The following is a 102,792-nucleotide window of genomic DNA, read 5'->3' as shown; positions in this document are numbered from 1 at the left end:
TGGACGATGCCAATTCGAGACTGGCGTAATGCAATGAGTCGTTTTATCATTGAATTTGAGGAACGCCTCAATAAACATATTTAAAATGTAAAAACGGGCAGTTACACAGAATCCGTTACAGGCTCCGGTAGTCAAGTACTTCGTCTCTTTACTCCCACTAACTTTACCCTTGCTAACTTTACCCTCGCTAGCTACCCCTCCCTAACAGCTCAGCTTTTACTTATCACTTTAATTAATCCGCCCAGCATTTTAGATAATTCGGTTGTTTCATTGATCCACTGAAATGCCGTATTCGAATCGATTTCTCCTATTTCCATAGATATATAAAGTTGAGACCTCAATTCACCACAACTGCCTTTGGCGTAATACAAAAAACGAACACAATCTTTCGAAGACATTCTTTCATAGCCTTCCGCTATATTCGATGATATTGACAAGCTAGAACGGGTTATTTGATCTTTTAAACCTCGCTCATGACTTGATTTAAAGTGTTTAAATACAGCTACTGATAGTGCCGCTGATCGTTTCCATACGTCTAGTCGCTCAAAATTCATAATATCAATTATTCAGTGTTTTATATATTTATAGTACAAAAAATCAAAAAACAACATTAAAGGTACAACTTTACCCTAGCTAACTTTACCCTCGCTAACTTTTCCCCACAAAAAAAGCCGCTTAGTTTAACTAGGCGGCTTTGGAGGTTAGTCTCACTGTATTTGGGCGTGTCTCCAAACGAGTGAATACGTTACCAAGGAACTTTTTGTTTATTACGCTTAGATTGACTCTAAGGCAATTTTAACCATTTCATTGAAGGTGCTTTGACGCTCTTCACTTGGGGTTGCTTCACCAGTGATCACGTGGTCACTCACGGTAAATAATGCCATGGCTTTTGCGCCATATTCAGCAGCAACGCCGTATAAACCGGCTGTTTCCATATCTACCGCTAACATACCTAGTTTATCAAGTTCTTGATAAAAGCTGTTATCGGCTTGATAAAATGTGTCGGTGGTAAATACGTTACCCACTTTCGCTTTAATACCTAGCTCTTTTGCTGCATTAACGCCGTTTAATAGTAAATCAAAATCAGCAATTGCTGAGAAATCATAACCACGTACACGCGCACGGTTTACATTTGAATCTGTGCTTGCGCCTTGTGCAAAAATAACGTCACGAATTTTAATGTCGCTACCAATACCACCACAGGTGCCGATACGAATAAGGTTTTTAACGCCATAGCTGACGATTAGTTCGCGTGCATAAATCGACATTGATGGAATGCCCATACCAGAACCCATGATGCTTACTGGTTTACCTTTATAAGTGCCAGTAAAACCATACATGTTACGAACGCCGGTTACTTTTACAGCATCATCAAGAAAATTTTCAGCAATGTATTGCGCACGTAATGGATCACCCGGCATTAATACCGTTTGTGCAAAATCGCCATTATTTGCGTCAATATGTGGAGTACTCATTATTCGTTTCCTTTTACTTTTAGCGCGTTAAGCTTATCAATAAAGCCATCGCCATATTCAAGTGCAGGTAAGTTAAACCACTGGGCAAGTGTTTGACCTATGTCTGCAAAACTAGCACGTTCACCAAGCGGGGTATTTTCAAGCCCTACCTGATAAGCAAGTACAGGCACATATTCGCGGGTGTGCTCACTGCCCGGGAATGTTGGATCACAACCGTGATCCGCCGTAATAATTAGTACGTCGTCGGCTTTAAGCTGCTTAAGTATCGTTGGTAAGTAATCGTCCAACTGTTTAAGCGCTTTTGCATACCCAACAGGGTCGCGGCGATGACCAAATTTTTCATCAAAATCAACTAAATTAGTAAATATCAAACTGTGATCTGGCGCTGATGCCATTACCTCAGTGGTTTTTGCTAACAAGTTTTGTAAGCCTGGGGCTTTGTGTTTTTGGGTGATCCCTTGATGCGCATAGATGTCAGATATCTTCCCTATGCTAATCACTTCACCACCGTCATCGGCTAGTTTGTCTAGCAATGTTGGCGCTGGCGGTAACACTGAATAATCTCGACGATTGCCCGTTCTGGCAAAGTCTTGATTATTGGAACCCAAAAATGGCCGCGCAATCACTCGTCCTATGTTCATTTCATCAAGCAGCGCCCGTGTGATTTCGCAGACCTGATAAAGTTTTTCTAGACCGAAAGTTTGTTCATGCGCGGCTATTTGAAACACGCTATCAGCTGAGGTGTAACAGATTGGTTTACCTGTTTTTATGTGCTCTTCACCCAGCTGTTCTAAAATCGTAGTACCAGAGGCATGGCAATTACCTAAAATCCCCGGGATACCGGTCCGAGCAATCAGCTCGTCAATTAACTGTTGTGGAAAACTCGGTTGTGTTTTAGGGAAATATCCCCAATCGAATAACACCGGTACACCTGCCATTTCCCAATGACCTGATGGCGTATCTTTACCGCTAGAAAGCTCTTTAGCGTAACCCCAAGCAGCAATCGGTGTTTGGCGGTCACTAACAAGGCACGGTTCGTTGCCTGCAGCTTCACACGCATCAACTAAACCTAATAACGATAAGTTAGGTAGTGATAGTCGTTCGCCGGTTTCTTCAAAGTATGCTTTAAGCAAATGTGCAAAAGTGTTTGCGCCCACGTCGCCAAACTTGTCAGCGTCTGGTGCTGCACCTATGCCTAGGCTATCTGCCATTAATATAATTGCTCTTGCCATACTCACCTCGATTATCCAATGTAGCTACTTTATATTTTTGTGCTTTTTAACGTACAGGACATAAGTCCTGTTTCATAAAACCTAAACATTATAAATTTCACCCCTTAAAGCGAAGCAAGAGAGATTATTCGTGTCTTTTTTGCTATTGTGATCTACCAACAATGTATCCTTCTGTGTGGATGAGAACTTTAGTGACACGAACAATAATAGCCATTGCTGGCGCTTCTGCGTCTGGCAAATCTCTTTTTAGCCAAACTATTTATAATGAATTGGTGAATGAGCTTGAACCAGGCGCTATCGCCGTGATTGAAGAAGATGCGTACTATAAAGACCAATCGCATTTGCCGTTTGATCATCGTACGCAAACGAATTACGACCACCCTGATGCGTTTGAACATGAGTTAATGTGTAAGCATTTAACACAGTTACGTGATGGCGAAGCGGTAGAAGTACCTACCTATGATTATGCGCAGCATACTCGCAGTGACAAAACACGCACTGTGATGCCAGCAGAAATTCTCATAGTTGAAGGGATTTTATTGCTTAGTGATAAAGCGCTACGTAAAGAATTTGATATCAAAGTGTTTATTGATACACCGCTTGATATTTGCCTGATGCGCCGTATGCAACGTGATATGGAGCAACGAGGCAGAACATTACAGTCCGTTGTTGAACAATATCAAGCTACAGTGAGACCGATGTTTTATCAGTTTATTGAGCCTTCAAAGCACAATGCTGATTTAGTGGTTACACGTGGTGGTATGAATCGTGTTGCGATTGATATAATTAAAAGTAAAATAAAATATTTACTGCAAAAATAACAACGGGAATAAGCAAAGATGACAACATTTATGAGCTTAGTCGGCATGTGTATGCTGCTAGGCATTGCATTTGCGGCTTCGACAAATCGCAAAGCAATTAGTTTAAGAACTGTCGGTATCGCTTTTGCCCTGCAATTTATAATTGGTGGTTTTGTCCTGTTTTCAGACGCAGGCAAAAATGCATTAGTTGGCATGTCAAAAGCCGTATCATCGGTAATTGGTTTTGCAAATGACGGAATAGCATTTTTATTCGGTCCGCTTGCTAGCCAAGATGCCTTAGGGTTTATTTTTGCCGTACAAGTCTTACCCGTTATTGTGTTTTTCTCTGCATTGGTTGCAGTGCTTTATCACATTGGCATTATGGATTGGATAATAAGAATATTAGGCGGTGGTTTACAAAAGCTATTAAAAACCTCACGCACTGAGTCGCTCTCAGCGACTGCGAACATTTTTGTTGGCCAAACAGAAGCGCCGCTGATTGTAAAACCATTTATAGCAACCATGACTAAGTCAGAGTTGTTTGCTGTTATGGTGGGTGGTTTAGCCACCGTAGCAGGCTCAGTTATGGCCGGTTATGTGATTATTGGTGTAGAGCTTAAGTATTTAATTGCCGCCAGCTTTATGGCAGCGCCAGGTGGTTTTTTAATGGCCAAGATGATTGTGCCAGAGACCGAAACACCTAAAGATACTTTAGCCGACTTAGATGATATTGAAGATAAACCAGTTAATGTGATTGATGCTGCGGCATCAGGGGCAGCAAACGGTATGCATTTAGCACTAAATGTAGGTGCAATGCTATTAGCATTTGTTGCTTTAATAGCTTTATTAAATGGTTTGTTTGGCGGCATTGGAGGTTTATTGGCTAGCATCGGCGGTTGGTCAATTAACTTCAGTCATTTATTATATAAAACTGCTGGTGACTGGGAGGTAATAGATGGAATCGCAAGTTTATTTAACTCCATTGGTGATTCGCTAAATAGCACGGGTGCTTGGATAAGCTCTTTAACGTTACAAATGATTTTAGGTTATATCTTTGCTCCGGTTGCCTGGTTACTTGGCGTACCGTGGAGTGAAGCAGTTATAGCCGGTAGCTTTATTGGTCAAAAAATAGTAGTCAATGAGTTTGTTGCTTATTTAGACTTTATGAATTATCGCGATACGTTAAGTGCGCACACACAAGCGATTGTCACATTCGCGTTATGTGGGTTTGCTAACTTATCATCGATAGCCATTTTACTAGGTGGATTAGGCGGTATGGCGCCTAGTCGGCGAAAGGATATCGCACGCTTAGGGCTCAGAGCAGTGTTAGCAGGATCTATGGCTAACCTTATGAGCGCCGCAATTGCAGGTTTTTTCCTCTCGCTAGCTTAGAAACTTTGAGATGAACCTTAGTTGCAAAACAATAGGATAAGCCTTTAAGGGGTTAAAGACTTATCTTACTTGAACGATACTTCACAAAGGGCCTTTATGGCCCTTTTATCGTTTTTAATTCACTGTTTACTTTCATAATACTTTTCCTAGTTATTGCTATACTCAAAGTTCTATCGTCAAAAAGAGAAAATAAATGCGGCTATTTATTAATCTGCTACTTCTTTGTATCAGTGTCCATAGTACTGCAAATCAAAACTTAATGGTTGTGACCGAGTTGTCACCGCCGAATCAAGTTTTGCTGAATAATCAGGTAACTGGTTATAGTACTGAGTTAGTAAATATGATTATTTTAGAGGCTAAGCTCAATGCCCCAATCAACATGTACCCTTGGGCACGTGCTTATAAAATGGCGGTTAATAATAGCAACACCTTAATTTACAGTATGGCACGCACTACGGAGCGCGAAACACTGTTTCATTGGATTGGGCCAGTAGCACAGTTTGAAATGGGCTTTGTAAAACTCTCTGAGCGCAGTGATATTAACTTTGATAATACAGAGCAAGCCAAGCAATATAAAATTGCCGTACAGCGCCATGACCTTGCATCGCAAGTATTAGTAAAACGTGGTTTCGAAGTATTGCTGACCACTGATATTCAAAAGTCATATCAGTTACTACTAGCAAGAAAAGTTGATCTGGTAGTAGACGATGCTAATTATCTAGCTTCAATGAGTGAGCAGCTAGCGATCAATGCTAACGCACTGACGTTCGTACATGCCATAGAAGGACTGGCAGTAGCTGGTTACTTAGCTGCAAATATTAATACTGATGAAGATATTATAAAGGCACTGCAGCAGGCTTTTTTAAAGGTTAAAAATACTGAAAAATACCGTCAATTAATAACGGCTAATTAATTAGCTATTTTACATAACGATGCCGATAAGCATCAAAGTTATCCACCGCTTTGAGTTTTTCTAACTGCTCATTGAAGCGCTCAACTATCTCGATAGGCATCTCTTTATTAAAAACTAAATAATTACCCTGTAATGTATTTACTGGCAGCTCAACAAGTTGGACGACTTCTTTACCACCGTGACCAAATTGCTGTAGTTGGTAATCTAAGGCAAACTCTGAGCCGAGAATTAAATCGATTTTATTTTTAAAAAATAAGTTCATATACTCATAGTGATGAGCTACTTTTAATAAGTTTTTATCTTGTTGGAAACCAATACTCTCCACTAACCCCTCATAAATATTGCCTCTAACGACACCTAAGGTGTATGCACTAACTTGAGTAATATCAGTTGGATTAATGTGTTTGTTATCACGAAGGCGATAAAAAAATGTACGTGAAGAAACCAACGGGCCAACCCAGTAAAATAAATCTTCTCGCTCAGCACTGCGAGCGGTTGATACTAGCCCTGAGAGCTGATTTTTTTGCACTAAATCGTATGCCCTTGCCCAAGGCAACAGCTCAAATTTGCACTCCACTTGTGAAAGCTCACACAACGTACGCACAATATCTAAATTAATCCCTTGCAGCTGCCCTTTATTCGAAAAATTATAAGGGGGAAACTGTTCAGTAAAAATAGTAATTGTTGGCTTTGCAATGCAAGTAAATGTGAATCCAAGGCTAATTACTAGGATGAGTAATCGGTAGATAATCTATCTCGTTACAGAATAATAATAATAGATAAAGAATAGGAGGGGGAGCAAGTTACGTCAATTTTCAGACACAAAAAAGCAAGCCTAAGCTTGCTTTTTTTATTCTACCTAAAAGGTAAAATTATACAGCAGTGATGTTCTCTGCTTGTGGACCTTTTTGACCTTGTGAAAGAGTGAACTCTACACGTTGGCCTTCAGCTAAAGTTTTGAAACCTTCGCTTTTGATTGCTGAGAAATGTGCGAAAACGTCTGGGCCATTTTCTTGCTCGATGAAACCAAAACCTTTAGACTCGTTGAACCACTTAACTGTACCTGATACGATGTTAGACATTGTAATATCCTGATATAAAAATAAAATAATTGCTCTAATGAGCGGTGTAGCAAAAAATGAGATGGTACTTTAAAAACTTCAGGACGGTACTACAAGTATTACTTATACAACATCGAAATGGAGATTTATAGCTTTCATGCTTTCTTTCTAGCTGCAGCAAACTATACAGGGTTAATAAGTTATGTCAACCCCTTTATTAATTAATATATAAATACTCAGTCATGAGCCAACCTGTAGTAAATTCAAAACTAAAAAACAGCACGCAGCGGTAACATGCGTTTTTATAATGGCTTGTAAATACGACCAATAAAAAGCCCTTGCAGCTAACTGCAAGGGCTTTTCTTAATCGTTACTAATATTATGATTAACGCTTACGGCGACGACCAAATATTGCTAATGGAGTAAGTAATAACATCAAGAAGCCTAGACTACCGCTACTTGATTTCGATTTGGGCTTTTCAACCACAGGTTCTGCTTCGTTGCTTACGGCAACCGTTACTTGCTCGGTAACCGATACGGTGCCATCACTGACCGCAACTTCGAACACGACTTCTTCGTCGCTTGTGATTGCGCCTGGAGTAAAGCTAAGTACCGCAGTATCTGCATTAGATAGTGTTGCGGTTGTGCCACTTACTTGTGTCCATGCATAAGTGAGTTCATCTGCATTTCTATCCGTGGCTACAGCATTTAAAGTACTGGTTACTGATTCCTTAATACCTAACTCACCGGTAACTGTTACTATAGGAGCTGCGTTATCACATGCGACTGCATCGCCAGCAATTACTGCTGAGAAGATTGGCGTTGTTACATTGTTAAATGTAAGGTTATCAATCCACCATCCTAAATCACCAACAGCGCCATCTGATGAAAGGCGAAAGCGTAGTTTTGCTCTATTACCATTGAGTTCACTACCAAAATTAATTGTTTCGTAGTTACCGTATACGTTATCCTGATTGATGTTGTTACCTGTAAACGTATCACGCTCTTGGATAGCTTGGGAGTCATTCTCAATTAACGGACCATCGTAACCACGATTAAATGTACCACCCATTTCAGTCACATCAACCCAGCTACCACCATTGACGCTAATTTCAACAACACCACCATCCCACTCGTTTTCAATACGATAAAAATGCCAGAATGACACCTCAAAGTCACCTGCAAAGCCAATATCAAATCCTTTAGTTTCTATCGCTACATCTGATTGGAAATCGTTGTTCTGCAAGAACATCGTTTGCTCACCAAGCTCAAAACCAAAGCTGTTGAAAAAGGCAACATTATCATCAGCTGCCATACTTTGTGTACCTTTAGCTAAATCACCACCGATCATTACATTTTCTTTTAGATCATATAATGATGCTCTCGCTACTTCCATGTTATCCATAGTTTGCGCGCCGACTGGCTGTTTTTCTTTAAAAGCCATGTTGACCGAATAAGTAACTTTTTCAGTGGCAGCTTCAACAATTTCATCGTCAGCAGATAACTCTGGGAATGATACTTCAATTTCTAAGTTTTCAGCTGTACCTGATTCATTTAAGGTAAACTTAAGGGGTGAACTCGTTGCAGTCGAAAATGGCATTGTGTCAGCAAATGTAACTAAACCATCATTTTCAAATGTCACATCATGATCACTGACCACAGTCAGTTGAGCTTGCGTACCAGTAAGCATTTTACTACCAGTATTTGTAATACTCACAGTTAATGTGGCCGTTTCACCTTTATCGACAATACCGTCATTTGAACAAAAGCCTAGCTCTGCACCATTGTAGTTTGCATCAATAGCCACATCTTTGAGGTTAAAGCTAGCCAGTTCCATCTTGTCAGATTCTACAACGCCCGTTAAATCTTCACTGAAACGATCTGGCGCTACAGCACCTAAACCCATGCCGCGTTTAGCAAATGCACCTAAAATAAGCTCATAATCTTTGGTATCAACAGCGTATGCCGCCGCTAATATCGCATCACGTGCTTCAGTATATAAAGGCGCAATTGGTGTTAATTTATAGCCTGCAACAAGGTAGTTAGCCATGCGATTTTGTGCTTCTTCAAAACCATGTTCATTGATTAATGCTACATAACTTTCCCAAAGCATAGTCGCCCAAATTTCACCCGCAGCATGTGGAGAGGCTACACTTGTTGGTGAAATGCCTACATCTGCACCTGCATTTTCAGTAATGTGACGGAATGAAAGCGGATTAACTTCTTTATTTGTAGAGTATGGTACACGACGAATACCATAGTAGAAGTCTTCAACAAACGTACCACTGCCGTATGCTTTTTGGAACTTGTCGTTACCTGTGATGTTGATGTCATCAGCTTTAGCAATAAACATCAGGGAGTGGAAATCACCCCAGCCTTCACCCATTGCACGGCCTTGGAAGTTAATTAGACCCGCAGAGTTACCAACTAAACGGTTACTAATATAGTGGCCCCATTCATGAGCAATAATACCGTTATCAAGTGTGCCATCTTTTAACTTGGCATTATTGAACATATTAACAGTAACTGTATTACCAGCACTTATAGAGTCATACATGAGATGACCATCAGCAAAGTTAAGACCCATATTAGGAATTAACACCGCATCATCTTCACCGCCCATAGCCGCAGGCTCATCAGTGTCTGGAACGTTGTTTACAACAATTGCGCCGATTGCTCCAACTTCTTGAGCATGTAAAACTTTTGCTGTGAAGTTGCACGAACCACGATCAATTAAGGCAATTTTTCCAGCTAACTCTGCGCCATTAGTTGCAGGCTCACAGCCATCGAAAACGCTACCTGAATCAGTGTCATTACCATCAACCAAACGTACAACTTCAGCTGTAACATCAGCAAATTGGAATTGCCCAAAGCCCGAGACTTTAGAAGACTCAAGAACTCCAATAGTTGCGTCAGAGGTTACAACCACACCAAAGTCTGTGCCTACTTTTGCATCTTTACTATTATACAAATACATTTGCATACGTGGACTTGCACCATCAGCTGGTGTTGCCATATTAGCATTATCTAAACCGCTATTATCTTGCGCTTGAGCCTCAATTGGATCCCCTTCAATGCCACCGCGCTCATAGTTAGAGAGCTGAGCTACATTCGAAGTTTCATCAAAACCATGATCATAGAAGAAGTCGTGCAAAAAGTTATTCATGTAGAATAAGTTTACAATTGCCGCTTTGCGATTGTCGTAACTGTTTGCGACTTGATCAACTTGATAGGGGTAATCAAATGTAAAATCTGAGGTTGTTTCAGCAGTGAAGTCACCTTCAGTGAAACCTTGTGGTGCTATAACGTCGGCATATGCAAATACGTTATTACCAGATGTAGTTGTAGCATCATCAGTAAGCCATGGATCCATGGTGCTTAACTTACTGTAATAAGAAAGGCTCACTATCGGTGCATCAAGGATTTCGGTTTCATCTGTTTGATCAGGACCGTCAGCAGGAATAACATCACCATGTGGGCCTTCCCATGGGTAACCATCTGCATCAGCCCAGACACGGTAGTTAAAATCAGCAGCATGCGCTTTCAGGTCTTTTTTGAAATATACTTTGCTGTTTTTTGCACCAATAACATAGCTGAAGTAGTCACTTTCTAAACTGTTCTTATCTGCGACTTCAACTTCAACATAATAAGCTGATTCAAGTTGACCATTAACCTCAAAGAATACTTTTTTAGCGCGCGGCTGGCCAACTACAACTTTATCACCACTTTGATTAGTTACAGTGTATTTAACGTAATCGCCTTGTTCAGTTGATTTTGTAAGGGATACATTAATATCTGCTAGCTTTTTAATCGCTTGTTTAATGCTCTGCTCAGCACCAACAAAATCAGCTAATGGTGCTAATGAACGTTTAGTATTTGCACTTGTGTTAGCAAAATAGCCTGATCCTGCCACCAAGTTATGTTCCTTATCCATGATAAGGTTATATTCACGATTAAAAACTTCTACGCCATGAACTTGTTGTTTATATTTAGCCGTTACAGAACCACTTTTTTGTTTAGATAAATCTGCAAGAACTGCGTTTGACGTCCCTTTTTTACTAGTACTGAAACCGGTTAAAGCATTTAAATAAAAATCTGCAGCGTATGCATTTCTTTGTTCAGGTAAAACAACTGACATATTAGGTTTTGCTTGACCAACGGCTTGCCAAAGAAACGTTGCCTTGCCAAGCTGAGCATCAAAAATTGAATCATGCCCCGATACTGTTCTACGTTCAGCTAATGCACGTTGCTGGGTTATTTGTGGATTAAATTGAACTTGAGAGCTGACGCTTGGCGCATTAAAAAATCGAGTTTGCTCAGTAGCTTGTACTTGAGTCGATGCCAAAATAGCCGTAACCATCGAAGCAACGGCCGTTACTTTAAATTGATACATTAATAATCCCCTGTTGTTATAATTTTAATTTGGTTAACATTCATAACCAAGAACAATGTACACTAATGATGTTAACCAAAGAAAGCCAAATGTAAACAAAGGTAAATGGGGAAATTTCAAATATGTCAAATAACTTTAAATTACAGCTAGTTATAATTACAATCGCACTAATAAGTGGATGTAAAAAAAATGAAACACTAACTGATAGTACCGAAAACAGCACCAATACTAGCAATGAAAAAGCTCAAGAAGTAGCTTTAAATACTTCACAAAAACTAAAGAATGTAGAAACAACACTTTTAGTTAGCAATTCAATTAATAATAACGGGGAAAAGATTAGCTATAAAACGGATAAATTACTTAAAGGAACAACTGTCCATAATCACGCGACATCGGAGCAAGGAATTGTCACTGGAGCCGTGTTTATCACCTTGAAAAGCGACGATATTCCGCTAGCACTCAAAAGTACGTACAACACAAAAAAAATTACCAAGCACACCTATCAATTCCTAGTCGATAAAAATACCGACTTGAAATCAACAATAAGTGATTTAAAGCAATATACCGTTATTGATACTATTGAAATCGCAATTAATTATTCACCCATTGAGGAGCAGTTTTAATTACTCGACCACAAAGTCAAAATAGGTATTCGGGTAGGCTTGCGGCTGATAGGTAAAGTGCCACCACTCCATTGCGTAAGGTGAAAATCCAGCGGCAAGCATAAGATTTTTCAGTTTATACCTATTCGCTTGTTGGTCTTGCGTTATACGCGGGTCGTCAGTATTTGAAATGGTATCGAACATATCAAACAATGAGCCCATATTTAATGCTTTGCCTTGACTATCTGTCAAAGTTAAATCAATGGTTGAACCACGGCTGTGGCCTGATTTAGCTGCGATATAATCACCGAGTAACTGGTCTTTTCCTAAATTAGGGTAATACGCTGCTTTAGTTTTTGTGTCAGTTGCGTCGTTAACCCAACGCACAAAGTGGTCAACGGCACGTTGTGGCCGATAACAATCATAGATTTTAAAATTATAACCAGCTTGCTCCGCCTGAGAATGCGCTTTTACCAGCGCTGCGGCTGCCGTTTTATGTAATAAGCATTTAGGTGCGTTATAACCTTCGATTGGTTTACCGACAAAGTTTTGCCCACTAAAATAGCGGATATCAAAGAATGCAGTTGGTATTAACGTTGCCACATCAACAAACTCACTACGATAGCTTTGAGCTGGGTCGGGATATTTAGCGTTAGCGTCATGGGCAATTGCTGTACTGCTTAAAGCATGTATTCCAAGCAGTGATATTAGTTTAAAACTGATATTTAACAACATTGTAGTAGCCTATAACATTAAAAACAGGCTAGTAATATTGCATAGTTAAAAGCCATTGCCAATAAATTATTGCTGTTCGACAAACTCAGATTGGATAAACTGAGAATCGATAATACATCGATTACGACCCGTTTTTTTCGCTTTGTATAAAGCCTGATCCGCTTGTTTGAGTATCTCTTCAACACTCAATTGCATCAGTGGCCAGCCAGAAATACCTATTGATATGTTGATACTTCCTACTGGTTCGATGATTGTTTCTGATACACGCATACGTAATCGTTCCGCAAGTAGATAAGCTGACTTGGCGTTAATATTTGGTAATATAACAATAAACTCCTCTCCTCCCGTACGTGCAACAAAATCATTTTCACGGGTTACATCAACAATAATTGTAGCCAACGATTGCAAAACAATATCACCAATATCATGGCCAAACTCATCATTAACACGCTTAAAAAAATCAATATCGATAGCAAGCACAGTAAAAGACGTTTGCTGTAAAGTTAATTGATCTAACATGAACTCCAGGCTACGTCGGTTATGTAAGCCCGTAAGTGGATCTGTTTGTGCTTCATGCTGTAATAGACCAATCTGGTTTTGTAATAAGCCGACTCCTTTTAGCATAGCTAAACGCAGTTCAGAGCTTTCATAATACCAAGACCGCACTTGCTTTAACTGTTGCGAAGTTGACGGGTTATCAAGTGTTTTAGCCGTTTCTGCAAGTTGCCTTAAAGGCTGTGAAATTAATCGAGCTAGCACCCAAATAAATATAAAAGTTGCCAACCCTACTGGCAGGGTTCGATATAGAACATTCATCATCAAACCATCTAGTGGCGCAAATGTAGCGCCTAATGGTCGTTGTGTGACAATGCCCCAAGAGGCACTTTTTAATGGTGCATAACCTGCCAGCATGGCAATGTTTTGACTATTTTTTAACTGCCTAGTGCCACTTTCACCTCTTAGCACCGCTTCGATCACTGGATTGCCAAAAACTTGTTCACCAATCCGAGCAACATCAGGGTGATAAAGTAAGCGCCTACTCTTATCAACAACGTAGATATATGAGCCGTCTTTATGAAAATGTACTTGCAGTAAGTCATGTAAAATCCCTTTTTGTTTTAGATATAATGTCCCACCTATATAACCAAGGTATTCATCTTGAGAGTTAAATATCGGATGCGAAATAAATATTATGAGATTCCCTGCCGCAGAAATATAAGGCTCACTGATCATTGGCTTTTTCTTCGCTAACGCTTGTTTTGCGCCATCACTTTCTAATAGCTGTCCTTTGAGCTTTAGACTCAATGGCGAGAGCCCCAAAACTACGCCATCTTTGTCAACGACAACGGTTGAATTAAAGCTATCAGTTTGCAACCGAAGACGCTGCGTTTCTTGTGCGAGAGTGTTTGCATCATTAAACTGGATAGCAAGGATTTTTGCTGAATAAGCGAGTTGCTGCTGAGCAGCCAGTAGAAACCGGTCAGTGGCAGAGACAAGTTTAGCGGCATACGCATTATGGTTTTTTAAGGTTTGTGATTGTAGTTGCTGTTTTTGTACTTGGTAGCTGGAATAAAAGCCATTTAGAAAGGTGATCACAGTCACTGAAATAGCTAAAAACAAGATTAACTTTTTTAAATCAAGGTTGATATTCTTAAGGCTTCGCAAAATAGTTTTTCTCTATGCTGGCCTTGTATTTCCTTGGCGGTTATGTAAACAACCCATACTAGCAAGTTACTCTCACAACCGACAACTCAATCCGCTCTAAACTTGATTTAGCGCAAATTAACAGTGTATTTATTAACATTTACTTGTTCTAATCGCTGGCGCTAAGCGATTGCTGTTTCCCCATAGAAAAATCAATTTATCTGTTTGCGCTTTTAACAAAATAAGCGAAGAAAATTTACCTTGCGCAAAACGAATAAATTATTACAATTAAAAAACAAATAACAAATAAAAGAACATTATGGTTAAACATCACTGCCAGAATATATTGTCACAATTACCCAGTCATCGTTTGCTCGCCTTAGATGTACTGCGAGGGCTCACTATCACTGCGATGATTCTAGTCAATAACCCAGGGAATTGGTTATATATGTACTGGCCGCTTAAACATGCTGATTGGCATGGCCTAACACCCACTGATTTAATTTTCCCATTTTTTATTTTTATTGTTGGGATGTCGATCACCCTATCGGTTAATGCCATGCAGGCAAAAGGAATTACTAAACAAAGTATACTCAGATCTGGTGTAGTGCGTACGGTAAAGCTAATTGCATTAGGTTGGTTTTTAGCCCTGTTTTACTATAATTTTCGCGATCCTAATTTCAGCTGGCTAGATGAACGTTTAGCAGGTATTAGGATCATGGGCGTTTTACAACGCATCGGTCTAGTTTATCTGATTGCCTTAGCTTGTTACCTTTATATAAAACCAAAGTATATTGCGCTTACTTTTGTGAGCTTACTCATCGGGTACGGCGCGTTAATGATATATACGCCCTATTCATTGCCTAACGGTGAAATCGTTAAAGGGCTGTGGCTGCATGGTAATAACCTCAGCGCTTGGCTTGATAATTTACTGCTCGGTGCAAATCATGTTTACTATGCCACAGCAAAACCTTTAGCATTTGATCCAGAAGGAATACTTTCAACCTTACCTGCAATTGCAACGGCATTATCAGGAATATTATGCGGATACTATATAAGCACTGAAAAAAACCTTGGCAAACAAGTCAGAATATTTACCCTAGTGGCTATTACAAGCATTGTTTGCGGGTGCTTACTTTCACTTTTAATACCAATAAACAAAGCACTATGGACACCAAGCTATGTAATAATCAGCTCAGGACTAGCGATGTTATGCTATGCACTGTGTAGCTATATTCTCGATATTCGTAAAGTTCGCTTGTGGAGTGCGCCGTTTTTAGTGTTTGGCGCTAACGCTATTTTGTTCTTTATGTTTGCTGGCATCGTAGCGCGTATTTTAATTATGATCCCAGTGGCTGATACAAGTTTAAAAGGTGCTATATTTAATCAAGTATTACAACCGCTATTTGGTAATTATTTAGGCTCTTTTAGCTATTCGTTGCTATTTTTACTCGCCTCTTATCTAGTGATGTATGCGTGCTATAAACGCGGGATTTTTTGGAAAGTATAATGTCTAAGCCTCATCAAGAGGCTGCTTGACTCACTTTATCTAATAAATACAGCACAGATTGGTAGTTAATACCACTGTGCTGAGTTAAGCCAATTTCACAACTGCGGCTATTAGAAATACCGCTACTGCAATTTTGAGGCACTTGGTTACGCAGCGTTTTTAATGCATTAGCATTTAGCTCTGGCAAGTTAAAGCCCTTATCGCCGGCAAAGCCACAACATTCAATATCAGCTGGAATAATCACTTCGTTACTGCATGCTTTAGCTACGGCAACAAGTTGTTGTTCACTGCCACGGCGTTTGCTACTACAGGTAACATGTAACATAACCGGCTCGGGTTGGGCTGTGATGGTCAACTTAGGCAATAAATATTGATAAGCAAACTCAGCGCTTTCGAGTACTGTTAAACCGCGCTGTTGCGCTGCTTCATTGCTTGTTAATGCACATGGACTGGCGTCAAAAATAATCGGGTAACGACCATTTTCAGACACCTGCTGCGCGATATCGAGTAACTGCTCAGCTTTACTTTTTGCCTGTTCAGGTAAACCTTTACTCGCAAAGGGCATGCCACAACATAGCTCATTAATTTGCATCGGCAGTAACAGTTCAATTCCCGCTTTAGTCGCGAGGCTATGCATAACTTGCATAATTGAGCGGCGATCATCCGCTTGCTCATCGGCTGCAAACACCCTGCTGGCACAACTGGGAAGATAAACCACTTTATCAGGCTGTTGTGCCTGTACTATGCTGTGATTAATTGGCTGCTCCCCCCTTGGCCACGCTGAATAATAAAGTGGGGTGCCAATCAGCTTATTAGTAGGTTTGGTTAAAGTACGCAGTGCCTGTGCACCAATGATGTTTCGCACCATCGCCATACTGGTTAAACCAAAGCGTGCTGTATTTGCTAATACCGCAAAATGTTTGACCGCAAAACTGGCTATGCGCGGCGCCATTTTTGCATTGAGTTGCTTTTTTGCCCTCAGGGATTTTATAAATTCACCGGTGTTAATACCGACGGGGCATTTCATGCCACACAGCCCGGTTGCTGCACAGCTATCAATACCTAAATATTGAAAATCTTTTTCGATACTGCTGAGCTGACGATTAATGTGCTGTTTTTCGCTAATATCACCGGTGTTACTAAGTTGATTAACCAATTCAGTGCGACGTCGCCACAGCGTAATACGTTGGCGCGGCGTTAAGGTGAGTCCTTTTGATGGGCATACGGTTTCGCAAAAACCACACTCAATACATTTGTCGATTATATCGTCGCTGCTAGGCATGGTTTTTAAATGCTGAATATGGCAGTTTTCATCGGTATTGATGATCACTCCTGGGTTTAAAATGTGGTCTTTATCAAACAATTGTTTAATACGTTGCATCACAGCAAAGCCATCAGTGCCCCATTCAGTTGCCACAAACGGCGCCATATTTCGCCCAGTACCATGCTCAGCTTTTAATGAGCCATTAAGTTCAACCGCCACCAGTTGCGACACGTCCCGCATAAATTGCTCATAACGCGCTACTTGCGCTGGTGTATCGAACGCTTGGGTAAATACAAAATGCAAATTACCCGCTAAGGCATGGCCAAAAATAATCGCTTCATCGTAACTGTATTTATCAAATAATTGATGCAGAGCTTTAACACCCTGAGCTAATACATCCAGCTCAAAAGCCACGTCTTCAATGATCACAGTGGTGCCATTTTCGCGCACTGCACCGACTGCCGGGAACGTACCTTTACGAATATTCCATAATGATGCATTGCGCTTAGCATCTGTTGAAAACGCCATAATCGCTAATTGATGGGCGCTAAAATGTGCGACAAGCTGATCCACTTGTTGTTGTAAATTAACTAATTGTGTTGCGTCTTCTGCACGTACTTCGATTAATAATGCTGCACTATCTGCTGGGTAGTTATGAACATCTTTAGGCATGATGTCATGCTGCGCGACGCACAGGAGCGAGCGCTTATCCAATAACTCAACCGCCGCTACATCAAGCGTTGCTAGCTGCTTTACTAATTCACAGACTTGGCTTATGTCATCAAAAATAATAAACGCTGAGCTTTTATGAGCATGATCAATCACCGTGTGGTAAGTAATATCAGCAATAAACCCCAGCGTACCTTCAGAGCCAATCATTAAATGCTTAATGATCTCAATCGGATCAGTGTAATCAATTAGCGCGTTTAAACCATAACCCGTGGTATTTTTTAAGCGGTATTTATGAGCGATACGCTGTGCCAACTCAGGATTATTTGTAACCTGCTGGGCAAGCGCAGTGATATCGTTAATAAACGGTTGATGGCTATGTAAAAATTTAGAACGGCTTTGCTCACTGCGTGTATCAAGCACTGTACCGTCAGCGAAGATTAAGGTCATGTCCTTTACTGTATGGTAACTATTTTGTGCCACGCCACAGCACATACCTGATGAATTGTTGGCTGCCATGCCAGCGATTTTACAACTATTGATTGAAGCGGGATCAGGGCCAATTTTACGGCCAAAAGGCGCAAGTACGGCATTGGCACGAGCACCAATAATAGCTGGCTCTAACCGAATGGCAGCGCCGTTATCTTCAATTTGATAACCAGACCAGCAATCACTAAGCAGCACTAATACAGAATCTGTAATTGCTTGGCCTGATAAGCTAGTACCGGCGGCCCGGAAAGTAATGGCAACTTTATATGTTGCAGCGGCACTGATGACCTGTTGCGCTTGTTGCTGATCAGCAACCAGTACTATTAATTGCGGCACTAAACGATAAAAGCTGGCATCAGTGCCAAAAGCATAGCGCCTAGGGTAATCTTCAATGAACGCCGAGGCAGGCAGCTTATCACTGAGTTGTTGTTGAAATAGTGTCAGTGCTGTTGCCATTATTTGCCCCTTTGCGTTCTGTTAATTTACTCGCTTGGCGACCCACCAAGCATTATGGAATATATTATTACTTGAAATAAGAGCGAATTACCATTAATAAAAGCTCGTCTAATATTATTTTTTTTCATCTAAATAACTATTAACTCTTAATATTTATGTAATGATCAGGCAAGCATGTGATTCGTCGGTGGTTTTTGCAGTTCTGCAAAAAAAACGTTAATGTGACAAAAATATGTTGTATTTTAATCCAAAATGGCATTACCATCAGGAATAAAATATTCATAAATAAAATAAGCAATTCAGCTTTGGAGCCTACTGTGTTAAATAAGTTTGCCATATCATCAATTCTCTTTGGACTAGGGTGTTTATTACCAATGAAATCGACCTTTGCAGCGACCAATTTAACCCTTGAGCAACAGCTTGGCCAAAAGCTGATGCTCGATTTTCGTTATTATTGTGAGCAAGACAGCGAGAACACACCTGAGCAAAAGTGCCGTAATGCAGTCACTGAATTACCTGCAGATTTAGCCAAGGTGATCACTAAACATAATATTGGTGGGGTGATCTTATTTGCTGAAAATATCGATAATATTGCGCAAATCGTTAAATTAAATAATGCTATGCAACAAGCTGCAGCAAAGTCGAGCTTAGGCGCACCATTATTTATTTCAATTGACCAAGAAGGCGGACGTGTTGCACGTATTCCTCGTGATATTGCCACTTCATTTACTGGTAATATGTCGATTGGCGCAAGTTATGCGGTTCACGGCACCAAGTTTGCTACACAATCTGCACAAGTGATTGCTGATGAATTAAAAGCCATTGGTGTGAATGTTAACTATGCACCAACTGTTGATGTAAACATGAACCCTGATAACCCGGTTATTAATGTGCGCTCATACGGTGAAGATCCAACACTTGTGAGTATTTTAGGTGGCGCACAAGTTGCTGGCTTTGAAGGTAATGGCGTAATTACCTCACTGAAACACTTTCCAGGCCATGGTGATACAAACGTTGATAGCCACACTGGCTTGCCAAAAGTAATGCACGATAAAGAAACTATCTGGGAAAAAGATTTACCTCCGTTTCAAACTATTATTAAAAAGCAAAACCCTGGCATGATCATGACTGCACATATTCAGTACCCAGCACTGGATAGCAGCACATTTGTTAGTAAAGATGGCAAAACCATGATCAAACCTGCGACGATGTCGCATAAAATCATCAGCGAATTATTACGCGATGAAATGGGCTATCAAGGTGTAGTGATCACCGATGCGCTAGATATGGCTGGTATTAGCCACTTTTTCGAACCAATTGAAGCCGTTGTAAATACCTTTGCTGCCGGAGTTGATATTGCTTTGATGCCAATTGAAATTCGTAGTCCAAAAGATTTAGTCGTATTAGATAAATTGATCAGCCGCTTAGTGAGCGAAGTTGAAAAAGGTAATTTACAAGCCGACGAAGTCGCTATCTCTGCTCAACGCATCATCAATTTAAAAAGTAAATTTAAACTGACCACAGAGCTTGACGAATCGTTAGCAATGCAAAAAGCACAACTTATTCTCGGTGATGATAATCATCGCAAAGTCGAAGCAGAGCTGGCTCTTGCCGCCATTACCCAAGTTAAAAATGACCAGCACACTTTACCGATTAAACTGACGACAAATAGTAAAGTACATATCATCATGCCTGATACCCGCAAGTGTTTGGCGCTACAACAGGCAATTACAGAAAATACTCAACAACCACTTGCATTTAGCTGCACCAGTTTACAAGGCTTTGAGCCCACAGCGACGTTAAAAGCAATCAATGAAGCGGATATCATCATTGCAGGCAATGCATCACCAAACCAAAGCGCGGTAGAAATTGGCGGCATGGATGACCTTGCTGATAACCCTGCATTTGCAATTGCAAAATCGGCGCAAGGTCCGGCACTTGAAAAACTGCTTCAGCAAGCGCAACAAGCTGATAAGAAAACCGTTTTTGTTAGTTTACGAGCACCATACGATATTGCCACATTTGGCCAATATGCGGATGCAATTTTAGCAACTTATGCGTATAACATAGATGTAGATAATGATGTTAAAGTAGCAGGGCCAGCTTTTACTGCTCTTGCAAAAGTACTAGTTGGTAAAAAGCCAGCGCAAGGTACTTTGCCTGTTACCGTCAGTGGCATTAACAACAACTAAAAGTTTACGAGGATACTATGCAACATAACGCATCACTTACTACGCCTTACGCTATTCGTAATATGATCAGGAATGAAGATTATACCGGTAGTACATCGGGCTTTGTTCCCGGCTTTGTACAGGCTAATTTAGTGATTTTGCCCCAGCGCTATGCGTTTGATTTTTTACAATTTTGCCAAGCAAACAAAAAAGCGTGCCCAATTGTAGCAAGTAGCCGCACGCCTGGAGCTACTAGCATTCCAAATGTTGCTCATGATTTAGATATTAGGACTGACATACCTCGCTATCGTATTTTTAAAAATGGCCAATTGATTGAAGAAGTAACGAATATCAAAGAGCAGTGGCGCGATGACTTGGTCACTTTTTTAATTGGTTGCTCGTTTTCATTTGAAGAGTCGTTAAAGTTGGCGGGCCTAGAAATACGTAATATTACGGAAAATAAAAATGTACCTATGTACATGACTAATATTCCCTGCGAAAGCGCCGGTATATTTCATGCTAACATGGTCGTTAGTATGCGACCGATGAAGCCGGCAGATGCGATTCGGGCAATCCAAATATGTAGCCGCTTTCCAGATGTGCATGGAGCGCCAGTTCACTTTGGGGATCCAGCTGCAATAGGTATTAAAGATATTAATCGCCCTAACTTTGGTGAATCTGTCACCATTAAAGACGGTGAAGTACCGGTATTTTGGGCCTGTGGTGTCACGCCGCAAGTAGCCATAGCTAATGCTGCGCCTGATTTTTGCATTACACATAGCCCAGGTCATATGCTGATCACCGACATTCAAAACGCCCATATCTCGGCTTTTTAAACGGGAATAATGATGAAGCTCAATTGTGATTTAGGGGAAAGCTTTGGTGCATGGCAAATGGGCCTTGATGAAGAGGTAATGCCGCATATTGATATGGCTAATATTGCTTGTGGTTTTCATGGCGGTGATAGTGATGTTCTAGCACGCACCCTGATGCTTGCTAAACAACATGATGTCATTATAGGCGCGCACCCCAGCTATCCTGATAAACAGGGCTTTGGGCGTCGCTCCATGGCATTAACACCACAAGAGCTAAGCAATTGCCTGCATTATCAAATAGCCGCAATTGAAGGTATGGCAAGAGTACAAGGCCTCACTTTAGAGTATGTGAAGCCACATGGCGCGTTATATAACGATATGATGGCCGATAAAACAATTTTGACCACGGTGATGCAAGCTGTTGCCAGTTACCCGAGCCCTTTAAAACTAATGCTTCTCGCCACTGCGAAAGCAGAGCAACATCAACAACTTGCTCAACAATATCACCTTGAATTAATTTTAGAAGCATTTGCTGATCGCCAATATACCGATGACGGTCAATTAGTATCACGGAAAATTGCTGGTAGTGTGCATGATAAACCTGCGCTAATAGCGCAAGTTAAACAGTTACTCGCCACCGGCTGCGTAACCACACAATCGGGCAACCAACTGCCTTTACACGCCGACAGTTTATGTGTGCATGGCGATAACGCAGCAGGCATTGCCCTAATTCAAGAGATCAAAGCGTTATGCCACACTCGTTAAGTGATGAACAATTAAGTCAAGCAATCGAAACCATGATGGTAGAACAAAACCTACGTGGTATGCAAAATCTCTATGCCTATCAACAGACAGGGACTTATCTGCGCGCTGCAAAGTCGTTATTTGATGCCAAAAGTACGGTACTCATTGGTACCGGTTTTGCCGTCAAGCAAACCTTTGAAACCGATGGCCCTGTTGGCGCCATTGCTTTATACAATGCTTTAATTACGCTAGGTAAAAATCCTATTTTAGTCTGTGGAAACCCCCTTTACAGTGCACTGAAAAATGAATTTAACTGTTTTGAATTGCCACTGAATAATTTTACTGATGCAATGGCTTTTAGCAAAGCTGCGCTGGCTGAATTAAAGCCAGATTGCGTATTGTCTATCGAGCGCCCCGGGCTGTGTCACGGCAATAAATATTACAATATGCGTGGTATTGATATTTCGGCTGATTGTGGTTGTTTTGATTTTTTTGTCAGCCAAGCCTCCTGCCCAACGGTAGCTATTGGTGATGGCGGTAACGAAATAGGGATGGGCAATTTATCACAATATATGACTGAGCTGAGCATTATGCCGTGCCTTACTTGCTGCGATGAACTGCTGTTAGCGGATGTATCAAACTGGGCAGCTTACGGCATTATTGCGTTTTTAAGCCGCTGGCATAGCCAAGACTTACTCGCAGAAGTCGATACTTTAGCAATCCTGCAATATTTGAGTGAACGTGGCAGTGTAGATGGCGTTACTCACAAAAACGAATTAACCGAAGATGGCTTACATGCTATGCATGGCCAACAACTCATCGCAAGACTACGTCAGCTTAGCGGTGTTGCCAATCAGAATGAGGATTTATAATGAGTACGGTGTATTTAAACGGCGACTATATGAACGCAGAGCACGCAAAAATATCGCCAATGGACAGAGGCTTTTTATTTGGCGATGGTATTTACGAAGTGATCCCTGCCTATAATGGCAACATGCTTGGCTTTGCAGCGCATATTGAACGCATGAAGAATGGTTTAAATGAACTGGAAATTGTACTCGATTATACAGCTGATACATGGCGTGAAATCTGCCAGCAGCTGTGTGAGAAAAATCACGGTGAAAACCTTGGTATTTATTTGCACGTTAGCCGTGGCGCTGATACTAAGCGTGCTCATGCCTACCCGAGTGGTATTACGCCAACGGTATTTGCCTACGCCTTTGAAATTCCAGCACAACCCGTTAGTGATATCGACAACGCCACGACTTATACTGTATCCGTTGAGCAAGATAAGCGCTGGCAGCGTTGCCACATCAAGTCAACCGCATTACTCGGCAACGTGATTCATTACCAGCATGGTGCGGCGGCTGGCAATAAAGAAACCATTTTATACAATCGCTTAGATGAGCTTACCGAAGCAAGCTCAAGTAATGTGTTTATTGTTAAAGATGGCGTGATCAGCACACCCCCATTGGATAACCAAATTTTACCGGGTATCACTCGCTGGTTAATTTTAACGATATTACACAGCCACAGTGACTTCAAAGTCCAAGAACGTATTATTACTAAGCAGGAACTATTTGCAGCCGATGAAGTGTGGATAACCAGTGCCACAAAAGAAGTTGGCCCAGTGGTAAAACTCAACGGTCAACTGGTCGCTGATGGCAAACCAGGGAAAATATGGCAACAAGTACAGAGCTTATTTACTGAACATAAGTTTGATTATTAATAGCGCTAAGCGGTAATTATAAAAGCTGGGTTTGTTAAGTAAACACGGCTTTTAAAATCCAATTAAGTTTTCGCTTACTTAGGCTGATACGGCCAAACTTCTAGTACTCCATCACTGCTTCCGCTGACAATTGTTTTATTTTCTTTATCATACGCTACAGCTAAAACTGAGCCACGAATGCGCTGTTGTGTCGCTTTATACTCAGCCAATAATGTACCATCTTTTACACGCCATAATTGTATCGTGCTTTTCGGTGAGCCGGTTAAAAACCATTTATCATCATTTACAAACCGCGAGTGGTTAAACTCTATAAAATTAGTAAATATATTTAGCTCAGCTTTTTTAATACCGGTGTTTAAATCAAGAAGTATACGATCATCAACAGAATCTATCACAAAACCTAAACTTGCATTTTCGTTTATACTGACATGATTAACACGAGTCGCTAATTTGAACTCTTTTAAAATAGTACCATCTTTCGTTGACCATAAATAACTAAACTTATCGCTTGAACCGCTTAATGCTGTTTGTCCATCTGCAGATAGTGCTACAGAATTAATATCAAGGCGATGAACTTGAAATAGCGTATTTTGCTTCGTTAGAGAGTTGATCACATCAGCTTCACAGCTACGATAGCCTACCACTATTAACTGACCGTTTGCTGATATTGCAATATCACGAGCAATGTTTTTCCCTGTTGACCAACTACCCAGTAGTTGACCATTTGCAACTGAAAATAATATTAATGCTAAAATAAATATGTTAGTAAATCTCTTAACCAAAGCTCAGCTTAAATAGTCATAGCCTTTACTTTATTTATGAAGTTATTAGCGTATTATCAAAGTCTTACTAATGACACTAAACAAAACAGCAAAATGTTATGGATTTTTCTCTTTATACTAAACTGAGCCCACAACTTAGTCATAATAGTTATTGTTGTGAGTTTGACAGTAGCAGTTTTATTGACAGTGACTTTTTAAATTATCAGATTGTGTTACCGCAACAACTACAAAAGGCTGTTGTTAAACGAAGAGCTGAATACCTCGCCGGCCGTTTTTGCGCAAAACAGGTGTTAACCGCCCTCAATATCCCCTGTTTTGATATTATCTCAGGCCCCGATCGCGCGCCCATATGGCCTAAAAACATTATTGGTAGCATTACCCACACGCAAGGGATCGCAATGGCTATAGCATGTCAGCACACTGATATCGCTGGAATTGGTATTGATATAGAGCAACTAATGAGTGCCAAACAAGAGCTAGAGCTACAAAAGCAAATTTTGCATCCTGATGAATATCCACTGTTTAGGCGATTGGCTGGGCAGCTTTCACATCCATTAACCGTCATTTTTTCAGCAAAAGAAAGTATTTTTAAAGCACTATATCCAAGCGTAAAGCAATTTTTTGGTTTTGAAGCTGCACAGCTAATTGCTTTTAATCAGCAACAATTGCAGTTTAAAATTACTAAATCGCTCGCAGAGCAAGTGCCTCAAGACACTTACGTAACCGTTTTCTATCAATGTAATAAAAGTGTAGTACTCACCGAGTGTGAATTTACTATCGCAGCTCAACCACTCAAAAATACTAATGTCGGCAAGTAGCCACTAATAATCAATCAGGTATTCATCGCATGATGGTGTACCTTTGGGTTTTGTTATTCTATAACGGTTAGGTGCGATAATTAATAACAAGGAATTAAAATGAAATTGATTGCCCCCGCAGCCCTCCTAACCTCGCTGTGTTTTTCAGTATTAGCCAATGATAACCTGCAAACTTTTCAACTAGAAAATGTATTCGACCTTGAATATGCCAATCAAATTGAAATGACTAACGACGGTAAAACCGTCTACTTTGTTCGAAATCGGATGGACATTAAATCAGATAGTAAAGTTAGTAATATTTGGTCTGTCGACAGTAGTTCAAAGCAATTACAACCGCTTACATCGGGTGTACATATGGATTACTCCCCTGTCTTGTCGCCAGACCAATCACGTTTAGCGTTTATTTCAACTCGTGATGGCAGTAGCCAAATTTATGTAAAATGGCTAAAAACAGGCGCTGTTGCAAAAATTAGTAATCTTACTCAAAGCCCTGCAAGTTTGCAGTGGTCACCTAATGGTCGGCAATTACTGTTTAGCCAATTTGTACCGAGTAAAGTTAGTTCTCCTATTAACTTACCAGGCAAGCCTGAAGGTGCCAGCTGGGCAGAGCCTGCTAAATTTATTGATGACGTATATTATCGTGCCGATGGCGGCGGTTATACCAAGCCTGGTTTTCGTCATTTGTTTACTATTGAAGCCAATGGCGGTAATGCCCGTCAGTTAACCTCTGGCGACTTTGATCATGGCGGGCCAGTTAGCTTTTCTGAAGATGGTAACAGCATTTATTTTTCGGCTAATCGCCATGCTGACTTTAAACTCAAACCAACAAATTCTGAAATATATCAGCTGACATTAAATGATCTACAAATAACAGCGCTTACCGACCGAGAAGGTCCTGATCAACAACCGCAAATATCACCAGATGGGCGTTATCTTGCCTATACCGGTTATGATGATAAACGTACCAATTATGAAAATACCCAGCTATATATTCGCGATTTAAAATCGGGTGATACCACAAGTTTAACCGCTGATTTTGACCGCAGTGTCGAGCAAATTAAATGGGCTGATAATTCTAGAGGGCTTTATTTTAGTTACGCCAGTGAAGGCCAAACCGCACTCGCTTATCAACCACGTAGCGGCAAACGAAAAGTGATCACACAAAAAATAGGGAGTGTTTCATTCGGTCGCCCTTATTCTGGTGGTGACTTTGATATAAGCGACGATGGTGATGTGGCAATCACGCTTGCTGATACCCAACGTCCTGCTGATATAGCAATAGTTAAAAATGGTAAAACACAACGTTTAACAAAATTAAATGACGACGCGCTTGGTAATAAACAGCTGGCAAAAGTAGAAGAAATTTGGCTCAAATCAAGTTATGACGACTTACCAATTCAAGGTTGGGTCGCCTACCCTCCTGGGTTTGATAGTAGTAAAAAATATCCCCTTATTTTAGAAATACACGGCGGCCCTGTCGCTAACTACGGTCCACACTTTAGCGCTGAAATACAATTATTTGCCGCTAAAGGTAATGTGGTTTTATATATGAACCCGCGTGGTAGTGATTCATATGGGAAGCAGTTCGCGCAAACTATTCATCACAATTATCCTAGTAACGATTTTGATGACTTAATGACTGGCGTTGATGCGCTTATTGGCAAAGGTTTTATTGATCAGTCAAAACTGTTTGTAACCGGTGGCTCAGGTGGCGGTGTACTTACGGCGTGGATTGTTGGCCATACCGACAGATTTGCCGCCGCTGTTGTTGCCAAGCCGGTGATCAATTGGATCAGCTTTGTACTAACTGCTGACTTCTACCCATTCTTTGCCGATTACTGGTTCCCAGGTAAGCCATGGGATCATATTGAGCATTATATGAAACGCTCGCCAATTAGCTATGTTGGTAATGTTAAAACACCAACCATGCTACTCACTGGTGAAGCGGATTACCGCACTCCTATTTCTGAGACCGAGCAATTCTATCAAGCATTAAAGCTACAAGGAGTTGATACAGCAATGGTACGTATTCCTGATGCATCACATGGCATAACAAAACGGCCGTCAAACTTGATGGCTAAAGTCGCTTATATTCAATGGTGGTTTGATAAGCATAGTAAATAGAAATTAGTTAGCGGCGAGAGTAAAGTTAACAAGTTGCAAGTGTGAAGCTAGAAACCGTAGCTTGGTCCTTAACAACTTTTACTCTCGCTAATTTGTCACTAGTCAAATCCCCTGTAAACCCCCTTTACAAAAAGTGAGTGCTCATTCACATATTCTAAAGTTTACACAAATATCGGACTTTGTAAAAAATCGAGTTAGTAAAATTTCGGTTTATGACATTTTTTGGTCATTGAGTTAGTAAAAAATCGGTTTGAGTCACTGTTTATGGCGTTTAAGTTGGTAAAAAAGTGGTTTGTAGTCGGTTAGAGTTGGTAAAAAATCGGTTTATATTTTCTGATTAATGGCTAATAACGGCCATTTTTATCAAAATCCCCCCTTTCCAAAGAGCTAAAAGCTGATTAAATCGCTAAATTGATAAGAAATACCGCAAAAAAATTTACTTGATAAAAATCTGATCCAAAAATTGAAAGTAAATCTGATGCTAGTTAAATACTGATCCAAGCCTTAGTTAAAATCTGATCTGAGCGGTAAAGTTAGCAGGTGTAAAGCTGTATATCCTGTGTAATTGCTAGCATCAAAAAAAGGGCCTTGCGGCCCTTTGTAACATTGTTGAGTTGGACTGTTATGTTAGAACTGGTTCATAGTGTTTGCTTCACCGCCAGCTTTAAGCGCATTTTCACCTGAGAAGTACTCTTTATGGGTATCTCCCATGTTAGAACCTGCTAAGTCTTGATGCTTAACGGATGCTTGTTCGCGGCGAATTTCTTGACGCTGCACATCACGTACATAAGCCAGCATACCTAAGTCACCAAAGTAGCCTTCTGACAGAATATCAGTGCTCAATGCAGCCGTGTGATAGGTCGGTAGCGTAATTAAGTGGTGGAAAATACCAGCTTCGCGCGCGCCATCGCGTTGGAAGTTTTGTACTAACTCATCTGCTGCGACTGCAAGTTCAGTTGCATCCATCTCTGGTGCCATTAGTGCCTTATTATCATCAATACTTGGATAAGCAGATAGATCTTTACCTTCGTCTAACCACTGTTGATAAACTTGCTCGCGGAATTTCAATGTCCAGTTGAAAGAAGGTGAATTGTTATAAACCAGTTTAGCGTCAGGAACTTGCTCTTTAACCCGATTAACCAGTTCAGCAATTTGTTTTACATGTGGTTTTTCAGTTTCAATCCACAGTAAATCAGCACCCGATTGCAAGCTGGTAATACAATCTAGTACAACACGGTCTTTTTCTGTGCCTTCGCGGAATTGGTATAAACCATTATCAAGGCGAGTCGGCTTGCATAGTTGGCCGTTCAGCTTCATTGCCGTATCACCTTCATTTAAATCTTCAACACCGTCAATTGGTGTGGTTTCTAAAAACGCATTGTACTGACTAGCAAGGTCGCCAGGTGTTTGTGATACCGGCACTTTTTGGGTCAAGCTGGCACCAAGTGAGTCAGTACGTGCGACAATAATACCGTTATCAATACCCAGTTCTAAAAAGGCATAACGCACGGCGTTAATTTTTGCTAAAAAGTCTTCGTGTGGCACAGTTACTTTACCTGCTTGGTGACCACATTGCTTCGCGTCTGAAACTTGGTTTTCGATTTGGATAGCACATGCCCCCGCTTCAATCATTTTTTTAGCGAGTAAGTAGGTTGCTTCTTCATTACCAAAACCAGCATCAATATCTGCGATGATCGGTACCACATGACTTTCAAAGTTATCTATTTTATCAAGTACCGCTTGTACATCACCACCAGTTGCTTTGGCGTTATCTAAGTCTTTAAATAAATGGTCAAGTTCACGAGCATCGGCTTGTTTTAGGAAAGTATAAATTTCTTCAATCAACGCCGGTACTGAGGTTTTTTCGTGCATACTTTGATCCGGCAGTGGGCCGAACTCAGAGCGCAGCGCAGCAACCATCCAACCGCTTAGGTATACGTAGCTACGCTTAGTGGTTTTTTGGTGACGTTTAATCGCCATCATCATTTGTTGGGCAGTAAAACCATGCCAGCAACCAAGCGATTGTGTGTATTGGCTGGTATCAGCATCATATGCAGCCATGTCTTCACGCATTATGTCAGCTGTAAACTGGGCGATGTCTAATCCCGTACGAAAACGATTTTGCAAACGCATACGACTTGCGTATTCAGGATTAATTGCTTGCCATGTTTTACCTTGTGCTTGACAAAGTGTAGCTAAAGTATCGGTTTCACGTTGATAAGTAGTCATAATAAAAAATCCTCTGAACGGGTTAAAACTAAATTTTATTTATATGGTTGTGTGAGAGGCTAAGAGTTAATGCTCTGTAGCGCTTAAATCAACATTAGGCCGATTTATTGGATTTAGTAAATTTATAGTTGTTATGCTGGCTATATATTTAGTGAATGGCTAAAAGAACACCTATTGCGTATTTTTAGGTTATGGTTAACAAAAGATTGCTCACATGCAGTCAATTGCACCGCGACCGTTTAAAAGGATATCGATTATGACACTCTCTCACAGCCAATTTGGATTAACCGTAGATAACCAATTAGCCGATTTTGTTAACCAGCAACTGCTACCCGGTACAGGTATTAGCGAAAAACACTTTTGGCAAGGATTTGCTGAAATTATTGATGATCTTAGTCCGCTTAACCGTGCATTATTAGTCAAGCGTGAAGACCTACAACACCAAATTGATAGCTATCACCTAGCAAATAAACACTGGGATGCAGCGCAATACCAACAGTTTTTAACTGACATTGGTTATTTAGTCCCTGAGCCCGATAATTTTTGCATTGAGACAGAAAATGTTGAGCCTGAAATAGCCCGCACAGCTGGCCCTCAGCTGGTTGTGCCAGTAAGTAATGCACGCTTTGCACTTAATGCCGCTAACGCACGCTGGGGGTCGTTATACGATGCCTTATACGGCACTGATGTACTTAGCGAAGAAGATGGCGCTGAAAAAGGCAGCAACTATAATCCTGTTCGCGGTTTTAAAGTAATGGCCTACGCAAGGCAGTTTTTAGATAAAGCGTTACCACTTGAAAATGGCTCACATATTGAAAGTACTAATTATTCGGTAGTTAATGGGCAGCTCATCATCACCTTACGTGATAGCTCACAAACAGGCTTAAAACAACCAGCGCAACTTGTTGGTTTTCAAGGTGAAGCACAAAACCCCAGGGCAATTTTATTACTCAGTCATGGCCTCCATATAGAGCTACAAATAGATCATAATCATAGCATTGGTGCCGCCGACAAAGCGGGCTTAAAAGACGTCCTCCTCGAAGCTGCACTTACCACCATTATGGATTGTGAAGACTCCGTTGCCGCCGTTGACGGCGAAGATAAAGTGCAAGTTTATCAAAATTGGTTAGGCTTAATGAAAGGCACTCTCGCTGAGTCATTCACAAAAGATGGCAAAACGATTGAGCGTACACTCGCTAAAGACCGCAGTTATTCAGGTATTGATGGCAAACCGCTAAGTCTAAAAGGGCGTAGTATGATGTTTGTGCGTAATGTTGGCCATTTAATGACAAACCCTGCGATTCAAGATAGCCAAGGCCGCGACGTATTTGAAGGTATCATGGATGCAATGATCACGGTCACTGCCGCACTGCATGACTTAAATGGCAATAGCCCGGTAAAAAATTCAACTGCAGCCAGTATCAATATCGTCAAACCGAAAATGCATGGTCCTGAAGAAGTTGCTTTTACCAATACATTATTTAGTCGTATTGAACAGCTTTTACAGTTACCCAAAAACACCATCAAAATGGGCATTATGGATGAAGAGCGCCGTACATCGGTGAACTTAAAAGCCTGTATTAATGCTGCTAAACAACGTGTGGTATTTATCAATACTGGCTTTTTAGACCGTACAGGTGATGAAATTCATACCTCAATGCAAGCAGGTGTAGTATTACCAAAAGCAGCCATGAAACAACAACCTTGGATCAATGCTTATGAAGACAGAAATGTCGATATCGGTTTGCAAACCGGGTTAAGTGGTCGCGCACAAATAGGCAAAGGTATGTGGCCAATGCCCGATAAAATGGCGTTGATGATGGAGCAAAAAATTGCCCATCCGCAAGCAGGCGCTAATACTGCCTGGGTGCCCTCCCCTACTGCAGCCACCTTACATGCTATGCACTATCATGACGTTGATGTGTTTGCCTGTCAAAAAGCGATTGCCCAGCGTCAACAAGCTAGTTTAACAGAACTATTAACTCCGCCTTTGATGGTTGATCCTAATAGTTTGAGCAAAGAAGATATTCAGGCAGAGCTGGATAACAATGCTCAAGGTATTTTAGGTTATGTAGTACGTTGGATTGATCAAGGTGTAGGCTGTTCTAAAGTGCCTGACATTAACCATATAGGATTAATGGAAGATAGGGCTACACTGCGTATTTCAAGCCAACATATGGCTAACTGGTTGCAGCATGGGGTATGCACGCAGGCACAAATAGAAACTACCATGGCGAAAATGGCAAAAGTAGTGGATGGCCAAAATGAAGGGGATCCGACTTATGTTAATATGGCCGATTCAGTGCAAAGCTTAGCACAAAGTATTGCATATCAAGCGGCATTAGCCCTTGTATTAGAAGGAGTTAAACAACCCAGTGGTTATACTGAACCATTGTTGCATGCGTTTCGTATAAAATATAAAGCGCAACAATAACTCCCCTTCGAGTTTGTTAGTGTCATATTGCCAGCCCTCGGGCTGGTTTTTTTTGCTTAAATTATCCTTTAACCATAACTTTGCTGAATAATCAGCATTCAGAAAAATAAGCCATCAACAACAAAAAAGCACATTCCAGCAATGAAATGCGCTTTTGTATCTTCTCGAAACTAGTGTTACTACTAGCTAAATTTATAACTTCAGCCTAATTCACTACCGTGGCGTTATGATAAACGTTTTGTACGTCGTCACAATCTTCCAACATTGCAATAAATTTATCAAAATTAGCGATAACATCGGCATCAGTAATTTCTATATGCACTTGTGGCACGAAGGTGATTTCGTCAACTTCAAAAATAATACCTGCAAACGCCTCTTCTAATGCTGTTTTTGCTTTGTAATATTCGGTATGTGGAGCAAAAACCGATACTTTGCCATCTTCAACTTCTACATCGGTTACATCAACATCAGCCATCATTAAAGCTTCAAGTACCACTTCATCATCGTCACCACTAAAACCAAGTACAGCTAAATGATCAAACATATGTGCTACACAGCCTGGTGTACCTATTTTTGAGTCAGTTTTAGTAAACGGTAAGCGAACATCTTTAATAGTACGATTTGGGTTATCTGTTAAACAGTCAACAATCACCATACAGTTACCTGGGCCATAGCCTTCGTAACGGGCTGTTGCATAATCTTCACCAGCTCCGCCAGCAGCTTTCTCTATCGCTTTTTCGATGACATGTGCTGGTACTTGATCTCGCTTCGCGCGTTCGATTAAGCGTTTTAGCGACTGGTTTACTTCTGGATCAGGTTCACCATTTTTTGCTGCTACGTAAATTTCTTTACCGTACTTAGAATTAACTTTGGTTTTAGCATTGGCTGTTTTCGCCATGGAGCTTTTACGTACTTCAAATGCTCTGCCCATCTTATGCCTCTATTGGAAACTCGATATTGGCAACATTTTAACAATTTGCGCAGTATTGAGCTAGTGATTAAATGACTGCAAAATCACAATTATGACATTTCGCTTAACAGTACTTACGCTTATAAAAGTTAAACAACACGCTATTTAACATAACACTAAAATTCTACTTAAACTGAAGCATTTATAAGTCGAGATTGTCGTGTTTGCCCTAAATTATTTATTAACTTAGGCAATTCAGAAAAATGGTGCAGAATATAATCAGCTTGTTCTGCATATGCAGGAACATCACTCGGTGCATATAAACAAGCACGCATATTGGCATTATGTGCAGCCTGGATATCATAAAGATAATCACCAACATAAAGTATATGTTGCTGATCTATTCCCCATAACGTTGCAATTGCATTCAAAGCACTCGGATCTGGCTTAGGGGGGGCATCACTACGCGTGAGTACAGTTTGAATTGGCAACGGATTATTTTTTAATTTCAGCGCAGTAGCGCGGTCGTAATTACGTGTCACGATTGCCATTGGTATTGCTTGCTCTTTTAAACGCGCGATAGCTTGCGCTACACCAGGTAACAACGTTGCATGTTGAGCATCAATAAGCTCATGCTGATGGACAATATTCATTGCTTCCTCACGCATGTAAGGAGACGGAAGGCCATCAATAAAACTAAGTAGATCATGCTCGTCAGGGCAACCGACTTGAGCTTTGATAAGAGTAAAATCAAGTTCAGATGATACTAAGGTGCCATCTAAATCAAAAATAACCCCAGCTACTGTACTTTGATACGTATTCATACCACTCCTTGTATATGATTTGATTTTCATCCAAATTACTTACTTTAAGATAGTTTACGCAATTAGATATGAAAAGGAACATATTCGTATTTAATATAAAAATTAATAAAAAACGCGCACAAAACTACTGTGCGCGTCGGTTGGGGGACTTTTAAATTTGCCTACTTTGTTTGCTCTACCGCTGTATTAGCTGGTTCAAAGCGCGCTTCTAGCCAAGTGTCATCTTGGGTAAAGTGCAGTGTTTTCACTTTGCCTTTACCTTCAACATTAACCATATTCACTTGCGCAGGCCATAAATCGCGCAGCGCGCCGTGACTCATACGGATACCTTTAATATCCTTTGGGATCGGTGCTTCTTGATAAACCCAAAAAAACTTACCATCAACTTGCGCACCCACTTCCTTCAGCACTAGCGGCTCACCATCGAGTGTTTGTAAAGCAACATGTGATTCGATGTAATCTACAAAGCGTTGTTGATCTTCTTTATTACTAATAATATCTGCACCACCGGCAAATAAATGCTCCACAGCATGCTCGGTATCATGTAAATAAAAACGATGCATTAGCTCAATATTACTAGTACGTTTATTAAATAAAACTGTAGTTACTGATGCTTTAAGTTGATGCGCCATCGCTGGCATAGCAACTATAAAAGCAAGAATAATAAGCATAAAACGCATTATTCTTGCTCCTTATCGCTGTCTTTTTCGTCACCTGTTTTTAGCTCAGTTTTAATATCGTGCATGATATCGCGGCTGACTTTGGCTTTACTTTGCTCTTTTTTATACACTTCAATACGTGAAGGGATAATACGACGAGGGTAGTTATTATTTTCAACATCTACGTCTGCAGTTTCCCAACGAGGATCAACCGTTACTGATACCAAAGGCTTGTTCTTATCAGTAATAATAAGTTTTTGCACATGTTTGTGGTTGCGACGCCAGATTTCGGCAGGGATCATACGATCTTCTTTAGTACCATCTTCATAGCTAAGCTCAAGTAAAATTGGCATTACTAGGCCGCCTAAATTCGAAAATTCAAGCACGTAATAGTTTTTATCTTCTGCAACTGCGCGATCGAGTACTTTACGCTCCCATGGCTCTAAGCCTTTTAAGAATTTATTATACGAGTTGCGCTCTTTGTTAGTAACAGTGAAGCGGTCGTTTTCATCGTAGAAATCAGTTACGTCGGAGTTTTCTTCAACCCATAGCTTTTTAGCTTCAGCCTTATTGCGTTCCACAAATAGTGGCATAGGTTTAGCCGCTTCAATATCACGTAGGCGATTAAAATCTATATCAGGATTTTTAGTATCTAAACGTAATTGATAGACTTTATCGAGCGAGATATCAACATGATCAGTGCTATAGAACCAGCCACGCCAGAACCAATCTAAATCAACACCTGATGCTTCTTCCATAGTACGGAAAAAATCAGCAGGGGTAGGGCGCTTGTACTTCCAACGCTGGGCGTACTCTTTAAACGCAAAATCAAACAGCTCACGACCTAAAATCACTTCACGCAAAATATTCAGTGCGGCCGCAGGTTTGGTATAAGCATTAGGCCCTAAACGCAGTACGCTGTCTGACTGAGTCATTACCGGCACTTGATTTTCAGACTTCATGTAGGCAACAACGTCACGTGGTTCAACCCCCCATGGAATAGTTGGATCCCATTCACGCCCAGCAACACCATCTAAAAAGCTGTTTAAACCTTCATCCATCCAAGTCCATTGGCGCTCATCAGAGTTCACCACCATAGGAAAATAAATATGACCAACCTCGTGGATCACCACGCCAATTAAAAAGCGCTTTTCAGCTTGTGAATAAGTACGCGAACCGTCATCCTGTAACTCAGTTCGAGGGCCATTAAATGTGATCATTGGATATTCCATACCGCCTACTGGACCATTGACTGACTGCGCAACAGGGTATGGATAATCAAATGAAAAGCGTGAATAAACTTCCATTGTATGTACGATTGCTTCGGTCGAATACTTCTTCCATAGATCGCCACCTTCTTTGGGGAAAAATGACATAGCCATCACTAATGGCTGATCATTACCGCCTTGTTGATAACCTTTTGCATCCCACATAAATTTACGCGACGACGCCCATGCAAAGTCACGCACATTTTCAGCTTTAAAGTGCCATGTTTTGGTCTTGTCTGTGCCTTCTTTTTCATTTTCTAAGGCTTCATCTTCAGTAACGATAAATACTGGGCGCTTTGTATTTTTGGCTTGTTCTAAACGGTTTCGCTGAGTACGGGTCAGCACGCTACTAGCATTATCAAGCTTACCCGTTGCAGAGACGATATGATCGGCAGGAACAGTGATCTCAACATCATAATCACCAAATTCTAGCGTAAACTCTCCACTGCCTAAAAAGGCTTTATTAGTCCATGCTTCGTAATCTGTATAAGCAGCTAAACGCGGAAACCATTGAGCAAGTAAGAATATGTCGTTGCCATCTTTTTCAAAATGCTCGTAACCAGAGCGAGCGCCAACGGCATCTTCTTCGACGATGTTAAAAGCAAAGTCCATGCTGAATTCAGTGTCTTTGCCTGGTTTCAGTGGTTCATTTAAGTCAATACGCATTAGTGTATCAACAACTGTGACTTTTAATTCTTTACCGTTATCATCTTTAACATTAGCAATTGTAAAGCCAAGTTCATTGTCACTCATAAATTGTTGACGACGTAACTGACTTAAACTTAATTTAGTTGCTTTTGGTTGTGGATCTCCCTGTAGGGCAGAGCCGTTAAATGTAGCAGTACGTTCTGCAATAGAGTCGCTTTTAAAAATATTTTGATCGAGTTGCAACCATAAATACTTGAGTGTGTGCGGTGAATTATTTTTATACTCTATGGTTTGACTTGCTGTTAAGCGACGTGCATTTTCATCAAGCTTTACATCGATGTCGTAATTAACATGCTGCTGCCAATATTTTTCACCAGGCTCACCTGCTGCACTACGATAAACATTCGGTGTAGGCAGCACTTCATCAAGTTGGCGAAACTTATCAACATAACTGCCTTTTGTTTGCTCAACTGCAGAAGCCATAACAGTACTTGAGAGAGCTAACGGTAGAAATATAGCCCCTAAAGTTACAACTGCTTTTTTCATAATTAATCCTGTTAATTTTTCGTAAGCATACTTTGTCAAAATAGTGAGATATATTCAATGAAATAGCGATAAACCGCCGCATTTATAGGGTAAAAAATAACTTATTCTTAAATACTGATGATTAACAACAAGGCAATTATTGTAAAGGGGGTTTACAGCAACTTTTGTACGAAATTCAGGCTTAATTAATGCAAGTCAATTACAGTTAGCTTTACAGTTTGTAAACACGTTAACCTAAACGATGAGTAGTAAACCCTCTTACCATAGTATTGAATAAGTTAGCTGACAGCTTGCAGGGGTAACCGATGAAATTTTACATTGTAAAAAAAGATAATAGTGTTGCGGCAATTCCAGCTCAGACTGAGCAACTAAATGAATATCAAAAGCGGGGCTTTGAGTTTGTTGAAGTCGTTGCGGCTTGCGATAAAAACGACGCACTCGCTCGCTTTCCAAAACATAGTAAAAAACGTAAAAAGTGGCTTGTTTTATGCAGTAGTTTGGTGGTTATAAGCATAACTTTTAGCTTAATTTCGGCTATTTTTGTATTAATGGCTAAATAATGAATTCTTTAGTTGACCTTTATAGTCATTTGTATTTAAAATCGCCCACTTTTTTGATTTGAGGGGGTTAAAAGCATCGCTTTTCTCCTCAAAAGTGTTTCAACATACTAGTAAAATGCGGTGGGCATATGGATTTTTATATCCTAAAAAAACAACAAGAAGTAATTGCAATTCCAGCAGATGAACAAAGTTGTAAACAGTATTTAGATTCAGGTTATTTTTATATTGATAAAGTAGCTGCCTGTAACGAAACGAATGCGTTAAAAGTACTGCAGGCCAAACAAACCAAAGCACTCAAAGTACCATTAGTGCTGGCATTGTTAGCTTTACCCATGGTGATCTTTGCTTGGTATAACCTAACAAGTTAAAGATTAAGCTTGTGCCCTTGCATCTTAATTTAGCTTGGGTATATTGACGCTCTTAACTGTTTTTTAAGAGCGTGACATGAAAGTCTTACATACCTCAGATTGGCATTTAGGCCAACAATTTTACGAACACAATCGCTGCCAAGAGCATCAGGTGTTTTTCAGTTGGCTGATAGACACGCTCGTCACACAACAAATAGATCTGCTGTTAGTCGCTGGTGATATTTATCACACAGCTACCCCACCTGCTAGCAGTGAAAATCAACTCTACCAATTTATAAAAGATGCCAAAAAACACTGCCCTGCATTACAAATAGTGCTTATTGCCGGTAATCATGATTCTGCAAATCGCATAATGGCCGCCCAGCCGCTGCTTGCTCAGTTTGATACTCAGGTCGTAGGCCGTTTTGATCCGAATAGTCCAGCAGATGTGGTACTGCGTTTAAATAGCAACCCTGTAACAGCTCATATCGTTGCAATGCCATTTTTACGTGCCAGTGATGTTAGTTCACTTAGTCACACTGAAAACGGTCACGATTACGCTCAAGGCATAGCTAAGGCGTACCAGCTAAGTATTGAGCATGCGCTCATTGATAAGCCTGCAACAACGCCGCTAATAGTGATGGGGCACTTACATGCCAAGGGCGGCGATATCTCTAGTGATTCTGAGCGAAATTTGATAATTGGCGGAGAAGAATCAGTCACAGCAAACGTGTTTAGCAATCATGCTGATTACGTTGCCCTGGGCCACTTGCATAAAGCGCAAATAGTCGCAAAGTCCGAGACAATCCGCTATAGCGGTACACCAATGCCGATGTCGTTTTCAGAGCGCAACTATAAACACCAAGTATGTGTTGCTGAGTTTACAACCACCACTGATGATACGATTGCAGTGACTGTAAACCCCCTTTACATTCCTCGCCCAACAGAAGTGATTTTATTACCTGAAGGAGAGTGCGTACCTCTTGAACAATTATGCCAACAACTATCGAGCCTAGACCTAAGCCAATATAGCCAAGCTCCGTATGTAAGAGTAAAGCTTAGTGCAGGTGATACCGATACAACTTTTCGAGAGCAAATTGAAAAAGCACTAGAGAACAAAGAAGTACGCTTTTGTGGCATAGAACGCGTTCGTCAGCAAAATAAAGAGCAGCGTTTAACTGTCTTTGAAGATTTAAGCCAAGTCGAGATGCTCAACCCGCAAATGTTATTAGAGCAAGCGTTTGCCAATAACAAAGACATGGCGGGGCAAGCTGTCCCGGATGAGCTAAAAACCCTTTTAAACGATGTAATAAGCGAACTTGCGGAGCAAGAACAACTATGAAAATAACCGCAGTACGCATCCATAACTTAGCCTCAATTGTTGACGCCGAAATCGACTTTACCAAAGCACCGTTAAGGGATGCTGGTTTATTTGCCATAACGGGCGACACCGGTGCAGGAAAAAGCACTTTTTTAGATGCGATTTGCTTAGCCCTTTATACCAAAACAGCTCGATTAAGAGGTGATAAAGGTAACTTAATAGATTTTAATGGCGACAGTATAAAGTTAAATGACCCACGTAACTTATTACGTAAGGGTAAATGGGAAGGTTTTGCCGAGGTCGATTTTTTAGGCCAAGATAAACAGCTCTATCGCGCGCGCTATACCATTCAAAGAACTCATAAAAAAATAACCGGCAAGTTAAAAGTAGCTGAGCACAGCCTCTATACTTTGCCAGACGAAACGCTAATAGCTGATAAAAGCAACACCATAAAAGAAGTCGAAAGTAAAATAGGGCTCAACTTTGAACAATTCTCGCGGGCGGTATTATTAGCGCAACATGAGTTTGCGGCATTTTTAAAGGCCACGGGTGATGAACGAGCCCAGCTTTTAGAATGCTTAACTGGCACAGATAAATTTAGCTTGATTGGTAAACGTATTTTTGAGCGCCATAAAGAACAGCTAAATAAACTCGAATTGCTCAAAGCCAGTTTAGCCAGTTATACCTTACTCACCGACGAAGAACTTGCCGCGAAAACTCAACTACTTGATGATTTAAAACAGCAAATTGAAGATACTACAAAAACCTTAGCTGGCATCGAGCAGGGTATAAACTGGTATAAGCAAGCCAATAGCTTAGAGCAAGCACTGAATCTAGCACAACAAAATCAACAACAAGCCAGTACAGCGCTTAAAGCCATTGCAACACAAAGTGAACAGGCTAAACAAGCGCAAAGTGCACTGGAAATTAAAGACAATCGCAATCGTTTTAAAAGCTTAACGGCGCAAAATAATGAACTAAATACCAAGGTAAATGATTTAAAGAGTATCGATCACGCGGCACTCATTACTGATCTTGCCAGCGCACTTGAAAAGCACAACGAGAGCTTGCAAACGGCGAAACAACAGCAAAAAAGCGCAGAACCAATCATTGCTAAAGCGCGTGAGCTCGACAATCAACTTGCGATGCAAACACAAACAATAACCAGCATTACAAGGCAAAATGAAAAAGAGCAAAAACAACTTACTCATTTACAGCAGCAATTTAAACAAAGCCAAGCAAGCCATCAACAAGCAAAAAAACATTCCGAGCAACATCAGCAATGGCTAACCCAGCATAGTCAACTTAAGCAGCTAGCGAGTGATTGGAATTACTATCAGCATAGCTTTAATCAGTTTTTGCACGCTAAGCAGCAATTTGCAACAACGACTGAGCAAAGTACACAGTTAGCAGCTGAGCTTATACGGCAAAACGAGCAGCTGGAAACACAAACTAAAAAACTGACGCTAAGCGAACAAACACTTTTAAGCGAACAACAAAAGCTTAATCAACTCAACAAGCAACACGGCCAATTTAATATTGAGCAATGTGATGCCAAACTTAAAAGTATCGATTACTTAAAAGAGCAACGCGAGCGTTACAAACAGTTTAATCAAGAGCTAAAGCAAAGCACGCAACAACAAAGTGTTATTGCAAGCAAACTAAGTCAGGGCGAGCAAACAAAAACAACGCTAACCCAGAACCTTGTAACACGAGAACAAACGCTTAAACACAGTGAATACGCACTAAATCAAGCTCGCTTGCGTGCCAGCGAAAGTATCGAACATTTACGTGCTCAACTTACGCCAAATGAACCTTGTGTGGTATGTGGGGCAACCGAACACCCATTCGCAGATCAGCAATTAACTAACTTAATCGCTGCTTTTGAAAATGACTATAAAAATGCAAAACAGCACTACGAGAATGCCCTAGCAGAGCTTCACTCGCATCAAACTCAGCATGCTGTGCTCGTTGCTGAACACACACAACACAGCCAAGCGGTACAGACTGCACAGACTAAACAGCTTGAAATAAAACATACCATGCAAGCAGCCCGCACTGAACTTAATGACTTAACCTCAGAGCAATTAGAGGCCAGTTACATTGCGCTCAATGAACAAAAAACACAGTATTATGCAACACAAAAACAACAGCGCAACTTGCAAGAGCAGGTAAACCAACTGCAAAGTATCTTTAAAAATGAGCAGCAAGCTCAACAACAGTTACATACACGCCACCTTGAACTAAGCAATCAACAAAGCCAGCTCAATAGCAAGCTAAGTGAGCTAAGCACACAAATTAATGAGCTAACCGCGACCCTTGGTTCACAATTTCAAGAGGCTCAATTTTGGCAACAACTGCAAAATAATACACTTGATTTAACTGAGTTAAACCAGCAAGTTGAGCAATATCAGCACAACCAAGAGCAACTTGAGCAAGCGCAAAAAAAACTCGATAGCGCTGACCAACAGATGCAGCAGTTTACACCGCTGATCAGTGATGCGGAGCTGATCTTAAAAAACCTAAATGATGATTTAGCCAAAGCACAGCAACAACATAGCAGCTCGCAAAGTGAGCGCTTAGCGCTATTTAATAGTGAACACATTAGTGCTGACGACTACCAAACGAAGCTAGCTGCTCAACAAGAGCAATGCCAAGCACAGCTTCAGCGCAGCCAAAAAGCGCACGATAACGCGATAAAACAACGCGACGAGCACGCGATAACGCTGCAAGGCCTCGAGCAACGGCTACTTGAAAATACGCAAGAACAAGCCGACCTCGATACTCGCTATAATCAATGGTTTGCTGAATTTAAAAGCCGCTACAGCGATGCAAGCCACGAACAGGTCACAATTTTACTAACACTAAGTAGCGATGAAATTAAAACGCATTTAAAGCAACATGAACAATTAGCGCAAGCTTTAATAGATGAAAATGCCGCGTTAAAGCAGCACAAACACGCTTACTTACAGCATCAAAACAGCGATAAACCTAAGCAAAGCCATGCTGAGCTTATTCAACAGTTAGCCAATTTAAACGATCAGCAAGCTGCGCAGCACAAAGCACAGCTTGCAACCAATACTGTACTTGAACAGCACAATCAAAACCGTCAGGCGCTGCAAGGCAAACAAACTGACTTGGCAACCTTGCAAAAACACGTCGAGCAATGGCATGTACTTAATAAAGTGTTGGGTGATGCAACGGGTAAAACCATGCGTAACTTAGCACAAACGCAAACGCTAAAAATATTATTACACTATGCAAACAGCCACTTACGAACGTTAAACAAACGCTATGAACTTACAGCTATTGAGCAAACCTTGGATATCGCCATTGTTGATAAGGACATGGCCGATGAGCAACGTTCAGTTAATACCTTATCTGGCGGCGAGTCGTTTTTAGTCTCGTTGGCACTTGCGCTGGGCCTTGCATCTTTGTCATCCAATAAAGTAAGTATTAACTCTTTGTTTATTGACGAAGGCTTTGGTACGTTAGACAGTGAAACATTAAGCATTGCCATGGATGCACTTGATTCATTACAAGCGCAGGGGCGCAAAGTGGGCGTGATCTCCCATGTATCTCAAATGACAGAACGGGTTGCTACCCAAGTTCATGTCGCCAAGAAACCTGGTGGCTATTCGACTGTTACAATTATTTAAGGAATAGTAATGCCAACATTTACACAAGACGAAGCAACGCAGTATGATTCTCGCATTCCTCGTTTAGTACCGGGGTATGAATTACTGCACAACAGTACCGCAGCGCAACTACAAGCAACGCTCGGCGATGAAGCACATATTTTGGTAATAGGCGCCGGTACCGGTAAAGAAGTCGCCCTCCTTGCTGCCTTGCAGCCTAAATGGCATTTTACTGCACAAGATACCTCACAAGACATGCTCGATATCGCAAAGCAACGATTTGTTGAGCTTGGGATCAGTGAGCGGGTTACTTTACACTTAGGCTCGCCATCCGAACTTAAACAACAAGCGGATGCCGCATTATGCTTATTAGTGATGCACTTTGTGGCAGATAACGGCGATAAAAAAGCCATGTTGCAAGCAATTAGCACACAGCTAAAAGCACATGGGCAATTATATTTAGCCGATTTAATGCGTCCAGAAACACTTTTTGAGCGTGATGCCCAATTGATACTCAGCAAACAATTAGGCTTAACTGAAACAGGGGTAGAGCGCATGCAGCATAATTTTGAGCATGAGTTTTTCCCACTTGATAGAATTCGTCTTGCCGACTTACTCGATGAAACAGGCTTCAATAGTGGCAAGTTGTATTTTAAAACACTTGGTTTTAGTGGTTATGTGGCACAAAAACGCTAAACGTAAACTAATAATTTACCTTTCACAATGCTCTATTACTTCCTAGACATGCATTAAAGCATTTTTAAAACCGTTTACCCAACGCTGGTTAACGGTTTTAATATTGACACTTTATTTTTCAATATCTTACCCTAACCAAATAGATTCGTATTAGGTCTAATAAAACCACCATTACTTGGGATTGTGTATCATCCCACTAACAACAATGTACTGACACACTTAGAATCAATAATAATTTTTTCATGTGCTTTCAAGCCAAATATAAGCTTTTAACGGTTACCGTCTTATTTTTTTGTACCTATAAAGTTTGCAATAACAAAAAATAATGGTAGGCTGTAAGTTCATCTTTTACAGGACGTAACTAATGAAAAAATGGATTTTTATATTAATCTCCCTCAGTTTCAGCCCGCTATGTACTGCATCCGCTGTTTACTCCCCTTTGACACAACCGCAATTAGAACAACCTGACACAACACTATTAACTCGACTAGCTGATTTTTGTAATCGCAGAGAAAACATCACAACATCAACCGATAAAGACAGCTTCGCGAATATAATTGAATCACCAATAACAGCTGGTTTTTATCTACACTCATATAACAACACGGCAAAACAGACTGCATGGCGCAATTTTTATGAGTTGCCAGCGCGCTGTAAAACTAAAGAAAACGCCTCCATTAATGCACTTTGGTGTACGGAGCATCAGCGAAAAAAACGCCAACAGTTTGAATTACAATGGCAAACAGCGGGCAACTTACAACGTGCCGAAGTACAACCTAATGATCATGTCTATGAAATCATCCTACCCAGAAAAGGCATGCAATCGATTAGTTTAGCTACTCAAAACGTAAAGTCACTCCCCCAAACAAGCTTATTACAACATGCTTCTTCATTAATGGGGATTGTCTGTATTTGTTTGTTTATTACCGTTGTGATTTTATTTTTTAGTTGGCGACATGCTAAAAGGGTGAAGCGGTTCGTAATCTTAACTCATACCAATAAAGTAATTTATAGCAGCAAGTAACAGCCCAGAGCAGGCTGCTACTAAACGAAATAGTCTGAGCTTTGGAGAATCAATCTTCAGCGACAATTAATAAATTAATCGTCGGTTTTTAACTGTTTTGCACGCTCTTGTGCTGCAATTAATTTGGCTGATTTTGGCACTGTTTTTTTCGGGACAATCGTCGGCTTTTCTTTTGAATTTGGATCCCAAGTAGGGTCGAGTGATAAATTAGCAAATGGGTTAGCTTTACTCTGATTTGGATCTGCTACAAATGCGCCAGATATATCATCTCTTTCATCGTGCTCTGATGCACTATGCTGCTCTGCTGCTAATTCATCGTTTAATGCCGCAAGCGCCTGTGCTATTTCATCATCACTGTCAGTTACCGTTAAAGTATCAGCTTGTGGTTGAACATCCACGGTCGTTGATAGCTTAACTTCCCTCATTTGCGAAAGGCCTGATGTGAGCACTTGGCCACTACTATTAACAGCATCCGAATGGACAATTTCATTTGCTACTTCATTCGTTGCGCAATGAATAACGTTTTCATCATCCATTTTAGGTAATTGCTCAGCTTCGCTATCGAGCTCTGTTGTGGTCGTTTGGTGTGGTTCTAAATTAGTATCAAGATCAGCTTTAACATTTATCGTCGCAGGCTTTATGACATTTTTAGGTTGTTGTGGTTTCTGACCTGGTAATGGCGCATCAGGATCAAACATACGCACTTCAGGCTCTTTAAAATCATGCTCATTTTTAAAAAGCCGCTGCGTTAGCTCAACTTTTACGTTCACATCGTCTGCACTTATCACTTCAGTTTGTGGAGTTGCAATGACTACTTGCTCTGCTATAACCGCTTTTTTTGGCGCAACAGTGGATTCGCTTGCTGCGGGCTCAGCCTTTGCGGGGGTTAATTTTGATACAGCGGCTTCTGTACTTGAAGCCTCATCAGTTGCAGGAATTAGCGATACAGTTTCAACTGCTGCTTTTTTGTTAGCGCGTAAGCGCAGCAGCAACATTGCAGCTAATAATAAAACTACTAACAACAATAAACTTGGCATTAATAACGAATCCGACTCAGTGCGCACTGGTTCTGGGGCTGTTACCTTTATCGTCGCAGGTTCGCTTATTATTACTGCTTCGGGTGTAGCGTCAACTTCATCATTGTTTTGCCCAAGCGGCTGTTCGACTGTGGTTTCTGCGCTGCTCTTTTGCTCAACTTCAATACTTTGGACATTCTCAACATTTTCAACAATTACAGACGCCTCCCTTTGAACTTCTGCTGGCTCATTTTTGGCTACTGACGAATTGCTGTCAAGGGGGTTTACAGTCGAGTTTTGCGTCTCTAATGTAGATTTTATTTTATTATCAACATGTGTTTTTGGTGCAATCACTACAGGTGCTGGTTGCGCTTGAGACGCTGCTGGAGGTGGGTTACTGCAGTTGTTTTTATAATCTTTTGCCGCATTTCGATAACTACGGCTACTTGTATTATCGCTGTATTGCTGCATTTGTTGTTTATACAAAATGCACATAGCTTCACTGTATTTAGCAAAGCTATTGAAACTAAAAGTAAATAAAATAAATAAGCAAAGTCGTAATACGTGAGCCATCATAAATCTATTAAACAAAATAACACAATAAACCCAGTTTAATAGTTGTGCGCAAATTTATCTAGCAGTGTGTTTTGCTAATCAATTACCATCAATGTACGGTATTCATCGTAAGCAAATTGATCTGTCATGCCGCTGATATAATCTTGAATAAATCGACAGCGATAATAAAACTCATAAGCGAGTACATGATCGGGTTCTGCTTGCATCGCTTCAATGGCTTGTAAATAGCTATTTAAATGCTTTTTCGAAAGCTTTTTGAGTAACCGTGTTTCAATTAAGAAACGACCATCCCCTTTGAGCACCCGTTTAAAGTCATCATGACTTAGCAGCAGTAATGGCTTATAACAATCAAGTAATCCATTGATAATTCGATAGCCTTGTAATTCAAGTTTACCGACTTCCTTATGTGAAAACACATATTCAAACGCCACTTGTTTCAAAGTGGTGGTTATAGCATGTAAATGACTGCGGTCTTCTAACAAGGCTTGATTAAAATCACCATGATAAACCGCTTCAATATTATCTATAAAACGTTTGGCCGCATAATTAACCAGAGGGTGGAGTAGAGTTACCCGTAAATAAATAAAAAACTCGCTATTAAAGTTATAAGGTTGCTGAGCGGCCTTATCGAGGGCATAGTTAACTGCTTTTTCAACCACGTGCTGATGCTCTACATCGTCAATGGTAAGATTAGTTAACACTTTTTGATAATGCTGTTTGAGTTTATCGCATAATAACTCAACAGTAATGATGCCCTTTTCTACGGCATCTTCAATATCAGCTAAGCAATATGAAATATCATCAGCCGCTTCCATTATATAACTGGCGGGATGGCGACATTGTGGTTCGATGAATAGCTCTTTTTGCAATCTTTCAACAAAGTTTTTTTCACTGTAGTAAAAGCCTACTTTTTTCATCAAATAATTTTTAGTTCGCGGTATATCTTCTTTCGCCATACTTGCCGGACGCGTGTATTTTAGAATACCAGCCGTTTGGCTATAGGTTAAATTAAGTGATAATAGTGAGTGTACAATACGGATACCTTGCGCATTACCTTCAAAGTTACAAATATCTTGTGCTAAATGTTTAAATATTAAGCCAATTCCCGTGTGTGGATCGGCGCAGCGCTGAGGGGTAAGCGTTGCTAAATTTGCGTTAAACCAGTGATTAATCGCAGCTTCACCAAAATGACCAAACGGTGGATTACCTATATCGTGCATCAAGCAGGCCATTTCAACCAGACTTTCTAGCGGCCTCTCTAATCCTGTTAGGCCATATTCAGCTTGTTGTTTGGCCGTTAAATTCGCAAAGATGCGTTGCACTATAAAACGCCCAACTTGTTGTACTTCGAGAGAGTGAGTTAACCGCGAGCGTACCGCAGCATTGCGCTCCAACGGAAACACTTGCGTTTTTTGTTGTAAGCGGCGAATTGCAGCACTATTGATGATACGGCCACGATCGCTTTCTAACGCCATCTGTAAATTAGGGGTTGAGCGCAGCTCACGCGCTGACGTTATTTTTTTGCTGAAATCGATCATAGACGCTCCTTTTATTGTCTACTTTTAATCTAACAGCTTGTTTACTAAATTAATATCCATGACTGCTGTTCGCACATAAATTTATCTATTAATAATTATCACGGTCATAAAATAGCGGTACACTGCATATTAAACATAAGCATATCGTAACGTATTTGTTTATCTTCTGATTACCAATAATGCCCAACAAAGGTAGTAATACAATGAAGCCTATTTTAAGTTTTCTGTTATTAGCATTGCTCATTTATAGCTCTTTTAGCCACGCTAAAGACGATAAAAACTCTGCAAGTAATACCGTAGTACTTGTTTCTCTTGATGGATTCCGCTGGGATTACATCGAAAAACACGGTGCTAAAAATTTAGCCGCAATAGCTAAATCGGGAGTTCGCGCAACTAAAATGCGCCCGGTATATCCGACTAAAACGTTTCCTAATCATATATCTATTATTACAGGTTTATTGCCAATTAATCATGGCGTAGTAGATAACCGCTTTTGCGATACACAAAGAAATGAATGCTATAGCATGGGAAAAGGGAAAGACGACAGCACATGGTTCAACGGTATTCCACTGTGGAATTTGGCGTCGATGCAGGGATTAAAATCAGCCGCTTATTTTTGGCCAGAATCGGATGCGCGATTTAATGGCATGCTGCCGGATTACTTTTACCATTATTCAAAACACAGTGATTATCAAAATCGTGTTGATCAAATTATTCAATGGCTAACATTGCCAGCAGCGCAGCGCCCGCAATTAGTTGTTAGTTATTTTTCACTGGTAGATAGTATGGGCCATGAATATGGGCCTGATGCTGAGCAAACCAAGCAAGCGGTAAAAGAAGTAGATGTATTAATGGGGCAATTACAGCAACGTCTTAATGAACTAGAGCAAAATGTTAACTTAGTGATTGTCTCCGATCATGGTATGAGTACCGTTGAGCCAAACCAAAGTATTGCTATCAGCAGCTTACCGAAAGACGACAAGTTTATGGTTAAAAATACCGGACCGAGAGTATTGATCTATGCTAATAAGGGCACTACAAAAGCTGAGATCACAGCATATAAACAACACTTAACGAAAGCAGCAAAAGGGCGCTATACCGTGCTAAGTGATGAACAACGTAAGCTTTATCACTATGCTAACAATGGCCGAACTGGTGATATTATTTTACAAACCACAGCACCAAGAAGTTTTGCTGATACCAGTAAAGTAAGCTATTTAGGTACCCATGGCTATGCGTATAGCGAAGATATGGCGGCAACCTTTATTGCCAATGGCCCAGCATTTAAAAATTCATTAGTAATCGATGAAGTAAATAATTTAGATATATATCCACTTATTGCCAAAGTACTGGGAATTAAAGTGCTCAATGCAATCGATGGCGATGGTGCAACACTTTGGCCTGCTTTAAACTAACTAAGCTGATCTTTGAGTAATAAATCTATCATAATTAGGTTTGGTTTAATTAAATAATAAAAAGAGCGCAAATGCGCTCAAAAGGGAAAAAACTATGTACTAAAAATAAACGCTATTTAAAGTTAGCAATACTGTCTTTAGTGGCATTTACTGTACGCCATGCAAACGACTCACCAGTTACACCATAGGGGATACCATTAACATCCCAGCTAGGGTTAGAAAAGTAATCGTATTGCGTGGCACTTCCAAACACATGAGGGTACGCCATAATACTGGCAAACTGATTTTGTACGCCATGGCCCATACCATCAACATAAACACCACCGGCGGTATCGCCTTGCTTACGAGAGTGCGCTAAGCCTTGATTGTGGCCCAATTCATGTACGAAGGTTGTTGCTCCACAATCTACCGCTGTAATGCTGTACATACTGTTACTTACTGAGCTATATAAATTGCCGTTACTGCCACTACCAACCCACGCAATACCACACGAAATTAAGTTACTGCCAGCGCTTTGACCGGTGCCAAGTACCGCGACCATATCAGCACCCCAGCTATTGCGTAAGCCTTGAATATAGCTACTGTAAGTGACTGAATTTAACCAGCTACTTGAAGGTGTAATCGCATGATTTCCTAAGTTTTCGCTACCAACTAATCGAAGCGTAATATCAATACCATTTTGACTGTAAACCTGGTTACTAAAGGCAATATACTGGTTAATTTTAGTATTAATGTTTGCAGTGGCAGCCGCCGCTTGATCTGTATATAAAATCGCAATATCAATTGTCGCAGCGTGGCTAGTTGCTGTCATACCTAATGCACAAAATGCAGCTAAGGGAATTAGTCGTTTATTCATGTTAGTTCCTTTTTGGTTGTGTTTATTGCCTTATAAAAATTTATTTTGCTAAATTTCTATAAATTATTACCCGTAGGTTTTGGCGCAAATGGATCTTCACCATTACTTGGTTGAGGGGTTGGTTGTTTCGTTACTTGATGTTCCATATGATTTTTATAAAGATCTCGCTTTGCCGCAAGCCAACCATATTGACCTTTACTTTCAAATACATAATTACCGCTTGGTGCAGTTAATTGACCATATATAGCGTCTTCGCCAATAGTCATTACGGTGGTGTGAAATCGCCCATCAGCACCAAGCACTCGGCCAAAAATACTTTTATCACCATTGCTTGCTGCAATAATATTAGTCACCTCTGCACTAAAAGTTTCAGCAGTTTGTGGAATAGCTAGATCAAAATTATCACCTTGCTTGAGCTTTCTGAGCGCCACTAAATCGAACTCGATATAAGCTTCGTTATGTAAATCTGTAGGCAATAATCCTGAGGCTTTGAGAACTTGCTCTGCTTTCTCTGAGAGACGATTAATAGCATCAAATTCATCATACGTTTGATCTACTACAGCTGGCTGTGTAGCTGACACACTTGGCAACGATATATCAGCTGATACTTTAGCGGCTAGCTTCTTAGGCGCTATACCCGATAACTGAACGTCACTCGCAGCAACCGAATGGGTGACATTGCTTTCTTTGTAGATAACAAACTCATATAGCAAAAAAGCGCTGATCGGAACGACAATTATAAATGCAATAGCCCTTTTCATTTGTCTCTCTTTTAGATCTAAAAGTTAATATATTGTTATTTTTACATCAGAGTAAATTAAAGCGCAAGCATAAATTTGTTACCGAAAATAAAAACAGTCTTTTTAAATATTTATCATATTAATCTTATGGTTAATAATTTCATCAAACAAAACCTATTAAAAGCTAACTTTCACCCTCATAACACAACCTTTTAAGTTAACATTAACTTATCAATTATACCTTTTATAGTTACATACTTTATTGCAATAAAAAAACACCGACTATTGATTAACCAAAATGAGATCTGAAAAATAATATTATCGTGACGATAAAATTTATTTGTTTTACTGCACATCAGATGAACCTCATACTCCGCGTCTTTTGCCGCAGACTCTCATCATCATAAGTGACTGTGAACATCTATAACGTAGTGAGCCTATTTTTTCTGTGAGCTGCGGATCAATACTCAAGAGGAAATACCATGCGTGGCTGGATCATTTATAAAGACAGTGCTGGATTACTAAAACAAGAGACCTACGAAGTAGAGCGTTTACTGGCCGCAGCAAAAGAAGAAGGTATCGATTTACAAGTTTTCTCTCCCGATCAATTTGATTTAACTATCACCCGCGAAGATGGCAAAAGCATTCTAATTGACGGTGTAACCACAACTTTGCCTGACTTTGTTATTCCTCGCATGGGCGCCAGCACCACCTATTTTGCACTAGCAATTATTCGCCATCTCGAGCGACTAGGGGTGTACTGCGTTAATAGCTCACAATCAATTGAGACGGTAAAAGATAAACTGTTTGCACAGCAAATTTTAGCTGAGCGTAACTTACCTACACCAAATACTATGCTGGTAAAATTTCCAGTAAATATCGACTTAGTAGATAGGCAAATAGGCTTTCCAGTGGTGATTAAAACACTTTCAGGCTCGCAGGGCAGTGGCGTATTTTTATCAAAGTCAAAAAGCGAATTTGACGATTTAATGCAATTAATTGAAGCCGCCAACCCGCAAGCTAATATCATCTTGCAACAGTTTGTTAAATCTAGCCATGGTCGTGATTTGCGAGTACTCACTATTGGTGGCCGTGCTGTCGCATGTATGGAGCGAAACTCTGGCGGTAAAAACTTTAAAGCGAACGTGAGTGCAGGTGGCACTGGTAAACCGCACCCAATTACTCCAGAGATTGAATGGTTAGCTACACAAACAGCTAATGTACTCAATTTAGACGTTGCTGGTATTGATTTATTATTTGATGATAATCACTTTAAAATTTGCGAAGCAAATTCAAGCCCTGGATTTGAAGGCTTAGAAGCTGCACTGGGGATCAATGTGGCTCGTGAAATCTTGCATTTTATTCGCATTCGCTTGGGTATTTTTGACCGCCCAGAGAATTTAAGCTTAGCCTTGGATGAAGACAGTAAAGCAGCGATGGAACAGCCAACTCCAAGCCCCAAATTAAGCGCTGTAGTACAGTAAAATTTTAGTCGTAAATAACGACTATTGCTTTGTATACTAAGCTGTCATTGGTGACGTGTGAAAACTGTTACACCGTCGCCATTACAAATCTAACACTTTATCACTACCTCAGAACATCAATACTTTCTCCAACCAGTAAGACCTTAGTCATAAGTAACCTTGAAAGATAAACACGCCCTAGCATCAAAGTAATATTTGTGTATAAATAGAACGATTGAATTCAACGATTTAGGAACCACATGCAACTATCAAATCAACTATTAAACCGTTTAACTGCGGGCTTAGTTGCGGTGATCATCGGTTTTACCAGCTCTATCGCACTTATTTACCAAGTCGTTATTGTGCTAGGTGGCACAGCGGAGCTCGTTGCAAGTTGGGTACTTATGTTAGGTCTTGCGATGGGTGTCACTTCAATTGGCTTATCGTACTACTATAAAATCCCAATTTTAATTGCCTGGTCAACAACCGGTGCCGCTTTACTCATTACCAGTGCCCAAGGTTATAGTTTAAATCAAGCTGTAGGCGCATTTATGTTCAGTGCTTTACTGGTATTTATTTCAGGGATCACTGGCTGGTTTGAAAAAATAATGCAACGTATCCCGAGTCAAATTGCCTGTGCAATGCTTGGCGGTGTTTTAGTGACTTTTGGCATAGATGTATTTAACTTTATGGGTGAAAAACCATTGCTAATTGGTGCGATGGTGCTGGTTTATTTAGTCTGTAAGCGTTTAATGCCACGTTTTTCAATGCTTATAGTACTGATTGCCGGGTTTGTAATGGCAGGCGTTACAGGACAAATAGATACCAGCAGTTGGCAATGGAAAATGAGCGAGTTTGCGTTTATCGCTCCTGAATTTAATTTACAAGCGATGATCAGCGTAGGTATTCCGCTTTATATCGTCACTATGACTTCACAAAACTTGCCAGGCATTGCAGTGTTAAAAGCACATAATTACCCAGCCCCCATCTCTGCAGCGCTCAATGTCACTGGTTTTAGTAATATCCTTATTGCCCCCTTTGGTGGTTATGCCATTAATTTAGCAGCTATTACTGCGGCAATTTGCATGAGTGAAGATGCCGACAGCGACCCTAAAAAGCGTTACTGGGCAAGTATCGCGGGCGGTGGCTTTTATATCCTGATGGCGATTGGAGCAGCGACTCTAGTGGGTTTAGTGGCAAGTTTGCCACAAGCACTTATTTTAGCCTTGGCGGGGATTGCTTTATTCACCACCATTGCCTCGAGCTTACAGCAAGCTTTGTCTGATAGTTACTACACTGAAGCGGCAATGATCACTTTTTTGGTCACCGCCTCTGATCTTACTTTATTTTCTATTGGCTCGGCATTTTGGGGGATATTGTTAGGCGCGCTGACTTTATGGTTGATCCCGCGAAAATAACACTCGCAATAAATCAGCTTAACGCATCGTTGAGTAGCGATTGTGTTAATTAGTGGTTTATAAACTCACGCCTAAAGTGATCATTATTTAAACACTGTTAGTATAACAAAGTAATAACCGCCCTAGTGCATAAGGAACTGACTAAGGCGGTTATTATATTAGTCGAAAGTATGATGACGGGTGACACTAAACCGGTTAAGAATATGATGCATAATATACACCGCACATAAACTCACGATTATCGCAACCGATACAGACGAAAACCGATAAAGCGCACTGTAAACCAAGTCTTGCCCAGGTCCGAGAGACTGACCAAATAAAATTCCAAATGTGGTAATAACCCCAAATCCAACACCAGGGATACCGCCACCTAAAATATGATAACGGCTAAATATAAAGGTTAAAACCCACAAGATCAGCGCCGGAAAAATCAGCATATCGGTGTGATTATATAAAAACAGCTGCGATACTAACGCTAAATTACAACCAATTAATGTGCCAATTGCTCGTTGCCAGCCAGCCATGCCAGCGGCTTTCCAGCACAATGGAAACAAAATTAAGATCGATGCCGCTTGTGCTGAAATTGAATCTTGTAAATCAAATACCTGAAAAATCACAAACGACAGTGTAGCAACCGTAGCGCACAACAGTACTTCGTGGCGAATACTCTCTTTTGCTTTTGTTGGCATCACCCGACCTTGGCGTGGTGCAACATCAGGAAATACAAAGTGCATTAATACCGCCGCTAACACGGTCACTACGACTGCTAAACCATTGCTGATGATCAACGGATAAATACTTGTGCCATTACCAACATAACTAGAAAAGTGCAGTTGAATAGATAAACTAACGACACTTAAAGCACCAAACAAAAAGTTAGCACCGCAGCTCATTTGATAAAACAAAAATGCAAACGCTAAAAAGCACAGCAAGGTCATCGCCACTGGTAAATGAGAAAATAACCCCTGTACTATTAATACAAATAACCCACTAAATGCCGCGCTGGCAAAAAACTGACGAATGATATGTGCATTTAAAATCGGCACTAATCCTAATAACAACATAGGATAAACGGTGAAGAAAATACCATTTGGCCAATTCATCAATTTACATAAACTAAATCCTAACGCGCTGCCGCCAGCGATACGTAATGCTTGCCGAAGGTCATTCTGGTCTAGTTTTACAGGGACTGATGCAGACATAATAAAGCCTTATTAGTAAATGTAATGCAGTAAACTGATAAAGCGAATTTGCATGACACCAAACCATTGCCCAATTACTGACTCAGGCAGTAGCTGCACTGTTGCACGTGCACCACTAGGTAGTTTACTTAATAGCTGTGCTTGCTCTAAATCAATGTGAATACGTTGGCGCTGCGCATCACGAACCCAGCGATTACTGCTTTCAGTACTGCTTAATAAGCCATTAGCATTGAGCTGCCCATTACTTACGCCAGCTTCAAAAGAGTTCACTGTAGCAGCAAATACTTGGCCTGGCAGAGCATCAAACGTTACTTTTGCTTTGCTGCCCACTTTAATATTAACTAACGACTTTTCACGAAAATCAGCCACTAAATCAGCTTTATTGGCCACAACAGCTAACATCGGTTGACCTTTATTAGCAAATGTTCCGGTGCTTACTTGCAAGTTTGCGACTTTACCATCAGCATCAGCAGTCACTATGCTGTATGATAAATTGAGTTTCGCTTGTGCCAGTTGGTTTTGCGCATGGCGTAATGCTAGGTTGTCTTCGCCTAATTGCCCACGTGCCAGTTTTGCCTCGGTTAACTGTGCTTCAATAGCTGCGACATTCGCTTTACTTGATTGATAATTAGCGCTAATTGTTTCGTACTCTTGCTCCGATATAGACCGTTTTTTCAATAACGATTCACTGCGATCAAATAACAACTGTTGCTCATGCAGCTTGGCATTTCCAGCGGCTAGCTGAGCCTGTATCGCTTTAACACTGCTGTCTAAGCGCTGGTTTTGCAACTGCGCATCAGCATAAGCCAGTTGTGCTTGCTCTAGTGCTAATTTAAAAGGAGCTGCTTCTATTAAAAATAGCGCTTCACCCGTTTTAATCGCTTGATTATTATTCACCAATACTTGGTTCACGCGGCCACTCACTTGTGGCGTTACTTGCACTACAGGGTGATATACGCGCGCTTGCGGAGTAACCGGTAAAAACATATCGGCAACGACAAAGTAAGCGAACAATAAAATAAACCCAACTAATGATATTTTTACATAGCGGGCAAATTTTTGATCCGGTGTCATGAATTATTTCTCTCCAGAAAAGTGGCTAATACAACGTCGAGCATTGGCTTCCATTTGCACTAAACCATAGGCCATAGTATCAAGCTGCTGCGTTGTAAGTTCTGCATAAAGTTGTGTTTTAACCTCAGCCATAATATCTCTGAGCGCATCTAATAATAGTAATCCTTGCTCAGTAAAATAGATTTTACGACTACGTTTATCATCGCTATCAATGCGACGAACAATAATCGCTTGTTGCTCTAACTGTTTAATTGTTCGCGTTAGCGAAGGCATTTCAATCCCCAAACTGCTAGCCAGTTCTTGTTGTGTAACACCTTGTTTTAAATGATGGATATGGATCATCGCAGTCCAACGAGATTGTGTTAACCCTAAAGGCTCAACAGCGAGAGTAACGGCATCGCGACAGAGTCGGAAAACGCGCCCCATGCTACCGCATAAACTTAAATCTAAAGTTTCATGAAAAGGAGGTGATGAAATCATAATAGTACCTAGTTACTTAGCATGCTAACTAGTTTAACATTACTTAGCATGCTAAGTAAATATTGAAACGCTCTAAAAAAATAACGGCAAAGAGGGCTTTAAAAACGATTTAATATCACTGTGTTGAGCAAATTAGCGAATAATCCAATGGGGGAGGAATTGTGAACCAAGTAACATTATAAGGAGGCTATTTTATTAATTTTTTCATCGTTACCTCTTCTTAAGGCTGAACGGCTAATAACTGAGTTATTTCTTGCTCATATTGCGCTTTTTTACTGTTCTTAAAGCCAATATGGCGATATTTTATTTTGCCATCACGGCCGTACACATAACTACTTGGCATACCGAGTAAATCGAATTGTTTGCCTATTAGTGCATCAGGATCATAAATAATAGGAAAATCAGCGGGAGTGTGTGCTAAAAAATCAACCGCATCTTGATGCTCAACATCTAAGTTAACTGCCAACACCGTAAAGCCTTGCGATTGGTATTTTGTTTGCATTTCATTAAGCCAAGGAAAAGACTTACGACAAGGTGTACACCACGAAGCCCAAAAATCTAAGAATATCACTTGGCCTTTAAGCTCTGCTAACTTATCGGTTAGTTGTTGCTGACTGGAGATAACTGGAACAACGGTTTCTTTACTTAACACTGGCGCACTCGCCATAGCAGTAAAAAGTGCCGTCACAAGCATAAACCGTGATACAGACCGAGAAATAATCACCACTTTTTAAGCCCCTAAAAATACCTAGAAAAATAATTAGTTTAACAATAGCAGGCAATTCTTAAGAAATACTTAAGACAAGCCTAACTATAACTTTCGCTCAAAGCACACTATCTATCATTGCAGCAGGAACCTTAAACTAACCTATGAGGGAAAATTCGATTACAAATTTAATCGGGTATTAACTTAAAAAGGGGGAATTAGCAGTTAGCTTTGATGGCCAGCAAGCTGGCCTAAGTGTAGTAAAAATGGCCGTAAACTTTAGAAATTGAGTAAGTTTGCGGGTGAGTACTGATCAGTGAGTACTTTTGTATCGCTAGGCCAGTCTTTATTATCTTTGGTCGAAATCATCCCTTCGCTCACCGCTTTGATATCAACGCGATAGGGGGCTAATAACGGGGTTAGCTTTTCTATTCGCTGTGCTAGCTGCACAGGACTTGGAAATTTATTAAAGCCAGCTAAAATAATTCGATTACTATTTTTCTCAGTGCTCACATTAATAAAGTCACCAAATACCGCTTCATAAGTGGCAGATTCATGCTCATAAAGTTTGCTTGATGAAAAGGTATTTGCCGCTACTACGCCACCATCAGCCAGTACACTTTTCACTTCCGCAAAAAACTCTTTAGTAAGTAAATGCTCAGGGATGTAATCACCATTAAATGCATCAAGAATAATCCAGTCATACTTGGCTTGTTGGATTGCTGCGCGTTTAATAAAAATACGCCCATCTTGTACTTTCGAAGTGACTTTATCGTTCTCTTTAAAAGCAAAATAATCACGCGCCACTTTTATAACTGCGGGATCAATTTCAACATTTTCAATCATGGCGTCAGGGTATAGCTCGCTGATCACATTTGATAAGGTGCCGCCGCCAAGCCCGATAATAAGTACATTTTTTGGATTGTCTATCAGTAGTAAACTGGCAAAAGTGAGTTTGGTATAATTAAACACTAGCTTTTGTGGGTTGCTTTTATATATGCAACTTTGACTGCTTTTACGGGCTTTTTCGTCAAACTTTAAACAGCGTAAATCGCCGGTCTCTTCAACTAAAATATTACGATAAAGCGACCGCTCTTGATGAATCACCTTAGCTTGGCTGCTAAACCCAATTAACAGTAAGGTCACGAGCAAATACTTAAACATTGTGTTTCTCCTTGTTAGCTAATTGATTTACGCCAATTGCCAATAAACCTAATAGCCCTAATGTCGTCGCGAAACCCAAAATAATGGTATTCACATCAAACGCTAGCACCATGTAAAACGAGGTAATAATAGTCCCTAAGGCACTGCCTAAGGTGCTGACAAAATACAAGCCGCCAGCGACTTGGCCGCTGTGCTCGCTATCGGTCACTAATAAACGCACAGAGTAAGGCGAAATCATGCCTAAAATAATAGTAGGGACAAAAAACAACGCTGTAGAGGCCAATAACGAGCCATAACGGCTGTCTTCTATGTGAGAAAAAATATACGCCATAATTGGCTGGGCAAATAATGCAATGGGCAGCACCATAATACTGGCAACTAAAAATATTAAACCGTATTTGGTTAACGAAGGCTGGCGAATTGAAAGCTTTCCTCCCAATAAATAGCCAAACGATAAGCTGAGCATAAACACAGTAATAATACTGCCCCAAATATGCACACTACTACCAAAAAAAGGCGCTAAAATTCGCCCGCCAAGTAGTTCTATTCCCATAATACTAAAGCCGCTACTAAAGGCTAAAAAATAAATTAAAGCATTGGTTTTTAAAGTCATGTAATTATCATTTTGTAACTTATTTGAAGCACTATACTAACGTGATGTAAACATAGCCGCCAGTGTAATAATTAATCGAGCCAACATAACTCAAAGCTACTTTTATAAACCAAGACAGTCTCACTTTAGTTATGGGGCAACATAAAGTCAGCCATCAGAGAATAGGGATTAATTTCACTAGCCTGCAAAAGTATTAATGCGCAAATATGATGCATGTTGTTTAGTAACTGTTAACCCCCTTTACAGCCTTTATTAACTTTAAAATCACGACTCTTTTATATCATCTAGGCAAAGGCTCAATGAATAAGTAAAAAAGCAGTAAGGTTAAAACGCTGCACTTAAGCGCAGCGTTGATTACCTTTTAAAACTGATAACTTACGCGGGCAGAAAAGTTACGCCCGGGCTGGGTATATTGGCTAAAATCAGCCCCCTGAGATTGCCCTGCAATCAGTTCAAAGGGTACATATTTTTTATCTAGCAGGTTAATTACACCAATATTTAGCTGCCATGTTTGCCATTCATAACTTGCGTATAAATCCACAATACCGTAACCATATCCTTGCGTTGTTTTATCACCACTTGCATCTCGCACTACATCAGACTGTGATTTAGCAAAGCGCCATGCTGCGGTCCAATCAATATCGCCAAGTGCTGTTGTTAATTGTATTGAACCGTTTAATGGACTGATACTGGTTAACGGCTCGTCTGTTTCTTTGTTTTCGCCTTCAACATATGCAATATTTGCCTCAACTAAAACATTATCGCTTACATGCATCAACAAGCTCGCTTCAACACCGCTGATCTGTGTTTCACTAATATTTTGGTATTGGTAAAAAGTTTTATTTACATTCGGTATGAACGTTGGCTCAACACCTGCAATTGCAACATCAATAAAGTCATCATAAGCGGCGTAAAATGCGCTTAAAGTAACGTTGATATCATTACCAGAAAAGCGCATGCCAAGCTCATATGAGTCGCTGCTTTCGGGTGCTAAATCTGCGTTTGGTAATATTTGATAAAATGGTTCAACACCATGGCTTTGATACGCTTGATCATGCGGGGGAATTTTAAAACCACGTACATATTGCCCATACCAAGATAAATTATCATTAACTTGATAAATCATCCCAAGTTTTGGTGAAAACGCAGATTCGGTAATGTCATCAAGCTCAGCATCGCTATAAAGCTCATCATCTTTAGCTGCTAATGAATAATAATCAAAGCGTACACCTGCAATCAAAGACCACGCGCTATTTGCAAATTTAATATTGTCTTGCATAAAAACGCCCACTAAAGAGGTATCAGCGCCAGGAAAAGCTTTTTGTTTTTGATCTGTAAAATCGACTGTTCCATCAGCCAATAAGCGTGTTTTATAACGTGGACGTGTTGTATCGTATATATCTACGTCAGCACCATAAACAAAGTTGTGGGTCGCATCTTGTAAGGCTATTTTTTTATTAAATACAGCCCTTAACCCTAAAATATCTTGTTCAAAGCCATAGTCGTTGTAATCGGTATGCGCTGCTGTAGCACTAATTTGATCACTTTGCTGCTCATAACGACTAAACGATACTTGCCAATGCCATTGATCAAACGCTGCTGTGGCCGCTTTTGAGTCGTAATCCAGCGCTAGCGACCAATTAGTATTTTCGTCTTTAGTTTCTTGGCTCGCTTTGGTGATTACTTGTTCAGTAGTTTGATTAAAATAATCTAAGGTGTATTTTAACGTGCGCTTTTCATCAAGTTGCTGCTCTAGTTTAACCAATAACGAATCTGATTTAGCATCATAACCAGGTAGGTTTTCAGTAAAGTTTTGTACTTCTTCGCTATCTCGGTGGCTATAAACGGCACTAACACCTAAATCTCCCAAATCTTTAGCCGCAGTAATATCTACCGACATTTGATTACTCTGACCTTGATATCCAAGCGCCACTTGAGCAAAACTATTTTCGTTTAATAAATAATCGCTCGGATCTTTAGTGGTGATAACCACAATACCACCCAGTGCATCTGAACCATACAATGAAGACGCGGCTCCCTTGGCGACTTCAACTTGCTTTATCCCAGCGACATCAAAATAGCTACGACCAACCAAATAGCCGTCTCCGCCAGCATAACCATCGTTAGTTCGACGGCCATCTTTAATAAACACCACGCGGTTACCACCGACTCCTCTAATTGAAAGCGTTTGAGCCGCAGAACCACTGCCCGTGCTTGATATACTGGGGTCATAACGAAACATTGTTTGTAAATCAACAGCCAATTTACGTTCTATGTCTTGCTCTGTAATCACAGTTACAGAGCCTGTTACGTCTTCAAGTTTTTGTTCAAACCGAGAACCGCTGACAACAATATGCTCACCAATTATCTCCTCGGCAATGGCAGAGCCCGAACCAAGTAGTAACGTTGCTAAAGCAGTAAGTTGAAAAGAAGGAAAATTCACATTAACTCCAAATGATAATTGTTGTTATTTAGTAGGGGAGGGATGTTACAACTAACTAAAAACAAGATCAATTATTTATGATAATCATTTTCATTTGCATTTAGTTAAGTATAATAATCGAAAATAATGATTGGAGTTTTTTATGAGATACCTTTTTATATTGATTTTATTGACTGTTCACCCCCTAAGCGCACAGGAGCGTATAGTGAGTGCTGGCGGTACATTAACTGAAATTATTTTTGCCTTAGATAAGCAAGATACCCTTGTCGCGGTGGATCAATCGAGCCTATATCCAAAACAAGCGACACAGCTCGATCAAATTGGTTATTACCGTGATTTAGCCGCAGAAGGTGTACTTTCGGTGCGCCCAACTAAACTATTAGCACTTGAAGGAGCAGGACGAGCACAAGCGCTTGCACAAATAGAAGCCACTGGTGTAGAGCTTATCCACTATAAAAAACCCAACTCAATTAATGACTTACTAAATCTTGTTAAACGCCTTGGTAAAGACTTAAATGCGAACGACAAAGCCCAAGCCCTCGTAGCACAAATAAAAAATTCATTACCTCCAAAAGCGAGCACCGAAACACACAGCGCTTTATTTTTACTCTCAGCTAATGAGCGCGGGCTTGTTGCTGCGGGCACTGACACGGTTGCTGACTTATTACTTGATTATGCTGGAGTCACTAATTTAGGCGCTACGCACAAAGGTTTTAAAGTAATAAATAACGAAGTACTTGCCGTAAAACAGCCCGATTTTTTAATCGCACCAGCCCATGTTGTTTATAGCCTTGGCGGTAAAGAGGCTTTTTGTAATCAACCAACACTGCGCTTATTAACAGCTGCAAAGCAGTGCCGATTATTGGTGATGGATAGCCTACTATCACTGGGTATGTCGCCGCGCATAGCCACCGGTATTAAAGAATTAAGCGACTATAAAGCTACCTTATGAACACATTAACTTTGAGCCGTTTTAAGCCTGTTTCTATAACTGCAAACCAAAAGTGGATGCTGCTAATTACTGTGTGTATTTTTGCTCTAGCACTACTGAGCATAGGATATGGCCCCGCAGGCTGGGATTGGCGTTTAGCCATCGCATGGATTGCCCCAGAGTATTTTAATCAATTTGATGCGCTGCAAATCAATGTGGTCACGCAAATACGTCTACCTCGATTTGTACTAGCTGTATTGGTTGGCTTAGTGCTTGCCCAAACTGGCGCTGCAACGCAAGCTTTGTGTCGTAATCCTTTGGCTGATCCATCAATTATTGGTATTAGCGCAGGCGCAGCCATGGTCGCGGTCGCCTTTATAGCATTTAGCGCCCAGTTTAATTTTAATGCTCAATACTATTTACCTTATGCCGCATTTTTAGGGGCATTGTTAGTGACCTCTTTAGTGTATTTAATTGCTAAGCAGCATAGGCAGGTCAATATAACCACACTAATTTTAGTGGGGGTTGCGATCAATTCTTTATCCTTTGCTGTTATTGGCTTATTAAGCTATTTCGCTGACGATAGTGCGCTTAGATTAATTAACTACTGGACGATGGGCTCATTAGGTGGTGCCAATTGGGATGCCATAACTCAAGCAACACCATTATTGCTACTGAGTATTCTTGGTCTGTGGCGACTCAAAGAACCGATGAACTTACTATTGATTGGCGAGTCTCAAGCACAGTATTTAGGTGTCAACACAGACAAGCTTAAACTGTATGTAATTATACTCGTGGCATTAGGTGTTGGTGCCGTTGTAGCACTTACTGGCTTGATAGGTTTTGTTGGCTTAGTTGTGCCACACATTGCCCGTTTAATGGTTGGCCCGCATTTACGTAAAATGTTACCGCTGTGCATGTTATTAGGCGTTGTTGTGCTGCTGCTTTCTGACTGGTTAGCACGTTTAGTTGTTATGCCTGCAGAGTTACCCATTGGTATTATTACCGCGCTACTTGGCGCACCTTTGTTTATTTATCTGATCATTAAAACTAAGCGAGGGTAATGATGATTACTTTTAATAACCTAACTGTTGGTTTTGGCAATCACAGTGTTTTAAAAAACATAAGTGGGCACATTGCAAAAGCTCAACTAGTAGCACTGATAGGCGAAAATGGCGCAGGAAAATCAACACTGCTGCATGCTTTAGCCGGGCATTATGACTTTAAAGGCGAAGTACGGTTTAATAATTATCCTCTGAGTACATTGTCTCAAGCACACTTAGCCACTCAACGAGCAGTAATGATGCAAAGCAATCTTGTTGGCTTTGATTTTAGTGTATTTGAGCTCATTGCAATGGGACGCTACCCCTATGCCGAGTCTCTTAAAATGCAAGCTGAAAAAGTCCATAAGTATGCCGCACTCATGGACTTAACCCAGTACTTATCCCGCCGTGTCAGTAAGCTTTCAGGCGGTGAGCAACAGCGCGTTCATATGGCGCGTACTTTGGCTCAATTAGATGCTTTTTCTACTCATACCAAGCCTAAATTGATGCTGCTTGATGAACCTACATCAGCACTAGATATGCGCCATCAACATGCTCTATTGAGTTGTGTTAAAGCATTTGTAGAGCAGGGCAACAGTGCCATTATAGCCATTCACGATTTAAATTTGGCCAGCCTTTACGCAACCGACGCTATTTTATTACACGATCAAAAAATACTCGATAGCGGGCCAATAAACACAGTACTTACAGAATCTAATTTACAACAAATGTACGCCATGAAACTGCATGTTAATTTTCATCCATATAACAATGCACCCATGGTTTTTTCTCAACGTCAGGAGTTTTCATGAGAGAGCAAGCATTAAGCGATGCACAAAAGCTGGTTTTTAAAACCCATGCTGGTGTTATGTCGACTATTTCTTACAACTTAAGAGGTTATCCGTTTGGTTCGGTAACCCCTTATATGTGTGATGAGCAAGGCCGCATCTACTTTTTTATTAGCGATATAGCCCAACACACTAAAAACTTAAAGCACGATTCTCGAATGAGCTTAACTATTTTTGATGCCGCTGACCGTGGCGACCAAAACGAGCATGGCCGAGTCACATTGGTGGGCGATGGTTGTGAAGTTGCAGGCCCTCAGGCCGAAATACTGCTTAACAAATACATAGCGTTATACCCAGAAGCTGACAGTTATCGGAACGCCCACGACTTTAAATTATGGCAATTAGATGTTGTGCGAGTTCGCTTTATTGGCGGCTTTGGGAAAATATTTTGGCTTGAAAAAGATGAGTGGCAAAGCGCTGCTAAAAGCTGGGACGAAGATCAAGAACAAAGCATGATCACCCACATGAATGAAGATCATCAAAATGCAATGGCTCTAATATTAGCTCAGCATTATTGCGTATCAGATAATGCACCGGTTATGAGTGGCATACTGCCACAGGGGTTTTATATTCAAAGCCAACAACGTAATTATTTTATTAGCTTTGAAAACGTGTGCGAGACACCACAAGCAGTGCGAAAAGCGCTTGTTGCCTTAACCACAAATGCTCGCAATAGCATAGAAGAGCCAGCATAAGAAAACAAATAAATCACATGTGTGGTTATAACGCTTAGCACTACTAACCCAGTAGTGCATTTTCGGTATCAGAGGCCGCAGTAACTAAGCTGCGGCTGTTACAATTTAACACTGATGCCAATTAATTTAGTATGCACCTGCGCTGTAAATAAGCTCATAACTGTGGCTGTAAATCTCGAGAATGTTACCAAACGGGTCTTCCATGTAGATCATGCGATACGGTTTTTCACCTGGGTAGTAGTAACGGGGTGCTTCCATACGCTTTTTACCGCCAGCTTCAACAATACGCTCAGCAAGGCCTTCTACATCTGGATCTTGAACACAAAAATGGAATATACCGGTTTTCCAGTATTCAAAGTTGTCAGCTGGGTTTTCTTGATTTTTAAACTCAAAAATTTCTACACCAATACGATCACCCGTTGAAAGGTGCGCTATTTTAAATTTTTCCCATTGTTCACCAAATACTTCAGTACACATTTCGCCTATTGGGCTTTTGTCTTCGGTAATTAAAGTCGGCTCCATAATGGTGTACCAACCCATTACTTTGGTGTAAAACTCAACGGCTTTTTCAACATCGGGGACCGAAATTCCAATGTGCGAAAAACTACGTGGATAGGTATGACTCATAATAATGCTCCTGTTTAACTATGCTTAGTTGATGGAGTTAGTTTACGAACCGACCTGTATTAAGTAAAATTATCATTAATCATCATTTTGAGTACGTTTTATAATGATAAATCCTACATGGCTACATACCTTTTGCACCTTGGTGGAAGTAAATCACTTTACCCAAACTGCAGAACGCCTTTATATGACCCAGTCAGGCGTAAGCCAACACATTAAAAAGTTAGAGCAGCAGGTTAATTGCGCATTGCTTGAACGCCATGGCAAGCAGTTTACCCTTACCGCACAAGGGCAAGGCTTATATCAAAAAGGAAGTCAGTTACTAAAAGAGTGGCAGTTTTTAGAGCAACAACTGCATGACGACTCACCCTACAGTGGCAATATAAAGATTCAATCACCAGGCAGTTGCGGGCTTAAGTTTTATAATCAATTACTTGATTTACAAGGGCAACATAAAGCACTCACTATTGATTATCGCTTTGCCCCAAACGAAAGCGTGGAACAGGCCGTTGCTAATCACAATGCTGATATTGGTTTTTTAACTCAAGCCCCAACACTCAGCGAGGTTACCAGCCATAAAATCGGCCAAGATGCACTATTATTAATTACACCAATCGATTACCAAACTCCAAGCTGGCAAAACTTATGCGAACTTGGCTTCATTGCTCACCCTGATGCAAAGCATCATGCGCAATTATTATTAAGCGAAAACTACGCGGAATTTGAACACCTTGAGCAAATAAAGCGCTCTGGTTTTTCAAACCAAATTAATTTAATTCTTGAACCTGTCAGCCTTGGTCTAGGTTTTACTGTGCTACCAGCACATGCTGTGAGTGCATTTAGTAAACCACAGTTGATTAACGTCCATCCATTACAGCACCCGATCAGCGAATCTATTTATGTGTGTTATCACCGTAATCGGCCTTTGGCAAAACGAATGAGTAAAGTGATCGAGGTGATCAAAGCTGGGCTGTAACTGTTTGCAAAAAAGTGAAGTCGTTGCAACAAAAGGTTTAATCACCAACAAAAAATAAACCTTTTTTATAGCGTATTTATTAAATACTTCATGCTTTTTCTGTTAAGTTAATACTGAGTATTAATGCTAAAGGATAGTCTCAATGGAAGTAAAACAGCTAGCAAGTAAGACCTTAACCGGCTTAAAAGTAAGAACATGCAATGCCAATGAAATGAATACTGGCACAGCAAAGATAGCTGAGCTTTGGCAAAAATTTGGCGAAAAATATACCTCAAAACTCACAAAAGACAGTAAAGTCTTTGGTGTTTACACTAACTACGAGAGCGATGTGACCGGTGATTTTGATGTCATTGCCTGTAGCGATGAGCAATCAATTAACCTTCGTGATTCAGTAACAGTTACAACGCACGCAGGGAGTTATTTAGTCTTTAGTGGCGAAGGCGAAATGCCCGACGCTATAATTGATTTATGGGGTGAAATTTGGCAATACTTTAGCTCAGATGATTGTCGTTACACTCGTACTTATACCAGCGACTATGAATATTATAAAACCGCAACTGAAGTAGAAATAGCGATCGCAATTGCTGAATAAATAAGGAGTCTGTCGCTGTTCAAATGAGCGCTGAGTTCCTTTTTTTCGTGGGGGGGAGTGTGGGATTTCGCACTTCCCCAATTAAAAATAAGTCTACACTCCATACCTAGATCACTTTAACAAAGCGAATGCAGAGACGGTAAGCATGGCTACGACTGTTCTTATTTAATCAATATATGTTCACAAAATTAACTTGGCTTTAAAAAGAAAAGTAAATAAAGCTTGTTATATGGTTTAAGTTACTGTTATCCTGCTCTGCATCGGGTTGATAGAAAGCCCTGTTTATTTGTAAGTACCACGTTGTTATTAGTAATAATCCTTCGCGCTATCCTCAGTTAAATGCTTGTTTTCTTCCTGTTAAATTGCCTACATTAAGGCGAACTTTTATAAATTCTTAGGATTCTATTATGTCTACTACAACAACTGGTTCAGTAAAATGGTTTAACGAAGCTAAAGGTTTTGGTTTTATTGAACAAGAGTCAGGCCCTGACGTTTTTGCTCATTTCAGCGCAATCTCAAGCGATGGCTTTAAGACTCTAGCTGAAGGCCAACGTGTACAGTTTACTGTTACTCAAGGTCAAAAAGGCCCGCAAGCTGAAAATATCGTTTGCATCTAATTTTTAATTAATGGGTTAGTGATAACCCGTTAATGCACTATAAGTTTGAAAGAAATTCTGTTTATTTGTACGTACCACGTTGTTATTAGTAATAATTCATCGCGTTATCCTCAGTTAAATACTTGTTTTTTCAGCTAAACCGCCTGATTTTAGGCACACTTTTATTAATATCTAGGATATCTATTATGTCTACTACTACAACTGGTACAGTTAAATTTTTCAACGAAGCTAAAGGTTTTGGTTTTATCGAGCAAGAGTCAGGTCCTGACGTTTTCGCTCATTTCAGCGCTATCAGCGGTGACGGCTTCAAAACTCTAGCTGAAGGCCAACGTGTACAGTTTACTGTTACTCAAGGTCAAAAAGGCCCACAAGCTGAAAACATCGTTTGTATCTAAACGATTGTTTTAGTTAATACGTTTTAACGTATTAAAAGCCCACTGATATTAATTTATCAGTGGGCTTTTTAATGTCTGCGCTATTTTGCATAAAGCCAATCTAAACCTTGGATCAGCGTGGTTGGAAATGCCGTCGCATGTTTTGCGCCATCTATTATAGAAAACTGCAATTGCACCTGCTGATCATTACTTTGCCGTATTTTGTCAGCAAGCTTGTTCGCTCCCGTTACCATATCTTGCCCTTCGCCAAATTCAGATGTCTCTTTACTACCTACAGATAAGTAAACCCTAACGTTTTGCTTAGCTTTAGTAATCGGCTGAGATAGTATGCTCTCATTATCAAACCACACCGACGGGCTACCGATAATGTAACTTTCAAACATATTAGGCTGAGTAAAAAGCACATAAGCGGCAAATAAACCGCCAAGAGAATTTCCCACTAAAGTACGTTGCTTTGGCTTTATTCGGTAGTTAGCTTTCATATGTTCAAACACCACATCAGCTATAAAATCGATATGTTGCGCGGCTTTACCGGTCTCTAACTGCCAATCTTTGGCTTTACTTGGGGTGAAATCACGTATTCGGCTTGATGAGCCTTTAGATCCTTGCGAATAACCAATGGCAACGAGTATTGCTTCATCCATTTTACCGCTGTTCATAGGAAAACGTGTCGCTCCCGATGCCACTTGAAACGCATACGAGCCATCGAGCAAGTAAACAACAGGGTATGTTTTATCCTTATTTCGACTGTAGCTTCGCGGGAGCTTTATAAATACTGGATAGCTCACCTTGCTTTGCTGATCGATAAGTTTAACCACCGAGCTTCTGGGTATTTCAAATGCCTGTTCGGCCGCGCTACTAAAAGTGATAAGTAGCATCGCAGCTAATAATAAATATTTCACTATAATCCTTGTTTAGTTAAAAGCGTTAAAACAAAATTAAAAGTCTTCACGCCCTTGGAGCTCAGTAAAATCACTCATAATCCATTTTAGATAGCCAGCTCTGGTTTTTAGTAATTCAAACCACTGAGTCACTCGCTCCGGCAATGTTATTGCTAACCCCTGAGATGTTAGGCGATGTAAAATGGCTCCCACACAAATATCAGCCAGGGTCATTTTACCACCGGCAAGATAGGGGGCATGACTTAGCTGTTGTTCAATTATCTGTAAGCATTGCTCGCACTCTTGTATGTCCCGTGTGATTTGCTCCATACAACGGTTTTTTTGCGTTTTACGGTAATAGCCCCAAAATGTGGCCATAAAAGCAGGTTGAAAAATCACCTGTGACCAATCCATCCAGCGCTCATATAACGAACGCTGATAGGGCGATGCATAATACCAATCTGTAGTGCCATAACTTGCCGCCAAATAGCGTAGTACACTGTGCGACTCCCAAATAACATTATCGCCATCCACAAGTACCGGCACTTTTTGCAACGGGTTCAATGCTAAAAAGTCATCACTATCAAGGCCGCCAAAACGACCACCCACTTCAATATGCTGATAACTCATGCCCAGCTCATCCAGAAACCAGAGTACTTTTTGTACGTTAAACGAGGTTGTTCTTCCATAAACTTTCATTGTAATTCCTATTATTGATAATCAACCAAACTGAGATTTTCTTTTTTACACACGTTAATAATCGACTCTCGCTTAGCTAAGCGACGTAAATACTTGTTGAGGTACTCAAAAGAAAGCGGTGGTTGTTTTAGTTCATCCGCCCATATCGCAAGCATAAACAAGTAAAAATCGCAGATGCTAAGTTGCTCACCAACTAAGAATGTTTGATTTTCCAGCTGGGCATCCAGTAAAGCAAATATGTCGGCAATTCGCTTTTCTTGTGCAGCGACAATGGCACTGATATGACTGCTATCGATACTATGGCGCTGCGGATAAAAGTAGACCATGAGCTCAGCTTGCAAGGTATTCGTTAGATACATCATCCATTGCAAGCACGCAGCTCGATTGTGCTCACCTATTTGCGGAATAAGCATCTTAGCAGGATGTGCTTCAGCAAGATGAATACAGATAGCGGCACTTTCAAAAACGACTTGTTGAGCGTCCAATAATGTAGGTATTCGCCCTGCGGGGTTCAAGGATAAATAACTGGCTGCTTTATGAGCCTCGTTTTTTCTATCCACTAAAATTAATTCAAAATCAGTTTGCAGTTCTTCGAGGATAAAGTGCGGCGCCATACTGGCGTTGAGCGGGTAATAAAATAGTTTGTACACAATAAGTCCTTGTTACACTTTAATATCAACCATACATTAAACTACCACCGATTTATAATACTCTGTAAACCCTGTGAGTATATTTGTTGTAGCAATTGCCGATAAAATTAGCCCCATCACACGGCTAATAACGCTGGCGCCACTACTGCCAATCACTTTACTGATATAGCCCGATAACAGCATTAATATATAAACCACAAGCAAAACAGATAGCATAACTAACGCTGTTTGCAGTTGTTCCCAAATACTAAAAATAGCGTTTTCTGTTAACAATACAGCCGTTAAAATAGCGCCAGGACTGGCAATCGAGGGAACAGCAATCGGATAAATAGCGGTTTCTTTATCCGATTTAACAAGCAGCTTGAGTTCTTCTTCGGGTTTGCTATCACCAAATATCATACTCAATGCAAATAAAAATAAAACAATTCCCCCTGAAATTTGAAACGCAGGTAAGGGAATAGATAAGGCTTTTAAGATTATTTCGCCAATCACGACAAAAAATATCAGCACTGCGGCCGAAGCCAATGTAGCCATTAGTGCAATGCGCCGTTTCGTTTTTGCATCGTACTTTTCGGTCACGGCAACAAATACTGGCACCGTGCCTATGGGGTCAATAACAGCAAAAAAAGTAATAAAAACAGCAATAAAGTCAATCATGCATTTTCCACCCTATTTTAATAGCTGTTTAGAAAGTAACATTTTAATTTAAACAATTGGATTAATTTTAAATATTTATAAGCAAACTGCCACAGTTGATTAGCGCGCTATATTTATAGCTTAAGTACTGATGTTAATTTTCAAAAGGGCCCACCATTAAAAAAGGGTTTTGCATGGCTGTAGCTAACTTACTTTAGGAAACTGCATCTAATTTATAGATGGCTGCAATCGTTTTAAAGTATTGATCTAGATCTAGTTTTTAATCGTTAATATTCTATATTGGTATAAGGGATGAACTTCAACAAGGTTTATCAATCAAAGTATTACATTCAGTAGCAAGTTAATTGTTATGAACTAAGCTTTTCAACATAGCGATTTATAGACCGAGTTTTATATTCCGATAAAGGAGCTAAAAATGAGCAATTCAGGTGCGGGTAAATGCCCAATCATGCATGGTAGCAATACACAATCGTCTAATTCCAATACTGATTGGTGGCCAAAGGCCTTAAATTTAGACATTCTTCATCAACACGATACTAAACCTAATCCCTATGGCGATGACTTTAATTACGCTGAAGAATTTAAAAAATTAGATCTTGAAGCCGTTAAAACCGATTTAAAAAATCTGATGACACAAAGCCAAGATTGGTGGCCTGCCGATTGGGGTCATTATGGTGGCTTGATGATCCGTATGGCGTGGCACTCAGCAGGATCATACCGTTTAGCTGATGGCCGTGGTGGTGGCGGTACAGGTAACCAACGCTTTGCTCCTTTGAACTCATGGCCTGATAACGCTAACCTTGATAAAGCACGTCGCTTACTTTGGCCTATCAAGAAAAAATACGGTAATAAGTTATCGTGGGGCGATTTAATTATTTTAGCCGGCAATATGGCTTATGAATCAATGGGCTTAAAAACCTTTGGTTTTGCCGGCGGGCGTGAAGACATTTGGCATCCAGAAAAAGACGTCTATTGGGGCGCGGAGAAGCAATGGCTTGCGCCAAGTGATGAACGTTACGACAACGTAGCAAAACCAGACACCATGGAAAACCCGTTAGCTGCAGTACAAATGGGGTTAATTTACGTAAACCCTGAAGGCGTAAACGGCCAACCAGATCCACTCAAAACTGCGGCACAAGTACGCGAAACTTTTGCTCGCATGGCGATGGATGACGAAGAAACAGCAGCGCTCACGGTGGGCGGCCATACGGTGGGTAAAACCCATGGCAATGGCAGCGAAGAGAATCTTAGCCCAGAGCCTGAAGCCGCAGATGTATTTGAGCAAGGCCTAGGTTGGAACAACCATAAAACGCGCGGGATAGGCCGCGATACTATGACATCAGGCATTGAAGGTGCGTGGACAACTCACCCAACTAAATGGGATAACGGTTATTGCTATCTACTGTTAAATTACGAATGGGAGCTTACCAAAAGTCCAGCGGGTGCAAACCAATGGGAACCGGTAAACATTAAAGAGGAAGATAAACCTGTTGATGTTGAAGATCCATCAATTCGCTTAAACCCGATTATGACCGATGCCGATATGGCAATGAAGATGGACCCAAGCTATCGCAAAATTATTGAACGTTTTTATAATGATTTTGACTATTTCACTGATGTGTTTGCACGGGCTTGGTTTAAACTCACTCACCGTGACTTAGGCCCTAAATCTCGCTATTTAGGTGCAGATATACCAAGCGAAGATTTGATCTGGCAAGATCCCATCCCAAGCGTAGATTACACATTATCTGATGCTGAAATTAGCGAACTTAAAGACAAACTGCTAAATGCAGGCATTAGCGCCAGTGACTTGATCAGCACTGCATGGGATAGCGCCCGTACTTATCGTGGCTCTGATCACCGTGGTGGTGCCAACGGTGCACGCATTCGCTTAAACCCGCAAAAAGATTGGCAAGGTAACGAGCCTGAAAAACTTGCTAAGGTGTTAACGGCCCTTGAAACAGTACAAGCAAGTTTAAGCAAACCGGTGAGTTTAGCGGACTTAATTGTACTTGGCGGTACAGCAGCCGTTGAGCAGGCAGCAAAAGCTGCGGGTGTCGATATCACCGTACCATTTGCAGCAGGTCGCGGCGATGCGAGCGACGACATGACCGATGCAGAGTCGTTTGATGTATTAGAACCAATTCATGATGGCTTTAGAAACTGGCAGAAAAAAGATTATGCTGTTTCAGCCGAGGAGCTACTTTTAGAGCGAGCACAACTGATGGGGTTAACAGCCCCTGAAATGACAGTACTACTTGGTGGGATGCGTGTACTAGGCACTAACCACAGTGGCAGCCAGCATGGTGTATTCACCGATAACGTGGGTACATTAAGCAATGACTTTTTTGTTAACCTAACCGATATGAACTATCGCTGGGAACCGGCAAGTAAAAGCACGTACAACATTGTTGAGCGCAGCTCTGGTAATACTAAATGGACCGCAACCCGCGTAGATTTAGTGTTTGGCTCTAACTCTATTTTACGAGCCCTTGCTGAATTTTATGCGCAAGACGATAACAAACAGCGCTTTGTACAAGACTTCGTTAATGCATGGGTGAAAGTAATGAACGCAGACCGCTTTGATATTTAATTAGAGCAAAAAAACAGTTTATAACTTAAGCGCGAGAGTTAATATTCTCGCGCTTTTTTATGCTTGTTTAACTTGATAACAGAATTACTTAATTATCTTTGCAGTCATGCAGTGATGTCTTTTTTGACATATCAATGATTAGACATTGATCAGGTAGCGCATTGCTAAGATTACTATAAATAGAGAAAGCTTGCGTAAGTGCTATTTTTAGCTGACAAAGAGTCCCGTCATTATTACTTTTTCTAGCCAATTTATTTTTACATTCAGCCGTGCTATTTAATAATTCTCTCATAGTTTGGTAAGTCTGTTGTGTGGACTCACTTATATCAGCGAAAGCCAGTGAGCCGGCATTACGCACTAAATAAAAATCAGCAATAAAATCCAGCACTGTTTTAGTCTGCAATTGTTGCTGTTGTACTTTTGATAGCCCACTGTCATCACTCAGTAAGGAAATAACCTCTAATAACGACATTTTCTGTACTTTATCGCGAAAGTCCGCGGGCCACTCACGAGGGATAAATCGCCACCTCGCCAATGCTTGTAAGTGTTGCTTACTAAAACTTTGATAGTTCTTAGCCGTTAAAATACGTTTATCCCATACTTGTGCAGGCGCATTCTTTTGTAAATAGTCATGCTCTGTTTGGTAAGCGCTAAATAACGTATCAAAATGAGGCACATCATCAATCGTTATTGTATCGACTTTAGCGAGTTGGTTATTGAGAGTAACTAATTTGTAAGCAGGCCGATAAGCCGCTATCGAAGGGGCTTGTATATTAAATAATGTATTATGCTCAGTTTCAATAATTGCAGTGTCATTCATGTGCATATGGCCACCAATATGCAGCTTTAAACCTGTTTCTGCTAACAACTTACGGGTATTAAGTTCAGGCTCTCGAGCTAGCTGAAATGCAGACTCACCAAACAAAGATTTAATCGACTGCGTTTGGCCATCGTAAAACTCCCCCATCGGAAAATGACTAAACGCAACTAAGGTTTTATGTTGCTCTTTCGCGCGTTTAACAACATTGGTGATCCATTTCATCAAATAAGGTTTTTCAGTCAATACTTTGTTATAACCCGCATTGCCAGATCCTTGAAACACTAACGTGCCATTTTTAAACTCAGGAACATACACATTCGCATCAATTGCCAATAGCCAAAGCCCAGTGACAGGCTCTACTAAGTAGCTGGTATCGGGGACTTGTTTACAACGTGCTTTATTATTCTTCGCGCATTGCGAATAACTACGTTCAACCAGCGATACCTGCTCACCAAATGGCGTTTCCCAGAGTAAGTCGCGGCTATCTGGCTGCAAACCAAACGGTGCCATTATCTCTACAAGCTCTTGATAACCAGCATGCGCGATTTTATCGCTGCATACTAATGAGTGATTATCTTTAGCTACATGTTCACAACGAGGATGATCGGTTGAATAAATACCAATTTGCTGACCTTTAGAACCCAAAAAGTCTGATTTTCCGCCGGCGGTTTTAAATGGCCGAACCGGATCATGATTACCTGGAATAGCAAAAAAACGCATACCGTACTTTTTTGCATAATCGTCTAGTATCGTTTTTAAACCATTAAGATGCACAGGTTGGCCATCATCAGTAAAATCCCCAGGCAGGGCAACTAGCTTTACGCCTTTAGCGGCAATATCATCAAGGGTGGCGATTAACGCAAAGTAGTTTTCATTAAATAAGCGAGTTGAATGAATTTGCGCCTGCATGCTACGGATGCTCACCGCATCCTTTGCTTTATCGACTGGTATGCCCGCAAACCCCGCATCAGAAAAGTCCCCATAAATATCGTGAAAGTGAATGTCGGGAACAAAGGCTATTTGGGTGTTTGTAGCCGGCGCAGCAAAAAGCGGTGTACAGCTCAAAAAAATGAGCAATGAAATGAGAAACTTCATTTTAAATATCCTGTGACTGGAACACTTTAAACAAAAAAACCGGAAGCAAAATGCTTCCGGTTATTAGCTTTATAATATATTAAAATATTGCGCGAACACCTAATGCAAAGCGTCTTCCAGAGAACTCATACATTGATGGGAAAGCTGGATCTAATGTATATCCTTTAGTCGCTTCATCGGTAATATTAATGCCCTCTAATGTGAATTTTACTGAATCATTAATGCTGTAACCAAATGAGACATCTGTTTGACCATACGCATCACGGTAAACTGGATACATATCACGCTCAATGTACTCTACGTATTTATCTTTGTAGTTATATGAAATACGCGCATCAAAGCTTTCATTCTCATAATAAAAAGTCAGATTGTAAGTTTCATCGGCAAGACCTTCTGGCGGCGTTGGAATGCCTAAATCAGAAGCTCCAGTTAATGAGTTATCTAACGTAGTGTAGTTAGCGTTAACACCAAAACCTTCTAACATACTACTAAAACGAACAAATGGGATTTGCGCAATAAATTCAATACCGCTAACATCATACGACCCTTCAGCATTCACTTTTTGATAAACATCAAAGTCGTACACACCATCCACAGTGCCGTTATCGTTGTATTTTGTTACGCCTTCCACAACGCCAGTAAGTGACTCACGTACTACGCCTTCAATTTCTTTTTCAAAGTAAGAAACCGCCAATAAACCGCCTTCTTCTAAATACCACTCTAGGCCCACTTCCCATTGATCAGCATAAGTTGGTTTTAAGTCTGGATTACCATCGCGGTATTTAAACTCGTTTAAGCTCACTGTGCGTTTATAAGCAATATCGGTAAGGGCAGGGCGCATTAATGTTTCTGAAGCTGCAGCACGCAGTACTAAGTCATCGTTAAGTTCAAGGGTAAAGTTAACACTAGGTAATACATCCGAGTAGTTACCACTTTTTGATACTGGCGCTGAGGTGTAATCCGTTGAACCATCATCATTTTGTACTTGGTGATAGCCCGATGAATTTACGTCCGTCTCGATGTAGCGTACACCGGTATTCAAGGTTGCTGGCATATCACCGATATCAAACGCAAAATCAGCCATAGCGTAAATGGCCGTGGTTTTTTCTTCTACTTGGTAGTATTGATCGGGTTCAAAATCAACGGCAAAACCTGTATATCTCAGTTGGTCGCGGGCATAGCTATTTGAAATTTGACTCCAATCTTGCTTAGAAGACACCTCAGACAAGTACTCACCACCATTAACAAGATCTGAAATACTGCTAAGCTGGCTGTCAGCAAGGGTACGCGTGCCGACCCAAGACAAGTCGCCCGCTGATGGGCCCGTTACGCGGTTTGTACCGTAGTCGCGTTGTTTTGACTTATCTGTATAACGAGCACCAAACTGTACTTTACTTAACGCAGGGAAAAACTCTAAATTTAACTGACGTGAAAAATCCAATTGCGCTGCGTATTTATCATCAGAAATAGCCTCAAGGTTTACTTCGTTATAATCAAATAAATAAGCCTCTGGTGAGTTATACATATCAAAGGTATCTGGGTTATCACTTGGGATAGTTTCTGCGCCGGTACTGGTATAACGAGAACGTGTTGCACGATAAGCCGTGTGCTTTAAGTTGGTCGTCTCGGTTGTTTTATCTGCGCCACTGTAGCCGATTAAACCATACACATCCCACTCACCCACTAACCAGTCCATCGCAATGCTAAATTGCTGATAGTCAGTATCACTGCTGTTTTCTTTACTTAAAAATTCGTGTTGAGTAGCCGCATAGTCAACGTCGGTTAGAACAGTGATACCGTAATCACCTAGCGTAGAGCTATCATATTGATTAATGCGTTCTAAAGAGCTAACACTTGATGCGGCATAAGCGGATGCATCATATTCGTCTTCATGATCATCAAAATTACCCAGTAAGCCATCAAAGGTTAAGCTAAATTCGCTGCTAGGTTTATATTGTAATGATAGTGTTGCACCCCATTTTTCTTGCTCTGTTAAGTATGAACGATCGCCTACTTTATTTAAAAACACCACGCGGCTTGTTTCATCACTATCAAAGCGATCATTAATTGTTATACCGGTATCACGCTCTAATACGTCCGCAGCTTGGTCAGATTGCCATTGCGATGAGCCTTTCTTTTCTAAAAATCGAGAAAGGGGGCGAAAATCGATCCCTGAATTACTATCAGTACGATTAGTCCGTTGAGAGAATGCAAACGAGGCAAGTGCCCCCCAATCACCAAATATATCACTGGCTAAAAAGGTTAGTTTAGGATCTGATTTTTCTGATATTTCGTTATAAGCCCCTTCGACCGATGCCACTAACTTACGGCCGTCATAATCAAATGGTCTTGCTGTTGTGATTGCGACTGAACCTGCAATACCGCCTTCTTCATCCGCAGCCGTTGATGATTTTTTTACAGTAACACTTTGAATAATTTCAGAGGCAAACATATCAAATTCAACATCACGTCCGCCACTGCCCGATGCCGTAGCAAGATTATTGATTGATACGAACGTAAATTCACTCGGTAAACTACGTACATTCACCTTTTGACCTAAGCCCTTATTACGCTCAATAGTCACCCCTGGCATACGCTGTAGCGCTTCGGCTAAGTTTTGCTCAGGAAAATCCGCAATATCTGAAGCGACTATCGAATCAGAAAAGCCAATATTACTACGTTTTAAATCAATCGCTTGCTCTAAGCTTTTAATATAACTACCGGTTACGACGATTTGCTCCATCGCTTGATCTTCTTTTTCAGTTTCTTGTGCATAGCTTGGTGCTACAAATAACGAGCTAAGTGCTAATGCTAACGGTGATAGAGTAAAAATTCGCTTAGTCATCATGTTGGTCCTGTTGTATGTATTACGACTTTAAATTGATTTCGCTTCTAATGACGGTGCAAAAATTTAATAGGGGACGTATTTATTTGATGAAGTTTTTATGTCGGTTTTGCGACAGCGCGCTCATAAAAATGTCATCAAATGATCACATCAATATCCACTTTTTTGCTCTAGTATGGCGCCTAATTAAAGGAAAATGCTGTAAATACAATAAAATGATATCGCAAACACAACCGCCTCTATCGCTTGCAAGCAAGCAAAGTCAATCTCATCGACCATTGGTTAAATGTTTTATTGCGAATCAAGATGCATTAAAAAGTTTCTTTCGTCGGGCGGTTGGTGAACAAGCCGATGCGGACGATTTATTTCAAAAATTGTTGCTCAAAGCATTAAAAATAGAATGTACCGATCATATTGATAACCCACTAGCGTATGGTTATCGGATGGCACATCATTTAGTGATTGACCATCACAAAGAGCAAAGTAAATATCCCGAGTGCCTAGAGCATGAGCCATTAAGTACAGAGCTTTCCCTTGAAAACTTACTCGACCATGAGCAACGACTGCGTTTATATCAACAGGTACTCACACAAATGCCTGCGCTACGTCGTGATGTGTTTACTCGAAGGCGGTTACATGGCGAAAGCCGCCAACAAATAGCGCAAAGCTTAGGGTTATCAGAAGAAGCTGTAAAAAAGCATATTTCCCGCGCGATGGATATGCTCAAAGACGCAATCAGCGAATTTATTGCCGACTAAGTGTCCCCTTAATGAACGTTAAGTCGTTATATCAATAATAGAGATAGATAGAGAAATAACATGGTCACCTCATCCAAACATGACGATGAAAATAAAGATCCACTTAAGCAAGCGATTTGGCAAGATGCCGCACTCATTGCAGCATTACAAAAATTAGACTCACAAACACAAGTGAATCAGCCAACACAGGCAGAACCTAGCCAAGAAAAGCCTTTTTGGTTGTGGGGAAGTGCGCTTGCAGCCAGTATTATTGTGGCCGTGGTTGGCGTTATGCAATTAAGCTCAGAGGTAACCCCTGAAGCTTCTTCGCTCGTTGCTGCACAACAGTATTTTGCCACTCAAGCCACAGATGTTACTTTGTCAGATGGCTCTGAAGTTGCATTAAATACACACACTAATTTGCAATTTAATGAAAACGATAAAGCCAGACAAGCAACCCTGAGTAAAGGCGAAGCTTATTTTTCAGTAAAACGTGATGAACATCGCCCGTTCACCATCAATACCGGTAACGCAACAATAAGCGTATTAGGCACCGCTTTTAATATCGATAAAACCCTACGCGAAACCACAATTGATGTGTTTCATGGCAAGGTGGCGGTAACCACACCAGATAACGCACAGCGAGTAGAATTAGTAAAAGGGCAGCGAGCTCGCGTTCATAATAATCATATTATTGTAAGTACATTTAAAGCACAGCAGCCTGATTGGCAACTTGGCTGGCTTGATTTAGAAAATGTCACCATTAATGATGCTATTTTTCAACTTAATCGCTATACCGACAAACCATTAGTTCTGAGTAATGTGGATGCTAACTTACGAGTCAGCGGTCGTTTTAAAACAACCGATGTCGTTGGCGCGGCATCTTTAATCGCGCAATTAAACCAGCTTGAGGTTAATCGCTTTGACGACAGTATTGTATTGTCGCCAACAAACTAGTTTGAGCATATTTTTGCAGTTGGTGGCATTGTCATAAATTGTTCATTTATATTCTGCACACTGTCGTTTTATTAATGAAGTAGCAAGGCCGTTCATAGATGTTACGTATAAGCAGTTTTTTATGTGTAGCACTCTCGATTTTTTCTATTGCAGCAGATGCCGCAACGGCCAGTTTAATAGAGCAATTAACTGACCTATCTAAACGGTTTTCCACTGCGATAATATACAACACCTCATTACTAGCAGGCATAACCGTTGAGCCCAGTACTCAAACCACACTTGAGCAAACTCTTGATTTATGGCTGACTCCTAGGCAATTAAGCTGGCAAAAAACCGCTTCTGGCATCGTTATTTTTCAAACCGCAACATCAGTACCAGCAACGGCAATATCAATACTCGAAACTAACAATACGCAGGTGATTGAAGAAGTAACAGTAACCGAGTCATTACCTACACCATCCAATGGTGATGCCTATAACCACAATTACCAACAAGCAATTAACTACGCCCAACAAATAAAGAGTAACTATGTAGGGCAAAGCGAAATAGCAATAGGCGCAATGCTCAATCAACTGCCAGCTGAAAATCTTGCCGAGGCACTACAAGCAGTACCCGGCATAAGCATTACCCGCGATCGCGGTGAAGCCCTCAATATTAATGCGATGGGATTGGGTGCTGAGTATCAATTAACGCTATTTAATGGTCATCGCCTTGCAAATACCGAAAACGTTCGAAATTCAAACCAATATGGGCAACAACATCGCTTTGATATATTTAGCGCAGGATTATTTTCAAATATCGCGGTGTATAAAACCACAAACTCAAGCCTTCCTAGTGGTGCAGTAGGCGCTACAGTTAACTTGCTCAGCGATGACCCCCTTGCTTATCAAGACAATAACCTACAAGTTATGCTCACCACCGCTGCGCTTGAAGGTGAACAAAACCTTCAACCAAGCTTTGGATTAACAGGCAATGCCAAAACAGCAGATGGTGACTTAGCTGTGATGGTAAAAATGAACTATGAAAACCGTCTGCAACGTCAGTTTCAGTTTGAAACCTGGCACTGGGGAGAAAATGGCGGCGCACCGCAGCCTTACCAATGGCCTGATATTAATAAAAACATCTTGGTGCCTACAGATGGCTTAGCACTGACCATAGAAAACGAAGATCGCACTCGCGCAACATATTATGGCGCTTTAGCCTGGCAAGCTACTGAGCGTTTAAAGCTTAATACTCTGTGGTTTAGATCAGATACTGACTTTTCGTTTGATGAGCACCGTATTTCAATTAACCCACAAAGTCAGTCAGCTCAAGCACAGGTTAACGATGAAAATAATAGCTTAAACCAATTTGTGTTTAACGATGTAAATGCCAAAACTAGCCGTGAAGAATCCAACTTATATTATGCCAACCAAACCATACAAGTTGATGCTAACTGGCAACCAAGTGCGCATTTACCCTTAACGCTTTCGCCATTTTACAGTAGCAGTAAAGCAAACAGTAAAACCAAAGAACCTATCTCTCGCGTTCATGGGGCTATTTCGCCTATGCAGGCAAACGTAGTTTTACAAAATAAATCGGTTGATAGCTTTAATTTTGCAGGCAACCTAGGGTTGGTAAGTAGCTACTCACATATTAATCAAATGAGCAAACGCACTATTAATGTGCTTAATGAAGTGGACGAGTGGGGCATTGATAGTCATTGGAGTCGTGAAAATTATTGGGGCTTACAAGCGCTGGATATCGGCTTTTTACATTCAACTCAAAATTATGACTACACCCGCAAAGATATAAGTTTATCGCCCTCGGCTTTAGAGCAACTACCTAATTTAGATGGTCGTTGGCTTGAACCAATCACTAATAAATTTTCAGCTGAGTTTATCAACGCAGATGTACAGCCTTGGCTAATCCCAAAAAGTGACCTTTTTCAACTTTATGATATTGATTTATCGTTCGCTGAAATGAGCGATAGTGACCGATTAAATAGTTACAAAGTAAGGTTTGTATCAAAGGAAGGATACATCTCTTCAAAGTGGCAATTTGAGCAAGTAACGTTAAGTACAGGCTTGCGATACAGCAATACATTAAGTGAAACAAAAGGCTCACAGCATGCAACAACAGGGGAATTAGCGCCCATCAATAGCAGCAATAATGATAGCACTTGGTTACCGTCAGTTAATTTAAAATGGCAGCCTTCGCAATTTTGGCAATGGCGGGCAGGCTTTAGCCGCTCTTTAAATCGGCCGAATTACTCAGATTTAAACCCAAAGCTGCATGTAAACTCAGGAGGTCTACCTTATGCAGAGCTTGGTAACCCCAATTTGCAACCGGTTATAGCCAACACTAGTACCCTCTCCGTTAACTGGCAACAACCAAGCGTCAGCGCACAATTGCTGGGCTTTAATCACCACATGAATAACTTTATTGTTGAGCAAGCAGCAAGCTTTAATTATCAAGGCCAGCATTACAACTCTTTGCAACGTACTAACGATGGCCAAGCTCAAGTCAATGGCTTACAAGCAAGTAGCCAGTGGCAATTACCGCAATATAGCCAGTGGTTCTTACAAAGCCAATTATCAGCAAGCATCACCCATATAAACAAAGCTGATGTAAGCACCTTAGCTGGCAATCACTTAAAAGTTGCAGGAGTCTCTGACTGGACAGGTAACCTGCGCTTTTTGGTCAGTGATGATAAATGGCAAGCTGCATTTAATATTAATTACCGTAGTGACTTTTTGGAGCAACACGACATTAGTAATAATGCCAATAGTTATGTTGAAGGCTACACCAGCACAGATTTAAGCTTTAGCTGGTTTTACTCAGCCAATGCCAGCCTGCGCTTAGATTTATTTAATGCCACCAATGAAACACTCACCCGTACAGCAAAAACTGACGGCGCCAGTTCATTACTCAAAGCTGAAGAATTTGGCCGCCGCGTGGTAGTTAGCTTGTCATTAAGAATATAAGTTTTTGAATTTACCACACGTAAACAAAGATCGCTTTTGTAAACCCCCATTACGTTTTGAGTAAAAATAATACAAGCAACTAATGTTTAAAGCTAGCTTATGCAAACCCAGTAGCCGCTGAGTTAATGGCTTGCTAGTATCGAAATGATACATAACGATAATTACCTCATGCAATCCTCAAAAAAAGACGAAGATGGCCCAAATACACATGTTTTATATAGCCAAAGTGAAGGTGGCATAAATTGGGGTGAGTTTAAATCGGTATTAAATAAAGCAGGCACGTCACTAAAAGGCGTTATTGAACAGGATTTAAAAGCCTAACAACCGGCCTTTTAGTAAATATGTTAGCGATGAGCTAGAGCCTAGCTGGTTTATCAATAAAGCAAACAACGTGGTTATGACTTTTCGTGACCAACAAACTCTACCGACCATGCAGTATCAAGGTAAATACAAACGCATTGGTTACAGCTACCCAAAAAGTTATCTTTGGCAAAAAAGCTTATTTATAAGCTACGCAGTTAACAAAGAAGACATAGCCGTAACAAAGCTAGACTTAGCGCAGTTTCAGGAAGCCGTTAAATAAGAGCTTTCAAGCAGCAACATAACTGAGATGCAGCGCAAGCTCTTTAGCTCGACTGTAAGCATTTTCTAGTGATTGTTGATGACGAGTATCGGCAAACTCTTGATACTCACAGGCAATTTCATGAATTGTGCTCACGCCTAAATATTTGCTCAACGTACGTAAGTGCGGCACTAAATGGCTCATATGCTCACGAATACCACCTTGCTCAAAACCAAACTCACCGCTTGAGGTGATCACAACCAAAGTCTTACCGCCAAGTAAAGGCAGCAGCGGAAAGTTTCCACGGGCCAGATCAAAATCAAAAGTTTTGTTGATCCTAACAACTAGATCAAACCAGGCTTTCAGCTGCGCTGGCATACCATAGTTATACATAGGCGAGGAAATCACAATAATGTCAGCACCAGCAATTTCTGCAATGAGTAAGTCTGACAACGCCAGTAACTGCTTTTGCTCATTAGTCTTTTTATCATCAGGAGTAAATACCGCACCTATCCAGTCTTGGGTAATAAAAGGCGGCGGATTCACACCTACATCACGATAAATATACTCATCTATGCTTTGCTGCTGAGTAACGCTCTCTATAAAACGCTTAGCTATATTTTTAGAGATTGAATCATGATCTGGATTGTCATTTTTAACGGCTCTGATGCTTGCATCAATGTGTAGTAGGGTGGTCATGCTGTTTATCCTGTTAGTAATTGTGCGGTCATCATCCAACTAACAGAGGCTTTTCACAAACGAGTTAACCTCAGCTATAAATAAGTTATACTCATCTATAGTCAATTTTATTATTTGCCAATATCACTTATGCAAGTATCACTACAAGCGCTTAAAGCCTTTGAAGCTGCAGCGCGTTTAGGCAGCTTTAAAGCCGCCGCTGATGAACTCTCACTCACGCCAACAGCGATTTCACACCATATAAATAATCTTGAAAGCCGTTTAAATGTGGATTTATTTTACCGCCAAGTAAGAAAGATCACTCTCACTCCCACTGGTGAATATTTAAGTGCGGCCACAAGTGACGGCTTTAACCGCATCGACCAAGCACTGGCAACTGTGCAAGCCACAGGGGCAACAGTTAAAATAACCACCACCTCGTCACTGGCCGCCCTGCGCTTAATACCCGCATTGCAGGAATTATCAAAAAGTCAGCCCAATCTTGAGGTAGATATATCAACCAGTGAAGCCATTGACAAACAATTGCACACATTACCCATTCGCTTTGGCCAGCAGCGCAATATAAACGCAGACGACATTATAAAAACCGAACATTTTAACCTGTTTGGCTCATACAAAGCCGCCGATATCCCATGGCAAAATGGCCCTGTTACGCTCTATACCACAAAATGGAAAAACAACGCGCTAAGTGAGCCTCCAATTAAACAATGGCTTACTCAAAACAACTTAGATCCTGCTTTGTTTATTATTAAAACCTTCGACCAAGAGCTATTTGGCATTCAAGAAGCTATGGCAGGCTCAGGACTGGTATTTTGTTCAACCACGCTAGTACAACGATTATTAAACACCGAGTTACTTAAAAACTTTAATACTCAAGCAGTTGAATCTGAGTTTTGTTATTACATACCCAATAAACAGCGTTTTCAAACCCGAGATACACGCCTAGTTTTAGAATGGGTAGAAGGGCTGTTGAATTTATAAATGCTAGTTATAAATCAAATTAAGTAATAGCTAAAAGTAGGGGGTTACTGATTTATCTTATTGCTTTAGACTTTGTCTAATAGGCAAAATAAGGATAAAGGGTCAGTCAATAAATATTATGTCTGAAGTCAATATTTGCTCCCCTGGGTTTCTATGTAAGTTCACACTAAGCAATTAGGGGTTATTCATTCTTTCGAAATGATCTTTTAAATTGCCTACTATGTTATGGCATAGAATTATGAACGCCCTCTTCATCTTGTGTTAATCATTAGCAGCCCGTTAAACATGGCGCTATAAATATGTTATTTTATCCGCTGATATATTTAATAGCTATGGAAAGATAAATGAAAATACTCATATGGATTGGAATTATATTTTTAGTCATCCCCCTTGTTGGTGCCTTAATTGCTCTTATTATTGGCTTATATGTTAATAATCCTAGCACGCATAACGCGACTGCTTTTGATAGTAAAATTAGCAATCAATATTACCTACAAGACGGTAAAGTTGTTTATGTTTTAGATGGCAATTTTTTCCAAATTGGAGGCTCTCCAGTAGAAGGAGCTGACCCTGATACGTTCAGTGTGATTAGTCAGTCTTACGCTAGAGATAATAATAGTGTTTATTACAACGGAAGACGGGTTGAGGGTGCTGATCCTAATTCAATTCAGTTGATAACATCGGGTATTAATACAAGTAAAGATGAATCTGGTTATCTTGTTAGTGGTGGCAAAGTTTTTTGTTATGGACAAATGATAGAAGGTGCAGACGCCGCTTCGTTCTCTTATTTGTTGGGCTCATACGCCATGGATAAAGAATATTTATATTACTACATCGATGACAAATTTCCACGTAAAACAATGCCTGAAGCGATTAAAAATGCGAACGAGCGTTATATTCGTCATGGTGAGCAGGTAATTTATCAGGGAAAAATAATTAGTAACGAAGCCAGTCGTTTTAAAATTATTAATGATGAGTATGCCGTAGACGGACAGCATGTTTATTCACATGGTGAGGTTGTTGAAGGCATGGTAGCCGATGGCTTTACGGTGATTACGCCTTACTACAGAAAAGATAAAAATCAAGCGTACTATTTTAATACACCCATTCCAGAAAGTGATCCATCTACATTTAAAGTATTAAATGATTCTGTTGCCAAAGATGGTAAGCACGTTTACTACAACGGTTATATTGTTGACAATAGAACGGTGGCAGAAGTGAGCCGGTCTGATGCCAGCGAGCTTGAGAAGATGTGGAAATGGAATTCTCTTCACTTAAGCCCAACGCGGGTGATTCTGGTTCCTACTGATGATGTTGAAGACATTACAAATAATTTTTATGCTTACAATAACGAAGTGTATAGCAGAAATAATAAACTTGTCGGTGTTGAACCTGAAGATGTGGTTATTCTTGATGAAGATGAAAAAATATTTGTCCGTATAGAATCTCAGGTTTTTTATTATAATGTTGTAGTTGAGGGTGCAGATCCAAACACTTTCACTGTAATAGCCGATCGTTTTTCAAAAGATGCTAAGCATGTTTACTGGGAAGTGTATAAGGTAGTCGATGCCGACCCGTTAACCTTTGAATATGAAGAAAATTTATATGCAGACGAGAACGATGCGGGTGAGTACTACTTAAAAAGATGGGAATAAACGCTCAAAGGTACAGGGTATGGCTATCTACTCTGTATCTTTATTGTGTATTCGACTATGACTTCCAAACAGTCTGATAAGCCCTTACGACAATATCGACGTTTGAAGATCTTGCCAAGTCTTTTCGGGCATTGTGCAGTAAACAGGCATAATCAAGCGCATGCTCAGTACACACAGAAAAAGGCATATAGTTTTGCATTAAGCTCCATCTAAATGAGTATTCTTGCTGTTTTTCACGCTAGGTAGTTGAAAATGCGTGTGCGTTATCGCCAACCATATTTTCAAGTAACGACACCACGCCATGAGTGTTTATAAGTGTACCGTATACATCAAACGCCAGTGTAGTTGCCATTAATGACTCCTGTTTAAATCGTTACTAAAACGCGATTTTATCGCTCAGCTTAATCACCATATCAGGTAATAAAGTACAGTAACACTACCGGCGATTTAAGCACCCACTGTAAACCCCGTTACGATTTGGTTAAAAATACGCACGGTAAGATTGTGTTTGTTGTGGTCAACTAATTCCAAGCAGTGAATTAAGTTTTTCTTCTGCTACACCATGTGATTATGGCTATGTGGCCTGCGCCAATTATAATAATTCATCAAGAAGCTAAGATCTTTTTCAGCGTCTTGATAATTACTATAACCCAATGAGGGAACCCATTCTGTTTTTAAACTTCTAAATAGGCGCTCCATCGGCGCATTGTCCCAACAATTCCCTCGGCGGCTCATGCTTTTTTATCCGGTAACGCAATAACTTTTACTAAAACCTCTTTGCGCCGTATTGGCTTCCTTGATCTGAGTGAAACATCAATTCAGATGGTTTGCCTCGTTGCTCGTAGGTTTTATCTAATGCTATTCTTTCCGTCTAGTTTTTAGATAATAATTAAGACAGATGTAAGCTCTAACTCTTTGTACTAATTATTTAAAAGGATCGTTTAGTGATACACAATATTTCAAAATATAGTTTTTTTTGTTTAATTTTATTGCTCATTTCATTGAGTGCTCATGGGCGTAGCCAGTCGAGTATGTTTTGCGAAATATCCTCTATCGAGGGCCAAGCAGTCACAATTAATAAGAAAAAGTATGATAATGACCTCAAATATGACTTTCAGCTTATAGATGAACATAAAATAATAACCGTTACAGTAGGAGTTATAAGACCTGAGCACGACTCTATTTTATTTAAAAACTCAGCGAAAGAAGCATCGAAGATTGAAATTGTGGAAGACTCACACAAAAGATATGAAAAAATGTGGGAAGAGGAGCTTTTTTATACGGTGACTTTATTACATTCTAAAAACTATATTTGGGAGCAACGTACTGCAAAGCTATCAATTTGGAAAGCTACGTTTAATGAGCATTATAGATTAATAGGCTTTTGGTCAGCAGCAAGCGACGAGGAGATGTTCACTCTTTCATTAAATGCACTAAACGCTTCTAATCAACAGGAATTGGTGCCAACTAATGTAATAGCAAATACTGTTGATGAAATACTTAGCCAGTGCAAAATAAAATCATTAAAAAACGAAATCTAAAAAGTTAAAGGGCTCACTAACACTGCTTCAAATTAACTCTCTACTGGTCAAAAGCTTTACCTTAGCTGTAAACCCCCGTTACATTTTGATTAAAAAAGCCACACGCAAACAATGGTTAACGTGTGGCTTTTTAGCCTTTAACTTTTTTTAATGTAATTACTTATTTAGTAAGTTCTTTTCAAAAAAGTCAGCCATCATGGTGTGGTAGTGCAAGGCGGTGCCTTTACCTTCACTTAGACTATGTGAACGGTTAGGGTATTCAAAAAACTCAAACTGCTTGTTGTACTTAACAAGTTCGTTAATTAAACGCTCTGAGCCTTGATAATGTACATTATCATCGCCTGTGCCGTGAATAAGCAATAGTTTACCAGTTAGGTTTTTGGCAAAGGTAATTGGCGAGGTGTTATCGTAACTCTCAGGATCGGTCTTTGGGTTACCTGCATAACGCTCTTGGTAGATAGTGTCGTACAAGCGAATGTCTGGCACGGGCGCTGAGGCAATACCGACTTTAAATTTATCACCATGGCGGAACAATAAGTTAAGGGTTGAGCTGCCGCCGCCTGAGTGACCCCATACACCAACACGGTCGGTGTCTATTACATCCCAGCGTTTAGCCATGGCATCAAGCGCATCAACTTGGTCTTGTACTGTGATTGAGCCGATTTTTTTATAAATCGATTTACGCCAATCACGGCCTTTTGGTGCGCGTGTACCACGATTATCAACCGATGCCACAATAAAGCCTTTTTGCGTTAATAGTGATTTATACAAGTAGCTGTCGCCTTCAAAGCGGTCTTGCACTGTTGAGCCCCATGGTTCGCCATACACGTAAAAAATAATTGGGTATTTTTTACTGTTATCCATGTTTTTAGGGAACATAATGTAGCCGTCAAGCTCAGTGCCATCCTGCGCATTTACTTTAAAGAACTCGTGGCTTGGTAAGCTTTGCTCAGCGAGTTTTTCTTTCAGCTCTTTATTTTCAACTAAGGTTTTAACATTACTGTGATCGCTTACTTTAATGATCTCTTTAATTGGCGGCGTGCCAAATTGTGAGTAAGTGTGCATTGCCCATGAGGTATCTTTAGACATGTAATAGCTGTTTGAACCTTGAAATTCAGCAGGCGTTACGCGTACAGGTTTACTACTACCATCCAAAGACGTACTAAATAAATAACGTTGACCTGCATTGTCTGGCGAAGCGGTAAAATACATCACTTTTTTATCTTCGTTTAGCGCCAGCATATCAACAATATCGTAATCACCTGGGGTTAAATCGATAATGATTTTGCCATCGCGAGATACACGATAAAGGTGACGCCAGCCGTCGCGCTCGCTGTGCCAAATAAAGAACTTACCATCTTTTGACCAGTTGGCTTTGTAAAACCACTCGATAAAAGCATCGTCTTTATCTTCTAAAATTTTGGTCAATTGCTGTTTTTGCCAATCGAACAGCCAAACCTTGTTGTGGTTTTGCGGGCGGTTTAAGTCTTGGATCATTAATTCCTTACCGGTGCCTGCCCAGCTAATACGAGGAATATAGCGGTCGCGATTATCGCCTTCAAGTTTGGCCCAGCGGGTTTTCTTATCAGCAAGGCTAACAACCCCCACGCGTACTGCCGAGTTAGTTTCACCGGCTTTTGGGTAAGGAAACTCTTTTAAGGTAGGATAGAGCTCGTCGGTGTTATTGATCATGGTGAAAAACTTAACGCCGCTGGTATCTAGCTGCCAATAGGCGATTGATTTGTTATCTGGGCTCCAACGAAAGCCATCAGCAATGCTGAATTCTTCTTCGTAAACCCAATCAAAGTTACCATTAACGATTTTAGCGCTACCATCGGTTGTAAGCGCTGTTACTTTGTTGCTGCCAACCGCTTGCATATAAATGTTGTTATCGCGCACGTAAGCCACTTTTGAGCTGTCTGGCGAGAACTTAGCAAACATCAGTTTTTTAGGTTCTGGTTGCTCACCGCCGAGTTGCTGTAATTTATTGGTTTCAAGGTTTAAGAGCCAAAAATCACCACGGCTACGAGAGCGCCACACTTGCTCACTGTTGGTAAATACCATCAACCATTTGCCATCTTTTGACCACTGGTAGCTTTCGATTGCAAATGACTCATCTGCGCCCTCAGGCAGTAGTTTTTCAAACTCAACTAGAACTTTGCGGCCAGTACCATCGGCATTGTAAAACACAATGTCGTTGCCTTTTACGCCGTGCTCTTTTTCGTCATCTGCATTGGCATTTTCAGCGTCGTCTTTTTTATCTTTTTCGTTTTCACGTTCTTCAAGCACGGTGTAGCCGGTGCCATCATCAAGCCATTTAAAGTAAGTGCTACGCTGCGCTTTGAAATATTTATCTTTATAGATTTGTTCAAGCGACAGTGGATTGCTAATTTGTGTCATTGTTGTAGTAGCCGTAGAATCAAGTGTTACAGAGCAGCCAAACAGTGACAGCCCAGCCAGTACCGACAAAACCAGCCCAGAGGTTTTAAGTAATTTCATGTAGTGATCCTAAAAGGGGTTAGTGCGCGTGTATTTATTTACAGGTCGCATTAGCAACACTTTAGCAAAAATTACCTATAAGATCTGAACGTTTGTCGCAATAACTCTTAGGTTAAACCCAAAACGTACAAAGTACGGCTACTGCCAAAGATACATACTGGCCTTTTTGCCAGAAATTTCTAACTCGTATACGTTTTCACACGGGCGTTGTGCCGCGCCATAACATACATGTAGAGGCAGTAAATGCTCTTCTCGTGGATGACAAAATTGTGCCCCTGGTGCTAGTTTCCAGTTCGTTAAACGTTGCTTGCGCTCAGACTCATCAAGCTTAGGGTTTGCTAAGGTGTCAGTTAACCATTGCTCAAAACTCTGGTTGAGCTTTTGCGTAGCCGTTGTTTGTTTAGCAAAAAATGCCTGCATGTTATGAAAGGTAAAGCCGGAGCCAATGATCAATAAATTTTCATACTCTATTTGCTGCAACACTTGGCCAATTTTGAGGTGCATTGCGGGATCAAGGCTCGGGTTTAGCGAAATTTGCACACATGGAATATCAGCCTCAGGAAACATGATTTTTAATGGTACAAACATGCCATGATCAAAGCCTCGTTGGGTATCAAGGTTGGTAGCAATACCATTGCTTTTTAAAGCCTGCTGCAGTTGTTCAGCAAGCTTTGGCTCACCAGCACAAGGGTAAGCTAACTGATACGCCTGCTCGGGAAAGCCGTAGTAATCATAAATTAATTTAGGTGTTGCTGAGGCTGTGATTGCAATAGGGTTTGCTTCATAGTGAGCGCTGATCATTAAAATAGCACTAGGCTTAGTAATTTTAGCGGCAACTGATTGCAAACAAGTCACCATCTCTTTATGGCTTGGCTCACCAAGCAGCGGTAATGGGCCGCCGCCATGAGATAAAAAGAAAACATTTGTTTGTTGCATACTAACCCCTTAATTAATCAATGTGGTTATTATAATGCACGCACAAATCCAAATTAACTAGCCACAAAAATGCACAGCTAAAGTGCATTTATTAAGGTTTAGATACCATCAACCAAACCACGATACTGGCAGGGGTCACGCCCTTAATACCTTGGCTTAACTTCTCGCAGCTGAGTATTTTTAGGCTGTACTTCTTTGCATAACTACTCTGTATCTCAGCCGCTGAAACACTATAAGGTGTGCCACAGCGCTTAGATTGATCATACACACAAGTGATCAATAACTGTGGTGCAGCATTACTCAAGGTAATTATGTGCTGAGCATATTGATTACGAATAGCGTATGGCAGCGCCACCAATGCGCCGCGATCATAAATAGCATCAACATGACCTAAATGATCTGCAGTTAAAGCGAATACATCCCCCACCCAAATGCAGATCCCCTCGGCCTGATACGCGCTAAGTAAACCGTGCTTAGTTACTTTTGGCGTGAGCGCTAACTCAATAAATAACTGCCGAACAGCAAGCTCACTGAGTTCAACACCCACAACGTACATGCCTTTATTAAGCAAATAATGAATGTCGACTGTTTTGCCACACAAAGGGATAAACACACGGCTACTAGCAGGTAAATTTAAGTTAGTAAAATAACGATCTAAACTAGGGTTTACTTTACCGTCATGAAAACCAATGTCATTGCTTTGCCAGCGCTTTAACCAATATTCAGCCTGCATTACCCCCCCTTCAACTGTAACAGCGCAACCGCAGTTAAATACATGCCAATACCAAATATTGCATGCGATAGTGCACTTTTGAGCCTTGCAGCCATTGGCTTTGCCGTTTTAGCTGCAGCAATGCCAAGCCCAAGCGCAGGCTGCATAATAAAAAACGGGATAACAACGCTAAGCAGCCCAAACAACAGCGCAGGCATTAAGCTTGGCGCTGCAAGCCAGTTATCTGGCATCAGTAATAAAAATAGCAGCGCAAAAATAACCCCGATAAAGTAATGACTAAACCAACCAATTGCGCATTCGTTCGGTTGCACAGCGGCTTTATTAATAGCTAGGTGTTGCCACTTGCCATAGCGCATAAAGCATAGCCAGCGCCCCACCATACAAAAGTTTAAAGAGCTAATACCAAATTTACTAAGTAGCAACGCCCACAGATCAAGTATCGCGGTTGCACCGCTCCCTATAACGATCACTGCTAACCAATCAATCGCTGAAAACATAATGTCACCCTTTGCTGAAAACTAAGTCACTATGATATAGACTTACAAAAACGTTAAATACAAAGCTTTAATCAAACTTAAATTGCAAAAGTGGAATCATGCTAGATGATATAGTGCTGTTTGTGCACATAGTACAACAAGGAGGATTGTCTCAAGCGGGGGAGTATTTATCGCTGCCTGCGGCAACAGTTACGCGGCGTTTACAGCGCCTTGAATCTCGCCTTGGGCAAAAACTGCTGCATCGCTCTGCACGCCAATGCACACTCACACAACAAGGACAGGTGTACTATCAAAGTTATGCCAACTTAGTTGAGCAATTTGAACAAACTCGTTATCAACTTAATCAACAAAAAGAACAACTTAGTGGTAAGCTAAAAGTGCTCGCGCCACTGAATATCTGTCATGGTTTTTTAAAGCCGATGTGGTTGTCGTTTTGCAAGAAATACCCTGATATTCAGTTGGAGCTGATTTTAAGTAATCAACTTGACGATATTATTAAAAACCAAGCTGATTTAGCGCTCAGGATCGGCCCTCAAGCTGATTCGTTATTACAGCAAAAAAAGCTCGCAGAAGCCGACTCTATCTTAGTCGCATCACCTGAGTACCTAACAAATGCAGCAAAACTTGTTGAACCGAACGATTTAAAACATCACCGTTTAATTGGTACAACACTTAGAAATAAATGGCTATTAACGAACACGCAATCATGTGCTACTTACACACACATGTGCCGCTTTAAAAGCATTTATAACGATACTGGCTTTGTAAAATATCAAGTTGCGGATCATCAAGGTATCGGTTTGTTACCGCGCTTTGAAATTATAAATGAGCTACAAACAAAAGAGTTAGTTAGAGTATTGCCACTATGGCAAAGCCTGCCGCGAGAAATTTATGCCATTTGGCCAAGTGGTCGTTTACTTAGTAAAAAAGCGGTTTGTCTTAAAGATTATATGCATAACTTTATCAGTGAACAGTTACCGAACAGTTAAATGTTTTTGTGCCACTGGTACTGCATTTGTTTTGCCGTAAGCTCTGCAAGCTCAGAGCTCCCCAGCTCAGTAACTAATTGCAAGCTCATATCAATTCCTGCAGAAATACCCGCTGAAGTGGTGAATTTACCTTGTGATACCCAGCGCTTATTGCTGATCACATTTAACCGAGGGAACATATTAGCGAGATCCGCAAGATCTTCCCAATGCGTAGTCACCGTTAAGCCATCGAGTAAACCCGCTTTGGCCAGTAAAAAAGCGCCTGTACACACTGAGGCAACTTTAGCAGTAGCACCAGCGGTTTCTCGGATCCAGTTTATTACGGCTGGTTTTTCAAGCTCATGTGTATGTATACCACCGACAACAATGAGTAAATCAATCGCGGGGTGATCAGCAAAACTGTAATGGGGGTTTACACTAAAACCTGCACGGGCAATTATCGGCCCGGCATGCTCTGCCACAAAAAATACCTGCCAATTATTGTCTGCTAAACGCTTTGCCGTGCTAAACACTTCAAATGGGCCTGAAAAATCCAGCACTTCGGCATCATCGTAAATATAAATAGCAATGTTCATAATGTGTTTTCCTTAGCTTCCTCTGCATCGAACATTAACTTTAACCACCTTAAGTCTTTTGCATCTAAGTTTGCTTGTTTATGTAATGAGGGATCATCATAAACATCTTTATAGACATGGCAAATCGCTACTTCGGTTAACTCACGCCATTTGTCGTCATTAAACTCTGATAGTGAGCCATCTGCTAAATTAAAAGAACTGATAGGATCATGCTCAGCTTCAGTCGTTCTAAGAGTTAACTCTAACTCTTGTAAAATAGGGTTGATCAACTGTAGCGTATTTGCGGCCTCAAACTCTGCAATTATATTGCTTTGGGCTGCTTTGATTTCTTTTTCAAGTTGATATTGAGACAATTTATCGGCAGAGGCACGCACACCATATTTATTCAGTAGGCCAGTGATACTTGGCAGCATAGCTTTAGCTGCAATGCTGGCTCCTAACAATGGATTTGCAATAGCCGCTAAGCCACCAACCAACAGCATTCCGTAAGTGAGCTTTTTATCTAAGGCATCAATATCATTAGCAAGCGACTGTAATGAATTAGTTTGCCCGACAGCTTGATCACGCATAATTGCATCAGCACTGTTTAGCATGTAATGGCGAAGTCCGGCCTCAGCATGCTCATTAGGAAAATGAAAAATACGCCGCTTAGGTAAGTTATTAATCTCAGGTACGCCGTTTGGCAAATAACGCATGGTGTGTAAAGCGAATTGATGTTCCGATAGTGCGAAAGGAATTACAAAATAATGCTTTTCATCAAATGACGTAGGGGTTTGCGTACCAAAGCGTTCAAATGACATAAAAATAGGCAGACCATCAATCATTTCTTTTGCTAATACATAGCCTTTATTTAATTCATCAAACATTTTATTAGATGTCGATTTTAGCTTAACAATTCCTTTATTTATAAAATCTTTCATAATTATTTGTTGATCCAATTCGATTCTAGCTGGCTAGCTGCCGTAAAGGTTATACAAGCTGGTCTAAAAAGCCCAGCAATTAAATATCAAACTTTAGCAGCTTAAACACTACCTTGCGTTTCAATCACTAAAATACGCGCTTCACCCATAGGGTGGGCTACGTGCTCAGTGCCTATTGAGGCATAAAAAATGTCACCACTTTGCAGTACAGTTGAGTGCGTCTCGCTATCTTGTTTGTAAAACATTTCAACGGCTCCATCAAGCACCACAAAGACTTCTTCGCCATCATTAATATGCCATTTATAGGGTTTATCAGTCCAATGTAAACGGGTAGTGATGCCATTCATATTGGCAATATTTTTAGCTCCCCATGCCTTTGCTGCGGTGAATTCTTTACCACGAATGATCTGCATACAATTTCCTTATTCATCTAGCTCTAATTGCGCCCGCTCTAAGGTTTCGGCGGGTAGTTCTTTTTGTACTGATACACCAAGCTCTTTAAATTCTGAGGCTTGTTTTATTAGGTTGCCTTTACCGCGATATAACTGCGAAAACGCTTTATCGTAGCTTTCTTTGGCTTTATCTAACTGTTTACCAACACCTTCCATGCTGGTTAAAAAGCCGTTGAGCTTGCTATAAAAACGCTCCGCGCGATTAGCCAACTCTTTGGAGTATTTAGTTTGCTCTTCAAAGCGCCATAACTGTTTCACAATATTTAAGCTGGTTAAAAGGGTAGTGGGGGTGGCAACCAGAATATTCTTTTCTATCGCTTGTTGATAAATATCACTTTGATACTTAAGTGCTTCAACAAAGGCTGATTCTATCGGCACAAACATCACCACCACTTCAGGAGAGTTAAGCCCTGGTAAGTGATCATATGATTTACTCGCCAGCTCATTAATACGCGCTTTTACAGCCTCAACATGCTCTCTAATTGCTTGTTGAGACTCCAGTTCATTATCTGCATTTACGTAGCGGGTGTAAGCGTTTAGCGAGGTTTTAGCGTCAATCACTAAATGCCGACCTTGAGGCAAATACACCACCACGTCAGGGCGAAGGCGGCCTTCTTCGGTATTAAACGATACCTCGCGTTTATAATCAGTACCAGCGCGCAACCCTGCGCTGTCTAACACGTTTTCAAGCATGAGTTCGCCCCAATTACCTTGGGTTTTCTTTTGCCCTTGTAATGCGTTACTGAGCCTGTCTGCTTGCTCAGTGATTGCTTGGCTTTTCGCTTGTAGATGTAATAACTCTATTTTCAGAGCTTCACGTTGTTTTAGATCTTCAACATGAATTGATTCCAATTTATCCCTGAAGCCTTTTAACTCACCTTGGACAGGTTTTAACAGCTGCTCAATACTTTCTTGATTAAGGACTTTAAATTTTTGCGATTTTTCTTCGAGTATTTGATTAGCAAGGTTTTCAAATTCTTTTTTAAGTTGCTCTTTGCTTTCTTTAATATGTTGTAACTGCTGCTCAAAATGGCTTTGCTTTTGCTCAAGCATAGTGCGCATATTATTGAGCTCAACATCACGGGCATTGTATTCGCTTCGTAGTGTTGTTAAATCAGCTTCAGCCTTGCGCCAATAATGGTTGTATTGCTGGCTTTGCTTTTCTTGCTCAGTGAAGCGGGTTTTATAGTGCTGAGTTTCGTCGCGTTGTTCTTGGTGGCTTTGCTTAAGTAAATCGTGTTCATCTATCAAGGCAGTATATTGCTGCTGTTTTTCATTGGACTGTGTTTGCAATAAAGCTAGTTGTTGCTGCTGCTCACTTAGCTCTGCTGTTAGTCGCTTACCACGACTTGCATAAATAACACTAAAAAGCACCGCGCCAACACTAAAACCAATCCCAACACTTACCCAATCAATGTTTGTAAGTAACTGTATATACATAAATAAACTTTAATTAACCAAAAGACACTTCATGATAGCCAATCTAAAAATACCACGATAGGTTTTTTTACTTTTTTATGACTCTAAAAATCATTACAGAGCATTACAAAAGACCCATCTTAATTAGTTATATAAACAATTTTATTCTACACTCAGAACAATAATAAAAACCAACAAGTGGTTTTACTTATACAACAATACAAGGACTGAAAAAATGAACGATATCAAAACCCCAAATATTGAAGTGCAATGTAAAGCAGATAACTACTTTTCCGTTAAAACGTTGACTGTTTTACCTCATACACAAGAAAATTGGTTAACATTTTTTAATAACGAAACAAATCCGACTGAGTCGCTGAGTGTTTTGTTTAATAATGCAGGAAAAAACGATCTCATAAGCACTGAAAAAAGACAATACGTAGAACTTATTATCAGCCTAGATCCGTCAGTGGCTGCCGATTGGGAATTTTATGGGAATGGTGTTGAATATTGTGGTGCAGATAGCAATTGCCAATATAATATATCTACCGAGATCACTGATGACGACACTTTAGTTTTAAGAATTGCTCAAGTAGAGCCGACCTATGAATTTAACGGTGTAGATAAAGACAATCTTGAAAAAGTTGTTGAAGTAACCGAAGGCAAAGAAACTGAGTATTTACCTATTTCGTTTAGGTATACAGCTAAACATCTGCCTTCTGGCAAAATTTATATGTCACAAGATCCTAAAATTGTTGTTCGTAGGCCTGGTGCTACATACTAATATAAAGCACTAGCACAACGAAAAGAAGAGTCATATTGTTGCATTAACGCAATAAACTCTTCTTTTTGGCACCAAGGTTTAAACCAGGGTAAATTAAACCACATCGGGTGATAGCCTATCATTAATGACTTTTCTATATACATTAACGCTGACTGATATTCACCAATCACACTATATACAAGCGCTGCAGTGAACACATATTCATTATGATCTGACGCAATACTTATTGCTTTATTGAGTGCTTGCAAGGCAAGTTTAGCTTCGCCGAGTTGGCTGTATGCTTGTGCGACTTCTAAATAACTATCAAGGGTGTGTTGATCTTGCGCCAGCTCAACTACCTTTAAATAATTAGCCGGATATGACTCACTAAGTCCTAAAACCTTTTCAATATCAGCTAGGTTAAGGCGAAAGCTGATATGCTCTGGGTTTATATCAACCGCCTGTTGGGCAACTATTAATGCTTGCGAAAACTCTCCTTGTAACGAATAAGCAATACTTAAGTTACTTAAATCTATGCTATCAGGTTTAATCTCAATTGCCTGTTTATATTGCTTTATAGCAATGGCTAAATCACCTTCTGTTAGGGCTATATCTGCCAGTAATTGATTTGCCATATAGTTTTGAGAACTTAAGCTTATAACTTCATTAAGCAGCTGCTTTGCCTCTTCAATTTGACCTTGCCACCATAATACTTGCGCTAAATTTTGCTTTATTATTGGATTTGCTCGTATTTTTAATGCAAGTTCAAACGCCTGCTGTGCTTCAGGCAACTGATCTTGTTGTAAATATAATAAACCTTTAAGTTCATAAAGAGCGGTAGAACTTGCTCCAACTTGTTCAGCTTTAGCTAAATACTGCTTCGCAGTTAACCAATCTTGCCTAGCAACCGCGATTAGCATTGCATTTGTAGCAAATGCAGGGGTGTTTTGATACGCAGTTGGTGAGTTAAAAAGTAATTTACTGGCAATATTTAAATACTCTGCTTGCTGTGATTGCTGATATAAACTCAGGGCGACTTCACGTAATAACTCATAGTTGGCATATAACTGCGGGGTTTGTTCTATAGCCTCTTTAATACGCATAAATAATTGATCAGTGTAATCACCAACTTGCTGCACTTTTTGATAAAGCTCAATATGTTCTATTTGTTCTTTGTCACTAAGCTGCGCCATTGCAATATATTTACTATCAAAATCAGGGAAAAGCGCTGTTAATTGCTGACTGCTTAAATGGTACATCTGATTATAACTATCAATTACAATGGGCCATTGCTTACGCGCTTTTACCGTCCAATTTGGCGCCTCGAGCCGAACTAACGTTAAATAGCATTGCGGTTGCATGCAATTAAGCTCAGCGGTCACCACTTCTTGTGCACCCGTTGCTTGCTTTAATTTATGTAACTTATCTGTAAAAGTAAGTTTAGCATTGCCGCTTTGTAAAATGAGCGCAACCTCATCCTGCGAAATAAGATTTAACTGCTTACTATTAATAATACTTTGCCTAATAGCATCATCAATTGTGGCTTTGAGCATATTTGTATCTGCGGATAACAGTGCGGCTGATTTTACCACCGGAGGTAAAAATGCAACATAGTGCTCTGCTGGTTTATGTACTTGCAGCTTATACATTAAGCCTGTTGCAACCACGGCAATACAAAGCAAAGTCCCTAAAAAAACAGCCTTTTTAGGCGATTTTTTTTGTAATGCGAGTTGCTCTAGTGGAACTGTGTCTTGCGCCAAAATTTCTTGCTGTTTAATAGCTATAATAACGGCTTGTAACTTACGCTCTACACTTTGAGCATCAACAGGGCGGCGGTCTTTTTTTCGTTGTAATAATTGATTTAGTAAATCACATAATTCATTAGGTAACTTGGGAATGATCTCATGTGCATTACACGCTTTACCGTTGGCAATATTATTAGCAATCGTTTGCGCAGATCCTTCACCAAATGGATGACGGCCACTAATAAACATATAGGCCAGCATACCAAAAGAAAATAAATCACTGCGAAAATCTAACGGCTGTTTATTAAGCTGCTCAGGCGACATCGCACTAGCACTGCCACAACTGGATTCATCACGTTGCTCACCAAGCGGCTTATTTTGTAATGTTGCAATACCAAAATCGGTGATTTTCAATTCATTTTTATCAATTAAAATATTGCTAGGCTTTAAATCACAATGCATAACATCTTGACTATGGGCATGGGTTAGACCAGCACACAGTTGTGCTAATAAATTAAGCTTTTCGGAGAGTGTGGTGACGTGCTGATATTGAAACTGCTGTAATGTTTTGCCTTTTAAGTACTCCATTACAATACAAATTTGCTGCTCATATAAAATTACATCATGTATTTGTACAATATTAGGGTGATTTAAACGAGCAAGCAGCTGCGCTTCAACCAAGGGGTCGCTATGTTCTATTGAGTGCTCAGTAGGCTTTAATAATTTAATCGCAACATAGCGCTTTAAACGTGTATCCTCTGCAAGATACACACTTCCCATACCTCCTTGGTTAAGTAGTTTAATTAATTTATAGTTAGTGATGACTTTATTAAATTTTAATACTGTTTCATGCTCTAACGACATCCGAGGTACTCTCTAATTCACACCCTTTATAAATCATAAAGGATGCGCCAGCAAACCGTACTTTTCGCAATTGTCTTTCGATGATATTTTCAGCATCATGAACATTTACTAAAACTTCTGAAAACTGCTTGCGAGCACGATGTATCTGTATATTTAAATAGCGCATGTCGACACCTAAATCTTTCACTAATTGCTCCGTATTTACCCAACCTTGGTTAGCTGGTAATACTCCTTTTTTAGCATCTAAAGCTCTATAGCGCGCTAAATTTAAGGTTAAGTAGTGATGGCAGCGAACATGCAAATCAAAATCTTTATTATTATTGTGATGTTGAACTTTTAATTCTGATGTTTCTTCATCCAAACTTAGGTTAAAAATAAAGTCTAAATCACTAATATACAATTGTGGTACGGAGCTCATCTGGGTTGCAACTTCCAGATGACTAGAAAGAAACACCCATTGTTCACCACCTAAGGTAATAATACTATGATCTTCTAAGACTTCTCGTATCGTAAACTCATCATCGTGTAATGATTCTAACAACCATTGGCCGCTACTTTGCTCAAAAACAACCACGCTATCAGGTTGCTGCTCAGGCAATAGGTGGTAATGATTAAGCTTAATTGTCTCGGCTGTTTGACTTTGCTCGTCATCTAACTTGATTAATTGGTCTGTAGGAGCACTGAGATCTTTAACCACATAAGTGACCTCTGAATTACCGGCAAAATAAATTTTATCGCCAATACTTAGTTCTTCAGAGTCATCCTTCACCAAACGCTTATGATTTAACCAAGTACCATTCAGGCTTAAGTCACGGATATACCACTTACCATTCAACCACTCAATAATAGTGTGTATTTTCGACACACTCAGATCGTTGACAAGTGTATCTACAGAATATTGAAAGCGCCCAAAACTATGATGCGCATATAAAAAACAATATTCACTTGTATGTTTATTAATTAAATAAGCCATTTTCACTACCTTTTATCGAATGATGAGGTATGTGTCTAACTATTGATATTACAACCAATTCTCTATAATAGACACAACCAAATCAAAATGAAACAAAAAATTAACATTTAATGTATTCATGGGTTAATCCGCAAACAATTGCGGCCAGATAACAGTATTTTAGAAACAAAAAGGCAAAATAAACATTACGTACTATTACAGCAATTGTTTATTAAAGGGATAAGTAAAAGAATGAAATATAAAAAAAGCCAGCTCAAGGTGAGCTGGCCTAATATTACTAAAATAAGTAACTAAAACTAGGGAATCAACATGATGCCTGCGTTGACTGCAATTCAACAACAAGCATAATAGTAGACGCCCCCAAGGTACTTTAGTTCAAAATAAATTTAAAATTGATAAAATAATACTGCATGCGCCAAATAGCAGACATAAAAAAAGCCAGCTCAAAATGGGCTGGCTCAATCATTACTAAAATTAGTAACCAAATAGGGAAATCAACATGATGCTTGCTTAAACTGCAATTCAACAACAAGCATAATAGTAGACGCCCCCAAGGTACTTTAGTTCAAAATAAATTTAAAATTGATAAAATAATACTGCATGCGCCAAATAACAGGCATAAAAAAAGCCAGCTCAAAATGGGCTGGCTCAATCATTACTAAAATTAGTAACCAAATAGGGAAATCAACATGATGCTTGCGTAAACTGCAATTCAACAACAAGCAAAAGAGTAGACGCCCTC

Annotated in this window: 86 protein-coding genes and 2 pseudogenes; 41 read left to right on the top strand and 47 right to left on the bottom strand. The window is 40.4% G+C overall.

From position 1 onward, the window contains the following. Positions 1-209: 209 nt before the first annotated feature. The 3 genes from H5201_RS06985 to H5201_RS06975 all read right to left on the bottom strand — a co-directional run bounded on the left by H5201_RS06985 (position 210) and on the right by H5201_RS06975 (position 2,707). The gene (locus tag H5201_RS06985) at positions 210-554 is read right to left on the bottom strand and encodes a four helix bundle protein (RefSeq protein WP_149980369.1); all 345 of its coding nucleotides are present in this window, start codon (positions 552-554) and stop codon (positions 210-212) included. Positions 555-773: 219 nt separating this feature from the next. Further along, positions 774-1,475, bottom strand: coding sequence for a purine-nucleoside phosphorylase (gene deoD / locus H5201_RS06980; RefSeq protein ID WP_145238795.1), 702 nt, complete (start codon positions 1,473-1,475; stop codon positions 774-776). Next, positions 1,475-2,707 (bottom strand): phosphopentomutase, encoded by a 1,233-nt coding sequence (locus H5201_RS06975; protein WP_182717346.1) that lies wholly within the window; start codon positions 2,705-2,707, stop codon positions 1,475-1,477. The genes deoD and H5201_RS06975 overlap by 1 nt, the downstream gene beginning before the upstream one ends. 191 nt (positions 2,708-2,898) lie before the next feature. On the opposite strand from H5201_RS06975, the gene udk reads away from it, so the two are divergent. The 3 genes from udk to H5201_RS06960 all read left to right on the top strand — a co-directional run bounded on the left by udk (position 2,899) and on the right by H5201_RS06960 (position 5,812). Continuing rightward, a complete protein-coding gene (gene udk / locus H5201_RS06970; protein WP_149980367.1) occupies positions 2,899-3,528 on the top strand; it encodes a uridine kinase in 630 nt (209 codons plus the stop codon). An 18-nt stretch (positions 3,529-3,546) separates the two neighbouring features. After that, positions 3,547-4,899: a NupC/NupG family nucleoside CNT transporter gene (locus tag H5201_RS06965; protein ID WP_182717345.1), complete on the top strand. Its 1,353-nt coding sequence runs from the start codon at positions 3,547-3,549 to the stop codon at positions 4,897-4,899. Between the two features lie 193 nt (positions 4,900-5,092). Then, complete coding sequence (locus tag H5201_RS06960) at positions 5,093-5,812, top strand: ABC transporter substrate-binding protein (protein WP_182739355.1); 720 nt, start codon at positions 5,093-5,095, stop codon at positions 5,810-5,812. 4 nt (positions 5,813-5,816) lie between these two features. On the opposite strand, the gene H5201_RS06955 is transcribed toward H5201_RS06960, so the two are convergent. The 3 genes from H5201_RS06955 to H5201_RS06945 all read right to left on the bottom strand — a co-directional run bounded on the left by H5201_RS06955 (position 5,817) and on the right by H5201_RS06945 (position 11,266). After that, complete coding sequence (locus H5201_RS06955) at positions 5,817-6,488, bottom strand: transporter substrate-binding domain-containing protein (protein ID WP_310736933.1); 672 nt, start codon at positions 6,486-6,488, stop codon at positions 5,817-5,819. A 196-nt stretch (positions 6,489-6,684) separates the two neighbouring features. Then, the gene (locus tag H5201_RS06950) at positions 6,685-6,894 is read right to left on the bottom strand and encodes a cold-shock protein (RefSeq protein WP_058559473.1); all 210 of its coding nucleotides are present in this window, start codon (positions 6,892-6,894) and stop codon (positions 6,685-6,687) included. A gap of 364 nt (positions 6,895-7,258) precedes the next feature. Next, positions 7,259-11,266, bottom strand: coding sequence for a rhombosortase-dependent M36 family metallopeptidase (locus tag H5201_RS06945; protein ID WP_182717343.1), 4,008 nt, complete (start codon positions 11,264-11,266; stop codon positions 7,259-7,261). Positions 11,267-11,388: 122 nt separating this feature from the next. Here H5201_RS06945 and H5201_RS06940 point away from each other — a divergent pair, with 122 nt between their 5' ends. Beyond that, the gene (locus H5201_RS06940; protein WP_182784066.1) at positions 11,389-11,889 is read left to right on the top strand and encodes a hypothetical protein; all 501 of its coding nucleotides are present in this window, start codon (positions 11,389-11,391) and stop codon (positions 11,887-11,889) included. On the opposite strand, the gene H5201_RS06935 is transcribed toward H5201_RS06940, so the two are convergent. Both H5201_RS06935 and H5201_RS06930 read right to left on the bottom strand, forming a co-directional pair. Beyond that, entirely contained in the window at positions 11,890-12,603 is a 714-nt protein-coding gene (locus H5201_RS06935; RefSeq protein WP_182784064.1) for a M15 family metallopeptidase, read from the bottom strand. It abuts the gene before it with no gap. A 66-nt stretch (positions 12,604-12,669) separates the two neighbouring features. After that, the gene (locus tag H5201_RS06930) at positions 12,670-14,268 is read right to left on the bottom strand and encodes a sensor domain-containing diguanylate cyclase (RefSeq protein WP_259399664.1); all 1,599 of its coding nucleotides are present in this window, start codon (positions 14,266-14,268) and stop codon (positions 12,670-12,672) included. A gap of 298 nt (positions 14,269-14,566) precedes the next feature. On the opposite strand from H5201_RS06930, the gene H5201_RS06925 reads away from it, so the two are divergent. Then, positions 14,567-15,757: an acyltransferase family protein gene (locus H5201_RS06925; protein ID WP_182784062.1), complete on the top strand. Its 1,191-nt coding sequence runs from the start codon at positions 14,567-14,569 to the stop codon at positions 15,755-15,757. A gap of 13 nt (positions 15,758-15,770) precedes the next feature. Here the strand turns inward: H5201_RS06925 and H5201_RS06920 are convergent, their stop codons facing one another. After that, positions 15,771-18,635, bottom strand: a complete 2,865-nt coding sequence (locus tag H5201_RS06920) for an FAD-binding and (Fe-S)-binding domain-containing protein (RefSeq protein ID WP_182784060.1) — start codon at positions 18,633-18,635, stop codon at positions 15,771-15,773. A gap of 374 nt (positions 18,636-19,009) precedes the next feature. On the opposite strand from H5201_RS06920, the gene H5201_RS06915 reads away from it, so the two are divergent. From H5201_RS06915 to H5201_RS06895, 5 genes are read left to right on the top strand one after another with little or no spacing between them, the layout of a single operon-like run. After that, positions 19,010-20,827, top strand: a complete 1,818-nt coding sequence (locus H5201_RS06915) for a glycoside hydrolase family 3 protein (protein WP_182717339.1) — start codon at positions 19,010-19,012, stop codon at positions 20,825-20,827. A gap of 17 nt (positions 20,828-20,844) precedes the next feature. Further along, positions 20,845-21,642 carry a putative hydro-lyase gene (locus H5201_RS06910; protein WP_149980357.1) on the top strand — a complete coding sequence of 266 codons (798 nt, stop codon included), beginning with the start codon at positions 20,845-20,847 and terminating at the stop codon, positions 21,640-21,642. Positions 21,643-21,654: 12 nt separating this feature from the next. Then, entirely contained in the window at positions 21,655-22,386 is a 732-nt protein-coding gene (locus H5201_RS06905; protein WP_182717351.1) for a 5-oxoprolinase subunit PxpA, read from the top strand. Next, positions 22,371-23,237, top strand: a complete 867-nt coding sequence (locus H5201_RS06900; RefSeq protein WP_149980356.1) for a glutamate cyclase domain-containing protein — start codon at positions 22,371-22,373, stop codon at positions 23,235-23,237. The genes H5201_RS06905 and H5201_RS06900 overlap by 16 nt, the downstream gene beginning before the upstream one ends. Then, on the top strand, positions 23,237-24,094 hold the full coding sequence (locus H5201_RS06895; protein WP_145238837.1) for an aminotransferase class IV: 858 nt from the start codon (positions 23,237-23,239) through the stop codon (positions 24,092-24,094). The genes H5201_RS06900 and H5201_RS06895 overlap by 1 nt, the downstream gene beginning before the upstream one ends. A gap of 74 nt (positions 24,095-24,168) precedes the next feature. Here the strand turns inward: H5201_RS06895 and H5201_RS06890 are convergent, their stop codons facing one another. Further along, positions 24,169-24,876: a WD40 repeat domain-containing protein gene (locus H5201_RS06890; protein ID WP_182784058.1), complete on the bottom strand. Its 708-nt coding sequence runs from the start codon at positions 24,874-24,876 to the stop codon at positions 24,169-24,171. A gap of 98 nt (positions 24,877-24,974) precedes the next feature. Between H5201_RS06890 and H5201_RS06885 the strand changes: the two genes are divergently transcribed. Together H5201_RS06885 and H5201_RS06880 are read left to right on the top strand one after the other, a co-directional pair. Beyond that, positions 24,975-25,694, top strand: a complete 720-nt coding sequence (locus H5201_RS06885) for a 4'-phosphopantetheinyl transferase (protein WP_182761154.1) — start codon at positions 24,975-24,977, stop codon at positions 25,692-25,694. A 99-nt stretch (positions 25,695-25,793) separates the two neighbouring features. After that, positions 25,794-27,818, top strand: coding sequence for a S9 family peptidase (locus tag H5201_RS06880; protein WP_182784056.1), 2,025 nt, complete (start codon positions 25,794-25,796; stop codon positions 27,816-27,818). Between the two features lie 627 nt (positions 27,819-28,445). On the opposite strand, the gene H5201_RS06875 is transcribed toward H5201_RS06880, so the two are convergent. Continuing rightward, positions 28,446-30,047, bottom strand: a complete 1,602-nt coding sequence (locus tag H5201_RS06875) for an isocitrate lyase (protein ID WP_182784055.1) — start codon at positions 30,045-30,047, stop codon at positions 28,446-28,448. Between the two features lie 256 nt (positions 30,048-30,303). Here H5201_RS06875 and H5201_RS06870 point away from each other — a divergent pair, with 256 nt between their 5' ends. Continuing rightward, the gene (locus H5201_RS06870; protein WP_182784053.1) at positions 30,304-32,481 is read left to right on the top strand and encodes a malate synthase G; all 2,178 of its coding nucleotides are present in this window, start codon (positions 30,304-30,306) and stop codon (positions 32,479-32,481) included. Between the two features lie 205 nt (positions 32,482-32,686). On the opposite strand, the gene H5201_RS06865 is transcribed toward H5201_RS06870, so the two are convergent. The 4 genes from H5201_RS06865 to H5201_RS06850 form a co-directional block, all read right to left on the bottom strand. Beyond that, positions 32,687-33,412, bottom strand: a complete 726-nt coding sequence (locus H5201_RS06865) for a YebC/PmpR family DNA-binding transcriptional regulator (RefSeq protein WP_182761151.1) — start codon at positions 33,410-33,412, stop codon at positions 32,687-32,689. A 167-nt stretch (positions 33,413-33,579) separates the two neighbouring features. Continuing rightward, the gene (locus H5201_RS06860; protein ID WP_182717332.1) at positions 33,580-34,215 is read right to left on the bottom strand and encodes an HAD family hydrolase; all 636 of its coding nucleotides are present in this window, start codon (positions 34,213-34,215) and stop codon (positions 33,580-33,582) included. A 161-nt stretch (positions 34,216-34,376) separates the two neighbouring features. Beyond that, a complete protein-coding gene (locus H5201_RS06855) occupies positions 34,377-34,895 on the bottom strand; it encodes a DUF6702 family protein (protein WP_149980350.1) in 519 nt (172 codons plus the stop codon). Continuing rightward, a complete protein-coding gene (locus H5201_RS06850; protein WP_149980349.1) occupies positions 34,895-37,336 on the bottom strand; it encodes a M1 family metallopeptidase in 2,442 nt (813 codons plus the stop codon). Before H5201_RS06850 ends, H5201_RS06855 begins: the two co-directional genes overlap by 1 nt. 305 nt (positions 37,337-37,641) lie before the next feature. Between H5201_RS06850 and H5201_RS06845 the strand changes: the two genes are divergently transcribed. The 6 genes from H5201_RS06845 to H5201_RS06820 all read left to right on the top strand — a co-directional run bounded on the left by H5201_RS06845 (position 37,642) and on the right by H5201_RS06820 (position 44,922). Beyond that, entirely contained in the window at positions 37,642-37,896 is a 255-nt protein-coding gene (locus tag H5201_RS06845; protein ID WP_145238869.1) for a hypothetical protein, read from the top strand. 128 nt (positions 37,897-38,024) lie between these two features. Then, positions 38,025-38,264: a hypothetical protein gene (locus tag H5201_RS06840; protein ID WP_145238872.1), complete on the top strand. Its 240-nt coding sequence runs from the start codon at positions 38,025-38,027 to the stop codon at positions 38,262-38,264. Positions 38,265-38,340: 76 nt separating this feature from the next. Next, on the top strand, positions 38,341-39,585 hold the full coding sequence (locus tag H5201_RS06835) for an exonuclease SbcCD subunit D C-terminal domain-containing protein (protein WP_182784051.1): 1,245 nt from the start codon (positions 38,341-38,343) through the stop codon (positions 39,583-39,585). Beyond that, complete coding sequence (locus tag H5201_RS06830) at positions 39,582-43,223, top strand: AAA family ATPase (protein ID WP_182784049.1); 3,642 nt, start codon at positions 39,582-39,584, stop codon at positions 43,221-43,223. Before H5201_RS06835 ends, H5201_RS06830 begins: the two co-directional genes overlap by 4 nt. A 9-nt stretch (positions 43,224-43,232) precedes the next feature. Then, complete coding sequence (locus tag H5201_RS06825; protein WP_149980345.1) at positions 43,233-43,898, top strand: class I SAM-dependent methyltransferase; 666 nt, start codon at positions 43,233-43,235, stop codon at positions 43,896-43,898. Between the two features lie 364 nt (positions 43,899-44,262). After that, positions 44,263-44,922 (top strand): hypothetical protein, encoded by a 660-nt coding sequence (locus H5201_RS06820; protein WP_182717326.1) that lies wholly within the window; start codon positions 44,263-44,265, stop codon positions 44,920-44,922. Between the two features lie 74 nt (positions 44,923-44,996). Here the strand turns inward: H5201_RS06820 and H5201_RS06815 are convergent, their stop codons facing one another. Beyond that, positions 44,997-46,514, bottom strand: a complete 1,518-nt coding sequence (locus H5201_RS06815; protein ID WP_182784047.1) for a hypothetical protein — start codon at positions 46,512-46,514, stop codon at positions 44,997-44,999. A 74-nt stretch (positions 46,515-46,588) separates the two neighbouring features. Then, positions 46,589-48,052 (bottom strand): dGTPase, encoded by a 1,464-nt coding sequence (gene dgt / locus H5201_RS06810; protein ID WP_182767376.1) that lies wholly within the window; start codon positions 48,050-48,052, stop codon positions 46,589-46,591. Positions 48,053-48,255: 203 nt separating this feature from the next. Here dgt and H5201_RS06805 point away from each other — a divergent pair, with 203 nt between their 5' ends. Then, a complete protein-coding gene (locus H5201_RS06805) occupies positions 48,256-49,467 on the top strand; it encodes an ectonucleotide pyrophosphatase/phosphodiesterase (RefSeq protein WP_182767375.1) in 1,212 nt (403 codons plus the stop codon). A 112-nt stretch (positions 49,468-49,579) separates the two neighbouring features. Here H5201_RS06805 and H5201_RS06800 read toward each other — a convergent pair whose 3' ends face one another. Together H5201_RS06800 and H5201_RS06795 are read right to left on the bottom strand one after the other, a co-directional pair. Further along, positions 49,580-50,323, bottom strand: coding sequence for a zinc-dependent metalloprotease family protein (locus H5201_RS06800; protein WP_182784045.1), 744 nt, complete (start codon positions 50,321-50,323; stop codon positions 49,580-49,582). A gap of 56 nt (positions 50,324-50,379) precedes the next feature. Beyond that, positions 50,380-51,084 carry a hypothetical protein gene (locus H5201_RS06795; protein ID WP_149980339.1) on the bottom strand — a complete coding sequence of 235 codons (705 nt, stop codon included), beginning with the start codon at positions 51,082-51,084 and terminating at the stop codon, positions 50,380-50,382. 461 nt (positions 51,085-51,545) lie between these two features. On the opposite strand from H5201_RS06795, the gene H5201_RS06790 reads away from it, so the two are divergent. Together H5201_RS06790 and H5201_RS06785 are read left to right on the top strand one after the other, a co-directional pair. Further along, positions 51,546-52,547: a RimK family alpha-L-glutamate ligase gene (locus H5201_RS06790; RefSeq protein ID WP_149980338.1), complete on the top strand. Its 1,002-nt coding sequence runs from the start codon at positions 51,546-51,548 to the stop codon at positions 52,545-52,547. 239 nt (positions 52,548-52,786) lie between these two features. Further along, positions 52,787-53,944: a benzoate/H(+) symporter BenE family transporter gene (locus H5201_RS06785; protein ID WP_182717321.1), complete on the top strand. Its 1,158-nt coding sequence runs from the start codon at positions 52,787-52,789 to the stop codon at positions 53,942-53,944. Positions 53,945-54,102: 158 nt separating this feature from the next. On the opposite strand, the gene H5201_RS06780 is transcribed toward H5201_RS06785, so the two are convergent. The 7 genes from H5201_RS06780 to H5201_RS06750 all read right to left on the bottom strand — a co-directional run bounded on the left by H5201_RS06780 (position 54,103) and on the right by H5201_RS06750 (position 61,626). Further along, positions 54,103-55,146 (bottom strand): DUF2955 domain-containing protein, encoded by a 1,044-nt coding sequence (locus tag H5201_RS06780; protein WP_182784043.1) that lies wholly within the window; start codon positions 55,144-55,146, stop codon positions 54,103-54,105. 12 nt (positions 55,147-55,158) lie between these two features. Then, positions 55,159-56,220, bottom strand: coding sequence for an HlyD family secretion protein (locus H5201_RS06775; protein ID WP_149980335.1), 1,062 nt, complete (start codon positions 56,218-56,220; stop codon positions 55,159-55,161). A gap of 3 nt (positions 56,221-56,223) precedes the next feature. Beyond that, a complete protein-coding gene (locus tag H5201_RS06770) occupies positions 56,224-56,700 on the bottom strand; it encodes a MarR family winged helix-turn-helix transcriptional regulator (RefSeq protein WP_182717320.1) in 477 nt (158 codons plus the stop codon). A 220-nt stretch (positions 56,701-56,920) separates the two neighbouring features. Next, positions 56,921-57,394, bottom strand: coding sequence for a TlpA disulfide reductase family protein (locus H5201_RS06765; RefSeq protein WP_179959137.1), 474 nt, complete (start codon positions 57,392-57,394; stop codon positions 56,921-56,923). A 291-nt stretch (positions 57,395-57,685) separates the two neighbouring features. Then, positions 57,686-58,570 carry a spermidine synthase gene (locus tag H5201_RS06760; protein ID WP_149980333.1) on the bottom strand — a complete coding sequence of 295 codons (885 nt, stop codon included), beginning with the start codon at positions 58,568-58,570 and terminating at the stop codon, positions 57,686-57,688. Then, the gene (locus H5201_RS06755) at positions 58,563-59,183 is read right to left on the bottom strand and encodes a fused MFS/spermidine synthase (protein ID WP_145238924.1); all 621 of its coding nucleotides are present in this window, start codon (positions 59,181-59,183) and stop codon (positions 58,563-58,565) included. Before H5201_RS06755 ends, H5201_RS06760 begins: the two co-directional genes overlap by 8 nt. 361 nt (positions 59,184-59,544) lie before the next feature. Beyond that, a complete protein-coding gene (locus tag H5201_RS06750; protein WP_182784041.1) occupies positions 59,545-61,626 on the bottom strand; it encodes a TonB-dependent hemoglobin/transferrin/lactoferrin family receptor in 2,082 nt (693 codons plus the stop codon). Between the two features lie 142 nt (positions 61,627-61,768). Between H5201_RS06750 and H5201_RS06745 the strand changes: the two genes are divergently transcribed. Genes H5201_RS06745 through H5201_RS06730 form a run of 4 tightly spaced genes read left to right on the top strand, consistent with a single transcriptional unit; the run spans position 61,769 to position 65,143 of the window. Next, a complete protein-coding gene (locus H5201_RS06745) occupies positions 61,769-62,578 on the top strand; it encodes a hemin ABC transporter substrate-binding protein (RefSeq protein WP_149980331.1) in 810 nt (269 codons plus the stop codon). Beyond that, entirely contained in the window at positions 62,575-63,621 is a 1,047-nt protein-coding gene (locus tag H5201_RS06740; RefSeq protein ID WP_145238934.1) for an iron ABC transporter permease, read from the top strand. The genes H5201_RS06745 and H5201_RS06740 overlap by 4 nt, the downstream gene beginning before the upstream one ends. Beyond that, complete coding sequence (locus tag H5201_RS06735; RefSeq protein ID WP_259399404.1) at positions 63,621-64,412, top strand: heme ABC transporter ATP-binding protein; 792 nt, start codon at positions 63,621-63,623, stop codon at positions 64,410-64,412. The genes H5201_RS06740 and H5201_RS06735 overlap by 1 nt, the downstream gene beginning before the upstream one ends. Beyond that, entirely contained in the window at positions 64,409-65,143 is a 735-nt protein-coding gene (locus tag H5201_RS06730; protein ID WP_182717315.1) for a HugZ family protein, read from the top strand. Before H5201_RS06735 ends, H5201_RS06730 begins: the two co-directional genes overlap by 4 nt. A 126-nt stretch (positions 65,144-65,269) precedes the next feature. Here the strand turns inward: H5201_RS06730 and H5201_RS06725 are convergent, their stop codons facing one another. Further along, entirely contained in the window at positions 65,270-65,770 is a 501-nt protein-coding gene (locus tag H5201_RS06725) for a lactoylglutathione lyase family protein (RefSeq protein WP_149980329.1), read from the bottom strand. Between the two features lie 103 nt (positions 65,771-65,873). On the opposite strand from H5201_RS06725, the gene H5201_RS06720 reads away from it, so the two are divergent. The 4 genes from H5201_RS06720 (at position 65,874) to H5201_RS06705 (ending at position 68,347) form a co-directional block, all read left to right on the top strand. Next, positions 65,874-66,743, top strand: a complete 870-nt coding sequence (locus tag H5201_RS06720) for a LysR family transcriptional regulator (RefSeq protein WP_182717314.1) — start codon at positions 65,874-65,876, stop codon at positions 66,741-66,743. Positions 66,744-66,885: 142 nt separating this feature from the next. Then, on the top strand, positions 66,886-67,335 hold the full coding sequence (locus H5201_RS06715; RefSeq protein WP_145238947.1) for a GyrI-like domain-containing protein: 450 nt from the start codon (positions 66,886-66,888) through the stop codon (positions 67,333-67,335). 407 nt (positions 67,336-67,742) lie between these two features. Continuing rightward, positions 67,743-67,952 (top strand): cold-shock protein, encoded by a 210-nt coding sequence (locus H5201_RS06710; protein WP_149980327.1) that lies wholly within the window; start codon positions 67,743-67,745, stop codon positions 67,950-67,952. Positions 67,953-68,137: 185 nt separating this feature from the next. After that, entirely contained in the window at positions 68,138-68,347 is a 210-nt protein-coding gene (locus tag H5201_RS06705; RefSeq protein WP_016706518.1) for a cold-shock protein, read from the top strand. 80 nt (positions 68,348-68,427) lie between these two features. On the opposite strand, the gene H5201_RS06700 is transcribed toward H5201_RS06705, so the two are convergent. From H5201_RS06700 to H5201_RS06685, 4 genes are read right to left on the bottom strand one after another with little or no spacing between them, the layout of a single operon-like run. Continuing rightward, a complete protein-coding gene (locus H5201_RS06700; protein WP_310736931.1) occupies positions 68,428-69,249 on the bottom strand; it encodes an alpha/beta hydrolase-fold protein in 822 nt (273 codons plus the stop codon). Positions 69,250-69,285: 36 nt separating this feature from the next. Continuing rightward, on the bottom strand, positions 69,286-69,927 hold the full coding sequence (locus tag H5201_RS06695; protein ID WP_182717312.1) for a glutathione S-transferase family protein: 642 nt from the start codon (positions 69,925-69,927) through the stop codon (positions 69,286-69,288). An 11-nt stretch (positions 69,928-69,938) separates the two neighbouring features. Beyond that, positions 69,939-70,577 carry a glutathione S-transferase family protein gene (locus H5201_RS06690; RefSeq protein ID WP_182717311.1) on the bottom strand — a complete coding sequence of 213 codons (639 nt, stop codon included), beginning with the start codon at positions 70,575-70,577 and terminating at the stop codon, positions 69,939-69,941. 36 nt (positions 70,578-70,613) lie between these two features. Further along, the gene (locus H5201_RS06685) at positions 70,614-71,234 is read right to left on the bottom strand and encodes a MarC family protein (protein ID WP_149980324.1); all 621 of its coding nucleotides are present in this window, start codon (positions 71,232-71,234) and stop codon (positions 70,614-70,616) included. Positions 71,235-71,649: 415 nt separating this feature from the next. On the opposite strand from H5201_RS06685, the gene katG reads away from it, so the two are divergent. Continuing rightward, positions 71,650-73,827 carry a catalase/peroxidase HPI gene (gene katG / locus H5201_RS06680; protein WP_182784039.1) on the top strand — a complete coding sequence of 726 codons (2,178 nt, stop codon included), beginning with the start codon at positions 71,650-71,652 and terminating at the stop codon, positions 73,825-73,827. Between the two features lie 88 nt (positions 73,828-73,915). Here the strand turns inward: katG and H5201_RS06675 are convergent, their stop codons facing one another. Together H5201_RS06675 and H5201_RS06670 are read right to left on the bottom strand one after the other, a co-directional pair. Continuing rightward, positions 73,916-75,742, bottom strand: coding sequence for a metallophosphoesterase (locus H5201_RS06675; protein WP_182784037.1), 1,827 nt, complete (start codon positions 75,740-75,742; stop codon positions 73,916-73,918). A gap of 79 nt (positions 75,743-75,821) precedes the next feature. Continuing rightward, positions 75,822-78,590: a TonB-dependent receptor gene (locus H5201_RS06670; RefSeq protein ID WP_259399663.1), complete on the bottom strand. Its 2,769-nt coding sequence runs from the start codon at positions 78,588-78,590 to the stop codon at positions 75,822-75,824. Positions 78,591-78,802: 212 nt separating this feature from the next. On the opposite strand from H5201_RS06670, the gene H5201_RS06665 reads away from it, so the two are divergent. From H5201_RS06665 to H5201_RS06645, 5 genes are all read left to right on the top strand, one after another. Continuing rightward, positions 78,803-79,345 carry an RNA polymerase sigma factor gene (locus H5201_RS06665; RefSeq protein WP_182739334.1) on the top strand — a complete coding sequence of 181 codons (543 nt, stop codon included), beginning with the start codon at positions 78,803-78,805 and terminating at the stop codon, positions 79,343-79,345. 60 nt (positions 79,346-79,405) lie between these two features. After that, positions 79,406-80,281: a FecR family protein gene (locus H5201_RS06660; protein ID WP_149980320.1), complete on the top strand. Its 876-nt coding sequence runs from the start codon at positions 79,406-79,408 to the stop codon at positions 80,279-80,281. Positions 80,282-80,379: 98 nt separating this feature from the next. Continuing rightward, positions 80,380-83,247, top strand: coding sequence for a TonB-dependent receptor (locus H5201_RS06655; protein WP_182739332.1), 2,868 nt, complete (start codon positions 80,380-80,382; stop codon positions 83,245-83,247). Between the two features lie 168 nt (positions 83,248-83,415). After that, entirely contained in the window at positions 83,416-83,568 is a 153-nt protein-coding gene (locus H5201_RS06650) for a hypothetical protein (RefSeq protein WP_182739331.1), read from the top strand. A 76-nt stretch (positions 83,569-83,644) separates the two neighbouring features. Continuing rightward, positions 83,645-83,830, top strand: a complete 186-nt coding sequence (locus H5201_RS06645; protein WP_182739330.1) for a hypothetical protein — start codon at positions 83,645-83,647, stop codon at positions 83,828-83,830. Between the two features lie 6 nt (positions 83,831-83,836). Here H5201_RS06645 and H5201_RS06640 read toward each other — a convergent pair whose 3' ends face one another. Next, the gene (locus tag H5201_RS06640) at positions 83,837-84,508 is read right to left on the bottom strand and encodes an FMN-dependent NADH-azoreductase (protein ID WP_182717303.1); all 672 of its coding nucleotides are present in this window, start codon (positions 84,506-84,508) and stop codon (positions 83,837-83,839) included. Positions 84,509-84,637: 129 nt separating this feature from the next. Here H5201_RS06640 and H5201_RS06635 point away from each other — a divergent pair, with 129 nt between their 5' ends. Both H5201_RS06635 and H5201_RS06630 read left to right on the top strand, forming a co-directional pair. Further along, on the top strand, positions 84,638-85,489 hold the full coding sequence (locus H5201_RS06635) for a LysR family transcriptional regulator (RefSeq protein WP_182761131.1): 852 nt from the start codon (positions 84,638-84,640) through the stop codon (positions 85,487-85,489). A gap of 344 nt (positions 85,490-85,833) precedes the next feature. After that, on the top strand, positions 85,834-87,144 hold the full coding sequence (locus tag H5201_RS06630; RefSeq protein WP_182784035.1) for a DKNYY domain-containing protein: 1,311 nt from the start codon (positions 85,834-85,836) through the stop codon (positions 87,142-87,144). 133 nt (positions 87,145-87,277) lie between these two features. Here the strand turns inward: H5201_RS06630 and H5201_RS06625 are convergent. Then, positions 87,278-87,496: pseudogene (locus tag H5201_RS06625) on the bottom strand (haloacid dehalogenase type II); the annotation flags it as partial. A 165-nt stretch (positions 87,497-87,661) separates the two neighbouring features. Continuing rightward, positions 87,662-88,003 (bottom strand): annotated as a pseudogene (locus tag H5201_RS23120) (integrase core domain-containing protein); the annotation flags it as partial. Between the two features lie 85 nt (positions 88,004-88,088). On the opposite strand from H5201_RS23120, the gene H5201_RS06615 reads away from it, so the two are divergent. Then, positions 88,089-88,685 carry a hypothetical protein gene (locus H5201_RS06615; protein ID WP_182739325.1) on the top strand — a complete coding sequence of 199 codons (597 nt, stop codon included), beginning with the start codon at positions 88,089-88,091 and terminating at the stop codon, positions 88,683-88,685. A 156-nt stretch (positions 88,686-88,841) separates the two neighbouring features. On the opposite strand, the gene H5201_RS06610 is transcribed toward H5201_RS06615, so the two are convergent. From H5201_RS06610 to H5201_RS06595, 4 genes are all read right to left on the bottom strand, one after another. Continuing rightward, entirely contained in the window at positions 88,842-91,184 is a 2,343-nt protein-coding gene (locus H5201_RS06610; RefSeq protein ID WP_182784033.1) for a S9 family peptidase, read from the bottom strand. A gap of 138 nt (positions 91,185-91,322) precedes the next feature. Further along, positions 91,323-92,120, bottom strand: a complete 798-nt coding sequence (locus H5201_RS06605) for a class III extradiol ring-cleavage dioxygenase (protein WP_182784031.1) — start codon at positions 92,118-92,120, stop codon at positions 91,323-91,325. Positions 92,121-92,211: 91 nt separating this feature from the next. Continuing rightward, positions 92,212-92,853 (bottom strand): thiopurine S-methyltransferase, encoded by a 642-nt coding sequence (gene tmpT, locus H5201_RS06600; RefSeq protein ID WP_182784029.1) that lies wholly within the window; start codon positions 92,851-92,853, stop codon positions 92,212-92,214. Further along, a complete protein-coding gene (locus tag H5201_RS06595) occupies positions 92,853-93,350 on the bottom strand; it encodes a DUF2938 domain-containing protein (RefSeq protein ID WP_182717291.1) in 498 nt (165 codons plus the stop codon). Before H5201_RS06595 ends, tmpT begins: the two co-directional genes overlap by 1 nt. A gap of 98 nt (positions 93,351-93,448) precedes the next feature. Between H5201_RS06595 and H5201_RS06590 the strand changes: the two genes are divergently transcribed. Beyond that, entirely contained in the window at positions 93,449-94,339 is an 891-nt protein-coding gene (locus H5201_RS06590) for a LysR family transcriptional regulator (protein WP_182717290.1), read from the top strand. Here H5201_RS06590 and H5201_RS06585 read toward each other — a convergent pair. The 4 genes from H5201_RS06585 to rmuC form a co-directional block, all read right to left on the bottom strand. Next, positions 94,336-94,914, bottom strand: a complete 579-nt coding sequence (locus H5201_RS06585) for a DJ-1/PfpI family protein (RefSeq protein ID WP_182761128.1) — start codon at positions 94,912-94,914, stop codon at positions 94,336-94,338. The two genes, H5201_RS06590 and H5201_RS06585, sit on opposite strands and share 4 nt — an antisense overlap. After that, entirely contained in the window at positions 94,911-95,834 is a 924-nt protein-coding gene (locus tag H5201_RS23115; RefSeq protein WP_259398741.1) for a hypothetical protein, read from the bottom strand. Before H5201_RS23115 ends, H5201_RS06585 begins: the two co-directional genes overlap by 4 nt. A 101-nt stretch (positions 95,835-95,935) precedes the next feature. Beyond that, positions 95,936-96,247, bottom strand: coding sequence for a cupin (locus H5201_RS06575; RefSeq protein WP_182739319.1), 312 nt, complete (start codon positions 96,245-96,247; stop codon positions 95,936-95,938). A 9-nt stretch (positions 96,248-96,256) separates the two neighbouring features. Further along, complete coding sequence (gene rmuC, locus H5201_RS06570; protein ID WP_182739318.1) at positions 96,257-97,726, bottom strand: DNA recombination protein RmuC; 1,470 nt, start codon at positions 97,724-97,726, stop codon at positions 96,257-96,259. Between the two features lie 214 nt (positions 97,727-97,940). On the opposite strand from rmuC, the gene H5201_RS06565 reads away from it, so the two are divergent. Next, positions 97,941-98,489: a hypothetical protein gene (locus H5201_RS06565; RefSeq protein WP_182767361.1), complete on the top strand. Its 549-nt coding sequence runs from the start codon at positions 97,941-97,943 to the stop codon at positions 98,487-98,489. On the opposite strand, the gene H5201_RS06560 is transcribed toward H5201_RS06565, so the two are convergent. The 3 genes from H5201_RS06560 to H5201_RS22950 all read right to left on the bottom strand — a co-directional run. Next, a complete protein-coding gene (locus H5201_RS06560; protein WP_182767360.1) occupies positions 98,486-101,077 on the bottom strand; it encodes a serine/threonine-protein kinase in 2,592 nt (863 codons plus the stop codon). The genes H5201_RS06565 and H5201_RS06560 overlap by 4 nt on opposite strands. After that, a complete protein-coding gene (locus tag H5201_RS06555) occupies positions 101,061-102,050 on the bottom strand; it encodes an FHA domain-containing protein (protein WP_182739316.1) in 990 nt (329 codons plus the stop codon). Before H5201_RS06555 ends, H5201_RS06560 begins: the two co-directional genes overlap by 17 nt. Before the next feature lie 560 nt (positions 102,051-102,610). Next, the coding region (locus H5201_RS22950) for a hypothetical protein (RefSeq protein WP_220497000.1) at positions 102,611-102,792 on the bottom strand (182 nt) is incomplete at its 5' end.

It is taken from the genome of Pseudoalteromonas sp. SG43-6 (assembly GCF_014164365.1).
Taxonomy (GTDB): domain Bacteria; phylum Pseudomonadota; class Gammaproteobacteria; order Enterobacterales; family Alteromonadaceae; genus Pseudoalteromonas; species Pseudoalteromonas rhizosphaerae.
This window is presented reverse-complemented; position numbering and strand designations above follow the sequence as displayed.

Excerpts from the sequence above, each read along its gene's own strand:
- H5201_RS06985 (WP_149980369.1), bottom strand. The coding sequence starts at position 554 with ATGAATTTTGAGCGACTAGACGTATGGAAACGATCAGCGGCACTATCA.
- deoD (WP_145238795.1), bottom strand. The coding sequence starts at position 1,475 with ATGAGTACTCCACATATTGACGCAAATAATGGCGATTTTGCACAAACG.
- H5201_RS06975 (WP_182717346.1), bottom strand. The coding sequence starts at position 2,707 with ATGGCAAGAGCAATTATATTAATGGCAGATAGCCTAGGCATAGGTGCA.
- H5201_RS06965 (WP_182717345.1), top strand. The coding sequence starts at position 3,547 with ATGACAACATTTATGAGCTTAGTCGGCATGTGTATGCTGCTAGGCATT.
- H5201_RS06960 (WP_182739355.1), top strand. The coding sequence starts at position 5,093 with ATGCGGCTATTTATTAATCTGCTACTTCTTTGTATCAGTGTCCATAGT.
- H5201_RS06950 (WP_058559473.1), bottom strand. The coding sequence starts at position 6,894 with ATGTCTAACATCGTATCAGGTACAGTTAAGTGGTTCAACGAGTCTAAA.
- H5201_RS06945 (WP_182717343.1), bottom strand. The coding sequence starts at position 11,266 with ATGTATCAATTTAAAGTAACGGCCGTTGCTTCGATGGTTACGGCTATT.
- H5201_RS06940 (WP_182784066.1), top strand. The coding sequence starts at position 11,389 with ATGTCAAATAACTTTAAATTACAGCTAGTTATAATTACAATCGCACTA.
- H5201_RS06935 (WP_182784064.1), bottom strand. The coding sequence starts at position 12,603 with ATGTTGTTAAATATCAGTTTTAAACTAATATCACTGCTTGGAATACAT.
- H5201_RS06925 (WP_182784062.1), top strand. The coding sequence starts at position 14,567 with ATGGTTAAACATCACTGCCAGAATATATTGTCACAATTACCCAGTCAT.
- H5201_RS06920 (WP_182784060.1), bottom strand. The coding sequence starts at position 18,635 with ATGGCAACAGCACTGACACTATTTCAACAACAACTCAGTGATAAGCTG.
- H5201_RS06915 (WP_182717339.1), top strand. The coding sequence starts at position 19,010 with ATGAAATCGACCTTTGCAGCGACCAATTTAACCCTTGAGCAACAGCTT.
- H5201_RS06910 (WP_149980357.1), top strand. The coding sequence starts at position 20,845 with ATGCAACATAACGCATCACTTACTACGCCTTACGCTATTCGTAATATG.
- H5201_RS06905 (WP_182717351.1), top strand. The coding sequence starts at position 21,655 with ATGAAGCTCAATTGTGATTTAGGGGAAAGCTTTGGTGCATGGCAAATG.
- H5201_RS06900 (WP_149980356.1), top strand. The coding sequence starts at position 22,371 with ATGCCACACTCGTTAAGTGATGAACAATTAAGTCAAGCAATCGAAACC.
- H5201_RS06895 (WP_145238837.1), top strand. The coding sequence starts at position 23,237 with ATGAGTACGGTGTATTTAAACGGCGACTATATGAACGCAGAGCACGCA.
- H5201_RS06885 (WP_182761154.1), top strand. The coding sequence starts at position 24,975 with ATGGATTTTTCTCTTTATACTAAACTGAGCCCACAACTTAGTCATAAT.
- H5201_RS06880 (WP_182784056.1), top strand. The coding sequence starts at position 25,794 with ATGAAATTGATTGCCCCCGCAGCCCTCCTAACCTCGCTGTGTTTTTCA.
- H5201_RS06875 (WP_182784055.1), bottom strand. The coding sequence starts at position 30,047 with ATGACTACTTATCAACGTGAAACCGATACTTTAGCTACACTTTGTCAA.
- H5201_RS06870 (WP_182784053.1), top strand. The coding sequence starts at position 30,304 with ATGACACTCTCTCACAGCCAATTTGGATTAACCGTAGATAACCAATTA.
- H5201_RS06865 (WP_182761151.1), bottom strand. The coding sequence starts at position 33,412 with ATGGGCAGAGCATTTGAAGTACGTAAAAGCTCCATGGCGAAAACAGCC.
- H5201_RS06860 (WP_182717332.1), bottom strand. The coding sequence starts at position 34,215 with ATGAATACGTATCAAAGTACAGTAGCTGGGGTTATTTTTGATTTAGAT.
- H5201_RS06855 (WP_149980350.1), bottom strand. The coding sequence starts at position 34,895 with ATGCGTTTTATGCTTATTATTCTTGCTTTTATAGTTGCTATGCCAGCG.
- H5201_RS06850 (WP_149980349.1), bottom strand. The coding sequence starts at position 37,336 with ATGAAAAAAGCAGTTGTAACTTTAGGGGCTATATTTCTACCGTTAGCT.
- H5201_RS06845 (WP_145238869.1), top strand. The coding sequence starts at position 37,642 with ATGAAATTTTACATTGTAAAAAAAGATAATAGTGTTGCGGCAATTCCA.
- H5201_RS06840 (WP_145238872.1), top strand. The coding sequence starts at position 38,025 with ATGGATTTTTATATCCTAAAAAAACAACAAGAAGTAATTGCAATTCCA.
- H5201_RS06835 (WP_182784051.1), top strand. The coding sequence starts at position 38,341 with ATGAAAGTCTTACATACCTCAGATTGGCATTTAGGCCAACAATTTTAC.
- H5201_RS06830 (WP_182784049.1), top strand. The coding sequence starts at position 39,582 with ATGAAAATAACCGCAGTACGCATCCATAACTTAGCCTCAATTGTTGAC.
- H5201_RS06825 (WP_149980345.1), top strand. The coding sequence starts at position 43,233 with ATGCCAACATTTACACAAGACGAAGCAACGCAGTATGATTCTCGCATT.
- H5201_RS06820 (WP_182717326.1), top strand. The coding sequence starts at position 44,263 with ATGAAAAAATGGATTTTTATATTAATCTCCCTCAGTTTCAGCCCGCTA.
- H5201_RS06815 (WP_182784047.1), bottom strand. The coding sequence starts at position 46,514 with ATGATGGCTCACGTATTACGACTTTGCTTATTTATTTTATTTACTTTT.
- dgt (WP_182767376.1), bottom strand. The coding sequence starts at position 48,052 with ATGATCGATTTCAGCAAAAAAATAACGTCAGCGCGTGAGCTGCGCTCA.
- H5201_RS06805 (WP_182767375.1), top strand. The coding sequence starts at position 48,256 with ATGAAGCCTATTTTAAGTTTTCTGTTATTAGCATTGCTCATTTATAGC.
- H5201_RS06800 (WP_182784045.1), bottom strand. The coding sequence starts at position 50,323 with ATGAATAAACGACTAATTCCCTTAGCTGCATTTTGTGCATTAGGTATG.
- H5201_RS06795 (WP_149980339.1), bottom strand. The coding sequence starts at position 51,084 with ATGAAAAGGGCTATTGCATTTATAATTGTCGTTCCGATCAGCGCTTTT.
- H5201_RS06790 (WP_149980338.1), top strand. The coding sequence starts at position 51,546 with ATGCGTGGCTGGATCATTTATAAAGACAGTGCTGGATTACTAAAACAA.
- H5201_RS06785 (WP_182717321.1), top strand. The coding sequence starts at position 52,787 with ATGCAACTATCAAATCAACTATTAAACCGTTTAACTGCGGGCTTAGTT.
- H5201_RS06780 (WP_182784043.1), bottom strand. The coding sequence starts at position 55,146 with ATGTCTGCATCAGTCCCTGTAAAACTAGACCAGAATGACCTTCGGCAA.
- H5201_RS06775 (WP_149980335.1), bottom strand. The coding sequence starts at position 56,220 with ATGACACCGGATCAAAAATTTGCCCGCTATGTAAAAATATCATTAGTT.
- H5201_RS06770 (WP_182717320.1), bottom strand. The coding sequence starts at position 56,700 with ATGATTTCATCACCTCCTTTTCATGAAACTTTAGATTTAAGTTTATGC.
- H5201_RS06765 (WP_179959137.1), bottom strand. The coding sequence starts at position 57,394 with ATGCTTGTGACGGCACTTTTTACTGCTATGGCGAGTGCGCCAGTGTTA.
- H5201_RS06760 (WP_149980333.1), bottom strand. The coding sequence starts at position 58,570 with ATGTTTAAGTATTTGCTCGTGACCTTACTGTTAATTGGGTTTAGCAGC.
- H5201_RS06755 (WP_145238924.1), bottom strand. The coding sequence starts at position 59,183 with ATGACTTTAAAAACCAATGCTTTAATTTATTTTTTAGCCTTTAGTAGC.
- H5201_RS06745 (WP_149980331.1), top strand. The coding sequence starts at position 61,769 with ATGAGATACCTTTTTATATTGATTTTATTGACTGTTCACCCCCTAAGC.
- H5201_RS06740 (WP_145238934.1), top strand. The coding sequence starts at position 62,575 with ATGAACACATTAACTTTGAGCCGTTTTAAGCCTGTTTCTATAACTGCA.
- H5201_RS06735 (WP_259399404.1), top strand. The coding sequence starts at position 63,621 with ATGATGATTACTTTTAATAACCTAACTGTTGGTTTTGGCAATCACAGT.
- H5201_RS06730 (WP_182717315.1), top strand. The coding sequence starts at position 64,409 with ATGAGAGAGCAAGCATTAAGCGATGCACAAAAGCTGGTTTTTAAAACC.
- H5201_RS06725 (WP_149980329.1), bottom strand. The coding sequence starts at position 65,770 with ATGAGTCATACCTATCCACGTAGTTTTTCGCACATTGGAATTTCGGTC.
- H5201_RS06720 (WP_182717314.1), top strand. The coding sequence starts at position 65,874 with ATGATAAATCCTACATGGCTACATACCTTTTGCACCTTGGTGGAAGTA.
- H5201_RS06715 (WP_145238947.1), top strand. The coding sequence starts at position 66,886 with ATGGAAGTAAAACAGCTAGCAAGTAAGACCTTAACCGGCTTAAAAGTA.
- H5201_RS06710 (WP_149980327.1), top strand. The coding sequence starts at position 67,743 with ATGTCTACTACAACAACTGGTTCAGTAAAATGGTTTAACGAAGCTAAA.
- H5201_RS06705 (WP_016706518.1), top strand. The coding sequence starts at position 68,138 with ATGTCTACTACTACAACTGGTACAGTTAAATTTTTCAACGAAGCTAAA.
- H5201_RS06695 (WP_182717312.1), bottom strand. The coding sequence starts at position 69,927 with ATGAAAGTTTATGGAAGAACAACCTCGTTTAACGTACAAAAAGTACTC.
- H5201_RS06685 (WP_149980324.1), bottom strand. The coding sequence starts at position 71,234 with ATGATTGACTTTATTGCTGTTTTTATTACTTTTTTTGCTGTTATTGAC.
- katG (WP_182784039.1), top strand. The coding sequence starts at position 71,650 with ATGAGCAATTCAGGTGCGGGTAAATGCCCAATCATGCATGGTAGCAAT.
- H5201_RS06675 (WP_182784037.1), bottom strand. The coding sequence starts at position 75,742 with ATGAAGTTTCTCATTTCATTGCTCATTTTTTTGAGCTGTACACCGCTT.
- H5201_RS06670 (WP_259399663.1), bottom strand. The coding sequence starts at position 78,590 with ATGATGACTAAGCGAATTTTTACTCTATCACCGTTAGCATTAGCACTT.
- H5201_RS06665 (WP_182739334.1), top strand. The coding sequence starts at position 78,803 with ATGATATCGCAAACACAACCGCCTCTATCGCTTGCAAGCAAGCAAAGT.
- H5201_RS06660 (WP_149980320.1), top strand. The coding sequence starts at position 79,406 with ATGGTCACCTCATCCAAACATGACGATGAAAATAAAGATCCACTTAAG.
- H5201_RS06655 (WP_182739332.1), top strand. The coding sequence starts at position 80,380 with ATGTTACGTATAAGCAGTTTTTTATGTGTAGCACTCTCGATTTTTTCT.
- H5201_RS06650 (WP_182739331.1), top strand. The coding sequence starts at position 83,416 with ATGCAATCCTCAAAAAAAGACGAAGATGGCCCAAATACACATGTTTTA.
- H5201_RS06645 (WP_182739330.1), top strand. The coding sequence starts at position 83,645 with ATGACTTTTCGTGACCAACAAACTCTACCGACCATGCAGTATCAAGGT.
- H5201_RS06640 (WP_182717303.1), bottom strand. The coding sequence starts at position 84,508 with ATGACCACCCTACTACACATTGATGCAAGCATCAGAGCCGTTAAAAAT.
- H5201_RS06635 (WP_182761131.1), top strand. The coding sequence starts at position 84,638 with ATGCAAGTATCACTACAAGCGCTTAAAGCCTTTGAAGCTGCAGCGCGT.
- H5201_RS06630 (WP_182784035.1), top strand. The coding sequence starts at position 85,834 with ATGAAAATACTCATATGGATTGGAATTATATTTTTAGTCATCCCCCTT.
- H5201_RS06610 (WP_182784033.1), bottom strand. The coding sequence starts at position 91,184 with ATGAAATTACTTAAAACCTCTGGGCTGGTTTTGTCGGTACTGGCTGGG.
- H5201_RS06605 (WP_182784031.1), bottom strand. The coding sequence starts at position 92,120 with ATGCAACAAACAAATGTTTTCTTTTTATCTCATGGCGGCGGCCCATTA.
- tmpT (WP_182784029.1), bottom strand. The coding sequence starts at position 92,853 with ATGCAGGCTGAATATTGGTTAAAGCGCTGGCAAAGCAATGACATTGGT.
- H5201_RS06595 (WP_182717291.1), bottom strand. The coding sequence starts at position 93,350 with ATGTTTTCAGCGATTGATTGGTTAGCAGTGATCGTTATAGGGAGCGGT.
- H5201_RS06590 (WP_182717290.1), top strand. The coding sequence starts at position 93,449 with ATGCTAGATGATATAGTGCTGTTTGTGCACATAGTACAACAAGGAGGA.
- H5201_RS06585 (WP_182761128.1), bottom strand. The coding sequence starts at position 94,914 with ATGAACATTGCTATTTATATTTACGATGATGCCGAAGTGCTGGATTTT.
- H5201_RS23115 (WP_259398741.1), bottom strand. The coding sequence starts at position 95,834 with ATGAAAGATTTTATAAATAAAGGAATTGTTAAGCTAAAATCGACATCT.
- H5201_RS06575 (WP_182739319.1), bottom strand. The coding sequence starts at position 96,247 with ATGCAGATCATTCGTGGTAAAGAATTCACCGCAGCAAAGGCATGGGGA.
- rmuC (WP_182739318.1), bottom strand. The coding sequence starts at position 97,726 with ATGTATATACAGTTACTTACAAACATTGATTGGGTAAGTGTTGGGATT.
- H5201_RS06565 (WP_182767361.1), top strand. The coding sequence starts at position 97,941 with ATGAACGATATCAAAACCCCAAATATTGAAGTGCAATGTAAAGCAGAT.
- H5201_RS06560 (WP_182767360.1), bottom strand. The coding sequence starts at position 101,077 with ATGTCGTTAGAGCATGAAACAGTATTAAAATTTAATAAAGTCATCACT.
- H5201_RS06555 (WP_182739316.1), bottom strand. The coding sequence starts at position 102,050 with ATGGCTTATTTAATTAATAAACATACAAGTGAATATTGTTTTTTATAT.